The organism is Acinetobacter ursingii DSM 16037 = CIP 107286 (genome assembly GCF_000368825.1).
In the GTDB taxonomy this organism is placed as follows: domain Bacteria; phylum Pseudomonadota; class Gammaproteobacteria; order Pseudomonadales; family Moraxellaceae; genus Acinetobacter; species Acinetobacter ursingii.
The window spans coordinates 266,461-381,803 of record NZ_KB849716.1 but is presented as its reverse complement, the minus strand read 5'-3'; the positions used below and the strand labels follow the sequence as shown (position 1 = coordinate 381,803).

Annotated in this window: 107 protein-coding genes, 1 pseudogene and 1 CRISPR repeat array (1 of these 109 running past the window's edge); of the genes and pseudogenes, 55 read left to right on the top strand and 53 right to left on the bottom strand. The window is 39.8% G+C overall.

Features of this window, described 5'->3' with window-relative positions:
• The 6 genes from F944_RS06485 to rapA all read left to right on the top strand — a co-directional run.
• A protein-coding gene (locus F944_RS06485; protein ID WP_004988409.1) for a M61 family metallopeptidase crosses the window boundary here: on the top strand, nt 1-228 show its final stretch. The gene continues 1,473 nt to the left of window position 1, outside the view; the window shows 228 of its 1,701 coding nt (coding positions 1,474-1,701); the start codon falls outside the window, past its left edge; its stop codon occupies nt 226-228.
• 75 nt (nt 229-303) lie between these two features.
• Nucleotides 304-921: a thiamine phosphate synthase gene (thiE, locus tag F944_RS06480; protein WP_004988407.1), complete on the top strand. Its 618-nt coding sequence runs from the start codon at nt 304-306 to the stop codon at nt 919-921.
• Between the two features lie 96 nt (nt 922-1,017).
• Nucleotides 1,018-2,316 (top strand): glutamate-1-semialdehyde 2,1-aminomutase, encoded by a 1,299-nt coding sequence (hemL, locus tag F944_RS06475; protein WP_004988404.1) that lies wholly within the window; start codon nt 1,018-1,020, stop codon nt 2,314-2,316.
• A gap of 45 nt (nt 2,317-2,361) precedes the next feature.
• Complete coding sequence (locus F944_RS06470) at nt 2,362-2,778, top strand: GlcG/HbpS family heme-binding protein (RefSeq protein WP_004988402.1); 417 nt, start codon at nt 2,362-2,364, stop codon at nt 2,776-2,778.
• 153 nt (nt 2,779-2,931) lie between these two features.
• A complete protein-coding gene (locus tag F944_RS06465; protein ID WP_004988398.1) occupies nt 2,932-3,573 on the top strand; it encodes an RluA family pseudouridine synthase in 642 nt (213 codons plus the stop codon).
• Between the two features lie 143 nt (nt 3,574-3,716).
• Nucleotides 3,717-6,554: an RNA polymerase-associated protein RapA gene (gene rapA, locus F944_RS06460; RefSeq protein ID WP_004988396.1), complete on the top strand. Its 2,838-nt coding sequence runs from the start codon at nt 3,717-3,719 to the stop codon at nt 6,552-6,554.
• An 82-nt stretch (nt 6,555-6,636) separates the two neighbouring features.
• Here the strand turns inward: rapA and dps are convergent, their stop codons facing one another.
• Nucleotides 6,637-7,143, bottom strand: a complete 507-nt coding sequence (dps, locus tag F944_RS06455) for a DNA starvation/stationary phase protection protein Dps (protein WP_004988395.1) — start codon at nt 7,141-7,143, stop codon at nt 6,637-6,639.
• Between the two features lie 155 nt (nt 7,144-7,298).
• A complete protein-coding gene (fabR, locus tag F944_RS06450) occupies nt 7,299-7,991 on the bottom strand; it encodes an HTH-type transcriptional repressor FabR (protein ID WP_004988391.1) in 693 nt (230 codons plus the stop codon).
• A gap of 140 nt (nt 7,992-8,131) precedes the next feature.
• On the opposite strand from fabR, the gene F944_RS06445 reads away from it, so the two are divergent.
• Nucleotides 8,132-9,193 (top strand): ferredoxin reductase, encoded by a 1,062-nt coding sequence (locus tag F944_RS06445; RefSeq protein WP_004988390.1) that lies wholly within the window; start codon nt 8,132-8,134, stop codon nt 9,191-9,193.
• 13 nt (nt 9,194-9,206) lie between these two features.
• On the top strand, nt 9,207-10,301 hold the full coding sequence (locus tag F944_RS06440; RefSeq protein WP_004988389.1) for a fatty acid desaturase family protein: 1,095 nt from the start codon (nt 9,207-9,209) through the stop codon (nt 10,299-10,301).
• 65 nt (nt 10,302-10,366) lie between these two features.
• Here F944_RS06440 and F944_RS06435 read toward each other — a convergent pair whose 3' ends face one another.
• Nucleotides 10,367-11,071: an SIMPL domain-containing protein gene (locus F944_RS06435; protein WP_004988385.1), complete on the bottom strand. Its 705-nt coding sequence runs from the start codon at nt 11,069-11,071 to the stop codon at nt 10,367-10,369.
• Nucleotides 11,072-11,545: 474 nt separating this feature from the next.
• Here F944_RS06435 and F944_RS06430 point away from each other — a divergent pair, with 474 nt between their 5' ends.
• The 7 genes from F944_RS06430 to sohB all read left to right on the top strand — a co-directional run bounded on the left by F944_RS06430 (nt 11,546) and on the right by sohB (nt 20,700).
• Nucleotides 11,546-12,916, top strand: coding sequence for a diaminobutyrate--2-oxoglutarate transaminase (locus tag F944_RS06430; protein WP_004988376.1), 1,371 nt, complete (start codon nt 11,546-11,548; stop codon nt 12,914-12,916).
• A gap of 4 nt (nt 12,917-12,920) precedes the next feature.
• On the top strand, nt 12,921-14,453 hold the full coding sequence (locus F944_RS06425; RefSeq protein WP_004988374.1) for a pyridoxal phosphate-dependent decarboxylase family protein: 1,533 nt from the start codon (nt 12,921-12,923) through the stop codon (nt 14,451-14,453).
• A 289-nt stretch (nt 14,454-14,742) separates the two neighbouring features.
• Nucleotides 14,743-15,774 carry a substrate-binding domain-containing protein gene (locus F944_RS06420; protein WP_004988371.1) on the top strand — a complete coding sequence of 344 codons (1,032 nt, stop codon included), beginning with the start codon at nt 14,743-14,745 and terminating at the stop codon, nt 15,772-15,774.
• Nucleotides 15,775-15,888: 114 nt separating this feature from the next.
• A complete protein-coding gene (pstC, locus tag F944_RS06415; RefSeq protein WP_004988369.1) occupies nt 15,889-17,268 on the top strand; it encodes a phosphate ABC transporter permease subunit PstC in 1,380 nt (459 codons plus the stop codon).
• The gene (pstA, locus tag F944_RS06410) at nt 17,265-18,662 is read left to right on the top strand and encodes a phosphate ABC transporter permease PstA (protein WP_004988368.1); all 1,398 of its coding nucleotides are present in this window, start codon (nt 17,265-17,267) and stop codon (nt 18,660-18,662) included. Before pstC ends, pstA begins: the two co-directional genes overlap by 4 nt.
• An 11-nt stretch (nt 18,663-18,673) precedes the next feature.
• Nucleotides 18,674-19,588 (top strand): phosphate ABC transporter ATP-binding protein PstB, encoded by a 915-nt coding sequence (gene pstB / locus F944_RS06405; protein WP_370684998.1) that lies wholly within the window; start codon nt 18,674-18,676, stop codon nt 19,586-19,588.
• Nucleotides 19,589-19,737: 149 nt separating this feature from the next.
• Nucleotides 19,738-20,700 carry a protease SohB gene (gene sohB / locus F944_RS06400; RefSeq protein ID WP_004988362.1) on the top strand — a complete coding sequence of 321 codons (963 nt, stop codon included), beginning with the start codon at nt 19,738-19,740 and terminating at the stop codon, nt 20,698-20,700.
• 30 nt (nt 20,701-20,730) lie between these two features.
• On the opposite strand, the gene F944_RS06395 is transcribed toward sohB, so the two are convergent.
• From F944_RS06395 to F944_RS06350, 9 genes are all read right to left on the bottom strand, one after another.
• Entirely contained in the window at nt 20,731-21,363 is a 633-nt protein-coding gene (locus F944_RS06395) for a DUF2238 domain-containing protein (protein WP_004988360.1), read from the bottom strand.
• Between the two features lie 85 nt (nt 21,364-21,448).
• A complete protein-coding gene (gene purB / locus F944_RS06390) occupies nt 21,449-22,837 on the bottom strand; it encodes an adenylosuccinate lyase (protein WP_004988359.1) in 1,389 nt (462 codons plus the stop codon).
• A gap of 100 nt (nt 22,838-22,937) precedes the next feature.
• Nucleotides 22,938-23,675 carry a high frequency lysogenization protein HflD gene (hflD, locus tag F944_RS06385; RefSeq protein ID WP_004988352.1) on the bottom strand — a complete coding sequence of 246 codons (738 nt, stop codon included), beginning with the start codon at nt 23,673-23,675 and terminating at the stop codon, nt 22,938-22,940.
• 24 nt (nt 23,676-23,699) lie between these two features.
• Nucleotides 23,700-24,833 (bottom strand): tRNA 2-thiouridine(34) synthase MnmA, encoded by a 1,134-nt coding sequence (mnmA, locus tag F944_RS06380; protein ID WP_004988349.1) that lies wholly within the window; start codon nt 24,831-24,833, stop codon nt 23,700-23,702.
• Between the two features lie 4 nt (nt 24,834-24,837).
• Entirely contained in the window at nt 24,838-25,323 is a 486-nt protein-coding gene (locus F944_RS06375) for an NUDIX hydrolase (protein WP_004988347.1), read from the bottom strand.
• 627 nt (nt 25,324-25,950) lie between these two features.
• Entirely contained in the window at nt 25,951-26,490 is a 540-nt protein-coding gene (locus F944_RS06365) for a gamma carbonic anhydrase family protein (RefSeq protein ID WP_004988343.1), read from the bottom strand.
• A 175-nt stretch (nt 26,491-26,665) separates the two neighbouring features.
• The gene (gene dacC / locus F944_RS06360) at nt 26,666-27,814 is read right to left on the bottom strand and encodes a D-alanyl-D-alanine carboxypeptidase PBP5/6 (protein ID WP_004988341.1); all 1,149 of its coding nucleotides are present in this window, start codon (nt 27,812-27,814) and stop codon (nt 26,666-26,668) included.
• A 113-nt stretch (nt 27,815-27,927) separates the two neighbouring features.
• The gene (locus F944_RS06355; protein ID WP_004988340.1) at nt 27,928-28,329 is read right to left on the bottom strand and encodes an MCR_0457 family protein; all 402 of its coding nucleotides are present in this window, start codon (nt 28,327-28,329) and stop codon (nt 27,928-27,930) included.
• 150 nt (nt 28,330-28,479) lie between these two features.
• Entirely contained in the window at nt 28,480-28,854 is a 375-nt protein-coding gene (locus F944_RS06350; RefSeq protein WP_004988337.1) for an MCR_0457 family protein, read from the bottom strand.
• A 101-nt stretch (nt 28,855-28,955) separates the two neighbouring features.
• On the opposite strand from F944_RS06350, the gene surE reads away from it, so the two are divergent.
• The 3 genes from surE to F944_RS06335 all read left to right on the top strand — a co-directional run bounded on the left by surE (nt 28,956) and on the right by F944_RS06335 (nt 31,754).
• Nucleotides 28,956-29,723, top strand: a complete 768-nt coding sequence (gene surE, locus F944_RS06345) for a 5'/3'-nucleotidase SurE (RefSeq protein WP_004988335.1) — start codon at nt 28,956-28,958, stop codon at nt 29,721-29,723.
• A gap of 144 nt (nt 29,724-29,867) precedes the next feature.
• A complete protein-coding gene (locus F944_RS06340; protein WP_004988332.1) occupies nt 29,868-30,716 on the top strand; it encodes a peptidoglycan DD-metalloendopeptidase family protein in 849 nt (282 codons plus the stop codon).
• Between the two features lie 108 nt (nt 30,717-30,824).
• Nucleotides 30,825-31,754: a LysR family transcriptional regulator gene (locus tag F944_RS06335; protein ID WP_004988328.1), complete on the top strand. Its 930-nt coding sequence runs from the start codon at nt 30,825-30,827 to the stop codon at nt 31,752-31,754.
• Nucleotides 31,755-31,887: 133 nt separating this feature from the next.
• Here F944_RS06335 and F944_RS06330 read toward each other — a convergent pair whose 3' ends face one another.
• Complete coding sequence (locus tag F944_RS06330) at nt 31,888-33,099, bottom strand: aspartate aminotransferase family protein (RefSeq protein WP_004988324.1); 1,212 nt, start codon at nt 33,097-33,099, stop codon at nt 31,888-31,890.
• Nucleotides 33,100-33,260: 161 nt separating this feature from the next.
• On the opposite strand from F944_RS06330, the gene grxD reads away from it, so the two are divergent.
• A complete protein-coding gene (grxD, locus tag F944_RS06325) occupies nt 33,261-33,602 on the top strand; it encodes a Grx4 family monothiol glutaredoxin (protein ID WP_004988322.1) in 342 nt (113 codons plus the stop codon).
• Between the two features lie 69 nt (nt 33,603-33,671).
• Here grxD and F944_RS06320 read toward each other — a convergent pair whose 3' ends face one another.
• The 6 genes from F944_RS06320 to ahcY all read right to left on the bottom strand — a co-directional run bounded on the left by F944_RS06320 (nt 33,672) and on the right by ahcY (nt 43,526).
• Nucleotides 33,672-34,907, bottom strand: a complete 1,236-nt coding sequence (locus F944_RS06320; RefSeq protein WP_004988319.1) for a multifunctional CCA addition/repair protein — start codon at nt 34,905-34,907, stop codon at nt 33,672-33,674.
• 94 nt (nt 34,908-35,001) lie between these two features.
• Entirely contained in the window at nt 35,002-37,272 is a 2,271-nt protein-coding gene (locus tag F944_RS06315; protein WP_004988316.1) for an NADP-dependent malic enzyme, read from the bottom strand.
• Between the two features lie 144 nt (nt 37,273-37,416).
• Entirely contained in the window at nt 37,417-40,278 is a 2,862-nt protein-coding gene (locus tag F944_RS06310) for a GGDEF domain-containing phosphodiesterase (protein WP_004988314.1), read from the bottom strand.
• Between the two features lie 149 nt (nt 40,279-40,427).
• Nucleotides 40,428-41,153 carry a 16S rRNA (uracil(1498)-N(3))-methyltransferase gene (locus F944_RS06305; RefSeq protein WP_004988312.1) on the bottom strand — a complete coding sequence of 242 codons (726 nt, stop codon included), beginning with the start codon at nt 41,151-41,153 and terminating at the stop codon, nt 40,428-40,430.
• Nucleotides 41,154-41,175: 22 nt separating this feature from the next.
• The gene (gene metF, locus F944_RS06300) at nt 41,176-42,012 is read right to left on the bottom strand and encodes a methylenetetrahydrofolate reductase [NAD(P)H] (RefSeq protein ID WP_004988310.1); all 837 of its coding nucleotides are present in this window, start codon (nt 42,010-42,012) and stop codon (nt 41,176-41,178) included.
• Nucleotides 42,013-42,143: 131 nt separating this feature from the next.
• A complete protein-coding gene (gene ahcY / locus F944_RS06295) occupies nt 42,144-43,526 on the bottom strand; it encodes an adenosylhomocysteinase (RefSeq protein ID WP_004988307.1) in 1,383 nt (460 codons plus the stop codon).
• Between the two features lie 254 nt (nt 43,527-43,780).
• Here ahcY and F944_RS06290 point away from each other — a divergent pair, with 254 nt between their 5' ends.
• The 3 genes from F944_RS06290 (at nt 43,781) to F944_RS06280 (ending at nt 47,706) form a co-directional block, all read left to right on the top strand.
• Nucleotides 43,781-44,323, top strand: coding sequence for a cysteine peptidase family C39 domain-containing protein (locus F944_RS06290; RefSeq protein ID WP_004988304.1), 543 nt, complete (start codon nt 43,781-43,783; stop codon nt 44,321-44,323).
• A gap of 169 nt (nt 44,324-44,492) precedes the next feature.
• Nucleotides 44,493-45,458: a DUF4424 family protein gene (locus F944_RS06285; protein WP_004988301.1), complete on the top strand. Its 966-nt coding sequence runs from the start codon at nt 44,493-44,495 to the stop codon at nt 45,456-45,458.
• Between the two features lie 301 nt (nt 45,459-45,759).
• Nucleotides 45,760-47,706: an oleate hydratase gene (locus F944_RS06280; protein WP_004988299.1), complete on the top strand. Its 1,947-nt coding sequence runs from the start codon at nt 45,760-45,762 to the stop codon at nt 47,704-47,706.
• Nucleotides 47,707-47,758: 52 nt separating this feature from the next.
• On the opposite strand, the gene proP is transcribed toward F944_RS06280, so the two are convergent.
• Nucleotides 47,759-49,240 (bottom strand): glycine betaine/L-proline transporter ProP, encoded by a 1,482-nt coding sequence (gene proP, locus F944_RS06275; protein WP_004988297.1) that lies wholly within the window; start codon nt 49,238-49,240, stop codon nt 47,759-47,761.
• Between the two features lie 533 nt (nt 49,241-49,773).
• On the opposite strand from proP, the gene F944_RS06270 reads away from it, so the two are divergent.
• A complete protein-coding gene (locus F944_RS06270) occupies nt 49,774-50,826 on the top strand; it encodes a sensor domain-containing diguanylate cyclase (RefSeq protein ID WP_004988296.1) in 1,053 nt (350 codons plus the stop codon).
• 29 nt (nt 50,827-50,855) lie between these two features.
• Here the strand turns inward: F944_RS06270 and F944_RS06265 are convergent, their stop codons facing one another.
• The 5 genes from F944_RS06265 to F944_RS06245 all read right to left on the bottom strand — a co-directional run bounded on the left by F944_RS06265 (nt 50,856) and on the right by F944_RS06245 (nt 57,813).
• Entirely contained in the window at nt 50,856-51,245 is a 390-nt protein-coding gene (locus tag F944_RS06265) for a carboxymuconolactone decarboxylase family protein (RefSeq protein ID WP_004988292.1), read from the bottom strand.
• 80 nt (nt 51,246-51,325) lie between these two features.
• Complete coding sequence (locus tag F944_RS06260; protein ID WP_004988287.1) at nt 51,326-53,812, bottom strand: acyl-CoA dehydrogenase; 2,487 nt, start codon at nt 53,810-53,812, stop codon at nt 51,326-51,328.
• Nucleotides 53,813-54,415: 603 nt separating this feature from the next.
• Nucleotides 54,416-55,132: a tRNA (guanosine(46)-N7)-methyltransferase TrmB gene (gene trmB, locus F944_RS06255; RefSeq protein ID WP_004988286.1), complete on the bottom strand. Its 717-nt coding sequence runs from the start codon at nt 55,130-55,132 to the stop codon at nt 54,416-54,418.
• Nucleotides 55,133-55,231: 99 nt separating this feature from the next.
• On the bottom strand, nt 55,232-57,160 hold the full coding sequence (locus F944_RS06250; protein WP_004988283.1) for a sensor histidine kinase: 1,929 nt from the start codon (nt 57,158-57,160) through the stop codon (nt 55,232-55,234).
• Complete coding sequence (locus tag F944_RS06245) at nt 57,106-57,813, bottom strand: response regulator (RefSeq protein ID WP_004988282.1); 708 nt, start codon at nt 57,811-57,813, stop codon at nt 57,106-57,108. The genes F944_RS06250 and F944_RS06245 overlap by 55 nt, the downstream gene beginning before the upstream one ends.
• A gap of 172 nt (nt 57,814-57,985) precedes the next feature.
• On the opposite strand from F944_RS06245, the gene F944_RS06240 reads away from it, so the two are divergent.
• Together F944_RS06240 and F944_RS06235 are read left to right on the top strand one after the other, a co-directional pair.
• Nucleotides 57,986-62,080 carry an ESPR-type extended signal peptide-containing protein gene (locus F944_RS06240; RefSeq protein WP_004988281.1) on the top strand — a complete coding sequence of 1,365 codons (4,095 nt, stop codon included), beginning with the start codon at nt 57,986-57,988 and terminating at the stop codon, nt 62,078-62,080.
• A gap of 492 nt (nt 62,081-62,572) precedes the next feature.
• A complete protein-coding gene (locus F944_RS06235) occupies nt 62,573-63,184 on the top strand; it encodes a glutathione binding-like protein (protein ID WP_004988280.1) in 612 nt (203 codons plus the stop codon).
• Between the two features lie 51 nt (nt 63,185-63,235).
• Here the strand turns inward: F944_RS06235 and F944_RS06230 are convergent, their stop codons facing one another.
• The 6 genes from F944_RS06230 to F944_RS06205 all read right to left on the bottom strand — a co-directional run bounded on the left by F944_RS06230 (nt 63,236) and on the right by F944_RS06205 (nt 66,740).
• Entirely contained in the window at nt 63,236-63,934 is a 699-nt protein-coding gene (locus tag F944_RS06230) for a hypothetical protein (protein ID WP_004988274.1), read from the bottom strand.
• Nucleotides 63,935-64,019: 85 nt separating this feature from the next.
• On the bottom strand, nt 64,020-64,805 hold the full coding sequence (locus F944_RS06225) for a thiazole synthase (protein WP_004988271.1): 786 nt from the start codon (nt 64,803-64,805) through the stop codon (nt 64,020-64,022).
• A 12-nt stretch (nt 64,806-64,817) separates the two neighbouring features.
• Nucleotides 64,818-65,015, bottom strand: coding sequence for a sulfur carrier protein ThiS (thiS, locus tag F944_RS06220; RefSeq protein WP_004988269.1), 198 nt, complete (start codon nt 65,013-65,015; stop codon nt 64,818-64,820).
• 11 nt (nt 65,016-65,026) lie between these two features.
• Entirely contained in the window at nt 65,027-65,392 is a 366-nt protein-coding gene (locus F944_RS06215) for a DUF423 domain-containing protein (protein WP_004988267.1), read from the bottom strand.
• A gap of 111 nt (nt 65,393-65,503) precedes the next feature.
• Entirely contained in the window at nt 65,504-66,370 is an 867-nt protein-coding gene (gene rpoH / locus F944_RS06210) for an RNA polymerase sigma factor RpoH (protein ID WP_004988265.1), read from the bottom strand.
• A 133-nt stretch (nt 66,371-66,503) separates the two neighbouring features.
• Nucleotides 66,504-66,740 carry a sulfurtransferase TusA family protein gene (locus F944_RS06205; protein ID WP_026039950.1) on the bottom strand — a complete coding sequence of 79 codons (237 nt, stop codon included), beginning with the start codon at nt 66,738-66,740 and terminating at the stop codon, nt 66,504-66,506.
• A gap of 389 nt (nt 66,741-67,129) precedes the next feature.
• Between F944_RS06205 and F944_RS06200 the strand changes: the two genes are divergently transcribed.
• Complete coding sequence (locus tag F944_RS06200) at nt 67,130-67,342, top strand: cold-shock protein (protein ID WP_004653893.1); 213 nt, start codon at nt 67,130-67,132, stop codon at nt 67,340-67,342.
• A gap of 104 nt (nt 67,343-67,446) precedes the next feature.
• Nucleotides 67,447-68,598: an ATP-dependent RNA helicase RhlB gene (gene rhlB / locus F944_RS06195; RefSeq protein ID WP_004988257.1), complete on the top strand. Its 1,152-nt coding sequence runs from the start codon at nt 67,447-67,449 to the stop codon at nt 68,596-68,598.
• 95 nt (nt 68,599-68,693) lie between these two features.
• Here rhlB and F944_RS06190 read toward each other — a convergent pair whose 3' ends face one another.
• Entirely contained in the window at nt 68,694-69,071 is a 378-nt protein-coding gene (locus tag F944_RS06190) for a hypothetical protein (RefSeq protein ID WP_004988255.1), read from the bottom strand.
• A gap of 208 nt (nt 69,072-69,279) precedes the next feature.
• Here F944_RS06190 and F944_RS06185 point away from each other — a divergent pair, with 208 nt between their 5' ends.
• From F944_RS06185 to F944_RS06125, 13 genes are all read left to right on the top strand, one after another.
• The gene (locus F944_RS06185) at nt 69,280-69,855 is read left to right on the top strand and encodes a nitroreductase family protein (protein ID WP_004988252.1); all 576 of its coding nucleotides are present in this window, start codon (nt 69,280-69,282) and stop codon (nt 69,853-69,855) included.
• Between the two features lie 35 nt (nt 69,856-69,890).
• A complete protein-coding gene (locus tag F944_RS06180) occupies nt 69,891-70,964 on the top strand; it encodes an NAD(P)H-dependent glycerol-3-phosphate dehydrogenase (RefSeq protein ID WP_004988251.1) in 1,074 nt (357 codons plus the stop codon).
• A gap of 65 nt (nt 70,965-71,029) precedes the next feature.
• Nucleotides 71,030-71,485, top strand: coding sequence for a SixA phosphatase family protein (locus tag F944_RS06175; RefSeq protein WP_004988250.1), 456 nt, complete (start codon nt 71,030-71,032; stop codon nt 71,483-71,485).
• Between the two features lie 23 nt (nt 71,486-71,508).
• Nucleotides 71,509-72,648: a type II secretion system protein GspL gene (gspL, locus tag F944_RS06170; protein WP_004988249.1), complete on the top strand. Its 1,140-nt coding sequence runs from the start codon at nt 71,509-71,511 to the stop codon at nt 72,646-72,648.
• Entirely contained in the window at nt 72,648-73,127 is a 480-nt protein-coding gene (gene gspM, locus F944_RS06165; protein WP_004988248.1) for a type II secretion system protein GspM, read from the top strand. Before gspL ends, gspM begins: the two co-directional genes overlap by 1 nt.
• Before the next feature lie 91 nt (nt 73,128-73,218).
• Entirely contained in the window at nt 73,219-74,223 is a 1,005-nt protein-coding gene (locus tag F944_RS06160; RefSeq protein WP_004988247.1) for a quinone-dependent dihydroorotate dehydrogenase, read from the top strand.
• Nucleotides 74,224-74,226: 3 nt separating this feature from the next.
• Nucleotides 74,227-74,814, top strand: coding sequence for a CvpA family protein (locus tag F944_RS06155; protein WP_004988245.1), 588 nt, complete (start codon nt 74,227-74,229; stop codon nt 74,812-74,814).
• A 24-nt stretch (nt 74,815-74,838) separates the two neighbouring features.
• On the top strand, nt 74,839-76,377 hold the full coding sequence (purF, locus tag F944_RS06150) for an amidophosphoribosyltransferase (RefSeq protein WP_004988242.1): 1,539 nt from the start codon (nt 74,839-74,841) through the stop codon (nt 76,375-76,377).
• A gap of 82 nt (nt 76,378-76,459) precedes the next feature.
• Nucleotides 76,460-78,349 carry a M48 family metalloprotease gene (locus tag F944_RS06145; protein ID WP_004988241.1) on the top strand — a complete coding sequence of 630 codons (1,890 nt, stop codon included), beginning with the start codon at nt 76,460-76,462 and terminating at the stop codon, nt 78,347-78,349.
• A gap of 89 nt (nt 78,350-78,438) precedes the next feature.
• Entirely contained in the window at nt 78,439-79,107 is a 669-nt protein-coding gene (locus F944_RS06140) for a hypothetical protein (protein ID WP_004988238.1), read from the top strand.
• A 150-nt stretch (nt 79,108-79,257) separates the two neighbouring features.
• Entirely contained in the window at nt 79,258-80,217 is a 960-nt protein-coding gene (locus tag F944_RS06135; protein WP_004988237.1) for a 2-hydroxyacid dehydrogenase, read from the top strand.
• 143 nt (nt 80,218-80,360) lie between these two features.
• Nucleotides 80,361-81,773 carry a M48 family metalloprotease gene (locus F944_RS06130; protein WP_308464025.1) on the top strand — a complete coding sequence of 471 codons (1,413 nt, stop codon included), beginning with the start codon at nt 80,361-80,363 and terminating at the stop codon, nt 81,771-81,773.
• 110 nt (nt 81,774-81,883) lie between these two features.
• On the top strand, nt 81,884-82,243 hold the full coding sequence (locus F944_RS06125; RefSeq protein ID WP_004988230.1) for a hypothetical protein: 360 nt from the start codon (nt 81,884-81,886) through the stop codon (nt 82,241-82,243).
• A 112-nt stretch (nt 82,244-82,355) separates the two neighbouring features.
• Here F944_RS06125 and F944_RS06120 read toward each other — a convergent pair whose 3' ends face one another.
• Complete coding sequence (locus tag F944_RS06120) at nt 82,356-82,802, bottom strand: GatB/YqeY domain-containing protein (protein ID WP_004988228.1); 447 nt, start codon at nt 82,800-82,802, stop codon at nt 82,356-82,358.
• A 31-nt stretch (nt 82,803-82,833) separates the two neighbouring features.
• Nucleotides 82,834-83,049: a 30S ribosomal protein S21 gene (gene rpsU / locus F944_RS06115; RefSeq protein WP_001136722.1), complete on the bottom strand. Its 216-nt coding sequence runs from the start codon at nt 83,047-83,049 to the stop codon at nt 82,834-82,836.
• A gap of 145 nt (nt 83,050-83,194) precedes the next feature.
• Between rpsU and tsaD the strand changes: the two genes are divergently transcribed.
• The gene (tsaD, locus tag F944_RS06110; protein WP_004988225.1) at nt 83,195-84,211 is read left to right on the top strand and encodes a tRNA (adenosine(37)-N6)-threonylcarbamoyltransferase complex transferase subunit TsaD; all 1,017 of its coding nucleotides are present in this window, start codon (nt 83,195-83,197) and stop codon (nt 84,209-84,211) included.
• Between the two features lie 85 nt (nt 84,212-84,296).
• On the opposite strand, the gene F944_RS06105 is transcribed toward tsaD, so the two are convergent.
• From F944_RS06105 to F944_RS06085, 5 genes are all read right to left on the bottom strand, one after another.
• The gene (locus F944_RS06105) at nt 84,297-85,388 is read right to left on the bottom strand and encodes a porin (RefSeq protein WP_004988223.1); all 1,092 of its coding nucleotides are present in this window, start codon (nt 85,386-85,388) and stop codon (nt 84,297-84,299) included.
• Between the two features lie 254 nt (nt 85,389-85,642).
• On the bottom strand, nt 85,643-86,056 hold the full coding sequence (locus F944_RS06100) for an HIT family protein (protein ID WP_004988221.1): 414 nt from the start codon (nt 86,054-86,056) through the stop codon (nt 85,643-85,645).
• A gap of 112 nt (nt 86,057-86,168) precedes the next feature.
• On the bottom strand, nt 86,169-86,438 hold the full coding sequence (locus F944_RS06095) for a YARHG domain-containing protein (RefSeq protein WP_004988220.1): 270 nt from the start codon (nt 86,436-86,438) through the stop codon (nt 86,169-86,171).
• Nucleotides 86,439-86,522: 84 nt separating this feature from the next.
• A complete protein-coding gene (locus F944_RS06090; protein ID WP_004988219.1) occupies nt 86,523-87,395 on the bottom strand; it encodes an NAD(P)-dependent oxidoreductase in 873 nt (290 codons plus the stop codon).
• Between the two features lie 3 nt (nt 87,396-87,398).
• A complete protein-coding gene (locus F944_RS06085) occupies nt 87,399-88,496 on the bottom strand; it encodes an alpha/beta fold hydrolase (protein WP_010588840.1) in 1,098 nt (365 codons plus the stop codon).
• Nucleotides 88,497-88,639: 143 nt separating this feature from the next.
• Here F944_RS06085 and F944_RS06080 point away from each other — a divergent pair, with 143 nt between their 5' ends.
• From F944_RS06080 to F944_RS06045, 8 genes are all read left to right on the top strand, one after another.
• On the top strand, nt 88,640-89,830 hold the full coding sequence (locus tag F944_RS06080) for an O-succinylhomoserine sulfhydrylase (protein ID WP_004988216.1): 1,191 nt from the start codon (nt 88,640-88,642) through the stop codon (nt 89,828-89,830).
• A gap of 34 nt (nt 89,831-89,864) precedes the next feature.
• Nucleotides 89,865-90,194 carry a YbaB/EbfC family nucleoid-associated protein gene (locus tag F944_RS06075; protein WP_004988215.1) on the top strand — a complete coding sequence of 110 codons (330 nt, stop codon included), beginning with the start codon at nt 89,865-89,867 and terminating at the stop codon, nt 90,192-90,194.
• 24 nt (nt 90,195-90,218) lie between these two features.
• Nucleotides 90,219-90,815 (top strand): recombination mediator RecR, encoded by a 597-nt coding sequence (gene recR, locus F944_RS06070; protein ID WP_004988213.1) that lies wholly within the window; start codon nt 90,219-90,221, stop codon nt 90,813-90,815.
• Between the two features lie 253 nt (nt 90,816-91,068).
• A complete protein-coding gene (locus F944_RS06065) occupies nt 91,069-92,211 on the top strand; it encodes a ribonuclease D (protein WP_004988211.1) in 1,143 nt (380 codons plus the stop codon).
• A 111-nt stretch (nt 92,212-92,322) separates the two neighbouring features.
• Nucleotides 92,323-92,628 (top strand): YcgL domain-containing protein, encoded by a 306-nt coding sequence (locus F944_RS06060; protein WP_004988209.1) that lies wholly within the window; start codon nt 92,323-92,325, stop codon nt 92,626-92,628.
• The gene (locus F944_RS06055; protein ID WP_004988206.1) at nt 92,621-93,022 is read left to right on the top strand and encodes a hypothetical protein; all 402 of its coding nucleotides are present in this window, start codon (nt 92,621-92,623) and stop codon (nt 93,020-93,022) included. The genes F944_RS06060 and F944_RS06055 overlap by 8 nt, the downstream gene beginning before the upstream one ends.
• Before the next feature lie 22 nt (nt 93,023-93,044).
• Entirely contained in the window at nt 93,045-93,896 is an 852-nt protein-coding gene (locus F944_RS06050; protein WP_004988203.1) for an AAA family ATPase, read from the top strand.
• Between the two features lie 12 nt (nt 93,897-93,908).
• The gene (locus F944_RS06045; protein WP_004988201.1) at nt 93,909-95,096 is read left to right on the top strand and encodes a vWA domain-containing protein; all 1,188 of its coding nucleotides are present in this window, start codon (nt 93,909-93,911) and stop codon (nt 95,094-95,096) included.
• A gap of 373 nt (nt 95,097-95,469) precedes the next feature.
• Here the strand turns inward: F944_RS06045 and rplI are convergent, their stop codons facing one another.
• The 10 genes from rplI to ppsA all read right to left on the bottom strand — a co-directional run bounded on the left by rplI (nt 95,470) and on the right by ppsA (nt 105,144).
• Nucleotides 95,470-95,916, bottom strand: a complete 447-nt coding sequence (rplI, locus tag F944_RS06040; protein ID WP_004988199.1) for a 50S ribosomal protein L9 — start codon at nt 95,914-95,916, stop codon at nt 95,470-95,472.
• An 8-nt stretch (nt 95,917-95,924) separates the two neighbouring features.
• A complete protein-coding gene (gene rpsR / locus F944_RS06035) occupies nt 95,925-96,152 on the bottom strand; it encodes a 30S ribosomal protein S18 (RefSeq protein WP_004988197.1) in 228 nt (75 codons plus the stop codon).
• 11 nt (nt 96,153-96,163) lie between these two features.
• Complete coding sequence (gene rpsF / locus F944_RS06030; protein WP_004988194.1) at nt 96,164-96,553, bottom strand: 30S ribosomal protein S6; 390 nt, start codon at nt 96,551-96,553, stop codon at nt 96,164-96,166.
• Nucleotides 96,554-96,733: 180 nt separating this feature from the next.
• The gene (cyoE, locus tag F944_RS06025) at nt 96,734-97,612 is read right to left on the bottom strand and encodes a heme o synthase (RefSeq protein WP_004988191.1); all 879 of its coding nucleotides are present in this window, start codon (nt 97,610-97,612) and stop codon (nt 96,734-96,736) included.
• Nucleotides 97,613-97,622: 10 nt separating this feature from the next.
• Nucleotides 97,623-97,952 carry a cytochrome o ubiquinol oxidase subunit IV gene (gene cyoD / locus F944_RS06020; RefSeq protein ID WP_004988185.1) on the bottom strand — a complete coding sequence of 110 codons (330 nt, stop codon included), beginning with the start codon at nt 97,950-97,952 and terminating at the stop codon, nt 97,623-97,625.
• On the bottom strand, nt 97,952-98,572 hold the full coding sequence (gene cyoC, locus F944_RS06015) for a cytochrome o ubiquinol oxidase subunit III (RefSeq protein WP_004988184.1): 621 nt from the start codon (nt 98,570-98,572) through the stop codon (nt 97,952-97,954). The genes cyoD and cyoC overlap by 1 nt, the downstream gene beginning before the upstream one ends.
• 4 nt (nt 98,573-98,576) lie before the next feature.
• Nucleotides 98,577-100,565: a cytochrome o ubiquinol oxidase subunit I gene (cyoB, locus tag F944_RS06010; RefSeq protein WP_004988183.1), complete on the bottom strand. Its 1,989-nt coding sequence runs from the start codon at nt 100,563-100,565 to the stop codon at nt 98,577-98,579.
• 3 nt (nt 100,566-100,568) lie between these two features.
• Nucleotides 100,569-101,630, bottom strand: coding sequence for a ubiquinol oxidase subunit II (gene cyoA / locus F944_RS06005; RefSeq protein ID WP_004988182.1), 1,062 nt, complete (start codon nt 101,628-101,630; stop codon nt 100,569-100,571).
• A 293-nt stretch (nt 101,631-101,923) separates the two neighbouring features.
• Nucleotides 101,924-102,688, bottom strand: coding sequence for an RDD family protein (locus tag F944_RS06000; RefSeq protein ID WP_004988180.1), 765 nt, complete (start codon nt 102,686-102,688; stop codon nt 101,924-101,926).
• A gap of 68 nt (nt 102,689-102,756) precedes the next feature.
• Complete coding sequence (gene ppsA, locus F944_RS05995; protein ID WP_171063256.1) at nt 102,757-105,144, bottom strand: phosphoenolpyruvate synthase; 2,388 nt, start codon at nt 105,142-105,144, stop codon at nt 102,757-102,759.
• A 149-nt stretch (nt 105,145-105,293) separates the two neighbouring features.
• Here ppsA and ppsR point away from each other — a divergent pair, with 149 nt between their 5' ends.
• Nucleotides 105,294-106,130 (top strand): posphoenolpyruvate synthetase regulatory kinase/phosphorylase PpsR, encoded by an 837-nt coding sequence (gene ppsR, locus F944_RS05990; protein WP_004988177.1) that lies wholly within the window; start codon nt 105,294-105,296, stop codon nt 106,128-106,130.
• 109 nt (nt 106,131-106,239) lie between these two features.
• Here the strand turns inward: ppsR and F944_RS05985 are convergent, their stop codons facing one another.
• Complete coding sequence (locus F944_RS05985) at nt 106,240-107,241, bottom strand: LLM class flavin-dependent oxidoreductase (protein ID WP_004988173.1); 1,002 nt, start codon at nt 107,239-107,241, stop codon at nt 106,240-106,242.
• A gap of 153 nt (nt 107,242-107,394) precedes the next feature.
• Nucleotides 107,395-107,823, bottom strand: a pseudogene (locus tag F944_RS05980) (hypothetical protein).
• A 364-nt stretch (nt 107,824-108,187) separates the two neighbouring features.
• Here F944_RS05980 and prfA point away from each other — a divergent pair.
• Together prfA and prmC are read left to right on the top strand one after the other, a co-directional pair.
• Nucleotides 108,188-109,276, top strand: a complete 1,089-nt coding sequence (prfA, locus tag F944_RS05975) for a peptide chain release factor 1 (RefSeq protein WP_004988167.1) — start codon at nt 108,188-108,190, stop codon at nt 109,274-109,276.
• Complete coding sequence (gene prmC / locus F944_RS05970; RefSeq protein WP_004988165.1) at nt 109,276-110,094, top strand: peptide chain release factor N(5)-glutamine methyltransferase; 819 nt, start codon at nt 109,276-109,278, stop codon at nt 110,092-110,094. The genes prfA and prmC overlap by 1 nt, the downstream gene beginning before the upstream one ends.
• 17 nt (nt 110,095-110,111) lie before the next feature.
• Here the strand turns inward: prmC and F944_RS05965 are convergent, their stop codons facing one another.
• Nucleotides 110,112-111,146: an AraC family transcriptional regulator gene (locus F944_RS05965; RefSeq protein WP_004988163.1), complete on the bottom strand. Its 1,035-nt coding sequence runs from the start codon at nt 111,144-111,146 to the stop codon at nt 110,112-110,114.
• 153 nt (nt 111,147-111,299) lie between these two features.
• Between F944_RS05965 and F944_RS05960 the strand changes: the two genes are divergently transcribed.
• Both F944_RS05960 and F944_RS05955 read left to right on the top strand, forming a co-directional pair.
• Nucleotides 111,300-112,070 (top strand): 3-hydroxyacyl-CoA dehydrogenase, encoded by a 771-nt coding sequence (locus F944_RS05960; RefSeq protein WP_004988160.1) that lies wholly within the window; start codon nt 111,300-111,302, stop codon nt 112,068-112,070.
• 210 nt (nt 112,071-112,280) lie between these two features.
• A complete protein-coding gene (locus F944_RS05955; protein WP_004988159.1) occupies nt 112,281-113,921 on the top strand; it encodes an AMP-binding protein in 1,641 nt (546 codons plus the stop codon).
• 73 nt (nt 113,922-113,994) lie between these two features.
• Here the strand turns inward: F944_RS05955 and F944_RS05950 are convergent, their stop codons facing one another.
• Nucleotides 113,995-114,573: a flavin reductase family protein gene (locus F944_RS05950; protein ID WP_004988158.1), complete on the bottom strand. Its 579-nt coding sequence runs from the start codon at nt 114,571-114,573 to the stop codon at nt 113,995-113,997.
• Nucleotides 114,574-114,814: 241 nt separating this feature from the next.
• Here F944_RS05950 and F944_RS17450 point away from each other — a divergent pair, with 241 nt between their 5' ends.
• On the top strand, nt 114,815-115,003 hold the full coding sequence (locus F944_RS17450) for a hypothetical protein (RefSeq protein WP_010588839.1): 189 nt from the start codon (nt 114,815-114,817) through the stop codon (nt 115,001-115,003).
• A gap of 53 nt (nt 115,004-115,056) precedes the next feature.
• A CRISPR array of direct repeats spans nt 115,057-115,312; the repeat unit is 28 nt; unit sequence TTTCTAAGCTATCTATGCGATAGGAAAC.
• Between the last annotated feature and the right edge of the window lie 31 nt (nt 115,313-115,343).

Here is a 115,343-nt window from a genome sequence, read left to right as displayed (position 1 = left end):
GGTGCAAAAGCAGGTTTGTCTGCGCATGATGTGATTGTTGCGATTGATGGACTTAAGGCATCTGAAAAATTATTGGCGCAATATGCAAAACAACAGGGACAGTTCACCGTATTTGCATTCCGACGTGACGAGTTCATTCAGTTCACTGTAACTGGTGGAGAAATTCCATTACAAACTGTTGAATTTAAGATTGAAGATCAAGCCAAACTGGATTTATGGCTTAAATAGATCATGGGTATCTATAGGAAACGTATATCGTTTTTGATATTCCATTTAATAAAGCAATAAAGAGATATAAATGTAATGCGTGGTTTATATTTAATTACCAATGATGATCCGATCGAACTTTTATTGGAAAAATTAGAAGCAGCTTTGGCTACGGGTCAAGTGGAGATTTTACAGTATCGTCGTAAAAAAGTACCACCACTCAATCAACCCGCTGAGGTCGATGCAATTAAATGGCTCTGTGAGAAATATCAGGTACCTTTAATCATTAATGATGATTTGATTTTGGCCGCCCAGTTTAAGCTGGGTGTGCATTTAGGTCAGTCGGATGGTGAAATTACTGATGCCAAAGCCAGATTGGCACCCAATGCGATTATTGGTCGAACCTGTGCCAACTCGATTGAGCTGGCTGAACAAGCGATTATTGACGGTGCAACTTATGTGGCTTTCGGTGCAGTCTATGCAACGACGACCAAACCAGAGGCAGGTAATATTGGTTTGGAAACATTGAAACAGGCACGTTCAAAAGTCAATGTTCCGATCTGTGCCATAGGTGGTCTAACTGTTGAAAATTCCAAAGCAGTGATTGAAAGCGGTGCTGACTTGTGTGCTGTGATTAGTGATATATTAGGCCTTCCAGTTCCAGAGATTCCTGCGCGTGTTCATGCGTGGGCTGCGTTATTTGCAGAAGCCTGATCTAAAGAATCCATCGGTTTTTGATTAAAGCCTGATTCAAAGAAAAATGTTCTGCATTCTGATTTTTAACTGAATTTACAAGTATCGAGAGTATTCATGAGTTTATCTCCAAAACAAGTGCAATTATTTGAGCAAGCCAGTAAGCATATTCCTGGCGGTGTCAATTCTCCTGTTCGTGCCTTTAATGGCGTTGGTGGAACTCCGGTATTTATTAAAAAAGCCAAAGGCGCTTATCTCTGGGATGAAGATGATCAGCGTTATGTGGATTATGTCGGTTCTTGGGGCCCTATGATTTTGGGTCATGCGCATCCCGATATTATTCAGGCAGTCCAAAAAGCAGCTGAAGATGGTTTAAGCTTTGGTGCGCCAACTGTGTATGAAACCACATTAGCCGATATTATTTGCGACATCATGCCTTCTATTGAATTGGTACGTATGACCAATTCAGGGACAGAAGCGACTATGACCGCAATCCGTTTGGCACGTGGCTATACGGGACGTGACAAAATCGTGAAGTTTGAAGGCTGTTATCACGGGCATTCGGATTCATTACTGGTTAAAGCGGGTTCAGGTCTACTCACTAAAGGTGAGGGTGAGCCAACCTCTAAAGGTGTGCCTGCTGATTTTGCGAAACATACCTTAACCCTTCCGTATAACGATATTGCTGCATTAAAAGAATGTTTTGCCAAATTTGGACATGAAATTGCTGGTGTGATTGTAGAGCCAGTTGCAGGTAATATGAATCTGGTAAAACCGATCGATGGTTTTCTTCAAGCGATCCGTGATGTCTGTGATGAATACGGTGCTGTATTTATTATTGATGAAGTCATGACAGGGTTTCGCGTGGCTCTAGGCGGCGCGCAAGCGTATTATAAGGTCAAACCAGATTTGACCACTTTAGGTAAAATTATTGGTGCAGGTCTTCCTGTCGGTGCATTTGGCGGTAAACGTGAAATTATGGAGTGTATCGCACCCTTAGGTGGCGTATATCAGGCAGGAACTTTGTCAGGAAATCCGTTGGCAATGCGCGCAGGTATTGAAATGTTTAAGCATTTGCGCCAGCCAGATTTCTATACGAACCTGAATGTAAAACTTGAAAAATTGCTTGCAGGTTTACAAGCAGCGGCAGATGACGCGGGTATTCCATTTAAAACTCAACAAGCAGGGGCTATGTTTGGTTTGTACTTTACCGATCAAGACGACATTACCAGTTTCGATTCTATGCTTGCGTGTGACACTGAAGCTTTCAAAAAGTTTTTTCATGGCATGTTGGATCGTGGAGTAAATTTTGCACCTTCAGCGTTTGAAGCAGGATTCATCTCAGCTGCGCATAGTGATGAGGACATAGAATTTACGATTCAAGCTGCAAAAGACACATTTCAATCGATGAAATAATGACACTAAGGCCCGTTTGACGGGCTTTTTTAATGGAGCATAACCATGAAAACTAAACACTATTTGACGTTGGCTGATGCTGAAATTTTAATGAATCGTGCTGTTGAGTTATCGATTGAGCGCAGTTTCAATATGAGCATTTCGATTGTTGATGAAGCAGGTGCTTTGTTGATCATGAAACGCATGGATGGCGCAACGCCATTGACGGCTCATTTGAGTTTGGAAAAAGCGAAATGTTCAGCCCTAAGTCGTCGTCCATCCAAATTTTATGAAGATATTATTCGTAATGGTCAAATGGGCTTTTTAACGCTTGAAAGTGTAACGGGTATGCTTGAAGGCGGTGAGCCGATTATTTATGAAGGGCAATTGATCGGGGCGATTGGAGTTTCTGGTGCTAAATCTTTTGAAGATGCTGAAATCGCACAGACAGCAATCCACGATTTCTTTCAGCAAATTTCATAAATACTGAATATAACTGTCTTTATTATATGAAAACTCAATGCTGACACCCAGCTTAAATAAAAACTTTAGGAAAAATGCTGTTTTTGCATTGTATTTCTGCCTTAAGATTTTTATTATTGCCCGCTGATTTAAAAATCACTTCCGGAATAGATTTTGAGTAATTTTCTAAGCGATCACCTGATTCATCGTGATGACGATTTTATAGTCGTTCATAAACCAGCAGGCATACTTAGTGTTCCAGGAAAAGGCGATTTACATGATAGTGTCTTAACGCGATTAGTCGCAGAAGAGCCACGTACCTTACTGATTCATCGTCTGGATCGTGATACTTCTGGTATTTTGGTATTTGCTTTATCAAAAGCTGCGCAAACTCATATTTCAAAGCAGTTTCAGGCGCGTGAAACTGATAAAATCTATCAGGCAGTGGTCGCGGGCAATTTGACAGGTGAAGGTTCGGTTGATATTCCAGTGATCTATGATCCTGAACGTCCGCCGTTGCATATTGTGGATCCAGCACATCATAAACCTGCATTAACGCACTGGAAGGTCATTGAACATCTTGAATGGCAAGGTCAGTCTGTAACGCGAGTACAACTGACTCCAATTACAGGTCGTTCGCATCAATTACGTGTGCACATGCAATATTTAGGTCATCCGATTGTGGGTGATACTTTATATGCAGATGAAAAATATCAGCAACTTATGCCTCGCTTGTGCTTACATGCGATGAGCTTGAGTTTTCATCATCCTAAAACGGGAGAGCTATTGACATTTCATTGTCCTGTTCCGTTTTAGCGTCAAAACTTTTTTAACAATCGTGAAAAGCTCATTTTTTTTAATGAGCTTTGTGTCAAAATATGTGCTTAAAGACTACACAAAATGACTGACATTTAATCAAATGAACAGCGTAAAATGTGTGGTGCAAATTTGAGATAAAGGTGGAAAAATTGCAGCAGTTTGCTATTGGTCAACGTTGGTTATCAGATACGGAAACTGAACTCGGCTTGGGTGTTTTAATTGATGTTGATGAACGTTCAATCAGCATTTTATTCCCAAAAAGTGATGAAACTCGTGTCTATGCACGCAACAATGCACCTTTATCGCGTATTATTTTTAATATCAATGATGAAGTGCAGGATCAAGAAGGCAGTAAGTGGCTGGTTGAATCCATCGAAGATCGTCATGGGGTGTTACGCTACAATGTTGTACGTATTCTAGAAAGTGGTGAACAAGAGCGCAAAGCACTGAATGAAACCCGTATTGGCGCTCAAATTCAGTTATCTAAACCAGTAGATCGCTTGCTAGCAAGTCAAGTCGATTATAAGGAATGGTACGATTTACGCATAGAAGCGTTGATCATGCAGGCACAAATGCAAACCAGTCCTTTGCGGGGTTTAATTGGTGCACGTGTTGGCTTAATTCCACATCAGCTTTATATTGCACATGAAGTCGGTCAACGTTTTGCACCGCGTGTACTGCTTGCAGATGAGGTGGGTTTGGGGAAAACCATCGAAGCAGGCTTGATCATTCACCAACAACTCAAAACGGGTCGTTCAGAACGTATTCTGATTTTAGTTCCTGATTCTTTACAGTATCAATGGATGATTGAAATGCGTCGTCGTTTCAATCTGCATTTTTCTTTATTTGATTTGACGCGTACTGCGTCGATGAAAGAACATGATCCAGACTTAAATCCATTTTCGACTGAACAATGCATTATTGCTAGCGTTGACTTGATGATTGACCATGAAGATTTGCGTGAGCAGGCGCTTGAAGCAGGTTTTGACTTGCTTGTGGTCGATGAAGCACATCATTTGATGTGGAGTGAAGAAGAAGGCGGTAATGACCGTTACGATCTGGTCGAAGAATTTGCTCAGCAAACTGCGGGTGTGCTGCTACTCACTGCAACGCCTGAGCAACTGGGTGTCGAAAGTCACTTTGCCCGTTTACGTTTACTCGATCCGCAACGTTTTAGTCGTCTGGATCGCTTTTTGGATGAAGAAGAGCAATATCAGCAAACTGCGAAAGTTGCTGAAGTACTGATGTCAGATGAAGCATTAACAGAAGAGCATTTAACTGCGCTTGAAGGTTTATTGGGTCATCGTATTGATGATCAACCTGAACAGCGTTATCAAGCCATTCAGGAATTATTGGATCGTCATGGAACGGGTCGTATCTTGTTCCGTAATACCCGTGAAGCGATTCAGGGTTTCCCAGGACGTGATTGTCAGCCTGCCGCTTTGCCAGCACCCGCAGATTGGTCGATGGATGGTAAGTTGCGTGAGCAAATGTGGCCCGAAGAAGGTCAACTGGATGGTGCGTGGATGGAAACAGATCCACGCGTCGCATGGCTCATGGAAATTTTGCGTAAAGATTTAAAACACAAAAAAGTGTTATTGATCGCGCGTAGTGGGCCTGTGGTTGAAGCACTGGAAAATGCATTGCGTTTACACGCAGGTATTCGTACCGCGATGTTCCATGAAGGGATGAGCTTACTGGAACGTGATCAGGCTGCCGCATACTTTGCGGAAGATAGCTATGGGGCGCAGATTTTGCTCTGCTCTGAAATTGGTTCTGAAGGTCGTAATTTCCAGTTCGCCAGTGATTTGATTTTATTCGATCTACCTGCAAATCCTGATGTGTTAGAGCAACGTATTGGTCGTCTCGATCGAATTGGTCAGGAAAATCGTATTCAGATTCATGTACCTTATTTAATTGGAACTGCGCAAGAACGTATGTTCCGTTGGTACAACGAAGCATTGAATATTTTTGGTAGCATTTCGCCAACTGCGCAAACGTTACAAGAAAATTTTATTGTCGATCTAAAAGAATGCTTACTGGCTGATCTTGGGCAACGATTTGAAGATTTACTTGAAGAAGTCAATGTTCAGCGTCAGGCATTGGAAGCTGAGTTACAAGCGGGTCGTGATCGTTTGCTGGAGTACAATTCTTGTCGTCCTGTCGTTGCACAACAGATTGTAGAAGCACTTGAAGATTATGATGACAATACCACGCTGCCGATGTTTATGAAGCGATTTATGTCATCGACCAATATCGATTTTGATGAGCAAAGTAATGGTACGGTCATTATCAAACCAACCGATCAAATGCAGGTACAGGGTTTAACCTTGGATGAAGAAGGCATGACCGCGACGTTCTATCGTGATCAGGCGCAAATTCGTGAAGATGCGCAATACCTGACATTGGAACATCCGTTTGTGGAAAGTGTCATGGAGTTGATCAATACCCAAGCCTTTGGTAGTACCAATGTGGCGGTATTAAAGTCTAATGCACTTAAACAAGGTTCAGTACTGATTGAAGTCTGGTTCAAAGTAGATGTGGTTGCCCCTAAAGCTCTTAACCTTCCGTCAAGCTTACCAAAACAGTTGATTCGTGTATTGCTCAGTGAAACGGGTCAGGATTTGTCTGAAAAGATTGATCCAGCGATTTTGAAGCCTTATTTGCATCATCTGGATGGTAATAGCTGCCGTCAGGTCGTGAAAGCGCGTCGTGAAGTCATTGAACAACGCTATACTCAGGCACTCGATATTGCAAAAACGTCTTTACCGAGCTTGATTGAACAAGCCAAACAACATTATGGTCAAAAATGGCAATATGAAATTGAACGTTTAAGCTATTTAAAACAGTTCAATCCAAGTATTCGTCCAGATGAAATTGAACGTCTGCAAAAATTGCAAAAAGAAGGTTTAAATTTACTGGATGGATTAGCTGTGACCCCTGAAGCCATTCAAGTAATGGTCGTAGTAAAACCATAAATTTTTGAATCAGTTAAAAATACAAAAGGAGGAATTGATTCCTCCTTTTGTAATTTAAAAGCGTATAGCGTCAAGATTTAGATTAAGCCGTCTTGTCCTGATCGATATTGGCTTCAAGGAACCATAAATATTGATCCAGATCCTCTAGAGCTGCATGAATAATATCCTCAGAAATTGGATCTTCAATTTCATCAATCGTATCGCGTAAATGATTTGCTACAATCGCATAACGATCAGCGAGTTCTTTTAAGTGATCCTGCACATCGTGAATTTCAACTGGATAAGCTTTCAAATGTGAAGTGTTACTTACGGCTTGAGTCGTCCCCAATGCAGTTCCACCAATCTGAACTGCGCGCTCAGCAACATTATCCAAGTGCGTGATGAGCGAAGCTCTAAAGGTATCCAACATTTCATGTACGGCAATAAAATTGCTGCCACGCATATTCCAGTGGGCTTGTTTGGTCAGCAATGAAAGATCAATCAGATTCGCAAGAATTTGATTTAAAATTTTAACCGTAGCTTCTTTGACTGACGCATCTAAATTATTTCGTGTATAAACTTTTAATACTTTTGACGTTGCTTTACTCATAATAACCCCGTATTGAGATGATATTAACCAATTAAAATTGGTCTGACTTAATGTTGTATTTTTAAGCTATCACAATATCTAATTGAGAATTGTTTTTATTATTCAAGTTTTGTATCAGAATTTTTTATTTGACTTTTATTTGTAAAGTCAAAGAATTAGCGTATTTTGGATTCATCCAGATGGCGTGCGCCTTCTAAGATCATACGAATCATAATCATGGTTTGTTCAGCCACTTCTTCACGCTGTTCATGAGGTAAATCAATGACTTTTGCCCCCATATTAAACACCAATTGAGTAATGGCTTTGGCAACAAGGTCTGGATGAAAAAGTTTGCTACGGTTTAGTCGTTCTAGACGAATTAAATCTTCTTGCAATTCTTGTTGAAAGAAAATGAGTTGACGTTCTACGGCTTCTTTATAGGATTTGGAACCAGTAAAGCCTTCACGCAGTAATAAGCTTAAATTGCCTTCATCGGTATCAAGCTGCTGAATAAATACTTCGACTGAACTGCGAATGATGCTGTTTTGCTTAGACGCTTGTAATCGAGATTCGCGTATAATTTGACGCAATACAATTCCTGAACGATCAATCAGTGCAATTGCCAGTTCATCAATGTCCTTAAAATGGCGATAAAAACTATTCGGGGCAATACCAGCTTCGCGTGCAACTTCTCTTAAACTTAAAGATGCGATACTTTTTTCTGGTCCAATCAAGTTTAACGCGGCTTCAAACAATTCTTCTTTGGTAATGGTTGCTTTACGACCTACAGTACGGCTAGGTGTTTTCTGATCAAATTCAGGGGTGTCAGAATGAGAAGCAAGCGTTGAAGAAAGGGAAGAAGCGGTCATATTTTTCAATACATTGTCGGTATTGAATCATTATAACCATAGAGCTAGGCCGTTGGGAAATGTAAATAAAAGTACAAGTGTATATACAAGTTTATATACATGTGTATAATAATTAAAAAGCAACCTAGAGTGGCATTACTATGCAAGCAATTCAAAAGAGTCCTTCACTCTTTCGTACATTGACACAATCAGTGTTCGATCCGCATGCAGCTGATTTTTGGCTACAAAAAGTTAATCCAATTTGGTCGACATCACGTGCTTTGGCGCAAATTATAGAAAAAAAACAAGTTGCAAAAGATACGATCAGTTTAACTTTGCAAACCAATCGCCATGTGAAGTTGGGCAAAGCAGGCCAGCATCATCCAGTGAAAGTTAAAATAGATGGCCGTTTATATGAGCGTAGCTATAGCTTAACGGAGCGCGATGGCGATCTGATTTTGACGGTAAAAAAAATTGCTGATGGTAAAGTCAGTACTTGGTTACAAGAGCAAAGCCAAATGGGTGATATTGTCGAACTTGGTCAGCCCTTTGGTGATATGCAACTAGATGATCAACAAAATGTGGTCTTACTGGCTGCGGGGAGTGGTATTACTCCAATGTATAGCCTGATCGAACAACTGAAACGTAATCAGCAATTGACTCAAGTCCAAGTCAAACTTTTATATTGGGTTAAACATCGTGATGAAGCCGCTTTTGTCTCAGAGTTTGAACAACTTACAGAGCAATATCCACAATTTGAGTACAAAATTTTTAGTACGCAAGATGCGCAACATGATGGCCGTTTAAATGTAACGCATTTGGCTGCAATCGAAAATTTGGAAAATACGACCGTCTATGCTTGTGGACCATCAGGTTTTGTACAAACCGCAGAAGAATTGTCTGGTCATGCTCAATGCTTTATGAGTGAAGCATTTAGTTTGACTCAAATCTCTGACAATGACACAGGCTTTGTCAATGTCACTTTAAGCCGTTCCAATAAAACAGTTGCCATTCCTAAAGGACAATCCATTTTGGCTGGACTTGAACAGGCCAATATCAAACCTACTTACGGCTGCCGCATGGGCGTCTGTCATAAGTGTGTCTGCCAAAAGACGCAAGGCACTACTCAAGATTTGCTCAATGCCAGTGAAAATAGCGAACCAAAAAATCACATTAAAATCTGTGTTAGTTCAGCCAAGTCTGATCTTGTGATCGACCTTTAAAGAGAGAACTCCCATGAATATGCCTGTCAAAGTTGAATATTTTAAAAATCCAAAAAATAGAGAATTAACCCAAGCTGAGTTAGATCAATTTGCTCAAGAGTTGGATCAAATCAAGCAAGAAGTCTTGGATGATATTGGTAAAAAAGATGCTGCCTACATTCGCCGTGTATATAGTGCAATTCGTTATACCAGCGTTTTAGGACGTGCCTGTTTATTTGCAGGCTGGTTCCCGCCAGCATGGGTTTTGGGAACTGGTCTATTGGGTGTTTCCAAGATTCTGGAAAATATGGAAATGGGTCACAATGTGATGCATGGACAATACGACTGGATGAATGATCCCAAATTCAATGGACAGACCTATGAATGGGATACCGTAGGAACAGCAGATAACTGGCGTCAAACCCATAATTTTAAACATCATACCTATACCAATATTAAAGGGATGGATGATGACATTGGTTATGGACTGTTGCGTTTATTTCCAGAACAACGCTGGAAACCAGGGTTCTTGTTGCAACCTATTTATAGCATTCCTTTTTGTTTGTTATTCCAATGGGGCGTTGCCATTCAAAATCTGGAAATTGGTAAAGTGATCTATAAACGTAGAACATGGAAACAGTTTATGGCAGATTGGAAACCTGCACAGAAAAAAATGGGTAAGCTCCTGTTTAAAGATTATGTATTTTTTCCATTGATTGCAGGACCTGCGGCTTTGCCTGTATTTACGGGAAATCTGGTGGCCAATGGGATTCGTAATATCTGGACGTTCAGTATTATTTTCTGTGGTCACTTTACCAAAGATGTCGAAGTTTTTCCTAAAACAGTATTGCAAAATGAAAGCCGTGGACATTGGTATATGCGTCAAATTCGTGGTTCTTCAAACCTGACAGGTTCGGAAGTTTTTCATATTTTAACGGGACATTTGAGTCACCAAATTGAACACCATTTATTTCCAGATGTACCTGCACGTCGTTATCGTCAAATGGCACCCAAAGTTGAAGTGGTGTGTAAAAAATATGGCATTCATTACAACAACGCGAGTTTGGTAAAACAGTATGGGCAAGTGCTTGGACGTATTGTGAAATATGCGTTTCCGTTTAAGAAATAGTTTTTGCGTCATTGTGATAAAAAAGAGAGCTTTAAGCTCTCTTTTTTTATATTTACATTCAGGCATTATTTAAACTGAATCGTACCATTTGCACTGACTGTAATTTTCGATTCACCTGCTGCCACATCTTGTGCAGGAGCAGCTTCAGCCGTTGCAAATTTTGCCATACTGGCGCGCATCATAATGGGCTGTGGGAAATAATTATTGGTATTTAAATTGAGATTGACCAGATTATAACTACCTTTGTTCCAAGCTTGTGTAATCACTAGCGCACGTTGCTGGAAGTTTTTGGATGCTTCCACCATGAGCTCATTTTCAACTTTTTTACGTTGTTCATCCGAGACTGTAAAATTGATCGATTGGGTCTGGAAGTTTTGCTGTAATTCACTGATCAACTGACTTGCAGCTTTAAAGTCTTTACTTTCCAGACGGATTTCAGCACGTCCACGCCATTCCTTAAATTTGCTGCTGTCATTATCATAAACTGGATAAGTGCTTTGCGCGCCCGTTTCAACTTTAACCTGCGGATATTTACGCGAGACTGCCATCGCTTCATTCATCAGTTGATTAATTTGTGTAGCTAACGCAGCAGGTTGTTTATTACTTTTTTCAATATAAAGTGTGGCATGCATTTCATCATTGGACACTTGACGGGATGCTTCTGCCTGAACGTTCACGACATTATAGTTAAGCGACTCATTTTCTGCTGCAAATACAGCAGGACTCATGCTCGCAGAAAGTAATACACTGCCCAATAATAAATGACGCATAACATCTCCTTAGAATATAAAATAAAAAATTGTTTTTATCTCAATCTATCTTAATGATCAGTGATGTAGAACTTAAACATCTTTTGTGGAGAGTTTGTAATAATTTAGATGTAATTAGAATCTATATATTGACAGATAAATTATTAAAAATCATATGCTTAATTATTCTTGGCGATAAAATAAATGTTAAATTTATCAAAAGCAAAATAGTAGATAAAAAAAGCGTATTTTCTTTCGCTTGTCACATAGTATGATTATAAATTGTTCAAGGAGTTAGGCATTTATTTTTTTTGATCTATCTGCATGAAATTATAGACCAAAAGGTCTTTATTTTTATACAAAAAAGGGTATCATCGCCCTCCTAGTGATAAGAAAGCAAATGTTGCCTAACTAGAATCCTACAAGCACCGAGTCAAAGGACCGCAAGTCACCAGACTTATTTCTTTCAACCCATATCAGAGATGGTAATTCGATATGAGCGTTAATTCCGTAAATCCTGCCACCCATTCAACTAACGAATACTACTTGACTCGCCAAAGTCAGATGGAATCGAATGTTCGTAGTTATCCGCGTAAATTACCGTTAGCGATTGCCAAAGCGCAAGGCTGCTGGGTTACAGACGTCGAAGGTACTCAATACCTTGACTGTTTAGCGGGGGCGGGGACACTGGCTTTAGGCCACAATCATCCTGCGGTGATTCAAAGTATTCAAGACACTTTAGCAAGTGGTTTGCCTTTACATACTTTAGATTTAACAACTCCTTTGAAAGATGCATTTACTGAAGCATTACTCTCTTACTTGCCTGGCGGTCAGGAAGAATATTGCTTACAGTTCTGTGGTCCATCTGGTGCAGATGCGACCGAGGCAGCGATTAAACTTGCCAAAACTTATACTGGGCGTAGCTCAGTCATTAGTTTCTCTGGCGGTTATCATGGTATGACGCATGGTTCTCTTGCAATGACTGGGAATCTCAGTGCTAAAAATGCCGTGAATAATTTAATGCCGGGCGTACAGTTTATGCCATATCCGCATGAGTACCGTTGTCCATTAGGACTTGGCGGTGAAGCTGGTGTTGATGCATTAACTTATTATTTTGAAAATTTAATTGAAGATGTTGAAAGCGGTGTCACCAAGCCTGCTGCCGTGATTCTTGAAGCAATTCAAGGTGAAGGCGGTGTCGTGACTGCGCCAGTGAAATGGTTGCAAAAAATCCGTGAAGTGACTGAAAAGCACAATATCGTTTTAATTCTGGACGAAGTTCAGGCTGGTTTTGCACGTTCAGGCAAAATGTTTGCTTTTGAACATGCAGGTATTGAGCCTGATGTAGTCGTCATGTCAAAAGCTGTGGGTGGTGGTTTACCGCTTGCTGTATTAGGTATTAAACGTAAGTTTGATGCATGGCAACCTGCGGGTCATACCGGTACTTTCCGTGGTAACCAATTGGCAATGGGTACAGGTTTAGTGGTGTTAAATACCATTAAAGAACAAAATCTAGCCAAAAATGCACAAGAGCGTGGTGATTACCTGCAAGCTGAATTGAAAAAATTGGCTCAGGAATTTCCATGTATTGGTAACGTGCGTGGTCGCGGTCTGATGATTGGTGTCGAAATCGTAGATGAACGTAAACCAGTAGATCGTATTGGCTCACGTCCAGCTGATGCACAATTGGCTGCTGCCATTCAAACCGCTTGTTTCAACAATAAACTATTGCTTGAAAAAGGCGGTCGTAACGGTACCGTGATTCGTTTACTTTGCCCACTGATCATCTCTCAGGATGAATGTGTTGAAGTGCTTGCGCGTTTCAAAAAAGCAATGGGTGAAGCACTTAAAGCAGTTCGAGGCTAATCGCATGGTTGATTTTGCAGAACATCGTAAAGCGTTACTCTGCAATGATGCTGGTTCCATTGCTGACTATCAGTCAGCAATGGATGAAGCGGTGAAAGCCGTTGCTGCATGGTTGCAAAATGACAAAATGTACACGGGTGGTAGTATCAAGGAATTGCGCTCGGCGATTTCTTTTAATCCTTCAAAAGAAGGGATGGGCTTACACCAGTCTTTAAGTCGTATGGTTGAGTTATTTCTTAACAAAAGCTTAAAGGTACATCATCCATATTCTCTCGCACATTTGCATTGTCCAACGATGGTGACCAGTCAGATCGCTGAAGTGCTCATCAATGCGACTAACCAGTCGATGGATTCTTGGGATCAAAGCCCTGCGGGTTCTTTGATGGAAGTGCAATTGATTGACTGGTTACGTCAAAAGGTTGGTTATGGGTCTGGTCAAGCCGGTGTGTTTACCTCAGGTGGTACGCAGTCAAATTTGATGGGTGTCCTACTGGCGCGCGACTGGTGTATTTCCAAGAATTGGAAAAATGAAAACGGTCAACCGTGGTCAGTCCAACGTGATGGTATTCCTGCGGAAGCCATGAAAAACGTTAAAGTCATTTGTTCTGAAAATGCACATTTCTCTGTGCAAAAGAACATGGCGATGATGGGCATGGGCTTTCAGTCGGTAGTGACCGTTCCTGTGAATGACAATGCCCAAATGGATGTGGATGCGCTTGAAAAAACCATGGCGCATTTACAAGCGGAAGGCAAAATCGTGGCATGTGTGGTGGCTACTGCGGGTACAACCGATGCAGGTGCGATTGATCCACTCAAGAAAATCCGTGAAATCACCCATAAATATGGTGCATGGATGCATATTGATGCCGCTTGGGGTGGTGCATTGATTTTATCGAATGCACATCGTGACATGTTGGATGGTATTGAACTCTCCGATTCGATCACTTTAGACTTCCATAAGCATTATTTCCAAAGCATTAGCTGTGGTGCATTCTTATTGAAAGATGAAGCCAATTATCGCTTTATGCATTATGAAGCAGAATATTTAAACTCTGCTTACGATGAAGAACATGGTGTACCAAATCTGGTCTCTAAATCATTGCAAACCACTCGCCGTTTTGATGCCTTAAAGCTCTGGATGACCGTGGAAGCATTGGGTGAAGAACTGTATGGTTCCATGATTGATCATGGTGTGACGCTAACTCGTGAAGTCGCTGATTATATTAAAGCAACAGATGGGCTTGAGCTTCTGGTAGAACCACAATTTGCTTCAGTATTGTTCCGTGTTGTGCCTCAAGATTATCCTGTTGAATTTATCGATAGTCTGAATCAAAATGTTGCAGATGAATTGTTTGCGCGTGGCGATGCCAATATTGGTGTGACTAAAGTTGGGCAAGTTCAGTCTTTAAAAATGACGACACTTAGCCCAGTGGCAACACTGGATAATGTGAAAAGCTTATTGGCACTGGTGCTTGCTGAAAGTGATCGTATTAAAGATGACATCGTTGCAGGAACTTATACACCCGCAATTGATTAAGTCTTATGATTATGAAAAGGTCACTTCGGTGGCCTTTTTTATGACAGAATAATGAAATATTACATTTTAATGGATAAATAAAAATACAAAGCTTATATTGAAAATTGAAGTTACATATTGAAATTAAAAGAATTTTATAAAAATCAAAGTTTAGGGTTGAATTATCACAAAAGCGTCATCAAGTTGTCACCTAATTGTCATATTTTAAAATCAAAATGCATGTATCGAAAGTACACACACTCACTTACCCAGTGATGTACCCACTTAAGCTAAATAAAGAGAGAAGAGCATGCGCTTAAATCCACGTCAACTTGCCATTGCACTTGCAGTTTCTGGGGCCGCTATCGCGACAACTGCGAATGCAGCCCGTGATACGATTCAGATCGCTGGTTCATCCACTGTTTTACCTTATGCAAGTATTGTTGCAGAAGAGTTTGGTAATACTTTCCCACAGTTTAAAACTCCAGTAGTCGGTTCTGGTGGTACATCTGGTGGTCTAAAACAGTTCTGTCAAGGTGTTGGCGATAACACGATTGATATTGCAAACGCTTCACGTAAAGTTAAAGATACAGAATTAGCTGCATGTAAAAAAGCAGGCGTAAACCAAGTACAAGAAATCAAAATTGGTTATGACGGTATTGTATTTGCATCAAACTCAAACAAAGCAGCTTATAAATTAAAACCAGCCTTTGTTTTTGCTGCGCTTGCTGAGAAATTGCCATCAAATGGCCAGCTTGTACCAAACCCATATACACGCTGGAACCAGATTGATAAATCACTTCCAAACGAGCCAATTACACTGGTTATTCCAGCTTCTAACCACGGTACTCGTGAAGTATTCCAAGAAAAAATGGTAGAAGCGGGCTGTGAAGCTTACGATTACTTCAAAAAAATGGACAAAGAAGAACAGAAAAAAGCTTGTTCAGCATTTCGTAAGGATGGTCGTGTGATTGAAATCGCAGGCGACTATACTGAAACTCTGGCACGTTTAAAAACATCTCCTAGCGCAGTTGGTGTATTTGGTTTAGGCTTCTATGACCAAAACCGTGACAAGCTTCGTGTTGCAACTGTAAACAACGTAGCACCTTCTGAAAAAACGATTTTGAATGGTAGTTACCCTGTATCTCGTCCTTTATTCTTCTATGTGAAAGGCGAGCATGTGAAATCAATTAAAGGCTTACCGCAATATGTAGAATTCTTCCTGAACAAAAAGACTTCAGGTAAAGGTTCTAAACTTGAAAAAGCGGGCTTGATTTCAATGTCTGATTCAGAACGTGCAAAAGTACTGGCAGACTTTAAAGCAGGTAAATCTGTTAAATAATAGATTGAAAATGAGAGCTGATGTGGGTGTGATACCTTCATCAGCTTTTTGTCTAGCAAGATGTTTAACTGGGTTTTTTCAAAGAATGAAAATTGAGAAAACGGTGGAGATTACATGAATCTGCTATTGATTGGCGTGCTATTGGCACTCATTGCCATAGCTTATCAAATTGGGTTGAGCAAAAGTCGCAGCCTAGCAGGTAAGGGAAATAACTCTGCATTATTACATTCACGACCGGGCTATTATGGCGCATTGGTCGCGTTATGGTGTGGTATCCCTGCTTTTTTAATTTTGATTGTTTGGAATTTGGTCGAACCCAATATTTTAAAGCATGTCGTTTTGGATCAAGTTCCGGCCGCAACTTTGGCAGGAATGGACCAAGCCAGCATTGAAGTATTGATGAATCGTGTTAAAGCGATTGCTTCTGGTTTTGGTGTTACCGATCAACCCGCTGCTTACGAACTTGCTGCCGCAGCGCAACTCGCTAAAGTACAGACCATTGGGTCATATGCCAAACTTGCGGTAGTGCTTTGTGCTGCGATTGTTGGTTTATTGATTGCAAAAAAACGTGTTGCAGAAAATTTTAGAGCACGTAATAAAGTTGAAAAAATTATTAATATCACGCTTGCACTCTGCTCGGGTGTAGCGATTCTGACGACACTTGGCATTGTGATGTCAATGTTTAGTGAAGCCTTAAGATTTTTCTCTTTCGTGAGCCCACTCGACTTCTTCTTTGGTACTGAGTGGAATCCAGGTTTTAGTACATCAGGTAGTGCAGAAGGTAGTTACGGTCTATTACCACTACTTTGGGGTACCCTCATGGTGAGTGGTATTGCCTTACTGGTTTCAGTGCCGATTGGTTTGATGATCGCAATTTATCTGGCTGAATATGCTTCTCCTACGTTGCGTTCATGGGCAAAACCAGCCATTGAAATTTTGGCGGGTATTCCGACCATTGTGTATGGTGTATTTGCCCTGATGATCATTGGCCCATTCTTTAAAATGGCAGGTGAATTGGTTGGCATTAATATCAATGCCACCAGTGCGCTCACCGCGGGTTTTGTGATGGGCATTATGATTATCCCATTCGTATCTTCACTTTCGGATGACATCATTACTCAGGTTCCACGTGCACTACGTGATGGTTCACTTGGACTTGGCGCGACTAAATCTGAAACGATTCGTCAGGTGGTGATTCCAGCAGCATTGCCCGGCATTATTGGTGCATTCTTATTGGCTGCTTCCCGCGCCATTGGTGAAACCATGATCGTGGTACTGGCAGCAGGGAATAGTCCTTTACTTCATGTCAATCCATTAGAAGCAGTGTCTACTGTGACAGTCACGATTGTCAACCAATTAACAGGTGATACAGATTTCGCAAGTCCTCAGGCGCTGGTTGCATTTGCTCTAGGTTTGACGCTGTTTGTAATCACTTTAGGTCTTAACATTGTTGCACTTTATATTGTGCGTAAATATCGCGAGCAATACGAATGAGTACATCAAATACTTCTACACCTTTGGATCAAAATAGTTTTGATCCACAAGTTGCCGCGGAATTACGCGAAAAACGTAAGAATACGATTCAAAAGTCTTTGGCAAAACGCCATCGCAAAGAAACGACATTTCGATTATTTGGTTTTTCTGCGGTTGTGATTGGTCTGTTATTTGTTGCCCTGTTATTTGGTAGTATCTTGGCAAAAGGTTTACCTGCTTTTTGGCAAACCAGTATGACGGTTCCTGTTTATTTCGATCCGACCCTCATTGATGCAGGCCCTAAACCTGTTCAAGCGTCAGGTGAAACACCAGCCCATTTTCAGGAACGCTATATTGAGTGGCAAACCAAAATGGGTATGGTCGATTGGGATGCATTAATCGTAAATGGTTTGATTGCCAAAGATCCATCTTTAGCTTCAAAACGTGATGATTTAAGTAGTTTGTATACTAGCTCTGAATCTTATCGCTTACGTGATATGGTCTTTAAGGATCCATCATTGATTGGTAAGCGTGAAGATATCAAGTTCCTTGCAGATGCCAATGTCGATGTCTGGTTAACAGGTAAGATCGATCGTAGTTTGCCAGATGATCAACAACAATTGAGTCCAGAAGTGCGTCAATTGGCCGATCAATTAGAAAAAAATGGCGTACTTACACATTCATTTAATACCAATATTTTCACCAATCCAGACTCTCGTAGTTCGCCTGCAACCAGTGGTTTAGCCGGTGCATTTATGGGCTCCCTGTTTATGATGTTGATTGTGATCTTTATTTCGATCCCAATTGGTGTTGCCAGTGCGGTATATCTGGAAGAGTTTGCGAAACAAAACGTGATGACCGATGTCATTGAAGTCAATATTAATAATCTGGCTGCGGTTCCGTCGATTGTATTTGGTTTGCTTGGCGCTGCGATCTTTATTAACTGGATGCATTTACCTTTATCTGCCCCATTGGTTGGTGGTCTGGTCCTCAGCTTGATGACGCTTCCAACCGTTATTATTACGACGCGTGCTGCCCTGAAAGCTGTTCCACCATCGATTCGTCAAGCTGCGCTTGGTTTAGGAGCTTCACGGGTGCAAGTGGTATTCCATCATGTGTTGCCATTGGCATTGCCGGGTATTTTAACTGGTGCGATCATTGGTGTAGCTCAGGCTTTAGGTGAAACTGCGCCGTTACTTTTAATTGGTATGAGTGCTTTCGTCGCAAGTATTCCTACCAGTCCACTGGATCAATCAACAGCCCTACCTGTTCAAATTTTCTTATGGCAGGGTAATGAATTACGTAACTTCTTTGAAGGACGTACCGCAGCAGCCATTATTGTACTCTTGGCAATGATGATTGGTTTAAACAGCCTCGCAATTTGGTTACGTAAAAAATTCGAAGTGCGTTGGTAATAGAGGGTGAGATGATGAATACTATTGATACAACAAATGCCTTAGAAAAGGATAAAACAGTGAATTCTGATCAAAAGCAATTTACCAGTGCTGAAACGGAACCAAAACGTCAGACTTCATTTGTTTCACAGTTTGATACTCAGACGAGTCCCAAAAAAGAAACGAAGCAAAACGTTAAGCTCAGTGCTAATGATGTGCATGTCTATTATGGTGATAGCGAAGCGATTAAAGGCATTGATATCAGTATTTATGAAAATGAAGTGATTGCTTTTATTGGGCCTTCTGGTTGTGGTAAATCAACATTCTTACGTACCCTGAACCGTATGAATGATACGATTGATAGCTGTCGTGTGACGGGTAAGGTATTATTGGATAATCACGACATTTATGATCCAAACTTGGACGTAGTGTTACTACGTGCTCAAGTTGGTATGGTATTCCAAAAACCAAACCCATTCCCAAAATCAATTTTTGACAACGTTGCTTATGGCCCTAAGTTACATGGCTTGGCACGTGATAAATACGATCTCGAAGAGATTGTTGAAAATAGTTTGCGTAAAGCAGGTTTGTGGGATGAAGTCAAAGATCGTTTGAATCAGCCAGGAACAGGCTTATCGGGTGGTCAACAGCAACGTTTGTGTATTGCACGTACTATTGCGGTTAGTCCAGAAGTGATCCTGATGGATGAACCTTGTTCGGCACTTGATCCAATCGCAACGGCTAAAGTAGAAGAATTAATTTCTGAACTTTCTAATCAGTACACCATTGCGATTGTAACGCACTCGATGCAACAAGCAGCACGTGTTTCTGACCGTACCGCATACTTTCATTTGGGTGACTTGATTGAAGTCAACTCTACTGAAAAAGTCTTTACTCAACCTGATCATCAGTTGACTGAAGCGTATATTACGGGTCGTTTTGGTTGATTCTGTTCTGTTAAGGAAAGCACCTTTGGGTGCTTTTTTTATCGAAAAAATGGCTGTATATCATCTTGTTTTCAAAAGTCATATTGAAATTTTCTAGTTTAGCCCTCATCTTTTGTTCATAAACAGGAACTGTAGAGAATAAACAGCTTATGCTATTTCATTTACCTAAATTACCCGCTGAACTCCATGTCAGCCATTTAAACGCGCGAGTGAATGAACAGCGTAAAAAAATAGCTCAAACCACTGCGTCAAAATTCGAGCTATTACAATTAACTCAACAACTGGCGAAAGAATCCAGATCGCGTAAGAAAAATAACCAAAAAGTCTTTGTACTCGATTTTAAAGGTGATATTCAGGCATCTGCTGTTGAACAACTACGTGAAGAAATTACACTGGTATTAGCAACTGCCAAAGCAGGAAAAGATCGTGTAGTGGTTCGTTTAGAAAGTCCAGGCGGCATGGTACACGGTTATGGCTTGGCAGCAGCACAATTGGTTCGTCTGCGTGATGCAGGGTTTCATGTCACCATTGTGGTCGATAAAGTGGCCGCGAGTGGTGGTTATATGATGGCCTGTATTGCGAGTGAAATTATTTCAGCGCCATTTGCCATTTTAGGTTCGATTGGTGTTGTGGCACAGGTTCCAAATTTTAATCGTTTGCTGAAACAGCATAATGTCGATTTTGAACTGTACACAGCGGGTGAATACAAACGTACCGTGACCATGTTTGGTGAAAATACGCCTGAAGGTAAAGCCAAATTTGAAGAAGAGTTGCAACAAACGCATGCACTATTTAAGCATTTTGTGGAGAAATATCGTCCACAACTGAATGTTGAGAAAGTTGCAACAGGTGAACATTGGTACGGACAAGATGCTTTAGATTTAAATCTGGTGGATAAATTACAAACATCTGATGAATACATTTTGGGCTTATTGCCACAACATGATGTCTATGTCATTAGCACACGTAAGCGTCCAACCTTAGGTGAAAAGCTTGGACTGCAAGCCGCGCAATTGGCGGATCATTTGATTCCAACTGTAATGAATAAATTTGTGGAAAGTTTGAGTAAAGCGAATAGTAATTTGGTTCAAATGCGTGATCCTAAACTTTAATTTTTTTGCTGCATCTTTAAAAGCACTCGATTAAGAGTGCTTTTTACTGAACAGATATTGTCCCAAACCATAGATTATGGTTCCAATCGTTGCCATGAGCATATCTTTATGCGCATCCCACATATCACCTTGTTGTCCATTATATTTTTCAGCCGCTTCAGGTGACATGCCGATCGCGATGGCCCACTCTATGAGTTCATAGGCCATACTGGACGCCATGACAAATTGTAAGACGAGCAAAAATAAGGTACGGGGTTGGGCTGTTGGAAACCAAACTTGAAAACAACGATAAAAAAATGGATAGAGCAAAAAGCCATAGCTAAAATGTACCAAACGATCATACATGTTGCGCTGCCATCCAAAAAAATGATCTAAATCAAAATGGAAAATCGCTTTAATCCAGTCGTTATAAGGTACATAAGAATATAAATAATGAGCTGCCAGAATATGAATAAATAGAAAACCCAGATAGAAACTAAAACTTAGAAAATCTAAGCCAATTTTTTTAAAGCTAATCACCAATAAAATAAGCATCAAGACAGTCCCCACTTGATGCAATAAATATGATTCAACTTCTAGGGGATGAATGCTGGCAATCGCAATTTCAATAAAAATAAGCAGAAAGCCAAGCCAGTGTCTTAGGGTAAATTTTTTCTCAATCATATCGAATCATTCTTTTTTGTTTGTAATAGGCGATAAAAAACGGAACCATTTTACAATGATTCCGCTCTATTTTAACTGATATCGATTAAAGCTTATTGATTAAATCGTTGATTTGTTGAGCTTGTTCTGCTGCATTTCCCGTATAGGTTGCAGGAGTCAGTTCAGCAAGGCGAGCACGTTCATCAGCCGGAACTTGAGCAAGTTCCTCACCATTGACAAAGTTCACCATCATGTCACGGGTCATTGCTTGACCACGCGTGAGCGCTTTTAATTTTTCGTATGGTTTTTCAACATTGTAGCGACGCATCACCGTTTGAATCGGTTCAGCCAGAACTTCTTGAGCTTGGTTTAAATCTTCATTTAAGCGATTTGCATTTAACTCAAGTTTACCAATCCCTTTTAAGCAAGCATCAAAGGCAATCAAGCTTTGAGCAAAACCAACACCCATGTTACGAAGAACAGTAGAGTCGGTTAAATCACGCTGCCAACGCGAAACAGGGAGTTTCTCACCTAAATGACCGAGTACTGCATTGGCAATACCTAAGTTACCTTCAGAGTTTTCAAAATCAATTGGATTGACTTTATGTGGCATGGTTGAAGAACCCACTTCACCATCTTTTAATTTTTGCTTGAAATAGCCAAGAGAAATATAGCCCCAAACATCGCGGTTAAAATCGATCAAAATCGTATTATAACGACGTAGTGCATCAAATAATTCCGCCATATAGTCATGCGGCTCAATTTGCGTAGTGTATGGGTTAAATGCTAAACCTAGAGACTCAACAAATGCTTGTGCATGTGCCGCCCAGTCAATCTCTGGATAAGCTGACAAGTGCGCATTGTAATTGCCTACAGCGCCATTGATCTTGCCAAGTAATTCAACATTTTCGAACTGTTTGATTTGGCGAGCCAAACGATAGGCAACGTTCGCCATCTCTTTACCCAACGTAGTTGGACTTGCAGTTTGACCATGTGTGCGAGATAACATGGGTTGGTCAGCATGCGTCGTCGCCAAAGCTGCAATCGCATTCAAAATTTGTTTCATACTAGCGACTAAAACTTCACGACCATTTTTAAGCATTAAAGCATGAGACAAGTTGTTGATGTCTTCAGATGTACAGGCAAAGTGAATAAATTCACCTGCATCTTTTAATTCATCAATATTCGCAATTTTTTCTTTTAAAAAGTATTCAACTGCTTTTACATCGTGATTGGTAGTGCGTTCAATCTCTTTAATACGATTGGCATCATCTTCAGAGAAATTGCTTACAATGGCATCTAAAGCGGCATTGGTTTCACTTGAAAATGCTGCAACTTCAATGATTTCTGGATGGTTTGCAAGCGCTTGTAACCAACGCACTTCAACAGTCACACGAGCATGAATTAAACCAAACTCAGAAAGATAGGGACGTAAAGCATCACATTTGCTTGCATAACGTCCGTCAAGTGGCGAGAGTGCGGTGAGCGCGTTCATACAGGTTCCTTAAAGTTAGTCTCTCTTGCGGAACTTTAGTCGTTCCTCAGGGAGAGATTTAGAGAGGGTATAAAGATATAAAATAAAATTCGTTGCAACATCAAAGTTCGACCATTTGATACTGTAAACGAGCGAGTGTTTGAATGTCTTGAAGCAATTTACGTTTGCTAAAAATCATATTCCATGAGCTACCACCTAACTGCCGCCAAAGATGCGCCATTTGCAATCCAGTAAATAGACAGGCTCGGATACGGTTGGTGTGATTGCTATCTTTGAACGCTTCAGCGTTGCCGCGAACCATAATGCGCGGATTAATCTGACCTGCTGTCTCGACATAGGTTTGCGCAAGGTTGGCAATAATACTCGGATGTAAATAGTTATTATCGAAAAATGACAGTTGTTTTAAAATTTTTTGCTGTGATTTTTCAATAATTTCAACATATTCTGGGTTTTTGTAGACTTTCTTTTCAAGTTGCAACAATGACATGGCATAAGTCATAGGCAGCTTGGCATTTGAGAGTTTAGGTAAACGCGATTTCGGTGAGCTTGAAAAAGGTTGAGTAATACTACTTTCCAGTGTTTTTAAACCCAGTGAAATATCGGCAAGTTGATGAAAGAAATCCAGTGTTTGCGTACTTGAATTCATAGCAGGGCGTATATTGAGACAGGCCTTAATCAGTTGTTCAAAGTAGAAGTTTCCACTTTCACCAATACTTTGTTGACCTGTCATCGCTGTCATGTGGGTCAACTGCGCGGCCTGAAAGACACCCGCAAGCGCCAAGGCACGGTTTTGACGTACATTCAGTGCTTGAGGCTGTTGAAAAGGGGTGTCAACCATGCCTAAGATTCCTTCATATATACTTTAAATAAAATCGGGTTTGGGTGCATTGGTGTTCAAGATTACACCGCCACCTAAACAGATCTCATCGGCGTAAAATACAACGCTTTGTCCTGGCGTGACCGCTCGCTGCGGTTGATCAAACTCAACACGAATACCATTTTCAGTATTTTCATCACGATAAATGGTACACGCCTGATCAGGTTGACGATAACGGGTTTTGGCTGTACATCGAAAACCCGAAGTCGGGATCTCTTGCTCACCTGCCACCCAGTCAATCGACTCACTCCAAAGCTGTGTGCTTTGCATAAGCGGATGTTCATGACCCTGACCAATCACCAGTCGATTATTGGCGATATCTTTATGTAGTACAAACCATGCGCCTTCAGGTGCATTCTTCAAACCACCTAAACCAATACCACCACGTTGACCCAGCGTATAGTACATTAAGCCGTGATGTTCACCAACCTCTTGACCATTATCCAAAACAATTTTTCCGGGTTGAGCAGGTAAATATTGTTTAAGAAAATCATTAAAGCGACGTTCACCAATAAAACAAATACCAGTCGAGTCTTTTTTCTTGGCTGTTGCTAAATCAAGTTGTTCCGCGATTTTACGCACTTCTGGTTTTTCAATTTCGCCCACAGGAAATAAGGTCTTATTAATTTCTCGACCATGAACCGCATGCAGAAAATAGGTCTGATCTTTATTATTGTCGACGCCACGTAATAAAGGTGCATAACTTTCACCACGTGAGTTTTGCAGACTTTCACCACGACGTGCGTAATGACCTGTGGCAATAAAGTCTGCACCTAAGGTCATCGCATGATCTAAAAATGCTCGGAATTTAATTTCTTTATTACAGAGGATATCTGGATTTGGGGTACGTCCCGCAGCGTATTCAGCAAGAAAATGCTCAAACACACGATCCCAATATTCCATGGCAAAGTTAGCCGTATGGAGCTTAATACCAATTTTATCGGCAACCGCTTGGGCATCTGCCAAATCTTCTAGTGCTGTACAGTATTTCGTTCCATCATCTTCTTCCCAGTTTTTCATGAAAAGACCTTCAACCTGATATCCTTGTTGAAGTAAAAGTGCAGCAGAAACCGATGAATCGACTCCACCAGACATCCCGACGATGACGCGTTGTGACATAGGATTAAGCATCCAGATTTGAAGTGAAAGAAGGAGAGTGGTGCTCATAAATGAGCGATAAAGGAAAGCGTTGACCGCTTAAAGCATCTTGAATGGCTTTGGTGACCAACGGACTACGTGCGCGAGCTGTTTCCTGCAATTCATCCAGATTCATCCAGACAGCGCGGACAATACCTGTATCTAATGTCGCATTTAGGTCAACATTGACACTTTGCGCTAAAAAGCAAAAACGGTAATAGGTCCGATCTGGAAACATCGGTGGTGTATAAGTATATATGCCAAGCAAGGCATCAATTTCAACCGTATGGCCTGTTTCTTCAAGAGTTTCACGAATCGCAGCTTGGATCAGGGTTTCACCAGATTCAACATGACCCGCAGGTTGGTTGAATACGGTATGGGTCACGCCTTCGCTATGTTCTTCAACAAATAGAAAGCGACCATCTTTTTCAACAACTGTGGCAACGGTAACGTGCGGTGTCCAAGTGGTCATAAAAAGCACCCTGATTTAAAAGCAGTATGATACAAAATTTGGGGCGTGGTGGCTAGGCTGCATCTACTATTGGCGACAATACTTACGGACATTGAGAATGAAAAGAAAGTACAGTGCAAAAAACACACACAGAAGGTATTGTAAACTCATGATGATTGCACTGATATAAGGGTGTGAAAATTGCCTTAAATAAGTGAAGTATGCGCCTTTTTTTGAAAAGTCTGGCATACGATCATCAAGTAAAAACCAGCTTAAGCACATAAAAAACAGTATAAATAAGAAAAAGATAATTCCTAAAATGCCAAAAAAAACGCGGTACTTAGGATTAAATTTGGAATAGTACAATCTCAGATTTTTTCGTTGTATAGCGTTGAGTGTAATGACTAAATAATTAAAAAAACAAAGAATTAGTGTAATCAATGTACATATTGCGAAAAAGTCATTCAGAAATTTGTGCTGGTTTGAAAGCTTCGTCACCATAGTGGTGTGGAGTAATCCAGAAAAATTAAAATCGAAACTCACAAAGATCAGCGCAATCATCAATGGAATGAGATAGAAATAATAATAAGGCACGACATTATCGAGATAAATTAAAAAAATAGGGGTATCTCGGCGTGTTCTCATTGACTATAATTCCTTCAAATAATTATTTTTCACCTTCACATAATTCTGTGCTGAATAAGGTAAAAAGGCTTTTTCTTTATCGGTTAAAGGCCGTACTTTCTGAACAGGACTTCCGACATATAAGTATCCACTTTCTAGAACTTTACGCGGTGGAACCAAACTACCTGCACCAATCATCACATCATCTTCAACAATGACATCGTCTAAAATAACGGTATTAATACCAATCAAAACACGATTGCCAATTGTACAACCATGTAAAGTCACATGATGACCAACGGTGACATCTTCACCAATAATTAAAGGAGAGCCTTCAGGTTTGCCAGTTTGCTTATGTGTCACATGTAGCATGGAGTGATCTTGCACATTGCTGTTTTTACCAATGCGAATATGATTAACATCACCACGAATCACCGCGAAAGGCCAGACAGAAACATTTTCAGCCAATTGAACATCTCCAACCACCACAGACATTTCATCGATATAACAACTCTCATCAATTTGTGGATATTGATCTAAATAAGGTCGAATGTTTTGGGTCATGGTGAGCTTCAAAGTCAAAGATTAGGGAATTATAAAATAAAAAAGCATTCAGACTAAGTGCCTGAATGCTCAAATGACTGACTTTAGACTTCTTTCACCATTGTTTAAACTCTCTTTATTTTTCTCCCAGAGGCAGAAATAAAAGGGCCTGATGAATGAAGTCTTTTAAACATGATTAAAATAAGTTACTAAAAAACATTTTGATATGATCGATCATACGCGCGAAGAAACCTGCTTCTTCTACAGGCTTTAAAGCCACAAGTGGTTTTTCAGCAATGACTTTACCATCAAGACTTGCCACCAATTTACCTACCACTTGACCTTTCGCCAAAGGCGCATTCAGTTTAGGCTGAATCACCAGTTGAGTTTTGATGTTATCCGCTTGACCTTTCGGCATAGTAACATTGAAGTTTTCAGCTAGACCAATTTGAACTTCATCTTCCTTACCAAACCAGACTTTAGCTTTTGCTAAAACTTGATTTGCAGGTTGAACATTGACGGTTTCAAAGTTAGAAAAACCCCAAGCCAATAATGTACGTGTTTGAGAAGCACGTTCATTCATGCTTGGTGTGCCAAAGATCACAGAGATTAAACGCATAGGACCGCGCTTACTTGATGTGGTCATACAAAAACCAGCTTCGTTGGTATGACCTGTTTTTAAACCATCAACGCTTGGATCTGTATAAAGTAACGCATTACGGTTACCTTGTTTGATTCCATTAAAGGTAAATTCTTTTTCAGAATAAATCGGGTAATATTTTGAACTGTCTTTGATAATATGTTGTGCAAGAAGCGCCATATCCTTTGCAGAAGAATAATGACCGTCAGCAGGCATCCCTGTTGAGTTAATAAAGTGAGTATTGGACATGCCAATACGCTTAGCTTCCTGATTCATCATGTGGGCAAACGTTCCTTCGTTACCTGCAATATGTTCAGCCATTGCAACAGAAGCATCGTTACCCGATTGCACAATAATACCGCGTAACATTTCCAGAACGGTCGCTGTACCATTTAAAGGAACGTACATACACGATTCTGCACTGCTGCCACGACACCATGCGGATTCGTTCATGCGAACGCTTTCATTTTCAGTCAATTCACCCTTTAAAAGTTTTTGCTCAATGATATAACTGGTCATCATTTTGGTCATTGAGGCAGGGGCAAGATGTTCGTTTTCATTCTTCGATGCGAGAATTTGCCCCGTCTCATAATCCATTAAGACATAAGATTTATTATTTAATTCTGGGGGTGAGGATAAAACAGTTGCTGCATAGGTAAATGATGGTAAGAGTATAAGTGCAGCAAAGGTGCTTTTTTGAATCATTCTAGGCGTTCCGATAACTTGTGTGAAGCAGACGAGCCTAGCATTTTAGGATAAAGCCAAGCCGACTTCTACGTTAAAAGTCGGCTTATTTCATACATATTGTAAATAATCAGTTATTTCGAATAATAATTACGGACATCATCGCAAATTTGACGATTGTCATCATCAGATGCTTTTTTGGCATCTGCACGAGCTTCTTTCAAAGCAGGTTGAAATTCTTTGCTTTTAGCACGTTTCTTTAAAACCTCAACAGCGTTTGGTTCATTGTTCAAATAAGCTTTGACCAAGTTTTCATAAGCTTTATTAAACTTTAAATCCTTACCAATCAGGCTTGGACATACCTCAGACAAGACATAAATTGCCGCAAGTTCTTGAGGGGTAACGTTATCAGAAGTTGGAGTAACTTCAATTTGTTCAGATTCAGCTTTTTTGTCTTTGGCAAAGGCAGTGCTGGTGAAAACGCTAGAAGCGAGGAGAAATGATAATCCAGCTATTTTAAACACATTTTTTTTCATAAAAACTCAAACTCAAATAAGACTTAAAGAATTTGAATCACTTATAGCATGAAAAGCAGTTTTAATTTGTATCTTTGCTGTAGAACTTATGCAGAACTAGGTTCTAAGTAATTGAATTATTTAGAACCAAAATTTGACCAGATCGACAACTTATTCTTGATAACTTAAAACATCTTCACATACTGTTTTTTGTTCATCAGTCGAAGTTTCTTTGAGTGTTTGATGTGCGTCAGCCAATAGAGATTTATATTCAGCATCATTTTGTAATGCTGCAAACGTCATATTTTGACCCGAATAGGCTTTTAGATTAGTTTGAATCAATTTTTGAATATTTTGCTCAAATGTCGCATTTTTCCCAATCAGAGTAGGGCAAACTTCACTTAAAACTTGTGTTCCTGCAATATCTTCTTTGACTAAAGCATTACGTTCTGCCTGAGACAATGCTTCATTTGCAAATGCCATTTGACTAAATGTGATTGCCGTTAAAGTAAATAAACAAAAGCGTGATATAAATGACGTTCTCATGGTTTCACAAAATTATTAATGAATTTAGTCGCTAAATATATATAATTCAATGAATATTTCAATTGAATAACCTCATCAGTCATTTATCGAGATCGTGTTTTGTGAATATTCTTATAGCCAACGATGATGGTGTCTTTGCACCCGGCATTCAGGCGCTTGCGCAAGCTTTAAAACCCTTAGGTCGTGTTGTTGTGGTCGCTCCAGAAAGTGAGCGAAGTGGATTTTCTAGTGCGTTGACCTTAGATCGTCCTTTACGCCCCATTCCAATTGCGCAGGATGTCTGGGCAGTCAATGGTACACCGGCGGATTGTGTCTATCTTTCCATGAATGGTTTGTTCGATTTTGAATTTGATCTGGTTGTGAGTGGCATTAATAGCGGGGCAAATCTCGGTGATGATGTGCTTTATTCAGGTACAGTCGGTGCTGCATTTGAAGGACGTTTAATGAAACAGCCTGCAATTGCTGTGTCTCTGGCGGGTAGCAATGTGCGGTCTTATGAACATGCAGATGATTATGCAGTTGCCGCTCAATGGGTACATGATTTTATCGCGCGAGGCTTACCACAGTTACCGCCTCGTCATATTTTGAATATTAATATTCCAGATGTGCCGAAACTTATGGGTGAAAAGATCACATATCAGGGGCTTCGTGCACAGTCTAAGCCAATTACGAGCCATGTTGATCCGCGTGGTCGGCAAGTGTACTGGATTGGACTCGCTGGTGAAGCGGTGACAGATCCTAAAAGAACGCCTAGCCATGCCCAGTCCGATTTTTTTGCAGTTGCCAATGGTTATGTCAGCATTACGCCTATTCAGATGGATGCTACTAACTATGCAATACTTGAAGATTTGCAAAAATCATTATCTTGATCTATTTGAAAATAAACCCATCGTTAAACAGTGCAGAATGTTATAACTTTGTGAAAATTAGGACGATGAACGTGCGTCTTCGTCCTTTTTTGGTACTCTTAGCGCAAATGTCTGTTGTTTTATATTGATGAGAGAGGGAGATCGATGCCATTGCTTCGACATGAAAGTGAAATCGCGTTTATTTCAAGCCATAGATTTCTAAAAAAAATAATGATGTCTGTGGCGGTTGTCTCCGCACTTGCAATAACAGGTTGCGCTTCTAAGCCGCAAATTTCAAATTCAACCCGTGTAATGAATTCACCGGATTATTATACGGTGCGCTCAGGAGATACCTTGAGTGGAATTGCTGCGCGTTATGGTTTGAATTACATCAATATTGCACAATTAAATGATATCGCGCCACCATATCGAATTTATGTCAACCAGTCCTTACGTTTAAAAGGTTCAGCAGCCAAACGTACCACGACGACGCAACCTATTACCCAAGCTGCACCAATACAACGTCAAACGATTGCACTGCCTACAACACCATCGACGACCACACAGACGACATCTCGTTCAGTCACTCCAGCTGTTGCACCTGTAACAACAGCACCCGTTATTACAGCAACGCCAACTTCAACCAGTTTACGTTGGGTAAAACCATCGGCTGGACCCGTGATTCAGCAATTTAATCCAGCAACAAATGTAAAAGGTCTACGCTATGGTGGAAATCTAGGTGACCCAATTTATGCAGCGGCAAATGGACAAGTTGTCTATGCTGCGGATGGACTTAAAGAGTACGGTAATTTAGTGTTGATCAAACATATTGATGGCTACATTACGGCTTATGCGCATAACAGTAAAATGCTGGTTAAAAGTGGCGATAACGTCACAGCAGGACAAAAAATTGCGGAAATGGGCTCATCTGGCACCAATCGCGTCATGTTAGAGTTCCAAATTCGCTTAGATGGTAAACCCATTAATCCTGCAAATATTATCCCAATGAACTAGTTGAAAGTTGAAATTAAATAATGCAAAAGCTAAATTTCTCCGTATAATACAATGAGATGCCTTTATCAAATAATGATAACTGCATCTCATAAGTTTAGAGGGAAATTTATGTTAGATCAACTTCGAGCAATGGGAGTGTTTGCTTGTGTTGTAGAGAAAAGTTCGTTTAGTGGTGCCGCCCGTGATCTGGGTATTACCACCAGTGCAGTGAGTCAACAGATTCGGTCTCTAGAGCAGGACATGGAAGTAACACTTCTTCACCGTTCTACCCGTAAATTAAGCTTAACTGAGGCTGGACAAGCTTTTTTCCACAGTTGCCAGGAAATGCTAGCTGCTGCGGAACGTGGCAAGATTCGTATTAATGAATTGCGAGATGATTTGGTTGGAGATTTGCGTATTGCAACCACTCCCGAATTAGGCGCCTTACATGTTGTCCCAGCTTTATCTCACTGGATGTCTGCACATCGTGGACTATCTGTAAATTTTGAAGCAGATCATCGATATATTGATCTTATCGAAGGGCGCATTGATATTGCCATTCGTATGAGCCCAAAAATTGAGGATCAAAACTTAACCATTATTCCAATGGCACGTGTCGATCAGGTTTTGGTCGCTTCACCGAGCTATTTGAATCAATCAGCCCCCATTTCGCGTCCTGAAGATTTAAAGAATCATGATCTGATTCCTGTAAATCTAATGAATAATTACCAGCACTTTTCATTTCAGCATGCTACAAATGGTGAGTCCGTAACGATAGACATGAAAACTCGTCTACAAACGAATAATGTTTTTGTCGCGAAATCTTTATGTCAACAAGGGCATGGTTTAACCAGAATTCTGTACTTGGATGTACAAAAAGAGCTTGTAAATGGTTCTTTGGTTGAAGTCTTACCAGATTGGAATCTACCCGCTTTTACACTGTATGCAATTACGTCTAAGCGTGAACAACAGCCGATGAAGATTCATCGTTGTCTGGATGCGTTAAAGCAGTATTTTAGCCAGTTACCCGGTGGACGAACTTTTCAGGAAGCCTCTTAAACGCATCGTATATCCGTAAATACAGCAGGTAAAAAATCGAGTTATGCCAATAGCTCGATTTTTTATTTTTTAATGTCGATAAAAAAGCCACAACATGATTGTGGCTTTCAAACAGACGCTTTTAACTTAAAACTTAAGCTAAAAATTGCTTAATGGCTGGAACTAAACGCGATAATAAATCATCAGCTTGTTCTTGAGTCATATTTAGAGGGGGCAGTAAACGTACTACAGAACCCGCGGTAACATTGACAATCAATTTATATTCTTCACGTGCGATAGCGACCATTTCAGGGCAGGCTTTTGGTAATTCAACACCAATCATCATCCCAAAACCACGCACTTCGACATTTAAACCAGAAAGTTGCCCACGTAACTGCTCGACAATGTAGCTTCCCACTTTTGCAGCATTTTCTACTGCATTCTCTTTCTGAATCGTATCAATCACCGTATAAACCACACGTGAACCTAGCACAGTTCCACCATAGGTTGAACCATGGCTACCTGGCCCGAGTATGCCTACCGCTTTGGCTTGAGTCATTACAGCGCCAATAGGAAAGCCATTTCCCAAACCTTTAGCAGTCGTTAAAACATCTGGAACAATATTGGTATGTTGATATGCAAAATATTGACCTGTACGACCATTTCCAGTTTGGATTTCATCTAGCATCATGAGCCAATTATGCTGATTACATAGAGCGCGAACATCTTCTAGATAGCTAAAACCCTGCGGTGCAGTATTGATCCCACCTTCACCTTGAATCGGTTCAATCAAAATCGCGACAATATCGGGATGTTGCAAAGCAACTTCCTGCAATGCTTCCAAATCTCCGAAAGGCACACGAATAAATCCTTCAACTAGAGGAAAAAAGCCTTCCTGAACTTTACTGTTACCTGTTGCAGATAGCGTCGCCAATGTACGCCCATGAAAAGATTTTTCAGCAACGACGATTTTAGGATTTTGAATGCCTTGTTGGCTGGCGTACTTGCGTGCAATTTTAATTGCGCCTTCGTTAGCTTCAGCGCCGCTATTGGAAAAGAAAACTTCCTGCATGCCTGAAACTTCGGCCAGTTTTTGTGCCGCAGCAGTTTGCCACGGGATTTCAAATAGGTTGCTGGTATGAATTAAAGTGGCTGCCTGTTCAGCAATCGCTTCTGCAATAACAGGATGCGAATGACCTAAGCCACAAACGGCTATACCTGTGAGAGCATCCAGATATTCTGTGCCATCTTCTGTATAAAGATAAGAACCTCGTCCTCGTACAAAACTGATCGCTTGGCGGCCATAGGTTGCCATCAAATGTGAAGGTTGATCAGGTTGTACAGGGGCGAGAGTAATGTGATTCATGACGAACTCTTATCTGTTGAATAAAAGGAAAGGGTTTATATAAGCAAAAACAACCGCAGAATGAAAGGGCTAAACGAAATTAAAATAGAATTATCATGTTCTATCCTAACAAACACACTGGTTTTAGGTATAATAGTCGCAGAATAGTTGAGGATTTATCTATGACTGAACAAGCACGTGACACCGAAGCACTGATTCGCGATCAAATTGCTAAGCACTCGGTTTTACTTTATATGAAAGGCACTCCGCAGTTTCCACAATGTGGGTTCTCTGCGCGTGCGGTTGAAGCACTCAGTCAAATTGGTCGTCCATTTGCCTATGTGAATATTCTGGAAAATCCAGATATTCGTGCAACACTGCCACAAATTGCGAATTGGCCGACTTTCCCACAGCTTTGGGTCAATGGTGAGTTGGTCGGTGGTAGCGATATCATGCTGGAAATGTTCCAAAATGGTGAGTTAAAACCTTTAATTGAGCAATATAGCCCAGCGCCAGAAGCTTAATTTAAGCCATTGATAAAAAAAACCTGAGATTTTCTCAGGTTTTTTTTATGCAATTTTATACCGTGCAATCTAAACGTTATTCTCATGTTGCTGTTTGAGATCAGCCAAAGCATCAATTCGATATTGAATGAGCATTTCACCAATCTCTGCGCCATGAATATCTTCAGGCAAATCTGAAGCTTTAATTGAACGGACAATATGCATGGCTTTACGCATATATTCTGCTTGTGGATACGCACGATCTTCTAAACCTAATCGACCGCGTGCATCACATTCACAGGCTTGAATAAACGCTTCAACTCGTTCAGGACGTCTTAGAACATCCAAACGTTGCAGTAAACGCCATAGGGTTCCTGGTTTTAAGGTCATAGCCTGATGACATTTTAAATGTTCTTTACAGACTGAAACTGCCAATTGTTTAAGTTGTGTTGGAACTTTTAATCGATCAGATAAATCTTGAACAGGTGCAACACCACGTTCTTCGTGCATGATATGACGTGGAAGTTCATCAATAGGCGTAAGTGCTTTACCCAAGTCATGTACTAAAACCGCATAGCGTACATCAAGTGAGTAATGGGCATTACACGCTTGTTGCAAGGCCATCAAGGTATGAATGCCACAGTCAATTTCAGGATGGTATTCAGGGCGTTGTGGTACACCAAATAAAGCTTCGATTTCTGGAAATAAAACTTTTAGTGCGCCACATTGATGTAAAACTTCAAAATATACATTGGCATGAGTTTCCATCAAGGCTCTGGAGGTTTCTTTCCAGACACGTTCAGGTGTGAGCGCATCTAATTCACCAGACTGACTTAATTGTTGCATCAAATTCAATGTTTCTGGAGCAATGCTAAACCCGTATTGAAAATAACGTGCTGCAAATCGTGCAACTCGTAATACGCGAAGCGGATCTTCTAAAAAAGCATTGGATACATGACGTAGCAGTTTAAGTTCCAGATCTTGTCGACCACCATAAGGATCAAAAATCTCACCTGAAGTTTCATCCATCGCAATGGCATTAATCGTGAGATCACGTCGAATCAAATCATCTTCAAGTGTGACGTCTGGATCGGTAAAAAATTGAAAACCATGATAGCCGATACCCGATTTACGTTCGGTACGCGCAAGGGCATATTCATCTTTGGTTTGTGGATGTAGAAATACAGGAAAATCTTTACCAACAGGCTGATAGCCCTGATCAAGCAATTGCTGTGGTGTTGCTCCCACCACGACATAATCTTTTTCGTGATAGGGGTGCCCAAGTAAAAAATCGCGTACGGCACCGCCTACTAAATAAACATGCATGAAAAAACCTCTGTTCTTAAGCTCATGATGCTACAGAACAGAGGTTTTCTCAAGTCACAAAGTTAAGCTTTTCTAATCTCTTAAGTTTAAAGAATTAGCCACCGCTTTGCTGAATTTCTGCGACAGTCAATGCTGTCATATTCAAGACACGACGTGTTGTTGCGGTTGGTGTCAAAATATGCACAGGTTTTGCTGCACCCAGTAAAATAGGCCCAATCGTGACATTGTTCCCAGAAGTGGCTTTCAGTAAGTTAAAGGAAATATTCGCTGAATCCAGATTCGGCATGATCAACAGATTTGCAGAACCTTTGAAACGCGAATTTGGAAATGCAAAGTGACGAATACTTTCATCAAGTGCTGCATCACCATGCATTTCACCTTCAACTTCTAGCTCAGGCGCGCGTTCAGATAACAAGCGATAAACTTCACGCATTTTTTTCGCGCTTGGATCATTCTGGTCGCTACCAAAGCTTGAATGCGAAAGCAAAGCAATACGTGGCGTAATACCAAAACGGCGAACTTCTTCAGCAGCCATAATGGTCATATCCACTAATTGCTCTGCGGTCGGATTAGTATTCACATAGGTATCAGCAATGAACAGATTACGATCTTCTAGCATCAATGCATTGAGGGTAAAGAAGTTGTTTACACCTTCTTTAAGTCCAATGACATTGCTCACAAAGTCGAGATGGATATCATAACTACTATATGTACCACATAGCATGCCATCCGCTTTGCCAAATTTAACCAACAATGCGGCGATCAGTGTCGAGCGGCGACGTGCTTCACGTTGCGCGTATTCCTCTGTAACACCTTTACGTTGCATGGTGTGGTGATAATCTTTCCAAAACTCTTCATAGAGCGGATTTTTTTCTTGGTCTACAATCTCAATATTAGTGCCATGTTCTAAACGTAAGCCTAGTTTTTTGATATTGTTTTCGATGACCGCTGTACGACCGACCAAAATTGGAAAGGCAATGCCTTCATCTACTGCGATTTGTGCAGCGCGAAGGACACGTTGATCTTCACCTTCTGCATACGCAATACGTTTAGGATCAGTTTTTGCTTGAGAGAAAATCGGTTTCATCATAAACGCTGAGTTATAGACAAACTCAGACAATTTTTGACGATATGCTGCAAAATCTTCGATCGGACGAGTGGCAACACCTGAATCCATGGCTGCTTTTGCAACGGCAGGCGCGATTTCAAGAATCAAACGCTGATCCAATGGACGAGGAATCAGGTAATCACGACCAAATGAAGCAGATTTCTCACCATAGGTTGCAGCATCTGCTTCTACGTGTGCCATACGCGCGATGGCATGCACACAGGCAATTTTCATTTCTTCATTGATCGTGGTTGCACCTACATCAAGTGCCCCACGGAAAATGTAAGGGAAACAAAGTGCATTGTTTACCTGATTTGGATAGTCTGAACGACCAGTCGCCATAATGACATCAGGACGAACTTCGTGTGCATGTTCAGGTAAAATTTCAGGATCTGGATTTGCCAATGCAAAGATGATTGGATTTTCTGCCATTTCCTTGACCATTTCTTTGGTCAAAATACCTGCCGCAGAAAGACCTAAGAACATATCCGCACCCGCCATAACTTCATGAAGTTTGGTTTGTGGAATATCTTGAACATAGCGCTTTTTAGAATCATCTAGACCATCACGAGACGTGGTTAAAAGTCCACGTGAATCGGCAACGGTGATGTTTTCTTTACGCACACCAAGTGCACATAATAAATCCAGACAAGATAATGCTGCAGCACCAGCGCCTGACGCTACAATTTTAATGTCTTCGATTTTTTTGTTGACCAGTTGCAGTGCATTTAATAATGCTGAACCCACAATAATACTGGTTCCATGTTGGTCATCATGAAACACAGGAATATTCATGCGTTCACGAAGTTTTTTCTCTATATAAAAGCATTCTGGGGCTTTGATATCTTCGAGGTTAATACCGCCAAAAGTAGGTTCTAAAGCAGCAACAATGTCCACGATTTTATCGGGATCATTTTCTGCAATTTCAATATCAAAAACGTCTACGCCCGCAAATTTTTTAAAGAGAACGCCTTTACCTTCCATAACAGGCTTAGATGCCAAAGGTCCAATATTACCAAGACCTAAAACTGCCGTACCATTACTGACCACTGCGACCAAATTTCCGCGCGCAGTATATTTTGCCGCTGTAGAAGGATCGCGTTCAATCTCTAAACATGGAGCTGCAACTCCCGGAGAATAAGCAAGAGCCAAGTCATGCTGATTGACAAGTTGCTTGCTTGGTGTAACGCTGATTTTCCCTGGAGTAGGATGTTCATGATAATACAAAGCAGCCTGTTTTAATGATTGATCGTCCATCTGAATCTCGATTGTTACAAGAGTTAACTAGTGAATGCTTGGGTGTAACGGGTAAAGCCGTTCGAATATAACATTAGTTGGGCTTTACGCACAGTCAAAAACTATCAATTTGCTTAGAACTCACGGTTTTCAAAGCGGAATAAATTATTCACCCACACATTTGTGGGTTTTTAAAAACTCAGTACTCTTTTCAGGATTGAGCGGTTTAGAAAATAAAAAGCCCTGCAAAATATCGCATTTTTGTTGGTTCAAAAAGTCAGCCTGTTCTTGTGTTTCGACACCTTCAGCCACTAAAGTCAGGTTCATGGCTTTGCCCATGGCAATCATGGCGCTTACGATAGCTTCCTGTTTTGGATTTCCAATTTTAGAAATAAAACTACGATCAATTTTTAAAATATCAATTGGGTATTCGGTTAGATACGCCAAAGAAGAATAACCGGTTCCAAAGTCATCCAGCGAAATGAAAATTTCTCTTTGCTTAATTTCCTGTAACATTTCCTGAACGATTTCAGAGCTGCCCATGAGTGAAGACTCTGTAATCTCAAGTTCTAATTTTTTACCGTTAATTTGATAATACTGCATGGCATCATCCAGATCGTTGAGCAATTGACCGCGATGAATCTGCTGGGCGACGACATTGACTGAAACGCAAATATTTTTAAAACCTAAATCGTCCCAAATCCTGATTTGTTTAGCGGTTTCCATGATCACAAATCGACCAATATCAGAAATAAGGCTGGTTTCTTGCGCAATTGGAATAAAGAGGTCAGGCCCAATTAATCCACGTGTTGGATGATTCCAGCGCGCCAATGCTTCAAAGCCATAAACATCGTGGCTTTGTGCGCAGACTTTTGGCTGATAATAAACGACCAATTCATTATTTTTGATGGCATTACGAAGTTCACGTTCAATATTCACGCCTTGAGTTAATAATGCTGATTTTTCAGGTGAATAATAACAAACGGTATTGCCACCTAAACGTTTAGCATCATTTAAAGCTTGTTCAGCATGATTATTTAAACTGTCAATTTGACGACCGTGTTCAGGATAGTAGGCGACACCCATCGAAACAGTAACAACAATGTCATGACCTTGAACATGAAAAGGTTCAATAAAACTTTCAAAGATACGAGAACAATGTTGTTCGATAGAGGGGCGAATATGTGAAATCTCATAAAGAATAGCAAAGTCATCGCCATTTAAATGGGCGACCAACAGTGCTTCAGGTGTAGTTAAACGCAAACGTTGTGCGACTTTTTTTAATAACTCATCCCCACCATTATTGGTCAGAAACTCATTTAATGTTCTAAAACGGTCGATATTAAAACGAATGACTGCAAACTGTTTAATTGGATCTTTTTGACTCACTAAATACTGATGAAGCTGATAGTTATAATAAAAACGATTTGGCAGATCGGTGAGTGTGTCGTAATTTTCCAGATAAGATAAACGTTGTTCTTGGCGTTTTTTCTCAGTTTGATCAGAGACAATGCCGATATAATTAATAATTTGGTCATTGTCATTTTTAACAGCATTGATATGCGTCCAGATTGAGACTTCTTTGCCTGATAAAAAATTCTCGTTTAATTCACCATCAAATTCACCTTTTTGTAAGAGTTGCTTAGTGATATTGAGGTGCATGTTTTTTTGTTGGAATTTATCATTTTGGGTAATATCAAATAAATGCTTGCCCAATATTTCCTGTTTTTTAAATCCAGTGAGTTGCTCATAACAAGGATTGGCATCGACATAGCATAGATTTTCATCCAGAACGAATATGCCTTCGGCTGCCTGTTGAACGACACTAGCCGCAAGTTTGAGTCGATCCTGATCTTTTTTCTCTTGGCTGATATCGCGTCGAATACCTACCATTCGCAAAGGAATGTTACTTTGTGGATGGCGCAAAACCACCTGACCGACTTCCTGCACCCAGTACCAATGATCGTCATATTGAATCCGCATGATCACATCAAAACGTGATGTGTAGCCTCTTAAATGTCGATACAGTGCTCTTTTGACAAACAATAAATCATCAGGATGGATAATTTTTTCAAGATAACTTTGATGTGATTTCCAATCTTTGGTAATCCTATCTTGTTCTGGTGTGGTCAGTTCGATTTTACGGTGTTCAATATCCCAGTGCCACGGGCGAATTCCTGCAATTTCATGAGCTAATCTTAAATTTTGGGCGTTGTTTTCTAATCTTTCGTTCATCTTTTCAATATCATAAGTTCTTTCTTTGACTTTTTGCTCAAGGAGTTGATTATGCAGTTGCAATTGTAGTTCAATTTCTTTGGATTTATCCATTTCAACTTGTAGCTGTTGATAAAGTTCATCGGTCCATTTAACTTGCTCTTCGGCATTTAGTTTGAGTTCTTTATTTTTGAAAAATAAAATCGACATTCGCCGTTTATTACGATGAGACGCAAATGCACTAAAAACAAAAATGATTAAGATAAAGTTATATGCCACATAAAATAAAGAATAAGCTGTTTGTGGATGAGCAAACTGCGAAATAAACAGAGGCAAAATAGTAGGTAAAAAAACCAGAAAAAAAAGTCTGAGAGATTGAGTGAGATAAGTCAGACAAATAATCCCAGTAATCATGTATAAGACTGAACTTAAGGTTAATACATGAGCTGCTGTTAAGGGGGGATTAAGCGATGTCAAATTAAAATTGATTAATAAGATGCCTGTACCAATGACTACACCACTACCGAAGCAAATAAATTGCATCCAACGATTAGCGCTGTTGAGACCATAGTGATTTTCTTTAAAATAAAACTCAGAAATGCTCCAACAAATTATAAAAAATAAACTGCTAACAGCAATCCAGATATTAAAACACAAAGAAGAAACAGGACTATAAAATAAACGATATAACAAATAGTCAAAAATACAGAGTAAAAATAAATTAATGAGTAAGGCTTTACTCTGTCTGATCGAGCTTTTGATATGAGCTGTATCGACATGATCGTACAATTCAGTTTCTTGTGGTTCAGACATATAAATATGTTCCGGTTAAATTTCACACAACAATTAAGTGAATACAAAAATAAAATCAGAATACTTTTTTAATGTTAATGAAGGTGTTTGTTAATGTCGTTTTACGTTGTCATACCTAACATGGAAAATCAATATTTGTTTCGACTAAATTAGTCGGCTTTTGACAAAAAATGATAGTTCAAAATTGAAAGCGCAACGACAGGTGCTGTTTCTGTACGTAAAACTCTTTCCCCAATACACCAGTTTAGAAAACCGTTTTCATTAGACTGTTGGATTTCTGCTTCGCTGAGCCCACCTTCTGGACCAATGAGCAGGGCAATCTCAGATAAACTATTAAGTAAAACATTTTCTTGGTCTTTGTTGGGTGCTAAAACAAAACGAGAAGATGGGAGTTCAGAAACTAACCATTCATCGAGAGAAATCGGAGCGAGAATTTTAGGAACACGGTTCATACCGCATTGTTCACACGCTGCGATTGCAACAGATTGCCAATGTTCAATTTTCTTTTGGTCACGCTCATATTTAAGTCGCATTTCACAGCGTTCGCTGGTTAACAGTTGAATCGTTGATACGCCAAGTTCGGTTGCTTTTTGAATCGCGTAATCCATGCGATCACCTTTACTCATCACTTGACCTAAAAGCACTTGAAATGGCGGAGTTCGATCAGTGGGATCAAAGTGATCAACAGAGACAAATGCATTTTTTTTATTAATTTCAGTGAGCGTTACAAGATATTCACCACCTTTTCCATTGAAAAAGATGGCTTGCTCTTGCTCTTTTGCACGAAGCACACGAACCCAATGATGAAATACTGACTCAGTTAACTCTATAGACTGATTGGTATCTAACTCTGTTTCAATATAAAAGCGATTCATAATTGGGTAAGGCTCGTACAAATTAGTTTAAACCGAGATCAACAACGAGTTGTCGAGTAGGTTCAGTTTGGTTCATTGAATAGAAGTGAAGTGTTGGGGCACCACCTGCGATTAAACGTTCGCAAAGTTTAACAATAACTTCATGACCAAAAGCTTTAATGCTTGCACTGTCATCGCCATAGGCTGCAAGTTGTTTGCGAATCCAGCGAGGAATTTCAGCGCCTGTACCGTCAGCAAAACGAATGAGGTTGCTGGCGTTGGTAATAGGCATAATCCCGGGTGCAATTGGAATCGTAATTCCTTCTTTTTCTAGGCGTTCAATAAAGTAGAAATAGGCATCTGGATTGAAGAAAAACTGGGTAATGCCTGCATTTGCACCTGCGTTAACTTTCTCGACAAAACGCTTGATGTCTGCATCAAATGTTTCGGCCTGCGGATGCATTTCGGGGTAAGCGGCGACTTCAATATGAAAATGATCGCCTGAATGCTCACGAATAAAACGTACTAGGTCTTGTGCATATGGGAGTTCACCCAGTCCAACTTGACCTGATGGTAAATCACCACGTAACGCGACGATACGATTAATACCTTGTGATTGATACAAGTCTAGGAGTTTAGCAATACGACCTTTATCATCGCCGATACAAGAAAGGTGAGGGGCGACCGCTGTGCCTTTACCATTAAAGTCATTGATGGCTGCTAAAGTGCGTTCACGCGTAGAACCACCCGCGCCATAAGTAATCGAAAAAAACTCGGGGTTGAGTAGTTGGAGTTCTTGGTGAACAATTTTTAACTTTTCTGCACCAGCGTCAGTTTTTGGCGGGAAAAATTCAAAAGAAATAGGAACACGTTTCGTCATTTCAAATCCTTTTTTATTTCTTTTCACCTCTCCTAAATCCTCTCCTGAGAGGAGAGGACTTTTTGATATTCATTCGGGTAATGAATATTCCCTCTCCCTTAGGGAGAGGGTTAGGGAGAGGAAATTAAAACTTAGTATTTATAAGCGTCAGATTTGAATGGACCTTCAACAGGAACGCCTAAGTAATCTGCTTGTACTTGAGTCAATTGGGTTAATACACCGCCAAAGCCAAGTACCATTGCAGCAGCAACTTCTTCATCTAATTTCTTAGGAAGCACTTCGACACGAATCGCTGCTTGTTTTTGATCAGATGGTAAGTCAGCAAATTTTTCAGCAAATAAATGCATTTGACCTAATACTTGGTTTGCAAAAGAACCATCCATAACGCGTGATGGATGACCTGTTGCATTGCCAAGATTGACTAGACGACCTTCAGAAAGCAGGATCAAGTAATTGCTTTCGTCTTCTGAACGATACACTTGGTGGACCTGAGGTTTAACTTCCACCCATTTGTAACCACGTAAATAAGCGGTGTCAATTTCGGTATCAAAGTGACCAATATTACAAACCACTGCACCTGCTTTTAAGCTATCTAACATTGCAGAATCACAGACGTGATAGTTACCTGTTGTGGTCACAACAAGATCAGTATTGCCTAACAAGTCGTGGTTGATGTCTTCTTTCTTACCTGTTTGCACACCATTTTTGTATGGAGATACAACTTCGTAACCATCCATGCAGGCTTGCATTGCACAAATCGGATCAACTTCAGTGACGCGAACGATCATACCTTCCTGACGTAACGATTGAGCAGAACCTTTACCCACATCACCATAACCGATCACCAGCGCACGACGACCAGAAAGTAACATATCCGTTGCACGTTTAATCGCATCATTTAATGAATGGCGGCAACCGTATTTGTTGTCATTTTTAGATTTCGTGATCGAATCATTGACGTTGATTGCAGGAACTTTAAGCGAACCATCTTTCCACATTTCAAGTAGACGTTGTACGCCTGTGGTGGTTTCTTCAGTAATGCCGTGAATCTTTTCTAAAAGTGCAGAGTATTTTTCATGAACAAGTGCAGTTAAATCACCGCCATCATCCAAGATCATGTTGGCATCCCACGGTTTGCCATTGACATTGATCTGTTGTTCTAAACACCACACATATTCTTCTTCAGTTTCACCTTTCCAAGCGAAAACGGGAACACCACTTGCAGCGATTGCAGCGGCAGCATGGTCTTGAGTAGAGAAGATGTTACAAGATGTCCAGCGAACTTCAGCGCCAAGTTCAACCAAAGTTTCAATCAAAACCGCAGTCTGGATTGTCATGTGGATACAACCCAAGATTTTTGCGCCAGCAAGAGGTTTTGCTGCTGAATAACGTTTACGTAAACCGATCAAAGCTGGCATTTCTGCTTCAGCAAGCTTGATCTCTTTACGACCGTAGTCTGCTAGGGAAATATCAGCAACTTTATAATCTGTAAATGAAGCATTAACCGCGTTCATCACGATCTCCTTTTTTAAAAAACAAATATTGATCATTCAGTTCGCGGATGCCGTTATTCTGTGAAGCGTGATTAACTGAGTTTTCAGCTGCTTCAGACGTCGAGCCTAGCGATTTCACATGATTATTTTTAAAAATCAGCTTGTGAAAAAGTCGCAGCATCCCTCGACTGGTGGCGCTATTGTACTGATAAATTGTTACAGTGCCAACGCTGTTTTGTGTATGATTCGAATAAATGTAATGCGAGTTCAACGTGATGGCGCTAGAAATTCCAGAGTCCTTAGTCAACCTTGAAGCCAACTGTGGCATTTTTGCACTGTGGATGTTATTTCAACATCATGGCGTTGAAATGGATATTTCGGAATTGATACAGGCAACTCAACATGATCAAGAATATGGCACATTTACCATTGCTTTAGCGGTTGCATTAAAAAAATTTGGTTTTGATGTGTCTTTCTATACAGATCCTGATCCTTATATCGATGACAGTGAACGTTTAATTTATCAACAAGCCCAAGCTTTAAATATCCCAATACATTCGGCGCTTACTTATTCTGAAATTCAAGGGGCAATTGAAAATGGACAGATGGTCATTGTTTCTTATGATACTTTGGATGGTGTAGGCAATCAGTCCTTAGTTTATTCAATGGATGAGCAGGAAATTTGTTTCTTTGACAGTTTTGATCCGATGCCAGCTTTTTTATTTGAACAGCAACGTGATGCAGAAGGAATTTGTAGACAAGTAATTTTAATTAATGATCAAGAGCTAAAGTTAATGCAATCTACAAAATTCAGTTAGAAGAGACAAAAACAGAATTTTTGAAATATGGCATGTCAATCAAAAGCAATAGAATTTCTTTTAAGTTCCTTTTACTTTGCCTTAATGAGTAAAAAAATAAACGGATCAAATAATGCTAAAAGAAGTTTCATAATGTAGATAATTTAAATAAAGTAGAGAGATCATCATAATGATTAAAAAAATAACATGTCTTGGTTTGGTTAGTATTTTTGCTGTTCCTATTTTATATGCAAATGATTCAACAGGATATGTTGCAACAGGTGGAGTCGCTTATGTTAAAAATCCGAACATCAGTATGCAAAAAGAAAATTTATTTATCAGTAAAAAACAAATCCGTGTTGAATATGAGTTTAAAAATCTAACGTCTCATAATATTCAGGAAAACATTTTATTTCCTTTGCCTAAAGTTGGGAATTCACGTGAAAGTGATTTTGCTGATACAGATGCTTTTATTAATAGTTTTAAAGTAAAAGTCAATCAAAGACCTATCAATGCATCGGTGCATGTGCGAGCTTTTTTGCCCGCGTTGAACCAAAAAGGTGAGATAGATTGGACGAAAGATTCGATTGATGTGACTCAAGAATTAAAACAATGTGGCTTGAGCGATCAAGAGTTGATGAATCCGTGGACACAGAAAATCAGTGATGAGGTGTTAAATCAACGTATTTTCCGCTGCCAACAGCCTAAAGTGCAAAAACTAATTAAACCCTATCATCCAGAGGATTCCATTTATTGGGAGGCACAAGTTATTTATAGCTGGCAACAAGTCTTTAAAGCCAATAGTGTGACGCATGTGGAGCATCGATATCGGCCTTTGGTCGGTGGTTCGGTCTATCTTGATGATGGAATAGCAAAAAATCACTGTGTCAACCAGAGCTTTAAAAATGCACTCAACAAAATGCCAAATAAAAATCCACCTTATATGGGGTTGAGTTATATTTTAAAAACGGGAGCAAACTGGGCGAAACCGATTGGAAATTTTAACATGATCATTGAGCGAGATAAAAATGAATTGATTTCACTCTGCTGGAAAGGAAATATACAAAAAATAAATGCAACTCAATTTAAAATCTCAGAGAAAAATTTTAAACCGACAGAGGATGTAAATATTATTTTTGTACCATTATTAAGATGAGAAAATAATATTATTCATTCAAAATGAAAATTTTAGAAGAAATAGAATAGATTTCTTTCATCATTGTTTAAACGCTGTTTATTTTTTTCCATAGGGGAAAAATAATAAGAACTTATGCAAGAAGCCTAATATCTCTTTAAAATCATTTTATTGTAAAAATAGACTAAATCAATAGAGTTTAAGAGACAGCCAGATCAAATACAAAGTTAATACAGAACTTGGCTAAAAATAGTGCTGGATATGATCATACTAATAGGCTCATAAATAACATATTTCAGATAATAAATCCGAAGAGGAACTCATGAGTAAAATTACTTCAAAATTTGATAAGGTTCTCAATACATCACAATTCCATGGAAAGATGGTTCACGAGCCAGACTCGAGTACGGAAACTTATCAAAACTCAGCTGATATCACGACACCACCAGCCGACTATATCGGTAATTATCAAAGAAATCGCGGTATTGGTTCTGACCAATATCAAAACAGTAAAATTTATATTGTTGGGAGTGGTATTGCAGGATTATCAGCAGCTTATTATTTCATTCGCGACGCACAAATACCCGCATCGAATATCATTTTCATAGAACAACTCCATGTTGATGGCGGTTCATTGGATGGTGCAGGTAATGCCCAAGATGGCTTCCTGATTCGTGGTGGTCGTGAGATGGAATTTGCCTATGAAAATATCTGGAACATTTTTCAGGACATTCCTGCATTAGAGTTGCCAGAACCTTTTAGTGTGCTGGATGAATATCGTTTACTCAACGATAATGATCCCAACTTTTCCAAAGCACGATTGATTCATCAACAAGGTCAGGTGCAGGATTTTAATAAGTTTGGTTTATCTAAGAAAGATCAACTTGCGATTGTCAAATTACTTCTCACCAAAAAAGAAGATCTGGACAATACCACTATTGAAGAATATTTCAGCAGTGAATTTTTAGCATCTAACTTTTGGACTTTATGGCGAACCATGTTCGCTTTTGAAAACTGGCATAGCCTACTCGAATGCAAACTTTATATGCATCGCTTTTTACATCAGTTCGATGGTTTTAAAGATATGACCGCGCTGGTATTTCCAAAATATAACCAGCACGATACCTTTGTTAAACCCTTAGGACAATACTTAAAGAAAAAGGGCGTTACTCTTAAGTTGAATACTTTGGTTAAAGATGTAGAAATTGAGCAAAAAGGGCAGAATAGTTTTGCAAAATCATTATTAATAGAAAAAGATGGCAAAGAACAAAAAATTGATCTGACTGAAAATGATTTTGTGGTGATTACTACAGGTTCAATGACGGAAGATACTTCGTATGGTAACAATACGACTGCGGCAATGAGTAAAGTGGACAATAGCACGAGTGGTCAAAGTGCAGGTTGGTTACTTTGGAAAAACTTGGCAAAGAAATCTCCAGTATTTGGCAAACCTGAGAAGTTTTGTAGCAACATTGAAAAATCATCTTGGTTATCTGTGACCTTGACTTGTAAACCGTCAGCTTTTGTTGAAAAACTGAAAGAATACGCGGTTAATGATCCGTACTCTGGTAAAACGGTCACTGGAGGAATTATTACAATTACAGATTCAAACTGGTTGATGAGCTTTACCTGTAACCGTCAGCCGCATTTCCCTAACCAGCCCGATGATGTATTAGTGCTTTGGGTATATGCCTTATTTATGGATAAACAAGGCAACTATGTTAAAAAGACTATGCCAGAATGTACAGGTAATGAAATACTGGCAGAGTTGTGTTATCACTTGGGAATTGTTGATCAACTAGACAATGTTATCGAAAACACCATCACCCGCATTTCCTTTATGCCATATATTACTTCAATGTTTATGCCACGTGCTAAAGGTGATCGTCCACGTGTAGTGCCTGAAGGATATAAAAATTTGGCCGTGGTAGGGCAGTTTGTAGAAACCAATAATGATGTCGTTTTTACTATTGAAAGTTCAGCTCGAACAGGACGTTTAGCTGTTTATAAACTTCTTAATATTGATAAACAAGTGCCAGATCTTTCGCCTTTGCAATATGACATTCGTCACCTAATTAAAGGTGCAAAAACCTTAAATGACGGTGAGCCATTTCCAGGTGAACGTTTACTCAGACATGTGTTGAAAGGCACTTATTATGAACATATTTTGCCAAAAGATGCAGCGCAGCCTGAAACCGAATCATTTTTATCTGAACAGTTTGGACATTTTAAAGACTGGATCAGTTCTATAAAAGAAAAAGCGAAATAGATCAGAAAAAACAAGACCCTAATTAGGGTCTTGTTTTTTATAGGAGAAAAAGCTAATCAATATCTGGATGCTGTTTGGCGAGATGATCTCGTTTTTCCTGTAATTCTTCAATTTTTTGATCAATCTGCTCAATCTTCTGTTCTATATTTTCATGATATTGTTCCAGTAATTCTTCCGCCTCTTCGCAATCAGCTGCCATTGGTGTTGCACCTTTGAGAGGTAAATTGGCTGTTTCTTTCAGGTAAAATGCGGTCATAATTCCAAATACGCCACATAACATTAAATAGTAAGCTGGAACCATAATATTCTGCGTAGTTTCAACCAACGTAGCGGTAACGGTTGGTGTTAACCCTGCAATTACCACCGAAATATTAAACGCAATGGCAAGCGCACTATAACGAATCTCGGTGGGAAATAGGGCAGGCAAAGTGGATGCCATCACACCAATCAGCATATTGAGCGAAAGTGCCAAAATTAAAAGGCCTAGAAAAATTAAGTAGACATTATTGCTATCAAGTAAAAGAAAGGCAGGATAAGAAAATAAAACCAATGCAATACTGCCTGCAAATATAAAAGGACGACGGCCAATTTTGTCACTAAACATCCCAACAAAGGGTTGAACAAAAAGCATTCCGACCATAACGGCAATAATGATCAATACCCCATGATCTTCTGAATAGCCTAAGTTATGCGAAAAATAACTGGGTAAATAAGTAAGCAGCATGTAATAGGTGACATTAGTACAAATGACCAGACCAACACAGACCAATAAACTACGCTTATGTTCGCTCAATATTTGCTTGAAACCAATTTTTTTAGGTTTTTTTGAATCTGATTGATTTTCAGTATGTGCTTGAAAAGTAGGGGTTTCATCAAGAGATTGACGTAAATACAGTCCTATTAAGCCCAAAGGTAAAGCCAGATAAAAGGGAATTCTCCAACCCCATTCCATAAAGGCAGTTTCACCCACAGAAAAACTGATTAAGGAAACAACCCCGGCACCCACCACGAAACCTAAGATTGAACCAAAATCGAGCCAACTTCCCATGAAGCCGCGTTTCCGATCGGGAGAATACTCAGCTACAAAAATGGCTGCCCCTGCATACTCCCCCCCAACTGAGAAGCCTTGCGCAATTTTGACAATCAACAATAAGATCGGCGCCCAAATCCCAATACTTTCATAAGATGGAATCAAACCGATACCAAACGTACTCACAGACATGATAATAATGGTAATGGCTAAAACTTTTTGTCGTCCGTACTTATCACCTAAGCGACCAAAGAATATTCCTCCTAACGGTCTAAAAATAAAAGGAATGGAGAAAGTTGCAAGCGCAGCAATCATCTGCACACTGGGGGATGAATTGGGAAAAAATACTTTACCCAGTACATAGGCAACATAGCCATATACACCAAAATCGAACCATTCAATTGCATTACCAAGTGCGGCAGCCTTAATCGCTTTTTTGGTTTTTTCATAATCAACAATTTCAACATCATCTATTTCAAGAGGTTTTATTTTTCTTTTGGACATAGTGGCTTATTTCCTGAGTAATCACAATTTGATGTAGTTTCACGAGCTCTAGCAATTCAACAGCGATTTATGTTAACAATTCATAAAGATCATCTTTTCAATATCACGTTGGAAATACACAAAACCATAAGGATTGTATGTGTATTATTTAAAATGATTAAATATCAGAGAATTATAATTTTAGAATGATCTTTAAATTTATGTGTTGCGTGATGATGAAGAAAATGTGTGCCTATGATGTAAATATGTAATTTGATGCGAAAATTTAAATAATAGCGCTCAATTTTAGAAATATAAAAATAGGAATTATTCTAAAGCACCATAAATAGCAAAAAAGTGTCGCAATATGTCAGTTCTTATTTTTTTGTTGTAAATAAATATTCTTTAATTAAATTTTTTTTAAAAAAATTGGTATATATATACATTATTTTATGAATAAAATATGGTTAGAATCATGTGGTTGACGTACCGTTGGATAGGCGGCTTAGCAATAAGCAATTCGTTTTATCATTGAATAGAAAGTCCTAATGACCATGCCATATATAAAAACGGATGAAGCGATATTACTTGAACGCAGCAAGCGATATGTTCATCGTATTTTTTTAATGCGGCAAACGGGAACTATTCTGTGTTTTTTATCCATTTCTTCAGTTCTTCATTATTTAAATTACTCTTTATTTGTATATATCTTACTGGGTATTAATGCCTTTATTTGGCCCACAGTGGCTTATGTGTATGCTAAAAGCAAACAAGATGCAGTGAAAACCACAAATATGAGTTTAGTGGTCGATGCTGCTTTAGGGGGAATTTGGGTTGCCGTGATGGGGATTAGTCCTTTTCCATCATTAATTATGGTCGCGATTTTAATTTCAGATCGTTATGCCGCAGGCGGTTGGGTCATTTTAAAACCCTCTTTGATGGCTATGCTAGTTAGTTGTTTGGTCATGTGGGTATTGTTAGGTTTTCATGTGAATGTCGATTTTGATAGTCGCATTGTCTGGTGTTCACTACCTTTAGCAACACTCTATATCATGTTTTTAAGCGTATTAACCCGAAATCTTGCTGTGCAGTTAATCCATAAAAATCGAGAATTTGAGCGTATTGCCCTAATGGATCCGCGTTTGCATATTCCCAACCGCCGTTTGTTTGAGCAGCGTCTTTCTTCAATTTTTATCCAAACTCAGAGAAATGGAACGCATGCACATTTGATGTTGCTAGATGTCGATGACTTTAAATATATTAACGACACTTATGGACATGAGGCAGGGGATTACTTTTTAGCCGAAATTTCCAGTATTTTAAGGCATTTTATTGGCCCTAAAGATACGCCAGCTCGTTTTGGTGGCGATGAACTTGCCATTATTGTGGTAGATCGAAGCAACGATGAAATTTTAATACTTGCTGAAAATATTGCAGCTTGTATCAAGAATATCCGATTACAAAGTGATGAGCATTTTTCTGCAAGTATTAGCATCGGAATTGCATCTGTAGAGACTGCACAAACAGTCTCTGAATGGTTTGGTCTGGCAGATAAAGCGCTTTATTATGTCAAACGCAATGGTCGAGATGGAATCCAGATTTATTAGCAATAAACATATGTATTCGTAAATCTGATTTAAGTTTGATTATTTTGATATTCCTGAATCACTTCTAAGGCTGCGCGAAATGCTTCTTGGGCTGCTGGCGCACCGCAATAAGGCAAACTATGCAACAGTGTCTCCTGTATTTCCTCAATGCTGCAACCATTATTTAATGCGCCGCGTACATGGCCTTTTAGTTCTGTAGGTGCTTTAAGTGCGGTTAACATGGCAAGGGTAATCAGTGAGCGATACTTACGAGGTAGTACACCTTCACGTTGCCATGTAGATCCCCAAGCATGTTCATTAATCCAGTTTTGCAGGGGGGCTGTGAACGGTACGGTATTGTCCTGAGCACGTTTAACAAATGATTCGCCCATCACTTCAGTTCGAACTTTTAAACCATTTTCATAATCTTGTTGTGACATCATCTTTCCTATAATTTGCAAAAAATAAAAGCGTCCGTAAACGCTTTTATCACATTATCAAAGTGGCTTAAAGACTCAAATTAATCCAGAGTTGCTTCACCTGTAATAGGCATATGTGGATTTTCAAGCTCAAGATCATGATTGAGTTCCATGTCAAAAATATCAGTGAGCATACTGTCATAACGTTTAGCGTTATAAACGATCAAACTTTGAGCTTCTGCTTCAGTTATAAAGTTCGTCGCAACAGCATCTGTAATATGCTCTTCAAAAGTTAAACCTTTAAACTGATCCTTAGATTCTGCTTTTTTGAATTTATGCCAAAGTGGTTCAATTTGTAATAGCATTTGAAATGCTGATTCCATACGACCTGTGACATCGTTGGCATCCTGAGAATAATACACATGTTTTTTCAGTTGCTCACGGAATGGATTTTCCTGCATGATCAGTTCTGCAACTTGTTGTTTGAGTTCATCGCTTGGTTTAGCAAGAGGTCGTCCAAGTGGGAAACAAACAAACTTAACCAGTGCTGCACCCAGCTTGATTGGGAAATTTTCAAACAAGCCATAAAATGCTTCTTGCACCTGATAAAGCGATTTCTCTAGGGCTAATTTTGCATGTAATTGCTCTGCTTCAGATTTGGCACCGTTGGCATAAAATTTTAAAATAGAAGAGGCAATAAACAGATAAGCATGAATATCTGCTAAACGCCCAGATAACATTTCTTTGCGTTTGATATCACCTGCTAGTAAACCCAATGACATATCAGCGGTTAAAGCCAAGTTGGCACTGAGGCGGTTGATGATTTTATAATAAGGCTGAGTAAAATCATCTGAAATCACAGGCGCGTCATTTGAACCACCAGTAAAACCGTAGGCAAATGAACGTGCTCCACGATTAAAGGTATAACCTAAGTGTTTAAATAAAATTTCGTGAAATTGTTTGAGTGCGCTTGGTTTATCATTGGATTGCAATAATTGCAATTCTTCAAATAAATAAGGATGACAGCGCATAGAACCTTGACCAAAAATCATCAATGAGCGGGTCAGGATATTTGCACCTTCAACTGTAATTGCGACAGGAATTGCCTGATAAGACAGTGCTAAGAAGTTACGTGGTCCAAGCTGAATTGCACGTCCTCCTACAACATCCATCCCATGATTCACGACTTTACGCATTGTCTCGGTGGCATAATATTTGGCCATCGCGGTCATCACCGCAGGTGTGCCACCTTGATTCAATCCACAGGTGACCAAATAGCGAAATGACTCTAACATGTAAGCATCACTGGCGATGTCACTGGTCGCTTCCTGTACGCCTTCAAATTTACCGACAGGAAGTTTGAATTGTTCACGAACTTTGGCAAATGCACCCACAGTTAAATAAGACATTTCTCCAGCGGCAGTTGACAATGCAGGCAGAGAAATACCACGCCCCACACCTAAACATTCCATCAACATGCGCCAGCCTTTACCTGCATTTTTCGGGCCGCCAATAATGTAGTCAATTGGAATAAATACATCCCGACCTTCTACTGTTCCATTCATGAATGGAGAGCCTGGATAATGTCTTGGGCCAACCTCAACGCCTTCATGATTTGCAGGAATCAAGGCGCAAGTAATACCGTATTCTGTTTTAGATGTATCACCAAGTAAACCATCAGGGTCATAGAGTTTAAAAGCTAAACCCACCACAGTTGCTATTGGAGCAAGGGTAATCCAACGTTTCGAGAAGTTCATGCGTAAACCAAGCACTTCTTCACCTTCAAATTCGCCGTAACACACCACGCCTGTATCTGGAATTGCACCTGCATCAGAACCAGCTTCTGGACTAGTCAAACCAAAACATGGAATTTCAGTGCCGGCAGCTAAACCCGGCAAATAACGCTGCTTCTGTTCATCTGTCCCATAATGCATGAGTAACTCACCCGGCCCCAAAGAGTTAGGAACCATACAACTCACGGCTGTGGTCAGTGAGCGCGAGGCGATTTTACTCATGATGCGACTTTGCGCGAAAGAACTAAACTCTTTGCCGCCATAAGATTTTGGAATAATCAGGCTTAAAAAGCCTTTATCTTTAATAAACTGCCATACATGTTCAGGTAGGTCTTTGGTTTGATGATGAATTTCCCATTCATCTAACATGCTACATAACTGTTCAGCTTCGTTGTCAATAAAAGCTTGTTCTTCTTCTGATAACTGAGGAAATGGATACGCGTTAAAAGTATCCCAGTTGGGCGCTCCCATAAATAGCTCTTTTTCCCACCAGCTTGTACCTGCTTCAAGCGCTTCCTGCTCAGTGGTACTAATACTAGGCATAGAATTGCCTAAGCTACTAAATGCGGGTTTCGTAATCAAATTAAAACGGAAAGGATCAATTAAGACCACTAAACTGAGAAGGATTAGAGGGATACCTAATAATAGTGACCAAGCTGTAAAAATAAAGGCTGAAGCAATCGCCACAACAATAGTCACAATACTACCCACAGTTCTGGATAGGCTAAAATAGAAAACAGCCCAAATGGCAAAAAGCTGTACCAAAATAGCAACGATAAACAGGAAAAAAGTCATACTTACTCCTTGGGTAGTTGCATTTTATATCAAATCAATGCGTTAAAAGTGATGGAAAAGTTCTTAACTTTTTGACTTAAATCAATGATGTATCAGTATCTATACAAGAGAAATCTTTATAAAATGAATAGCTTAATTTCCCTGTTCTATTGATAAAGCTAAAAAGTTGTTATTTGTTCTTCTTATAAATAGTTTATTTTTTCTATTTTTCGCATAACAGTTAGGTTATTGATTTGTCACAAAAGGTTATTGAAAAATAAAATCTATATTTCAATATCTCCGTCTAATAAATGATTCAAAGTCACACAATTCAAAATACGTAAATTTTGTGATGTTTCAATTAAATTTAATGTGTGGTCTTATTTTTATAAATTCTTTTTATTTTTCCCTAGGGGAGAAAAGTAAAAAGGTTAAATAAGGATAAAGAAGTCTAATATAAAATCTTGCCCGTTACTGAAAAGTGAAATGGCGTAGATAAATTTTTATATATGAATTAGTGATGTTGGGTAGATTCTAAGACATGGAATTGTTATTTGTCTCTTTGAGGCTATGTTTTATCTTTGAAGTTAGGCACTTATTTTATCAAATAAGTGCCTAACATTTTTACTGAACTTTTTTGAAAATAAAGTCATTAATTTTATGACCTGATTCTAAACCACGACGTTCAAATTTAGTTTGAGGTCTCCAATCTGGACGTGGATAACTATTGCCTTTACCCGCCAGATTTTCAAGATTTTCTCTATGATCTAAAACTTCCAGCATCCACTCAGCATAAGGTTCCCAGTCAGTTGCGGCATGAAATGTACCGCCAATTTCAAGCTTTTGTTCCACCAGTTGCATACGTTCATGGATAACGAAACGACGTTTGAAATGGCGCTTTTTTTGCCACGGATCTGGGAAATAAAGCTGAACACAATTAATACTGTCATCTGGCATTTCACGAAGGACTTGAATCGCGTCGGCATCCAGTACACGAAGATTTGTGAGTCCTGCCATACCTGCTTCATAGACGCATTGTGCAATACCCGGTACATGCACCTCAATACCCACATAATTACGTTCAGGATTGGCTTTAGCCATGAGAACTAATGAACGCCCCATTCCAAAACCGATTTCAACAGTCAATGGACGTTCAGGGTGTTCAAAATGCTGACGTAAATCCCCCACTGGATATTCCAAAATTAAATGCTGATATTGTTCTAATGCGGTACGTTGTGATGTATTTAAGGGCGCAGAACGGCGCATAAACGTCACAATTTCACGATGCTCAGGCAAATTATCCAGTTCAGTAATTTGCGCTTCTAACTGATCAGTCGACATAATTTGGGTAGGACTCAAAAATCTGAATGCCGTATTTTAAAGGCTTAATAGTTGAAGTCAAACCTAATCTGGCAATTACTGTCTGGTAAATCAAAACTTTTAAAGTTTGACCCGAATCAGGGTTTGTCCCATTTCTGAATGTATTTCAAATGTTCCGCCTATACGATTGACCCTAACTTGCATACTTTGTAAGCCGACATGTAAACCTTGTTGGACTGTACTTGGGTCAAATCCAACACCATTATCTTCAAGTTCAAGGATTAGTTGTTGATACTCCTGAAATAAACTGACTTTAACCAACGTTGCATGGCTATGTTTAATGATATTAGTTAAAGCCTCTTCTACCACGCGAGCAAGCGTCAAGCACTGTAAAGCAGTCGGTTCTTTTAGCCATTGTTCTGCTAACTTCCACTCAGATTCAATTTCAAGTTCCTCAAAAAGTTGTACAAAACGTCGTCGTATCGAGGAAGCCCAAATCACTGGGGTTTCTGGTACTTTTGCGCCAATTGTAGAGCCACTGTCGATGACTTGACGTAAGTCATTACGCAATAGTTTTAAAATAGATAAAACATGCTGCTTATCAATCTTGTCTTGTTTATCCACTAAAATCATAGAACGTACCAAAGACCCACCCAAACCATCATGTAGCTCATGAGATAAATTGAGGCGCTCTTGTAGACGCATATTTTCGATTTCAAGTTGATGTTTTTTATCTAAAGAATTTTTTAAATCGGCGCTCACTCGTTCTACGCTTTGTGTCAATGTTTGATTAAATTCTTCAATATGATTAACATTTTGTGCGATCCGCCAAGCCAATATCATAGAAATCGCTAAAGCTGTTAACGGTGCTGCAAAAGGGGTAATATAAGTATGTTCAGTATTTTGGGTCAAAATCAGATAAACGTCATGGATATTGATCCCAATAAAACCAAGTAAAATTAGGGCAAGGAAACGGATATCTGCTTTAGGTGTTTTATAAGCAATCCATTGATAGAAAAAACAACATCCTAAAAATACAATGATCGCAAATAAAAATAAGCTAAACAAAACGAGTCCTAAATACGCAGGTGAAACGATAAATAAAACGATGACGCTGATTAAGCCTATCAGCCATAATATTTTTTCAGTCTTGTTATATTTTTTTCCAGCAAATCGCCATGTGTAAATCGTAAAAGAAATTACATATCCGACCAAAAAAAGCATATTAATTTTGGCAAGTTGCAAAGTATGAAAAAACGGATAAGTTTCGGTGGCTAAAATATTGCTAATAAAAAGTCCCCATAGCAAAGAAGCCAAAGCAAACCAACCAAAAGTTGAATCTTTTCTGCGTAACAACCACACTAGAAAAGCAATCGCTCCAAGTGTTAGGGAAATAACTAAATTAATGAAATACAGCGTACGATGTTCAAATACATATTTTGAATTTTGTTCAATAATGGCATGTGGCGTACCAATATAAACGTTGCCTAACCCCGGACTTTGCGTAGCAACTCCTATCACCCGAATGAGGATTTCGTTTTGACCTTGTTTTAGCTCAGAATTAGGTAATACCCAGTAACGTGGCATATTCCAACTACGACTTAAAGGTTCGGTCAGATTTTTATCGCGCCAAATTAATTGTTTATTTAAATAGATTTCTCCTGCCATATTGATGCTGTCAATATTTAAGGCTAATGGCTCAGTTTGAGGCAATGTACAGCTTTTTGACCATAAAATACGATACCAGACGATACCAGAATAATTTTTCCAGCGATTTTCCCAAAAATCAGGTAATTTTACATTTTGCCAATTTTTTAGTTGATTGATATTTTTAGTTTGGATGTGGGGTGAAGTTTGAATCGCTTGAATTGTGCTAATTTTTACCTGACAGTTATGATCTTTGGGAATCAACACCAATTCATCAAGGGAAGAGGCGGCATAAAGCGGTGAATGGCTACTAATTAAAATCAATACAAAGCAAATAAAAAACAATCTTAATCGAGTAAACCAAGTGATCTTGCAGTATCGACTGCTTTGATGCGTGTACATACTGCAAGTTTCCGATAAATGTGCTTGATATGAGACTCAACGGTATAACGTGACAAATTGATCTGGCTGGCAATTTCTTTATTACTTAAACCTTGGGCAACCAATAATAATATTTCATGTTCACGTTTAGAAAGTAAAGCGTCATCTATCTCATTTTCAATATTTTTTTTCTCAGCTTGCTCATGAGATAAAGGAAGTTGTTTTAAAATTTGACGAGCGATAAAAGGATCGATAGGCGCTCCTCCGCGCAAAATACTGCGGATAGATAATGCAACTTCAATATCATCGCGTTCTTTTAGAACATAACCCGTTGCTCCAGCCATTAGGGCATTCAAAATAGCATCCTCAGTGCTCCATGCTGAGATCACTAAAATCGCGATGGTGGGATCATATATTTTTAGTTGTTTGATAAACTCTATACCATTGCCATCAGGTAAACCCAAATCAACCAGAGCCAAAGATGCAGAATGTTGTTTCAGTTGCTCATGAGCCTGAGCGAGCGTTTGGGCAAAAATAAGATTTTCTGGTAAATAGCCAATCCCTAATAATATTTCTTTTAGTCGTTTTTGTATGAGTGGTTCATCCTCAACCACAATCACAGGTACAGGTAAAACCAAGTCTGGGTCCAGCATTACATTACTCAAAAGCTTCATATCTTCCCCTAATTTGCCGTTATTTTTTTAGTTTTTATATCCCTGAGATTGGGTATTTTCCGATGAGTAACCAAAATATCACTAATTTCAGGGATATCGCAAAAACTTATGAGCATGATCAAATAATAAATACATAAATTTTAATCATAAAATAAGCGGTGGGGATGGACATATGAACAAGATTTTTAAACTAATCTGGAATAAATCACTGGGGCAAATGGTGGTGGTTTCGGAAAATGCCAAAAGTGCAGGGAAAAAGGAGAGTACCACTGGAGCAGTGGTTAGTTCTGAGGTTTTAACTATAGATACAAGTAAACGTCGGATATTTGGTTTGCAAACTCTGGTTTTAAGTATTGCAATGATTATGGGTGCGGATGTTTGGGCAGGGAATATTGTTCAAGGTGTTACTTGTAGTAATTCTCCAACTGCTAACTCTAACTTGTTAGAAGAGGCGAATGGGGCGCTAACTCTAATGGGTGGTAGGTATGAATCTGCCTTAGCAGGATCACCTTTTCTTACTTCTGATAGTGCTGTAGCAATAGGAAGTGATTGTACAAATTTAACTTGGGCATTAGATCATGCAGTGGCAATCGGGGGGGCGGAAGCGGCGGCAAACGGGGTGGCGATCGGAACAGATGCGTGGGCATATCGAATTGGTAATATTGCGATCGGCAATCAAGCAGCGGCAACAGGAATTAATAGTGTCGCCATTGGTGCAAATTCTATTGCTGATAGAGATAACAGTTTTTCGGTTGGAAGTACGACGACGCAACGTCAAATTATTAATGTTGCAACACCAACTCAAGCAACAGATGCAGCTAATAAAGGCTATGTAGATACTGCTATTGCAGCTATTCCAACAGCAGTGGCAAGTGATAACTTTGCCCGTAGTTCAACTGATACTGCTTTAGGTGCTGCGTCAGGTATAACCTATAATTCACAAAGTAATGGAACACAATTGACCAGTGTCGCAGGTATTACAGTTACCGCAACAACAAATAATATCGATGACATCACGTCATTTACATTACCTGATGGTACTGTCGTTACAGATGTGAACCAAGTAGCTGCTTTTAAAAATGCTGCCCAAAAAGGCGCTAATATTGCCATCGGTGGTTATAGCTCATCTATTGGATTCTCCAATATCGCTTCTGGTTTCTTAAGTAATGCGATGGGATCTTCTAACAAAGCTTCAGGAAAATATAGTAGTGCGATAGGTGATGGAAATACGGCAACAGGTGAGGCAAGTAATGCAATCGGACGATTTAATTTAGCCAAAGCTAATGGTAGTAGTGCTCTAGGGTATTGGAATACTGCATCTGGAGAATCGAGTAATGCTGTGGGTAATTCAAACGTTGCATCAGGCGAGTCTGCTAGCGCTGTAGGCGATTCTAATAAAGCGCAAGGAAAGCAAAGTAGCGCACTTGGTTCTGATAATACTACAAATGGTGAGGCGAGTAGTGCTATTGGTGATTATAATCGGGCAATGGCTAGTTTAAGTAGCGCCATTGGTTCTAATAATATTGCATTGGCTGATTCTAGTAGTGCGGTAGGTAGAAGTAACACAGCGTCAGGGGATTCTAGTAGCGCATTTGGTAATTCAAATATTGCATCAGGCGGTTCAAGTAGTGCGATTGGTTTTGCTAATAATGCATCAGGTTCATATAGTACAACAGTTGGTTATTGGAATCGTGCTACAAAAAATTATAGCAGTGCTTTAGGTAATGGTAATAATGCATATGGGACATCAAGCTCTGCGATAGGTAATGGCAATCTTGCGCAAGGAAGTTCAAGCTCTAGTTTAGGTGATAACAATAGCGCATTTAGTGATTTTAGTAGTGCAGTAGGTAGTCAAAATAATGTAAGCGGAATATACAGTACTGGCGTTGGCTTCAATAACAATGTTACTCAAGAGCAAAGCGTTGGCTTAGGTATTAGTAATACTGTCACTGGGAAATGGAGCAATGCAGTCGGTACTTATAATAAAGCAACAGGCACTGCTAGCTTTGCAGCGGGTTCACAAAACTTGGCAAAAGGTAATGGTTCTACTGTCGTGGGGGCAGCAAGCGGAATGTATTACGATCCGCAAGATGATAGTACTAAGCTCACCGCTATTAATGGAATACAAGTTCAAGCGACAGATTTAACCACTTCTTCCATTACTCAGATTGGTGATGTGAGTGTCACTTCTGATCAAGCTTTAGATTTTGAAAGAACACTTCGAAATGGTGGTTCAGTTGCATTGGGTGATCGTAGCGCTGCAATAGGTTCACATAATATTGCATTAGGTGGCCAAAGTGCGGCAGTGGGTTATGACAATCAGGCCTTGGGTGTAAATAGCACAAGTCTAGGTGCTTTAAACAAGGCAACAGGTGGTGTGTCCACTGCTGTGGGTTCAAATAATACAGCATCCGCTATTTATAGCAGTGTTTTTGGTAGTAATAGTCAGGCTACAGCCTATGGTTCAACTGCGATAGGTCATGATTCTTTAGCCGATGAAGCGAATACGATTTCCGTTGGACGCAGTGGTGCTGAAAAACGGATTACCAATGTTGCAACACCAACTCAAGCAACAGATGCTGCTAATAAAGGCTATGTAGATACTGGTTTGGCTGCTAAAACCGATAAAACTGCATTTGATACATTAAATAGTAAAGTCAATGATACAACGACAGGTTTAGATACGAAGGCATCAATGAATGCATTAACGACAGGTTTGTCTAATACATTAACTGATGCCAAAAGTTATGCAGATCAGAAGGATTTGGTTTTAGACGGCAAGATTACGACTAATGCAAATGAAATTGCTGCCTTACAGACAGGTCTGGGCAACATCTCAACTAATGCGGTGGTTTATGACAATGCCGCAAAAGAAACAATTACTTTAGCTGGTCAGAGTGGAACAAAACTGACCAATTTACAAGCAGGTGATATCAGTTCAAGCAGTTCTAAAGATGCAGTTACAGGTGGTCAGCTTTATACGACCAATCAAAATATCAACACACTATCAACGCAGTTCAATAGTAGTGCAAATCAATTAGCTTCTGTATTAGGTGGCGGAGCAGGATTCAATAATGGCGTATTTACATTACCGACCTTTACGATTCAGGGCACAAGCTATTCTAATATTGGTGCAACCTTTGGTGCTGTGAATAATGAATTAACCGCGTTAAAAGGTTCTGTGAGTAACCTAAAAAATTATGTTGACCAGCAAGATGCCAAAACTTTATCTGATGCAAATACCTACACGGATACACAAAGCTCAGGCACACTGGCAAATGCAAAATCTTATATTGACCAACAAGATGCAAAAAATCTAAACGATGCAAAATCTTATACAGATCAACAAACCTCACAATCTTTAAATGACTCAAAAAGCTACACCGATCAACAAACCACAACTGCATTGAATGATGCCAAAACTTATACCGACCAACAAACAACATCAACTTTAAATACGGCTAAATCCTATACTGATCAAAAAGTAGCAGATGCAGGACAATATATCAGTATTGGTGGAAATGGTGCTGGTGCAAGTACAAGTTCAAATGCAACTGGCAAAAACTCAACAGCAATAGGGCCAAACACTGTGGTTACAGGAAATAACTCAACCGCTGTGGGTGTGAGTAATACTGTTTCTGGTAATGGATCAGGTGCATTTGGAGATCCAAATACGGTCAGTGGCAACGGTAGTTATGTGGTTGGGAATGATAATACAGTGAAAGGGGATAATACCTTTGTGTTAGGTAATAACGTTAATACGGAAGCTAAAAATGCGGTGGTGTTGGGTAACGACTCAACTTCAGATCGAGATAATACGGTTTCCGTTGGTTCAAGCACAAATCAGCGACAGGTTACTCATGTTGCAGCAGGTACGGCAGACACAGATGCTGTTAATGTTGCGCAAATGAACAAATCAAGTTCAGACACGCTTTCAAGCGCAAACAGCTATACAGATACTCGTTTTGCAGGTCTGGAAAGCACATTTAAAGATTATAGCTTGCAAACAGAACGCCGTTTTCAGGAGGTTGATAAACGTTTTGACCGTCAGGGGGCGATGAGTGCGGCGATGATGAATATGGCAACCAGTACAGCTGGATTACGTGGGCAGAACCGCATTGGGGTTGGTGCTGGTTTGCAAGGTGCGGAACAAGCTGTTGCAGTAGGCTATCAACGTATGATTAATGAAAATACTAGTTTGAGTATCAGCGGAGCACTCAGTAAAGAGGAAAGTTCGGGCGGTGTCGGTGTTGGTTTTAGTTGGTAAAGCAATGTTTTAAGCAGTATGAAAAACCAGTCTACAGTGACTGGTTTTTATTTAATATTAAATCGTCAAAAAATTGAAAATCTCGTAAAAATCACCAATTTCAGGGATGTTTTTAACTAAAAAAGCACTATACATTGAATTTAAGTTTTAACGTTAGTTAGAACTTAAATCTTTGTAACGCTAGAGGGAGAAATGTCACTTTATAATTATGATAACATTCTAATAACAGCATTATTTTAGACCAGTCTATTCCGCCAATATGACTGGTTTTCCTTTTTATTTTAGTAAATTTTAGAAAGTTCATTTTTTCGTCATACACTTGAGTAAACATAAAAGACAACGTTTTTGACTTGAAAAAGTTAGTCTTTTACACAATAGTTTAATGGTATGTATTTTTAGGTTACGACGTTTTTAAAATTTAAAACGTCTAGGGCTTGAAAGTTTGAGTAAAGCGCTTTAAAACAGTGAAGAGAGCTATAACAAGGATTATTTATGAAGTTGTATTATTCACCTGGTGCATGTTCATTGGCTGCACATATTCTTTTGAATGAAATTAATGTTGATTTTGATCTGGAAAAGGTTGATTTAAAGGCACATAAAACCGAAAAAGGCGCTGACTATTACGAGATCAATCCAAAAGGTTATGTGCCTGCACTTGAAATTACACCAGGATTGGTTCTCACTGAAAACGTTGCCGTGCTTCCTTTTATTGCGCAGCATGACCCAGCTCAGAATTTGATTCCACCATCAGGTCTAGGTCGTGCCAAAGTTTTGGAATGGTTAGGATACCTAAACTCAGAATTGCATGATGCTTATGCAGTATTCTTTGGTGGCGCATTAGATGTTGAAGCAAAAGAAAAAGCTTATGCTGAAGTTGACCGATTACTGACTTATATCGATAAAGCCATCGCTGAGTCAGACCATGAATATTTAGTAGATGATGGCTTTGGGCCAGCCGATGCTTATTTATTCGTGCTTACAAACTGGTCAAATAGCATTGAACACGATTTAAGCCCTTATACCAATATTGTTGCTTTACGCAATAAAGTGGCCGAACGTCAATCAGTCAGTATTGCGATGCGTGATGAAGGTTTGATCCCTTAAATTTAGCATCAAGATAACTGGAAAATGCCTCAAAATGATTGAGGCATTTTTTTATTGAAATTCTGGCGGTTCTTTAAAATTAATTTGCTCTAGTTTTAAATCATATTGCTTTTTGAGTTTAGTCCACTCAGTTTTTGCGGGTTGAACCGTATCTTCAAATTCATTTTCACCCGATATCTTTTTTAATTTTCCTGTAGAGAAGTTAATACTGAGCGAGTTTCGTTCACCAGAAGCGCGATGGAAACTCATTTGGTCAAAACCAATTAATTTAAACGCTCGGTTTTGGTAACGAAAGCTAAAAGTATTGTTGGTGACATACCATGAACCACAGCTTAACCAGTAATGTAAATTTATTTTTAAAATACCTTTAGAAATAGTTACTCCACCATCTTCTAATGGATCGGCAAAACAAGGAGAGTCTGCATCATTCTCACTTGGCAATTGTTGATTCTTACTAATCAATTGATAGCCTTGAGTTGTTTTAAATAAAACTAATAAGCTTCTAGGATTGATGTTAAGTTCAGGGCTTCCTAAACTATCATTGCTCAGAATATTTTTTGGATTATTCTCCTCAATCACCAGAACAATGTCCTCTAGACCATCACGATTTAAATCTCCTTTGACTGTTTCAAGTATTTTCCAGTTTTTAGGAATAAATTGTTGATATTGTGTTGGATTAGGATTGGCAAAAGCGCTGGTGGTAAAACTGAAACAACCCAAACTAAAAATAGTAAATATGACTTTAAGCATATGAAAATACTCTTATTGTTTATTCTTGAAATAAAAAAGGATTCCGAAGAATCCTCTTAAAATACGTCTTAGAGAAATATAGGCCTTATTTAAAGAAATAGCCAGTTTCAGGAGAGCTGGCATTGGCCATGCGTTTACGTGGCATACGTCCAGCTAGATAAGCTTCGCGACCTGCTTCAACGGCTTTTTTCATGGCTGAGGCCATCAATATTGGATGTTGTGCAGCGGCAATAGCGGTATTCATAAGTACACCATCACAGCCCAACTCCATCGCAATGGCAGCATCACTTGCAGTTCCTACACCTGCGTCAACCAAAACGGGTACTTTGGCATTTTCTTTAATGATCGAAATGGTATGTGGGTTTAAAATCCCTAAGCCTGAACCAATCAAACTGCCTAAAGGCATAATCGCAACACAGCCCATACTTTCAAGTTCTTGTGCGACAATTGGATCATCAGAGGTATACACCATGATCTCAAAACCATCATCAATCAGCGTTTGAGCGGCTTTAAGTGTCGCCGTAATATTTGGATATAAGGTTTTTTCATCACCCAAAACTTCAAGTTTGACCAGATTGTGACCATCGAGTAATTCACGTGCCAACATACAAGTACGCACAGCACTTTCTGCGTCGAAACAACCCGCAGTGTTGGGTAAAATAGTGTATTTTTCAGGCGGAATGACGGAGAGTAAATTTGGCTGATCAGGACGTTGTCCAATATTTACCCGACGAATTGCTACCGTCACGATCTCAGCGCCACTGGCTTGAATCGCTAAATCAGTTTCATTGAGGTCTTTATACTTACCTGTGCCTACGAGTAGGCGAGATTGAAATGTACGTGAACCGATGATTAAAGGTGAATCTTGCATGGCTTGCTCCGTTTAGCCGCCGCCAACAGCGTGAATAATTTCGATACGATCATGAGCTGAAAGGGGAGATTGTTCCAGTTTGCTTTTTGGAACGATTTTCTCGTTTTGTTCAACTGCAAATCGTTTACCTTCAAGTGCCAGTTCCTGAACCAGTTGCAATAAGTTATGGCAAGCGGTTTGTGTCAGCTCACCATTCAAATAAATTTGCATGTGTTTTTCCATTATTTCGCGTATTTTAGGGCATTCCACGCAAGAACTAACCAACCTAAAATCATAAACACTCCGCCAAGTGGAGTAATTAAACCGAGTCCACGCGGTAAGCCCAATGCCATGATATATAAAGAGCCACAGAATAATAAAATACCAATTTGAATCAGAACAAAGGAGGCTTTAATTGAAAATTGAGGACTTGTTTTAGACAAAATACCTAGCGCAAGTAAACCTAATGCATGATAGAAAAAATATTGTGTTGCTGTTCCCCACCAGCCCAGTTGTTCTGGTGTAGCAAAAGCCTTGAGGCCGTGAGCGCCGAAGGCCCCCAATATAACAGCCAAAGCAAGATTAACAGCTGCGATTACGATCCACATAAGCTGAAATACTTAAAAAAAGACCTAAACACCTTAGCATAAATCCTATGCGCTAAAAATACTTAAGACCAATAAAAAGAGGCAGATGCCTCTTTTAAAATCTGGAAAAATCTAACTTGCAGACATGGCGACTTTGATTTTTTCCATCGCATTTTTTTCAAGCTGACGAATACGCTCTGCGGAAACATTGTATTCAGCTGCAAGCTCATGCAAGGTCGATTTGTCATCGTCCAGCCAACGGCGCTGTAAAATATTACGTGAACGATCATCGAGCTGATTCATGGCTTCATATAAAGCAGAGCTACTTTGTTCTTCGTAGTCTTCATTTTCCACTAAACGAGCAGGGTCGTAACGGTTGTCTTCCAAATATAGTGCAGGTGCGACATGAGTTGAATCATCGTCATCATCACCTTGTGCTTCAAATGCAGCATCATAAGCCGTTAAACGGCCTTCCATTTCTAGCACTTGCTCAGGTGTGACATTTAAGTCAACGGCAATCGCTTTAGCTTCTTCAAGTGTTAACTTTTTGCTCGACTTTTTCAAACTACGCAAATTAAAAAATAATTTACGTTGTGCTTTGGTCGTGGCAATTTTGACAATACGCCAGTTACGAATCACATATTCGTGAATTTCAGCTTTAATCCAGTGAACGGCAAATGAAACCAAACGCACACCCATATTCGGGTCAAAACGCTTAACCGCTTTCATCAGACCGAGATTGCCTTCTTGAATCAGGTCACCCTGCGGTAAACCATAACCCGCATAGCTGCGTGCGATGTGGACGACAAATCGCAAATGCGACATCACCAACATTTTCGCCGCATCCAGATCCTGATCATAATAATAACGCTCAGCCAGTTCTTTTTCTTGCTCAGCGGTCAAAATTGGAATTTGATTAACAGTGCTGATGTAAGCACCGAGATTTACACCGGGCGCAGATAAGGACAGGGGCATCAATTGATTGCTGCTGTCACTCATGAGTTCTCCTTATAGGATGATGGTATAACCAATGATTTCATCTTAATGCGAAGCAAGTTCATAATTAAGGAAAATTGGGTAGAGAAATGTAAAATTTTATACACGAGTTAATCTAAATATCAAAACGATATATTTAGGATTCAATCAAATAATGAAATTCGTGCTCAGATACTCTGATGAGCTGGCAACTAAGCTGATGTAGTTCGCAATAACGTAATACATCAATTTCACTATGAGGGTCAGAAGATTTCAAAAGCAAAACCTGATGATCTGCCTTTTTTAAATGACGTTTAAGCAGCAGCAGCGGCATTGGGCATGGCTGACCAATTGCATTAATTTCAGTAGCGGGAATGGGGTTTGAATCACTCATCCGTAAAATATTTAGCGACATTTATGAATAATAATTTTATCAAATATTTGCACGAATGTGCAAAAAGTCGCGCGCTATAGGCAGTATAGATTTTATCAATGGTAAAATTTTTGTGGGAGAGTTTAAAAAATAATCAACAATTAATATGGAATTATCTAAAAAATTTCTATTAATTGTCATAAACCCGTGTTAAGCTCGAAGCGTTTTAGGATTAACCAGTATAACAAATCATTGTTTTACTAAACCTATAACAAATGGATGTAACCGGAAATTGTTGATAGTTTTACAGAATGATTACAAGCTTTGAAATAATAACGAATTTTAAACTTGTTTGCTCTGCTGTTTGCAACACCGGAAGGTCCTTTATTTTCACTTCTGAGGATTGACTTATGACAGCTCGCGAACAAGGCGTTGTTAAATGGTTTAACGACACTAAGGGTTTTGGCTTCATTCAACGTAATGGCGGCGACGACGTATTTGTACATTTTCGTGCAATTATGGGTGACGGACATCGTTCGTTACGTGATGGCCAACGCGTTGAGTTTAGCGTTGTGCAAGGACAAAAAGGTTTTCAGGCTGAGAATGTACAGCCTTTAGACTAATCAACATGTTGTCATGTTGAATAACGCCTCAATTTTTTAATTGGGGCGTTTTTGTTTTATACTATCGCTCTCATCAGAGTGATTAACAGTTAGAGCACGAGTATATGGTATCTGGTTTTGAAACCTTGAATCTACATCCGCAACTTAAAAAAGCGATTGATGCATTAGGGTTTAAGCAAATGACCCCAATTCAGCAAAAGGTTTTAACATATACACTGGCAGGGCACGATGCTATTGGTCGCGCGCAGACAGGAACGGGTAAAACGGCAGCATTTTTGGTCAGTATCATCAATGATTTGCTCAATAATCCGATTCAGGAACAACGCTATCGTGGTGAGCCTCGCGCTTTGATTCTTGCGCCGACTCGTGAACTGGCATTGCAAATTGAAAGTGATGCTAAAGAACTGACCAAATTTACAGATTTAAAATTACTCACCTTGGTTGGCGGTGTGGATTTCGACAAGCAAAAGAAACCATTGAATGCGAATTTTTTGGATATTCTGGTCGCGACGCCTGGTCGTTTGATAGATTTTATTGAACAAAAAGAAATCTGGCTTGATCAAATCGAATTTTTGGTGATTGATGAAGCAGACCGTTTACTGGATATGGGTTTTATTCCTTCGGTAAAACGTATTGTGCGTTATTCGCCGCGTAAAGAGGAACGTCAGACTTTAATGTTTTCGGCTACCTTTAGCTATGATGTCCTGAATCTGGCACGTCAATGGTTATTCGAACCCGTGACTGTTGAAATTGAACCTGAACAAAAAACCAATAATGACGTTGAACAACGCGTTTATGTGGTGGAGAAAAAAGATAAATATCGTTTGCTCCAAGATATTTTACGTGATGAGCCCATCGATAAAGTCATGATTTTTGCCAATCGTCGAGATCAGGTGCGCCGTTTATATGATCATCTAAAAAAAGACGGCTATCGGGTGGGTATGTTGTCGGGCGAAATTGCGCAGGACAAACGTTTGAAAATGCTTGAGCAATTTAAGCAGGGTAAAAATAACATCATGATTGCAACGGATGTTGCAGGACGTGGTATTCATGTCGATGGTGTATCGCATGTGGTGAACTTTACTTTACCTGAGCAGTCTGATGATTATGTGCATCGTATCGGTCGAACAGGGCGAGCGGGTTCACAAGGCGTCAGTATTAGTTTTCTTTCTGAAGATGATGCGTTTTATTTGCCAGAAATTGAAAAAGCCATTGGTAAAAAGTTACCTTTAACTCGGTTGGAAGGTTATTGCTAGTTAATATTGCTTGAATGTTTATTTATAAAAAATGCGCTCAATATTTTTTAGAGCGCATTTTTTATTGTACATGAAAAACGAGCTGCTCGTTAAAGTTAGCTCGCCTTGCAATAAAAGGTAAGCGTGGTTTGGTAATCATCATCTTTAGCTAAAGACGCATTTTTCCCTGAAATAGAGCCGATAACACTGGCTGCTGCTTCAACCATTTTTCCAGTGTCTTCATCCACTACACCTTTGAGTACGCCGTTATAGTTGGTTTTCTCATCGACGACGATGGCTGTACTGCGTTTGCAGGTTTTATTGGCAGCATCAACCGCATTGTTTTTTGCAATTAAGTTTGTTTTTCCAACACCTGTCACTTCAAACTGATTATTTTCTTTTTGAATTGCTGCTGTGGAAGTCGGATTAGATGCACAAGCGGTCAGTAAAAGGGCTGACACAGTCAGTATGCTGGCGGTCATTTGTGTTTTCATAAACCAGTCCTTCTGAAATATTAAAAATGAACCATTTTAGTTGAACATAAAATTTTCTATTTATTTTGAGTATGTTGTATAGATTTTGATGGTTTTGTGCAGTATAGATGTCAAATTGGTGAAAACTGAATAAATGCCCAGATTGACATGGCAGAAATAAAAAAGAATATGCTAATCTAGTTTTGTTTTCTCTATTAGATCAATGTTCATGACGGATTTAGACGTAAATACGGTTCATCAAAATATTCATCAGCGTCAATCAATTGGGCATCTTGTTGAGCCTGCTCCTTCTTCGCAACAATTACAAAAAGCGTTCGAAGCTGCTCTGACTGCGCCAGATCACCATCGCCTCAAACCCACTCGATTCATTGTCATTCAACCCGAGCAACGTGCGAATTTTGGAGAAAGTTTATCTCAGGCACTGGCGGATTTGGGTGAAACTGATCCAGTTCAGCTTGATCGAGTTAAGCAACATCCTTTTCGCGCACCTTTGTTGGTCATTGCGGTTACTCAATTTCAGGATCATCCCAAAGTTCCATTGTTTGAACAGACCTTGAGTTCAGGTGCTGCGATTCAAAATTTTCTGCTGTCGTTACAAGTACAGGGCTTTGCGAGCATGTGGCGTTCGGGCGCAGTGGTAGAATCGACGTGGTTAAAGCATTATTTAGGATTGGCTGATCGTGATTTGATCTCAGGCATTATTTACATTGGTACTGCTGCAAAAGCAATTGCGCCACGTGCAGAAGTGGTTATAAGCGATTTCGTCACGAATTGGCAGTCTTAACAAGAATATATGGGTGTTGTAGGAATAAAAAACGTATGACGGAATTAAATTTTTCAGACTTGGTTAAGCCAGCTGAAGTGGATAAAAAAACAGCGCTCAGAATTACCGTATTAGGTGGTGGTAGTTTTGGTACTGCAATGGCAAATCTCGCTGTACGCAATGGTTGCGATACTATGATCTGGATTCGTGATCAGGATGCCGCAGATGATATTAATCGCAGTCATATCAATAAGCGTTATTTACCAGATTTTAATTTGGAAACGGGTTTACGTGCAGTCTGTGATATCGAAGAGGCTGTTTGTGATCGTGATATTATTTTGGTTGCGATACCAAGCCATTCTTTCCGTAATGTGCTTAAACAAATTTCACCCTTTATTACTTCACAGGCGGTTGTTTCGCTGACCAAGGGAATTGAAGCCGATACGTTCAGCTTTATGAGCGATATTATTCGGGAAGAATTACCAGAAGTTCCCTACGGCGTGCTTTCTGGGCCAAATCTTGCCAAAGAAATTATGGCGGGTATGCCTTCAGGCACAGTGATTGCCAGTCACTCTGAACTGGTGCGTTATGCTGTACAGCATGCTTTACATAGTGCTTTATTTCGTGTTTTTGGTAGCGATGATGTACATGGCGTAGAACTGGGGGGGGCACTGAAAAATATTTATGCGGTCGCGATGGGGATGGCGGTAGCTTATAATATTGGTGAAAATACCAAAAGTATGATCATCACGCGTGCTTTGGCAGAAATGAGCCGTTTTGCTGTAGAATTGGGTGCAAATCCTTTGACATTTTTGGGTTTGTCGGGCGTAGGTGATCTGTTTGCGACTTGTAACAGTCCACTCAGTCGTAATTATCAAATTGGTTATGCTTTAGGTTCTGGTAAAACGCTGGAACAGGCGACTAAAGAACTTGGACAAACGGCGGAAGGCATCAATACCATTGTGCAGGTGCGTAAGCGTGCTCAAGAACTTGATGTATATATGCCAATCACCAATGCTTTGTATGAAGTGATCTTTGAGAATGCGCCAGCTTTAAATATTGCACTTGCGCTTATGAAGAATGGGCATCGTAGTGATGTTGAGTTTGTACTGCCGCATCATGAAGTGTAATAGCCTGTTTATAAAAACTGTCATAAAGACTTGTTATCATAAAGAAAGATTAAAAAGGAATGGTTATGCAACTGACTTTAGTTCGTCATGGAGAGGCAGCTCCTCCTGTAGATGGTAATGATGCCAAGCGACCATTGACTGCATTGGGCCATGCTCAGGCTGAACAAACGGCACAATATCTTAACGGGATTGTAAGCCCCGAAGTTTTTGTCGTGAGCCCTTTACTGCGTGCGCAAGAAACGCTTGGTCATATTCAGGCATATTTTCCTGAAGTTCCTGTTTTACTTTGTGATAAGATCAAACCAGATGATGATGCAGAAGATGCGATAGACTGGCTATCCCAACTTCCATTTGAATCTGTTGTTGTGGTGTGTCATATGAATGTTGTGGGGCATATTGCTGAACAGCTTACACATGAGAACTTTAATCCCTTTGCTTTGGCTGAAGCACGTATTTATCGCCAAAGTGTGATTGCCAATGGATTGTCAACACAAGAACATAGTTTTATACCTACGCTATAATGAAAACACGGTACTTATAATTTATGCTGTATTTATGGATGCCTGAAGCCAATGGGGCTTGGTTTTGGTCAACAGGTGAAAATTGGTTACAGGCTTCCAGCCTTGAGCAGCTGATTCATGATTTGCAACCGCATCAAGGAGAAGAGACCGTTGTTTTCTTTTCCAGTCGTCATATTCAGATTTTGCAACAACAGATCACCAAAGCTCATGTGAAGCAATTGGGGGCAGATGGGATTAAATATCTCATGGAAGAATATGTCACTATGCCGATTGATCACATGCGAGTGGTTCACCATTTTGAATCGCCAGATCAATTGACAATCTTGGCCGTTGCACAAAATTTAGTTGAAACATGGCAGCATGCGTTGAACTTGCTGCCGATCAAACTGGTCGCTTTATTGCCTGATTTTCTGATTGTGCCTGAACCTGAACAGAATAAAGTCAATTTGGTCCATTTGCATGGGCAGATTTTGGTACGTGAAAATCGTTATAAAGGTATGGTGATTGATGATCTTGAGGTTTATCTTGAATTTCAAGCCGCTGATACTTTTTATCATTATAGTAATCTGACCGCACAACAACTTGATCTGCTTGCAAATGTTTCTACGGCAGAAACCCGTGAACCTTTTGATTATCAGTTTCAAAAAATTCAAAAATCGAAGCAGCATCCATTCAATGTATTACCTAAAGCCAAAAATGAAAGCAAAGTCTCTGGTTATTGGAAAGCATGTGTTGCTGTTTTCATCGCAGTATTGATTGTTCAGTTAAGTTATGATGCTTTACGTTGGTACAAATTAAAAAAGCTGGCGAACCAGACAGCGACACAGGCCGTAGATCAATATAAATATTGGTTTGGTGCTAATAGCCGGGTGACTGAGCAAAATATAAAAAGTATGTTTGAAAGCCAGTTGAGAATGAGCCAAAGCGGTGACACGACAGCTTTAAATCTATTAAGTAGAGTCGGACCCATTTTGATGCAGCGCCAAATTGTAGCGCAGCAAATAAGTTATAGCGCTTCATCTTTGAGCATGTCATTAAAAGCCAATTCTGCCAATGATTTGCAAAATTTAACGCAGCAGCTTAATCAACAAGGGTTTAAAGCAGAACTAGGAAATGTTCAGGCGGATGGTGCAGGCGCAATTGGGATGGTAAAAGTACAATAATGAACACGATAACTCGAATTCAGCAAGGCTTTGATCAAAAAGTCGAACGTATTATTGATGCTTTACAACGCATGTCTGCGCGTGAACGTTATATGGTGATTTTTGCCAGCATACTGGTGGTCGTTGCATTGGTGGGTTTTTCACTTTGGAAAATGCACAGTCTGGCCGATCAGCAACAAAAGCGAGTCAATGAGTTTAAAGATTTAATGGTCTGGATGCAAAGCAATGCAGTGACCATGAAACCTGCTTCAGAAAGTCAATTGAGTTTAGCTGAGAAAGTTCAGCGAGTGTCACAGCAGCAGGGCTTAACAGTGTCATCTCAGCAAATGGGAGATCAATTGCAAATTGTCGCAGAACATCAAAATTATGCGGTTTTAGCGAATTTTATAACGCAGCTTGCACAAATGGGCCTGTCAATTGAAAAAATGGAGATGGTGTCGAGTAATAATCAGATTAAATTAACGGCTACAGTACAATAAGGTCTCAAAATAAAAGGCTTGCAAGCATGGTGTTTTATCTGCGCTATGCCTATAATATGCCTACCTGAAAAAGCAGTAGACTTTGATTGATATGTTATATTCGCTTGCTCGCCCAATGTTGTTCTCCTTGTCACCCGAGCGTGCCCATGAACTTACCTTATCACTTCTGAAGTCCGCCCATAAAATTGGATTAGCGCGTCAGCATATTGCACCAAAACCTGTGACTTGTATGGGTATTGAATTCCCTAATCCTGTAGGTCTTGCAGCAGGTCTGGATAAAAATGGCGCTTATATTGATGCATTGGCAGCTATGGGGTTTGGTTTTATTGAAATAGGCACCATTACTCCGCGTCCACAAGCTGGAAATCCACAGCCACGATTATTCCGTATCCCAGAGGCAAAAGCCATTATTAACCGTATGGGGTTTAATAATGATGGGGTGGATCAGTTGATTGAAAATGTCAAATCGTCAAAATTTAAAGGCATTTTAGGGATTAATATTGGTAAGAATGCGGATACGCCAGTTGAAAATGCAGTCGATGATTATTTGATTTGTCTGGAAAAAGTTTATCATTACGCATCGTATATTACGGTCAATATTTCTTCGCCAAATACCAAAAATCTACGTAGCTTGCAAAGTGGTGATGCGCTCACCGAGCTGCTGGAAACGCTGAAACAACGCCAATTAGAACTAGCAGAACAGTATCATCACTATGTTCCGTTAGTACTTAAAGTTGCACCTGATTTAACTGAAGAAGATATCGAATTTATCGCAAATCAATTATTACAGTTTAAAATTGATGGCTTGATTGTGACCAATACCACTTTGTCTCGTGTAGGCGTGGAAAGTTTGCCTTATGGGAATGAAGCGGGTGGTTTATCTGGTGCACCTGTGTTTGAAAAAAGTACAGAATGCTTACGTCAGTTTGCAAAACGTTTGAATGGTCAAATTCCTTTGATTGGTGTGGGTGGAATCACCCAAGGTGAACATGCGCTTGCAAAAAAAGATGCGGGTGCTAGCCTTGTACAAATTTATAGTGGCCTCATATATACAGGTCCAAGCCTAATTAAAGATTGCGTGAGTGCTTTCAACTAAGTGATGAATACACTGGATATCATTATTCTGATACTCCTGCTCATTGGAGGGCTAAACGGTTTGCGACAAGGATTCGTAAAAGCCTTTGCGAACTTGATTGGTTGGATATTGGCACTAATTATGGGTGCGAAATATGCCAGCTTTTTGGCGCCAAGCATGGGGGTGTTAAGTCATGATCCCGTTGTCCAAAAGATTGCGGCATTTGCATTTATTGTTCTGATGATTATTGTCCTTACGTGGATTGTGACAGCTATACTCAATTTGATACTTAAAAGTATGAGTCTCGGTCCATTAAATCGTTTGGCTGGTGGTGCTTTTGGGACATTAAAAGGCTTGTTGATTGTACTGGTGACCATGCAAGGTCTTGGTCCGTGGGTCGAAAGCTCTCCACATTGGAAACAGTCCAAATTTGTTCAAGTCTTACTGCCTTATGCGCCGTTAGCAACCGAATTATCGAAAGATGCTGCTAATGAAGCATTACAACATGTGACATCGGAAGGGAGTTTATTTCATCGCCCTTCACATGAGGTGGCTGAGTCTGATTTAGACAAAGATCAGTCCAGTCATTCAACCCAAAATCCTTTTTATTAATCCTAGCCCGTCTGCGAGGTTGCTATGTGTGGAGTAGTTGGTATAGCTGGTAAAGCACCCGTTAACCAAATGTTGTTTGATGCATTAACGATGTTGCAGCATCGTGGACAGGATGCAGCTGGGATCGTGACTTGTCATAATGGTCGTCTTTTCCTGCGTAAAGACAATGGTATGGTGCGTGATGTATTTCATACTCGTCATATGCGTGCATTGATTGGTAACTATGGGATTGGTCATGTGCGTTACCCGACTGCGGGTTCGGCAAGTAGTGCTGAAGCACAGCCATTTTATGTAAACTCTCCATATGGGATTACACTGGCACATAACGGCAACCTGACCAATGCTTCTGATATTCATGATGACCTGTTTAAAACAGATTTGCGCCACATGAATACCGACTCTGATTCTGAAGTTCTGCTCAATGTATTTGCCCATGAGCTACAAAAAAGTGGCACTTTAAATCCAACCGCAGAAGATGTGTTTCATGCAGTGAAGCGCGTGCATGAGCGCTGTAAAGGTGCTTATGGTGTGGTTGCCATGATCACGGGGCATGGTTTGGTGGGTTTTCGTGATCCAAATGGTATTCGTCCACTGATTTATGGTTCGCGTGAAACGGAACTGGGCACTGAATATATTATTGCTTCTGAATCAGTTGCGATTACCGCACTTGGCTTTAAGATTGAGCGCGATATTCAGCCAGGTGAAGCAATTTTCATTAATGACCAAGGTGAGCTTTTCACTCAGCAATGTGCTGCTGAACCAAAGCATCGTCCATGTATTTTTGAATATGTGTATTTTGCGCGTCCAGATGCAATTATCGATGGAATCTCAGTCTATAAAGCCCGTTTAAAAATGGGTGAAAAACTGGCGCATAAAATTTTGCGTGAATGGGGTGAGGAACACGATATTGATGTCGTGATTCCAATTCCAGATACCAGCCGTACTTCTGCACTTGAACTGGCGAATATTTTGGGTGTGAAATTCCGCGAGGGTTTCATGAAAAACCGTTATATCGGTCGTACCTTTATTATGCCAGGTCAACAGCAACGTAAAAAATCAGTACGTCAAAAACTCAATCCAGTTGAGCTTGAGTTTAAAGGCAAAAATGTACTGCTTGTGGATGACTCGATTGTTCGTGGTACCACGTGTAATGAAATCATTCAAATGGCGCGTGATTCAGGTGCCAAGAAAGTTTATTTCGCTTCTGCTGCACCTATGGTGAAATATCCAAATGTCTATGGTATTGATATGCCAGCAAAAACTGAGTTAATTGCGTCACAACGCAGTGTTGAAGAGATTCAGGACATTATTGGTGCTGATCGTTTGATCTTTCAGGATTTGGAAGATTTAAAAAATGCAGTTCGTACGAGCAAGGTACCTGATTTGACTGAGTTTGATAGTTCGGTCTTTGATGGTATTTATGTGACGGGTGGCATCGATCAGGCTTATTTACAAAACCTAGAGCGTAAGCGTAATGATTCAGCCAAAAGTACAGATGGTTATATAGATGTCAATATTGATGCTGCTTCCGTTGATTTAACAGGAATCAAAGAAGAGTTATAATATAAATTCTGTGGGAAAAAGCGGGTTTTTCCCGCTTTTTTCATTTATGATGAGGCAACAATGTAATCAGGACATATTTACATTGAAAGAAGTCAGTCATTATCTCGTTGAAAATAAAAATATGATGTGGTCGGCAAGCATGTGCGTGGTCGCGATGCTGCTGACAATGTTCATCTTAAATACCACGCTTGGACTTTTGGTTCACTATTTTGATTATAGTCAGTCTATTTTTTGGCATAGCCTCAGTCCTTATTTGATTATTTTATTGTTTTTTATTGTGGTAAGTTCCGCCATTTACGAACTCTATATTTTTCGAGAAGGCGGACATTCTTTAGCAAAGCAATTAAAAGGTCGTCGTTTAGATTTATTGGAAAGTACGCCAGAAGAAAGTGTCGCCCTTAAAATTTCTCAACGTTTGGCAAAAAAGTTTCAAATTGAAACGCCAGTATTATATGTTTTGCCAGATGAAGTTGGAGTCAATGCCTTAACTGCAGGATTTGATCAGCGCAATGTGGTCATTATCATGACGTGGGGAGCATTGCAAAATCTGGATGAAGTTGAATTATATGGTTTGCTGAGCCATGAATTTAATCAGATTTTATCGGGTGAAGCGGTAGAAAATACTAAACTTAAAATCTTATATAGTGGTTTGATTACTTTTAGCCAACTAGGTAGTCGAATTGCAAAACGAGGTTTTAAGCCTTATCAAAAAAATAAACATCGCAAATTTGAAACATTTTTTATTGCAGTCGGTGGGATTATTTGGCTATTAGGCAGTATGGGGGTACTGATTACACGTTTGATCAAATACTTAACTTTAAGTGGTCGAACTTTCCGTAATGACTATAAAACCATGCAACTTATTCAAAATAATGCCAATACTCAAACTTTACTTCGAATCTATGTTCATCATGCGGGCTCGCAAATTCATAGTGTATTTTCTGAATCTATTGCACATATGTGTTTTGCAAACTCATTAAGCCCACAAAGCTGGTTGAATATTCACCCGAGTATTGAAGATCGTATTTATGAACTTAATCCAACGATTTTGCAGGAGTTACAACTTGAGAATCTTAAAAAATTAAGAAATCGTCCGCTATTTAGTTTATTTCGTTCACTTGAAGAAATGGATGGTAATGTTCATACCCCGTGGATATCACCACAGCCATTACCATTATTGCGTTTATCACCCATTAGTTTTGCTTTAAATGATGCCATTAAGCCGCTTAAGGCTGAAATACGCCAAAGTATTAAGCGTCCTGAGTTAATCCAAAGAGCATTGCAGACAGCGACAGGATCGCGTGAAGTGATGGTTGCAATCTTGATGATTCGGCAATATCGTGAATTTCTTCCACAAAATGCCCAAGTTAGCCGCGCCATTGTGGATGCCTTGCTCTATTTGGATGGGCGTGTGCATGTTCAGATTTTTCATGAAGCCTGTCGTAATATTGGCTCACTTCCAGCCAGTATCGCACGACAGTTTTTAACTCGTTTGGCTTTAATTATTCAAGAAGACGGTGAAGTTGGTTTACTGGATGCTTTGCTTTTGGAGAAAGTGAAATTTGAGCTAAATCTGATGCCAGTCCATATGCCGACCTCGATTGAAGAAGTTAAACCACAAATCGTTCGTTTAATCGATGCATTGCTACATGTACAGCAAATTAATAGTCCCAATCAGCTTGAAGTGCGTGATCGTATTCTGAGCCATATTTTGACTTTGGAAGAAATGGTATGGTATGAAGAAATCTCGGATGAACCTATTGATCTGGCAGAAATTCTGAATGATTGTGCGGGTTTATTGCTACGTGACCGACTCAGTATATTGGGAATTGCCGAAATGTGTTTGTGGAGTGACCGTATTATCACCCAAGACGAACTGGATGTTTTAGAGTTGTTATATTGGCGATTTGGATTTGAGACTGGGGATATTGTCGATCAAATGCAAAAGAAAAATACCCTGATGATTATTTAAAAGACACTTAATCTCTGTTTCGATCAAAGCACTGAAAAAGCCTATAAAGCAGAGTAGAATAGCGTGGAAATAGAGGTAATAGTGTAAATATGACAGGGCAGCAGCGTAATATTTTGGCAGCAATGGGGGTGGATGTCTGGATTCCACGAGCAATGTTATGTCAAAAAAAACCGCCTGTTTGTTCTTGGCGCGATCAAATTCCCCCCGAAGATCATGTGGCTGTTGCTGTGGTCAATCAGCAAGTGCTAGACGCATCTCAAACAAAACCAGAGTTGACAAAACACATTGAGCCGATTGTTCAGTTAAAAGATAGACAACCACCTAAAGCAGTTGTTGAAATTGAACAGTCGACTCTGGAAACTCCTACGAGCATCTTGCCAAAAGATCAAACTGTTGTAGTCATGCAACAGGCTTTTACATTAGAAGCATATTGTCTTGATCAGGTCATTATTGTGGTTGAAAGTTCACAATTATCCAAACAGCAAAGACAACTCTGGACGAATATTCAATCTTCAGTATCGGGCTATTACCATGAATTAAAATGGCCATTACCGCTTGAAAACTTTCGTGACGGGCGGGGTGTACACGCTTATATTCAAGGCTTTTTAGATGCGTTGGCGCTGGATAAACGTATTTTGATTTTGGGACAACTGGACTTTATTTCTCACGCTCAGAGCATGCAACTTGCTAGTTTACAGGAAATGATTGATCAGCCTTTACTCAAACGCCGTCTATGGCAACTGATGTTAACCCAATAAAATTTCATTTCTTGATATGTTAGAGCATGGATTTCTTTCATAAATCCTTTTTATTTCTCCATATTGGAGAAGAAAAACGGGTTCAATAGTTAAAAGAAATCTAGTATATCTCTCACTTTAGATATTTAGCTTATTGAATAAGGATATGTAATGAAACAGAAAGTCGTCGTTTTTAGTCAAATTGATGCAACGGTTCTGGATCAACTTGAGCGCGATTATCATGTGGTGGTATTAAATCCCAAGCAAGGTGACATCAATGAGCAAATTCGTACAGAAGTCGTAGATGCTGATGCCATGATCGGCGCTGGACGTTTGTTAAATGAAACCAATCTGGCACCTGCACAACAATTAAAAATTATCTCAACCGTGAGTGTGGGCTATGATAATTATGATGTGGATTACCTCACAAAAAATAATATTTGGCTAGCCAATACGCCCCATGTATTGACAGAAACTACTGCGGATCTAGCTTTTACTTTGTTGGTCAGTGCTGCGCGTAAAGTCCCTGAACTAGATCAATGGACTAAGCAAGGTGAATGGAAGCGTACCGTCGGCCCTGCTCAATTTGGACAGGATATTTTTGGTAAAACACTCGGTATTATTGGACTAGGGAATATTGGTGCAGCAGTCGCACGACGCGGCTTTTATGGCTTTAATATGAATATTCTTTATCACAATCGCCGTGAAAAACTTGCATTGGCACAGCCTTTGAATGCACGTTATTGTGGTTTGGATGAACTTTTAAGTCAGTCAGATTTTGTTGTGGTTGCGGTGGATTTAAATCCTGAATCCAAAGCACTCATGGGTAAGGCGCAGTTTGAAAAAATGCAATCTCATGCCGTGTTCGTAAATATTGCACGTGGTTCAGTGGTGGATGAAGAAGCTCTAGTTCATGCCTTGCAGCAACAACAAATCTTTGCTGCAGGTCTTGATGTCCATCAAAAAGAACCATTACAGTCATCACCATTATTTAGTTTACCTAATGTGGTGACATTGCCGCATATTGGCTCTGCGACTGCCGAAACACGGTTAAAAATGGCTAAACTGGCACATAAGAATCTAGTCGATGCACTGGAGGGACGAACTCCACAATATCTTGTAAATGGCTAAATTTACTATAACACTTTATTGCAAATCCTTTGAGTTTCCAGTGTTATATTGGGGGTGCTGATAAAATTATTTTGATCAGTTATCCCTTATTTTTGATGAGAGATCATGATTTGAAACATGTGGCAACTGTTTTGACGTTATCTATGCTGACTGGAGTTGCGCACGCACATTCCGATTATTTCTATCAATCTGCCACTTCTCAGGTAGAAGTGCCTGAAATTGGTAGCGGTATCGGGTTGATCGATCAACAAAAAGAAAAAATGATTGGAGAAAAAGTTTACCGTCAGGTTCAAAGACAGTTGCCTATTTTGCATGATCCTTGGCTTGAGGATCAGTTTTTTCGAGTGTTCGCTCAAATACTCAGTCAGACGCAATTGGGTCAACCCATTGGAATGGTAGTAGTCAATGATCCACAAATTAATGCATTTGCTGTTCCGGGTGGACTATTTGCCTTAAATTCGGGTTTAATTGCGTCTGCGCACAATATTGATGAAGTTGCAGGGGTAATGGCGCATGAAATTGCCCATGTCAGTCAGCGACATTATAGTCGATCACAAGAAGCATTTAAGGGGCAGGGCTTATTAGCCCTTGCAGGGATTTTAGTGGGTGCTGCAATTGCTGCACAGACCAAATCGGATGCTGGTGCTGCGGTCATGTTAGGTACACAAGCCGCTTTGATGGACAATCAATTGACCTATAGTCGAAATCAGGAGCGCGAAGCAGACCGTATAGGTATGCAATATATGTATGCCGCGGGCTATAATCCACAAAGTATGGCTGATTTTTTTGAAACCATGAATCGTTCTACAAGTCGATTAAGCTATCTGCCTGATTTTTGGATGACGCATCCACTGACATCTGAGCGGATGAGTGAATCACGTTTACGTGCCAATCAGTTTCCTAAAGTGAAGTCCAAATTGTACGATCCTGATTTTCAGATTTTAAAATGGTATACCTTGGTTGAAACCAATCAGGTCACAGAACAATTATTGCAGATTCAAGTGAATCAAAATAACAAACCTGCTCAACTGGCAATGAGTGCTTTTTATAACAATCAGGGTGATTATGCCAAAGCGCAAACAATGCTCGATGGGGTAAAGACAACTTTCCCGAGCAATACACTGATTAGCATCTTACAGGCTGATATTTATTTAAATCAAAATAAATTAGAGGATGCATATCAGTCCATGATTAATATCCAGCGCACCATGCCCGAAAATCGTCCTTTAGCATATAAACTCGCTGAAATTCTGATTCGACAAGGTAAAAGTGCCGAAGCACAGACACTAGTACAACGATTTATCAATACCAATAATAAAGACATTGAAGGATGGCGATTACTACAACAAGCTGCCAATTCAGATATCAAATCACCGCTAAGAACCGTCAATGTCTTGCGTTATCGAGCTGAAGTAGAATATTGGTCTGGTTATGAGGAAAATGCGATAAAGTCGATGTTACATGCGCAACGTTTAGCAAAAGGCAATAATGCCATGAGCGCCAAGATTGAAGATCGTTTAAAACAAATGCAGTCAGAGCGGTTATTGAAAATCTAATTTAAATACAACTTTGGTTGATCTAAAAGCATCTTTCTATATGAAATTTACGTTGCAAAAAATATTTTAGCTATTAAGCTAACATCAGAAGCATCATATTGATTATAGTTATGAAAAAGTTCACATTATTGTTAAGTTTAGTGATTTTGGGGCAGTCAATTTTTGCGGCACCGCCTGAACGCTATATACGCTCAGTAGAAAAAATTTCGAATACTTATAATACGGATATGCGTAATTTTTTACGCTCACTCAATCCACAACAGACGCAGTTTACTCCAACACAACAAACGCAATTTTGTGGCATTGTGAATCAATATGTGCAAGATTTATATCAGGTTAATGATCAATATCGATCGGACTTACCGCTTTCTTATGCGAAAATGACAAAACAGGATTTTATTAATCAGGTGATGGCATCAAAAGAAATGCAAATTTTAAAGAAATATAATATTCAGTGTCATTTGCAGTAAATAAATACATTCAGAAAGAAATTTATAGTCGACTCATTTAATATGAATCTCATCAATCCATTCTAAAAATTGTATGTGAAATAGACAAGTGGCAAATCAAGCTAAATATCAATTAGCCTAGTTTTGCTTTAATTTTTGCAGATACTTGTGCAGGATCGGCACGTCCGGCTATGATCGGACGTAGAGAGTTCATCACCTTACCCATATCTTTCATGCTAGTAGCACCTTGAGCAGCAATCGTTTGCTCAATGAGAGAATCAAGCTCTTCCTCAGTCATAGCTTCTGGTAGAAATTGGGATAACACCTCAATTTCGGCTTGTTCTTTACTAGCTAAATCATCACGGCCTGCGCCTTCAAAGGCTTTGACCGATTCTTTACGCTGTTTAATTTGCTTTTCAATGACCGCAAGAACTTGCGAATCGTCAAGCTCTACGCGCTCATCGACTTCGATTTGCTTAATTGCTGCCTGTAAACCACGAATCACCGTTAACTTATTCATTTCTTTAGCACGCATAGTAGCTTTTAAAACTTCAGTTATTTGGTTCTTCAAAGTAGTCATTTAATTATCCAGACAGTCAATCACAAATTAATTAGTAAAGGCGAGTAGTACGTACAGATTCGCGTGCCAATTTCTTTTGGTAACGCTTAACAGCAGCAGCTTTTTTACGCTTACGTTCTTGAGTCGGTTTTTCGTAGAACTCGCGCTTACGAACGTCAGCTAAAACACCAGCTTTTTCGCATGAACGTTTGAAACGACGGATTGCTACGTCAACTGGTTCGCCTTCTTTCAACTTAACTTGTGGCATGTAAAATCCTCTAGATTATGGATAACATCGAGCGCAGGATTGCCCCGATGACAAGTGAAGGTCAGTATTTTACTCATTTACAACTGATATCACAAGTCTATAATAGCGTTGGCAGAATTTTAGTCGTAAAAATATAGGCATTTTAATGATTGTTTTAGGCTTGGAAACCTCTTGTGACGAAACTGGCTTGGCGATTTATGATAGCGAGCAAGGATTGCGTGGACAGGTGCTTTACAGTCAAATTAAACTCCATGCGGAATATGGCGGTGTGGTGCCAGAACTAGCCTCACGTGATCATGTACGTAAACTCATTCCATTATTGAACGAACTGCTTGCGCAAAGTCAAATCGATAAAAAAGACATTGATGCAGTCGCCTATACCCGTGGTCCAGGTTTAATGGGTGCGCTGATGACAGGTGCATTGTTTGGACGAACATTGGCGTTGGCATTGAATAAACCTGCGATAGGTGTGCATCACATGGAAGGGCATATGCTTGCGCCATTGTTATCTGCCACGCCGCCAGCGTTCCCTTTTGTGGCACTACTTGTATCTGGTGGTCATACCCAGCTAATGGCGGCTTATGGCATTGGTCAGTACGAACTACTTGGTGAATCTATTGATGATGCAGCAGGTGAAGCATTTGATAAAGTCGCAAAAATGATGGAGTTACCTTATCCCGGTGGGCCAAATATTGCAAAATTAGCCTTACAGGGAGATGCTCAAGCTTTTGATTTTCCGCGCCCCATGTTACATCAAGGATTGGACTTTTCATTTAGCGGTTTAAAAACAGCAGTTTCAGTTCAGCTAAAAAAATTGGGCGAAGAAAATCGTGATGCAGATATTGCGGCATCCTTTCAAGAAGCGATCGTGGATACTCTGGTTAAAAAATCCGTCAAAGCTTTAAAGCAAACGGGATTAAAACGATTGGTGATTGCAGGTGGTGTTAGTGCCAATCTGCGCTTACGTGAACAATTAGAAACGTCTTTGCAAAAGATTAAAGCCCAAGTCTATTATGCAGAACCCGCTTTATGTACCGATAATGGCGCCATGATCGCTTTTGCAGGGTATGAGCGTTTAAAAGCTGGACAACACGATGGGCTTGAAGTGACCACAACACCAAGATGGCCGATGACTGAGCTTAAAAATCCGAATGCAGTATAAGCACAGAAAAAGCATTTAAAAATCAATTAAAAATAAAAGGGTACAATCTATGGACTGTACCCTTTTATTTTTTTGTAGCGAAGTATTAGAAGTTATATTCCATACCTACGCCAACAACAGTTTTCTTGTCATCATCAGATAACCAGTCACGTTTTTGTTGCGCCAATACGCCATAAAAACGAGCTTGTTTATTGAAGTTATAATCTACGCCTAAGCCATATTGAGAAATTTTACGATCTGAGCGATTGTCGACAGAGGTATTTGATTCAATATATTCACCTTTGATTTTCCAAGGTGTAGAAGCAATTGCATAAGCAGCGGTTAAACCCCATGCATCTTCTTCAAGACCTTTATACGACGTTACAGTTGTACCACTTGTGGTCGATACTGTGTCATCAGTAGGTTGAGCATTTTGCCATAAAGCACCGAATACTAAACCATCGACACCTGCTTTTGCCAAATCAATAGAACCTGTTACACGAACAGCGTCTGAATAGATACCAGAAAGACTGTAGGCATTATATTTACCAGCTAATCCAAAATTACCCGCAATACCAGCAGCCAATCCATAATCTTTATTTTCATAAGTTAAAGAAGTTGAGATCCCATCTCCAAAGCCATCACGCTTACCTTCTTTACCCAAGCTCGTATTATCAGTTTTGGTATCTTCGCCTTGTTGCGCCATGATATTGAACTGTAAGCCTGGAATAATCAGCTCTTTATCTGTTTCAAAGCCAATCGCGTTATTTGAACGCTCTTCACCATGAAGAACAGAAGTCATATCTAAGATCGTGTGATCGTTGAAGATATCCTGATTGTTACCCGCATTTGTTTTAAAATAAGTATCGTAACGACCAGCTTTTAAAGTCCCGATTTTATTGAATTTTAAACCTAAAAAGCGGTTACGCATACTTAAGTCAGTATCTGAACCTGAACCATCTGTAGAGATTGCCCATTCAGCCAAATATACAACAGATACTTTGTCTGTTAATTTTTCTTCACCTTTTACCCCGATACGTGAAGCATTTGAATTAAGTGCAGTGACATCATTTCCTGCAAAATCACTGTTATCAACTTGGTCTAAGGTAACATTAAGTTTACCGTACAAAGTTGGCGCTGCTTGCGCTGCGGTGATGCTAAGCGTTGATACTGCGGCAGCGATAAGCAATTTTTTCATTGAGATTTCTCCAAAACACAAGTTCAGTGGCATATGCCCAAATTCACTATTTTTTTAAAGTTTGCTTATGTACAAAAAATTACAGAAGCTCACCAACTTGCTAAGCAGTATCTTTAAACTTTGTTACAAATGGGTGAAAAATACGTGACAGTTTGATGACAGGTGATGGATTGAAATTTATTTTAATATTTGATTTTATTGTTTTTATATAAAAAAAGGAGCCTAAGCTCCATTTTTATAAACCTTAATTTTACTCAAAGTTCAGCTTTTATCTTTTCTGCAAGGGTTTTAATTTTTTCCTGATCACCCATTTGTGCGGCATGACGACCCAATTGATGAATAGAGCTAGGAATCAGATGAAAATGCACATGTGGAACGGTTTGACCCGCAGCTTCACCAGACAGTTGCATTAAAACAATACCTTTAGCATCCAGTGCTTTTTCAATGGCTTGAGCAACTTTTTGTACGACTTGAATGGTATAAGCCGCTGCTTCAGGGGGCAAATCAAGTAAAGTCACCGCAGGAGTTTTAGGGATGACCAAAGCATGACCATCCGCCTGAGGCATAATGTCCATAAATGCAAGTACCTGATCATCTTCATATAACTTGATTGCTGGAAGTTCACCGCGAATGATTCGGGCAAAAATATTCTGCTCATCGTAGGCCATATTATTATCCTTCAAACCTCTAATACATTTTGATATTTGATTTCTTTCATAAGCCCTTTATTCCTTTTTTGAAAAGAATAAAGAGGGACTAATCAGTGATCAAAGAAATTTATTATTTACAGTTTAGCTCTTTCTGACGCTGTTCAATCTGGTCAAGACGTTGTTGTTCTTTATCAGAAAATTTGGGTTTGGTGGTATGACAGTTTTCATTTCCATATTTAGCTTTAGCTTCTGGATCTTTAAAACAAAAACCTTTTGATGCATAGATGAGGTTAGAGTCATCCTGAAGTTTTTTGCATTCTTGATCGGATGTTGCAGCGTGCACTGAGACACCTGCAAGGGTCATCATTCCAGTAAAAAGTGCAACAGCGAACTTATTCATGAGGGTATCCTCTTTTCATCGGTGTAAATGTAACGACCTATGTCTAAATATAGGGGCTTTACAGGAAAAAGCAATGTTGAATCATTACTCTAGTGTAATTTTACTCCACGATTCATACATTTTTATGGCAGCTGAGAAGTCGCTATTTTCTTCAGCAGTAAGACTGGCAGCTTGAATTAGACTCTGTACTAAAGCAATTACTGGCGCTGGTAAGTTGGCATCACGAACCAGATCTAGTGCAATACCTGTATCTTTAGCGAGTAGTGGTAATCCAAAAGTCACAGGAAAACTACGATTCAAAATACGTTGCGGCAATACAGTTTCGGTCACACCACTTTTTCCGCTTGACGCGTTAATGCAGTCCATAGCTTCTGTCAGATTGACACCATGCGCTTTCAGTGTGGTAAAGCCCTCAGCAACAGACCATAGATTAACTGCGAGTAACATGTTGTTGACCGCTTTTACCGCAAAACCTGCGCCTGATGTGCCGACATGTTTAATCAGTTTTCCAAATGCCTGAATAGCGGGCAACGCACGTTCAAAAGCAGCCTGATCTCCACCCACCATAACCGTTAATGTTGCATTATCTGCACCAATGGTTTGGCCGCTGACAGGCGCATCTAAAAAATCAATATTTTCAGTTTTGAGTTGTGTAGCGAGTTTACGAGCTGAATCAGGCACACCACTGGTACAGTCGACCCAAATGCTGCCTGATTTTAATTGAACACTATTGATCAAATGTTCGACATCAGCACTGGTCGGTAAACATGAAAAAATGATGTCTGCCTGTACCGCTTGCGTTAAATCAACCGCTTGAGTTCCATATGTAGCTGCATGTTGTTTGGCTTTGTCCATATTTCGATTCCAGACATACACGGTATCGAAATGTTTGGGTAAATGCGATGCCATGCGATAACCCATCGCGCCAAGACCAATAAATGCAACTGATTGAACCATAATCTACTCTTTTGTTATCTGCGTTGAACGTTGTGTGAGCCAATCTTTAAATATGGGCCAAAACTCATCGGAACTGGCCTGACTGGACATGAGTCCTAAATGCCCACCGGGAATTAGAGTAAACGTGACATCACTACTATTTGTCAATTGGGTGAGGGGTTTTACAGCATCTGCTGTAACCAATTGATCACTACGACCTGCACCCACCAACAATGATGATCGAATATTTTTTAATTCAATAACTTGATCTTTAAGATGAATAATGCCTTTTTTAAGAGGATTTTGTAGCCAGACATTAAATAACATGTCCTGATTAATTCCACCTGGATAATCGATCATATTATTTAAAAAATTACCGAGTGTGGCATGTTCCTGCACCAGTTTTTTATTTTCAAGGTTTTTTAAAAGTTGTATATGACCATCAATCCAGCCTTTCGGATCAAGAATTTTAAAACCCAACGCATTTAAAATTCCTGGGGTGTGAATTAAGCGTTTGGGTAGTCCGTTATAAATTCGTTGCTGTAATTTTTTATGTCGATCGATAGTTTTATGCATAAATTGATAAAGTTTACCAATGCGTCCAGATGCATAACTATCAATTGGGCTTCCTAAAACAATCAAATTTTTAACGTAATTTGGCTGATTGAGCGCACTGTATAACAACACAAAAATACCCGCCATACTCCAACCATGCAGTGAAATTTGATCACTTTGAGAATGTTCACGAATCACTTGAATATATTCAGGCAGTGCTTTACTGACAAAAGATAAAAAATTGAGATGACGATCTTGATAAGTTAAACGACCCCAATCTACCAGATAGACATCAAAACCATGTTTTTGAAAGTATTGAATCAGTGAGCGATAAGGATAAAGATCATAAATCGCCATATTAATCGCCAAAGGTGCAACAAAAACTAAGGGTTCTTTATAAGATTTTTCGGCTGCTGCATAATAACGAACTCGCGTCTGCCCAAACTCTGCAATCACTTGATAGGGTGTTGTTTGTGATAAAACCAGAGATTCTTCATGAAAAAGACGCGCTGAAAGATGTTTAAGTTTGATTTGCTGATGATGGATAAGTGATTTGAATGATTCCATTCGTTGCATATTTCTCAGATCCAAAAAAGTTTGGATGAAGTCTAAGCGATAATTTGATCTTTTACCTTGACCTTAAATACCGTAGAAGCTCAAAATGTTGGCAGTTTTTCCACTTGAGCGGTCTTTAGACTGAGAACAAAGCAATGCATAGCCAAAACGATGAATTAGAATACCAGTTAGATACTCTTGCAATCCGTACAGGGCATACCCGTAGTTTTGAAGGTGAACATGCTGAACCTATTTTTCTGACCTCGTCTTTCGTATATGAAAATGCAGCAGAAGCGGCTGCCAAGTTTTCTGGCGAAGTGGCGGGAAATATCTATTCTCGTTTTACCAATCCAACCGTGGCCATGTTTGAAAAACGTCTTGCTGCAATGGATGGAGCTGAACGTGCAGTTGCGACGAGTTCTGGTATGGGTGCCATTTTATCTGTTTGCATGGCTTTTTTAAAAGCAGGGGATCATGTCATTTGTTCTCGTGCCGTTTTTGGCTCAATCGTGGCATTATTTGAAAAATATATCGCAAAGTTTGGTGTTGATGTCACCTTTGTCGATTTAAATGATCTGGATGCATGGAAAAATGCGATGCGCCCAGAAACCAAAATTTTGTTTATCGAGTCGCCATCCAACCCTTTGGCTGAAATTGCTGATATTCCACTCTTGGCCGATATTGCTCATGCTCAAAATGCAATGTTAGTAGTGGATAACAGTTTTTGTACGCCAGTTTTGCAGCAACCTTTAAAATTGGGTGCAGATTTGGTGGTTTATTCAGCCACTAAATATCTGGATGGACAGGGTCGAGCTTTAGGTGGTGCTGTGACAGGCAACCATAAGTTACTCGAAGAAGTATTTGGTGTGGTGCGTACACTGGGCCCATCGATGAGTCCATTTAATGCTTGGGTGTTCTTAAAAGGTCTGGAAACTTTACGTTTAAGAATGAAAGCACACTGTGAAAATGCGCAACAGCTTGCTGAATGGCTTAATCAGCACGACAAAGTTGAAAAAGTGTATTATGCGGGTTTGCCTGAACATATTGGTCATGAGCGTGCAGCCAAACAACAAAATGGCTTTGGTGGTATTGTCTCTTTCGTAGTAAAAAGCGGTCGTGAAGGCGCGTGGAAAGTCATCGATAATACTCAGTTTATCTCGATTACAGGTAATCTTGGCGATGTAAAATCAACAATTACCCATCCTGCCACGACGACTCATGGTAAATTGTCACCTGAAGCAAAGCAGGCAGCAGGCATACAGGAAGGCTTAATTCGAGTTTCTGTAGGAATTGAAAATATTTCAGATATTATTCGCGATATTGAACGTGGTTTAGCTTTAATTTGAACTTATTAGTTTTAAATCTTTTGGAGAAAAATTTATGAACATTAATATGCTCATGCAGCAAGCACAACGCATGCAAAAAGATATGGAAGCCAATGCCAAAAAGGCAAAAGAAGAGTTGGCTAATACTGAGGTTAAAGCAGAAGCAGGCGGCGGTTTGGTCAAAGTAACCATGACGGGTCGCTTTGTGGTTAAACGTGTTGAAATCAGTCCTGATTTACTTCAAGACGAACCAGATATGATTGAAGACTTAATTGCTGCCGCAGTAAATGATGCCGTTCGTCAGGCAGAATTGGTTGCGGATGAAAAAATGAAAAGTGCAAACTCAGGCATGGGTTTACCTCCTGGCTTAGCAGGTATGTTCTAAGCCGATTTTATCAGAGGAATATCTGTGTTTAGTGATCGATTTGAACAACTTGTTCAAGCATTACGAGTTTTACCCAGCGTTGGGCCGAAATCGGCTCAACGTATGGCATTACATTTACTGATGAAAAATCGTGAAGGTGCTTTTGGTTTGGCACACGCTTTACATGAAGCCTCTTCGCATATTCATGAATGTAAAATATGTCATTCTCTGACTGAAAATGAAATTTGTGATATTTGTCTTTCCAATGATCGTGATCAACAATTGTTGTGTGTGGTTGAATCTCCAGCCGATGTCATGGCGATTGAGCAAAGCGGTAGTTTCCGTGGGAAATACCATGTATTGGGTGGGCATTTATCTCCACTTGATGGCATTGGTCCCGAAGAAATCGGCATTCCTTATCTGATTCAGCGTCTAAGTGAAGGGCAGATTGAAGAAGTGATTTTGGCGACCAATGCGACTGTAGAAGGTCAGGCAACCGCGCATTATCTGGTAGAAGCTACCAAGCACTTACCACTGAATATGACGCGTATTGCTCAAGGCGTACCGCAAGGTGGTGAACTTGAATATGTCGATAGCCATACTTTAAGTCAGGCCGTTCATAATCGTATGCGTATGAAATGAGGCATTCTTGTTTCATACTTTTAGCTTTTAAGTTCAAATTAAACCAGACTCTGGATTGATTCTTCATGTTGTAAAGCGATACAAAACTGAAATTTATTTGAGAGAGAAAGGGCTTAAAAAGTTAATTAAAAAATATAATGATAATTTCGTTCAAAAAATAAAGCATTAATAACGTTTTGGCTAGAATATTCTCAAATTGTAGTGTTATATATACAGACGCAGTTAACTGCGCTAGTTGTTAAATCGAGAAAACATGTTTCATTTTATTCAGCAGCAAGATGATTTTGCTCACGTTCTTCAGCAAATGGATCAATATCCAGAGTATGCTTTGGACACCGAATTTATTAAAGTTGATACGCTTTGGCCAAAGTTGGGTGTATTCCAGATTAATGTGAATGAGCAAATCTATTTACTCGATGGTGCTGCTCTGGATTTAACGCCTTTTTGGAATAAACTCTATCTTGCCAAGCAAAATATTTTCCATGCTTGTGGTGAAGATATTGATCTGATTTATCATTATGCTCAGCAAGATGTGTTGGAAAATGTATTTGATACACAAGTTGCTTTGTCATTTTTAGGGCATGGTTTACAGGTCAGCTATCAAAATGCCCTGAAATTAATTTTAGATATTGAAATTGACAAAGATCAGACTCGTTCAGACTGGTTGGCACGGCCTTTAACGACTGAACAACTCAATTATGCAGCCAATGATGTCATTTATTTGTTTCAGCTTTCAGATCAGCTTAAAGCGCAATTACAACAAAAAAATAAATATGATTTTGTACTCGAAGATTGTCAAAGTCTAACCAAAGAAATTGCCAGAGAAACGCCTGTTCATCTACTTTATACTGATATTGGAAATTATCGTCACTCACGTAAACAATTGATGCAATTACAGCAGCTTAGTGTCTGGCGTGAACAACTGATTAAAGCCTTGAATCAGCCGCGTAGTTTTATTTTAAAAAATTCAAGCATGATTGATTTGGTAGAGAAAAATCCAAAAAATAATTTCCAATTATCCCATATTAAAGATATTCGCCCAAATATTATTCGGGAACATGGCAAAACGATTCTGGATTTGCTTAAATTTCTGCCACTAGAAAATGAATGGCCATTACGTTTGGCACGACCCATTAAACAATGCTCAGAAAATGTCAGCATGAAAATGCAACAATTGATTCAAAACGTGGTGGATACGACCGAAATTCCCAAAGAAGTTCTACTGCGTAAAAAATGGATGAATGCACTGTATCAACACGTTGTTTTTCATGGGGATGAGCAAGATTTACCAGAATATTTACTCGGCTGGCGTTATGAACGATTAACCCAGCCCCTGATCCAGATTCTGCGTGAAGATGAAGATTTTTTAATGAACCAAATGCAGGTAGCGCGATAAGTCTTGAGAGCCAAATGATCTTTCAGGACGACTGTTGGGTTACGATTCGCTAATGTCGCCACCGAATTTTTGATGTATGCTTTTTAGCAAGTGATGAGAGTTAAGTAAAATATGCACTGTGATATTTATAGATCGAGCAAAAAAGATGAAATGTACATTTATATTGCTCGTCCAGACTATCCAAATGATGATGTCGAAGGAAAAGATCCTTTAGAAAATGTTCCTGAAACGATCCGTCAGGCTTTTGGTCGACCAACATTTGTCATGCATCTTGAACTTTCTCAGTCACGAAAACTGGCGCGTGTCAACGTGTTACATGTGATGGATTCACTACAAACCACTGGCTTTTTTATTCAAATGCCACCAGAAGGATTTATCAATCCAACCGATGAACCAGAGGGGTTAAGAGGTGCTTGATCAACTCAGTGCAATATGGAACGGCCTGTTGTCCTCACTTGATTCAGTTCCAGAAGATAGTATTGCTGTGACAGTCTATGTCGTGGGAACCATTATTGTCTTATGGTGTTGGTATGGTGTGGCAAAACGACTTCCTCATCTCTTGGGTGGAATTAGTTGGATCGTTCTTTTTGCAATTTTAGCGACACCGACTGTTTCTGATGGTGCAAATGCAGAAATCGCACCTGCTATTTTTGGGGTGTTATTTGGTGTTTTAACCAAAGAGCAAACACTGATATGGGCGAATGTATCGCTTATTCTTTTGGTCATTGGGGTGGGGTTAATTGTGGGCTATTTGTGGTCGAAATATCGCATGAACAAAGTGGCTTCTGATGAAAGTCGCGCGTCCATTTAAGTAAAAAAATAAAGGTTATAAGATGGCTGTTGATTCACAACATTTCTCGGGTACAGATCAGTACATCGCAACGGATAGCTTAAAACTTGCTGTTAAAGCTGCACGTGCGCTACAAAAACCATTATTGGTCAAAGGTGAGCCGGGTACAGGTAAAACATTACTTGCAGAACAAGTCGCTGAAAGTTTGGGTTTAAAACTGATTACATGGCACATTAAGTCCACGACCAAAGCGCAACAGGGTTTATATGAATACGATGCTGTATCGCGTTTACGTGATAGCCAGTTAGGTGATGATCGGGTTTATGATATTAAAAACTATATTAAACCTGGGAAATTGTGGGAGGCGTTTACCAGTGAAGAGCGCTGTGTTTTATTGATTGATGAAATTGATAAAGCAGATATCGAGTTTCCAAATGACTTGTTACATGAACTGGATAAAATGTCGTTTTATGTTTATGAAACAGGGGAAACGATTACCGCTATTCAGCGCCCGATTGTGATCATTACTTCAAATAATGAAAAAGAATTGCCAGATGCTTTTTTGCGTCGTTGTTTCTTTCATTATATTGAGTTTCCTGATGAAGCGACCATGCGTGAAATTATTGCGGTACATTTTCCAAAAATTTCAACGACACTGGTGAGTGAAGCATTACAAATTTTCTTTAAATTACGTCAGGTACCAAATTTAAAAAAACCACCATCGACATCTGAATTGATTGATTGGTTAAGTTTGCTGATGGCCGATGATATGCCAGAAGATGTGCTGCGTAATCATGATAAATCTAAAGCCATTCCGCCGCTGTATGGTGCATTGATTAAAAACGAACAAGATGTGCAACTGTTAGAACGACTCGCATTTATGTCACGTCGTTAAGGGTGGTCGCTTATGTTTGTGCGGCTGTTTTATACCCTCAGAAAATATGGCGTTCCTGTCACGACGCGTGAACTCATTGATTTAAATCAGGCTGTCGCTGAAGGACTGGTCTTTGCAGATCAGAATGAATTTTATCAACTTGCGAAAACCATTTTAGTCAAAGATGAGCGTTTCTTTGATAAATTTGATCGTGCCATCAAGGACTATTTTGAAGGTATAGAAACCTTTGATCTGGATGAGTTGCTTAAACAAGTTCAGAAGATTCCAAAAGATTGGCTAGATTTAGAACTGCTTGAAAAACATCTGACTCCTGAACAAAGAGCTGCGTTACAAAAAGCAGGTTCTTTGGAAGAACTGATGAAAATGCTGGAAGAACGTTTACGGGAGCAGCATAAAAAGCATCAGGGTGGCAATCGAATGATTGGTACAGGTGGTACGTCGCCTTTTGGTGCGTTTGGGGATCATCCTGAAGGCGTGCGGATTGGTGGGCCTGGTCGAAAACGTTCAGCAGTTAAAGTCTGGGAACAACGGAAATATCAAAATCTGGACGATGAACAGATTTTGGGAACACGTCAGATGCAACTGGCTTTACGCCGTTTACGCAAATTTGCACGTCAAGGTGCAGCGGAAGAACTTGATGTTGATGGTACAATCCGTGAAACAGCAAAGCAGGGCATATTGGATGTACAATTAGTTCCTGAAAGACGTAACCGTGTTAAAGTGCTGATGCTTTTCGATGTTGGCGGCTCGATGGACTCTTATATCGCACAATGCGAAAAACTTTTTAGTGCTGCCAAAACTGAATTTAAAACACTGGAATACTTCTATTTTCATAACTGTCTGTACGATTATGTTTGGAAAGATAATCATCGTCGACAAGCAAGTCGTTTGGAAACATGGGATCTATTTCATAAATATGGACGCGATTACCGTGTGATTGTGGTTGGCGATGCCAGTATGGCACCTTATGAACTACGTTCGGCAGGTGGTTCAGTTGAATATATGAATGATGAAGCAGGTGAGGTTTGGTTGCTTCGTTTGCGCCAGCATTTTGATAAGACTGCATGGCTAAATCCAGAAGAAGAAAATTATTGGCATTACACACAAACTATCAGCTTAATTAAGCAAATCTTTGATGATCATATGTACCCGATGACTTTAAAAGGAGTTGAAGATCTAACGCGTTATTTATCGCGTTAAAACTCACTGGGTTGGGTAGTGCACATTAAAAATGAATTGGTGCATATTGTTGTGTGGACTTTATATTGATACTTGATTTTTAGTAGTTCAAACAAAAATGCCTGATGAATTTCATTGGGCATTTCATCGTTTAGAATCAGAGGATATCGATGCAACTTATCGCTCTCTGCAAACTCTATACTCAGATATAAATAACTTTCTATGCTTTACAATGCATTACTGAATACTTTCAAAGCAGGCTTTAATTTTAGAGTATTGCTTGAGTAGTAGTTGTTATTATGCTTTTCAAGTTTAGATAAAATCAGATTTATTTAGAAATTAATGAACAATAAAAAAAGAGCATGCAAAGGCATGCTCTTTTTTCTTACAAAAATTACTCAGATACGATAGTAACGAGAACTTCTGCAACAACATCATGATGCAATTGGATTGCGATGTTGAATTCACCAGTGTGACGAAGCGCACCATTCGGTAAACGAACTTCTGCACGGTCTACAGTAAGACCAGCATTAGTTAATGCGTCAGCGATGTCACGAGTACCGATAGAACCAAATAGTTTACCTTCATCACCCGCTTTCGCAGTAATGACGATATTCACTTCGTTCAATTGATCAGCACGTGATTGAGCAGCAGCTAATACTTCAGCTTCTTGCTTCTCAAGTTCAGCGCGACGAGCTTCGAAAGCAGCAGTGTTTGCTTCAGTAGCAGCAACAGCTTTACCCTGAGGGATCAAGTAGTTACGGCCAAAACCAGCTTTAACTGATACTTTGTCACCAAGTTTACCTAGGTTCTTAATGCGTTGTAATAAGATAACGTCCACAGCTCACCTCACTTATGGTTGTCAGTGTACGGAATCAAAGCCAAGTAACGAGCTTGTTTAATCGCAAGCGCTAATTGACGTTGATAACGAGCTTTAGTACCAGTGATACGGCTAGGAACAATCTTGCCGTTTTCAGTGATGTACTGTTTTAAAGTGTCGATATCTTTGTAGTCGATGTACACAACATTCTCAGCTGTAAAGCGGCAGAACTTGCGACGACGGTAAAAACGTGCCATTGATGTTCTCCTTAAGCTTCTTCAGCAGATTCGTGTGATTGCTGTGCTTCTTCACGTTGAGCTTTACGCGCACGTTTTTCTTCAGCACTTTTAGCAAGTAACGATTCTTCAGTGATTGCGTGTTCACGACGAATGATGATGTTACGAATGATTGCGTCGTTATAACGGAACAATTCTTCTAATTCATCAAGAGTCGTTTGACCACATTCAACATTCATAAGAATGTAGTGTGCTTTGTGAATTTTGTTAATTGGGTAAGCCAATTGACGACGGCCCCAATCTTCTAAACGGTGAATTTGACCATCAGCTTCTTTGATCTGAGAGATATAGCGTTCAACCATACCTACTACTTGATCGCTTTGGTCTGGATGTACCAAAAGTACGATTTCGTAATGACGCATTGTCAGCTCCTTACGGTTTGGACAGCCCCTAACATAAAAATTAGAAGCAAGGAGTCATAACTGGAATAATGAATTCAAGTTAAGCCGCATAAATTGCGAAGGGTGAATTATATAGAAAAGTGCAAATAAAAACAAATGGTTTTCAGTGCAAATCAGGATAAATAGAAATCTTCCTCTCTATTAAAAGAGAGGAAGATGTGGCGCAGGTGAATGGTAAGTAAAGCTAAAACTTACACTGAGTAAGGTAATTAAGATTACCGAATACAGGAAAAAGCGTTTTGCCCAAATCTGATCATTTTCAGCTTTAAAACCAATGAGTGATAAATAAAGCCAATATGCAGTTAATGCATTAAACGTGATGAGAAAAAAGACATTGGTATAACCAAAACAGTAAAGCCCATTGAGAACTGCCGCAAAAAGTACAATGTAAATGACACATTCAACTTTGGTTCTAAAAATAGAGCGCGCTACTGGTAAAATTGGGATACCTGCATTTTTGTAATCATCAAAGCGGTAAATCGCAATTGCCCAAGAGTGGGGCATCTGCCAAAGACCATAAGCTAAGAAGATCAGTAAAGCCGCTACATCAAATTCATTGGTGACGGCAACATAACCAATGACAGGAGGGCTCGCTCCAGAAATACTACCAATCACGGTTTGATGAATCGTGGTACGTTTAGACCAGAGGCTATAAAAGCCCACATAGACAACAAAACCAATTACAGCAAATAAGAATGAATAAGGATTCACTCCAAACCATAAAATGCTAAAACCAATTACTCCAAGCACACTGGCATAGACAAGTGCAACGGATGGAGAAATCGTTTTTTTAACTAAGGCACGATTTTGAGTTCGTTGCATTTTGTGGTCAATGTCTTGATCAATTACATTATTGATGACACAACCTGAGGCTACAACAAGCGTTGTACCTAAGAGGGTGAGGATGAGTAAGAGGAAATCTACATGTCCTTGGGCGGCTAAGAAAAAGCCGCCCAAGGTGGTAATGAAATTACCAAACAGAATTCCTGGTTTAGTCAGGAATAAATATTTTTTCAACATGACAAACAGTTTAGAGCATCATATTGAAGTGTAGATAGTTCATGATCCATACAGAACCGATCAAAAGAACGGCAATACATAGAATAGTATAAATGAATGCAATCAAATTCCAGCGTTGTTCAGAAGATGTATTCATGTGTAAGAAAAACACAAGTTGTACAAGTACCTGAGCAACTGCTGTAATTCCGATAACGGTCATTAATAGACCGCGGGAAAATCCACCTGCCATCACCATCCCAAATGGGATGATGGTGAGCAGAACAGATAAAATAAACCCTACAGTGTACTGTTTAACGTTACCGTGAGATGCACCAGCAGCATTATGATCGTGACTACTCATTAGAGAACTCCCATCAAGTAAACGACGCTGAATACACAGATCCATACGATGTCAAGGAAGTGCCAGAATAAACTTAGGCAAGCAAGACGACGTGTATTTGGTAATGTCAGACCTTTGGTTTTGATCTGATACATTAATACAATCATCCAGACCAAACCAGAAGTCACGTGAATACCGTGCGTACCAACCAGTGTAAAGAATGCTGATAGGAAAGCACTTGTGCTTGGACCATGTCCTTCGTGAACTAAATGATGAAATTCATAAAGTTCCATACCAATGAACGATGCACCAAAGATAAAGGTGATAAGTAACCACATAATCACTTGGTTAACGTTCTTTTTGTACGAAGCCAGAACTGCAAAACCGAAAGTGACAGATGAGATCAAGAGAGCAAAGGTTTCAGTTAAAACAAAACCTAAAGACTCACCAAATAGCTCATGTGCACTTGGTGTACCTGGTGGAACATGGCTGCTCAAAACAGCGAACGCGATGAAGAGTGTACCGAATAAAATCAAGTCACTCATCAAGTATGTCCAGAAACCAAAGACCGTTAAGTCGGTATCATCATGTTCATGATGACCGTCATGGCCATGGTTGTCGTGATGAAGTACTTCAGCCATATCCTTAGTCCTTCTTCAAGTGTTTTTCAAGTAATGCATAGCGTTCATTTTCAATGCGCTCAACTTCAGCAGCTGGTACATAGTAATCCACTTCTTTAGTGAATGAACTACGAATAAAGCTGATAATAGCCGCAATGAAACTTACTGCAACGAGCCACCAAATGTGCCAGATCAATGCGAAGCCCATCAATGTAATAAACATTGCAATGATGAAACCAGCTGCACGATCAGTTGGCATATGAATGTCTTCATATTTGGCAGGACGTGCATACGCAACACCATTTTCTTTGTCAGTCCAGAAACGGTCTACACCATTTGCTTCAGGAACTTGTGCAAAGTTATAAAATGGAGCAGGAGATGAAGTCGACCATTCAAGAGTACGACTGTCCCATGGATCGCCTGTGTAATCCATGTTTTGATGACGTTGTAGGAAACCTACAATAATTTGCATCAAGAAACACGCAATACCAATCGCAACCAACACAGCACCAAATAATGCAATCGCTAGATATGGATCCCATTCAGGGTTGTCATAGGTATTCAAACGACGTGTCATACCCATGAAACCAAGGATATAAAGTGGCATGAATGCAAAATAGAAACCAAAGAACCAGAACCAGAATGCAGCTTTGCCCCAAGCTTCATTTAACTTCCAGCCAAACATTTTTGGCCAATAGAAAATGATACCAGCGAACATACCAAATACCACACCACCAATAATCACGTTATGGAAGTGAGCGATCAGGAACAGTGAGTTGTGTACAAGGAAATCCGCAGGTGGAACTGCCATTAATACACCAGTCAAACCACCGATACCAAAGGTCACAAGGAAGCCAAGTGTCCAGAGCATTGGTGTATCGAAAGAAATACGTCCTTTGTACATGGTAAATAACCAAGAGAAGATTTTAACCCCTGTAGGGATTGCAATAATCATGGTCATAATACCGAAGAATGCATTAACGTTTGCACCCGCACCCATGGTAAAGAAGTGATGTAACCATACAACGAATGCCAATACAGTAATGGCGATTGTTGCATATACCATTGATTTATAACCAAACAATGCTTTGCGTGAGAATGTCGCAACAATCTCTGAATACAAACCAAATGCTGGCAATACCAAGATATATACTTCTGGATGACCCCAAGTCCAAATCAAGTTCACATATAGCATTGGGCTACCGCCAAGCTCATTGGTGAAGAAATGGAAACCGAAATAACGGTCAAGGGTAAGCATGGCAAGTGTTGCTGTAAGTACAGGGAATGATGCGATGATCAGAACAGCTGTACACAATGATGTCCAAGTAAAAATTGGCATGTCCATCAGTTTCATGCCAGGTGCACGCATTTTAATGATGGTCACAAAGAAGTTAACACCAGATAAAAGCGTACCAAGACCAGAAACCTGAAGTGCCCAAATATAGTAGTCAACACCAACACCAGGAGAATACTGAATGCCAGAAAGAGGAGGATAAGCCATCCAACCTGTCGCAGCAAATTCACCCAGTACAAGCGAAGCCATCATTAGACCAGCAGCACCAGCAAACAACCAGAAACTTAAAGAGTTAAGTAATGGGAATGCAACATCACGCGCACCAATTTGTAGAGGCACAGAAATGTTCATCATACCTACAACAAGACCCATCGCTACGAAGAAGATCATGATTACGCCATGCGCAGTAAAGATCTGGTCGTAGTGGTCTGGATGTAGATAACCTTCACCGCCACCTTTAGCAAGGAACAGTTGAAGACGCATCATGATCGCATCAGCAAAGCCACGCAATAACATGACCACAGACACAAGGATATACATGATACCAATTTTCTTATGGTCTACAGATGTAAACCATTCTTTCCAGAGATATCCCCATTTTTTGAAATAGGTGATACCGCCTAGAACAGCAATTGCACCAATAGCCATTAAGACCATTGTCACTAGTACAATTGGCTCTTTAGGGATAGAGTCCCATCCGAGTTTACCTAATAACAACATGGCTTATTCCTCTACAGAAGCAGTTGCATGTGCATTAGCATCATGAGCTTGCGAACCATGTTCAGCATTTGCTGAATGGTCTGTACCGTGATAGTTGCTCATATATCTGTTAATGACAGTTTCAAACAAGTTTGGTTCAACTGAAGAATAGTAAGTCACTGGGTGTGGCTTATTCGGGAACGGCTTCATTGCTTCAGCTTTTTCTAAGGCTTCTGTATCACCAGCAGCCTCGGCACGATGTACCAGTGCTTCAATCTGATGTTTAGAACGATCCCCATCTTTCAGTGTCGCAAGTTCAGCTTGATCAAGCGTCGCTTTCTGAATAGCTTCAGCATTAATGCTTGTACCTTTACCAGCTTTAACAGCTTCTACCCATTGAGCAAATTGAGTTTCAGTTACACTATGAGCTTTAAAGCGCATTTGTGAGAAACCATAGCCTGAGTAGTTAGACGAGAAACCACGATATTCGCCAGTTTCATTCGCTAATAAATGGAGATGAGTTTGCATACCCGCCATTGCATAAATTTGGCCACCTAACGCAGGAATGAAGAATGAGTTCATTGTAAAGTTAGATGTAATTTTAAAGCTTAATGGTGTTTTCTCTGGGAAACGTACTTCATTTACTGTCGCAATATTTTGTTCAGGATAAATAAAGATCCATTTAAACTGTTCAGCAATAACTTGAATGGTTAAAGGGGCTTTATCTGAATCTAGCGGACGGTAAGGGTCGTACTTGTGGGAACCCCACCAAGTTAACCAAGCTAAAATACCAATAATAATGACAGGAATACCCCAGACTACAATTTCAATTGCAGTTGAGTGTGCCCATGTAGGTTTATAGTCTGCATCTTTATTTGACGCGCGATATTTCCAACCAAACCATAACGCCATAATGATTGAAGGAATTACAACCAATAGCATTAAGTAGATCGCAGTCATCATCAGGTTACTTTGACCTTCAGCAACTGGACCTTTAGAGTTTAGAAGTACTAAATCACCACCACACCCTGTTAAAAGTGCGGAAACCGCCGATAAAGACAATACAGCTAAAATCGTTTGTCTCATTTTACAACCTCGGTGAAGAGTCCCATTCCCTAAGTAAATTGGGGATAGCGATAAAAGTGTCGCATGATGGAGAAGAATGAATCCTGTTACAGAACATATTTCTCAATCATGTGACACAGCTATGTTGTAGGGCATTATGCCTGATATCGTGAAACTAAGCTACTTGAAAGTGACGTTAAATATTTGTTATGACACCTGATTTATCTGCTTGTTTTATCTTTTGAATGCTGGCTTAAAAGTCAATTTTTTTCATGGATTTATCATAAAAAAGGAGTGAATGATCACTCCTTTAATTATTTTTTAATATTGATGACTTTGGTTTTTGCTAGTCTATCATGCAAACTGTTGTTTCCTTTGGAAAAAAATAAAACAATATCTGCAATAAAAACAATGACCAAAAGCGGTAAAAGGCTTATCAACTGTGAAATGATAATAAATAGAAATGAGCGTACAAAAAAACCGCGAAATTGACCAGGAAGCTGATTGGTCGTTGCATCAACAATTTGCAAATGGAATAATTTTTTACCAATAGATTGACCAGAACGAGCAATAAAATAATTTTGTAAAAATAACAAGCCAAGTGTGTAGATGAGTAATGCGACTGGAACCCATGTTGGCATGTTGTCGCGCATGGCTTCAGCAATTTTAATTTGCTGTTCAACATCAAAACTAGTGGTTTGTTGGAGTAGATCATGCGGTAAAAAGAGCATTGTCACAATAATTTGCGGCAAAATCAGCAAAGCTAAATCGATAAGCTTGGCCGAAATACGCTTGCTCACAGGAGCAGCCGTTGCTTTGGCTGTCTGATTGACTTTAATGTCACGGATGACATCATTTTGACTATGGACTGGGGCATCAAAAGTAGAATTTGTTGTCGAGTTTACAGGTTGGTAGACAAGTTTACCTTGAGTGAGTTCACCTAAGGCTCTCCATTCCGTCATACCTTCATGCCATGCTAAGTCAGTCAATAGCACTTGTTGGCTAGCGAGCATCTGGTTCAGTTGTTCTAATGTATAAGGACCAGCCTGTTGGTTATTTCTTGCCAAGTAAATTTGCATAAGTTTTAAATCTCAACAGCTTAAAGATGAAAAAGACCCCGCGCGAGGGTCTTTTTGATAAGATTAAGTTAGGCTTGCTTATCTTTATCTTCCGCTAGGAAGAACCAAGTTTCAAGTACTGAGTCAGGATTGAGTGAAACTGTTTCAATGCCTTGCTCCATCAGCCATTTAGCAAGATCTGGATGATCAGATGGACCTTGGCCACAAATACCTACATATTTGCCCGCTTTACGACAAGCATGAATGGCCATTGAAAGCAGGGCTTTAACGGCTGGATCACGTTCATCAAATAGATGAGAAACAATACCAGAGTCGCGGTCTAAACCGAGCGTTAATTGAGTTAAGTCGTTAGAACCAATTGAGAACCCATCAAAATGTTCAAGGAATTGTTCAGCCAATAATGCATTGGTTGGTAATTCACACATCATAATGATTTTTAAACCATTCTCACCACGCTTCAAGCCATTTTGAGCTAAAAGTTCAATGACGCGTTTTGCTTCAGAAACTGTACGCACAAATGGAATCATGATTTGAATATTGGTCAAACCCATTTCGTCACGTGCTTTTTTCAAGGCACGACATTCAAGCTCAAAGCAATCACGGAAGTTGTCAGATACATAACGACTTGCACCACGGAAACCCAACATTGGGTTTTCTTCTTCTGGTTCGTAGAGTTTACCGCCAATGAGGTTAGCATATTCATTGGATTTAAAATCGGACATACGAACAATGACTGGTTTCTCAGCAAAGGCAGCCGCAAGTGTTGCAATACCTTCAACCAGTTTTTCTACATAGAATTCAACTGGAGAAGAATAACCTGCCGTACGTGCCATAACTGCTGCACGTGTTTCGCGTGGCAAGCTTTCAATATTCAGTAAGGCTTTTGGATGCACGCCGATCATACGGTTAATAATGAACTCAAGACGAGCCAGACCAATACCACCATTTGGAATTTGAGCAAAGTCAAATGCACGATCAGGGTTACCGACGTTCATCATAATTTTGAACGGAAGTTTTGGCATAGATTCAATCGAGTTGCGTTGAATTTCAAAATCCAGCGCGCCTTCATAAATAAAGCCTGTATCACCTTCAGCACATGAAACAGTAACTTCCTGACCATCGGTTAGGACTTCTGTGGCATTGCCTGTACCCACAATCGCAGGAACACCCAGTTCACGTGCAATAATAGCAGCATGACAAGTACGACCACCGCGGTTAGTCACGATAGCAGCGGCACGTTTCATTACTGGTTCCCAGTCTGGATCAGTCATGTCTGAAACTAGCACGTCGCCTGGTTGAACTTTGTCCATTTCTTTAATCGATGAAACAACGCGTACTTTACCAGAACCAATACGTTGACCGATTGAGCGACCTTCACATAACACAGTGCCACGCTGTTTAAGTAAGTAGCGCTCCATTGTGCCTACGTTTTGACGGCTTTTTACAGTTTCAGGACGCGCCTGAACAATGTAAATTTGACCATCATCACCATCTTTGGCCCATTCGATGTCCATTGGCGCACTGTAATGGTCTTCAATGATCATGGCTTGTTTAGCAAGCTCTTGAAGTTCATGGTCATTTAAAGCAAATTGTTGACGATCCTGTTTTTCAACATCAACCACCACCACTGATTTACCCGCTGAACCTTCTTCGCCATAAATCATTTTCTGGTGTTTAGAGCCGAGGTTGCGACGTAATACAGAGTGTCTACCATTTTTAAGCAGCGGTTTTGATAAATAAAATTCGTCAGGGTTAACAGCACCTTGAACGACCATTTCACCCAAACCATAAGATGCTGTAATAAATACGACATCTCGGAAACCAGATTCGGTATCCAATGTAAACATTACACCCGCAGCACCTGTTTCTGAACGTACCATGCGTTGTATGCCAGCAGACAAAGCTACGATGTCATGAGCAAAGCCTTGATGCACACGGTATGCAATTGCACGGTCGTTATACAAAGATGCAAATACTTCTTTGATGGCAATCAAAATATTATCGATGCCACGAATATTCAGAAAAGTTTCTTGCTGACCAGCAAAAGAAGCGTCTGGTAAATCTTCAGCGGTCGCAGATGAACGAACGGCAACCGCGATATCAGGGTTGCCGTTTGAAAGTGCATTAAAAGCGTCACGAACTTCTTTTTCTAATGCTGGAATGAGAGGAGTATCTACAATCCATTGACGAATTTTTGCGCCAGTTTCGGCAAGAGCGTTGACATCGTCAACATTCAATTGATCGAGTTCTGCTTGAATTTTTGCGTTTAGACCGCTTTGTTCAAGGAACTCACGATAAGCAGCAGCAGTTGTGGCAAAGCCACCCGGTACAGACACACCAGCATTGGATAAATGGCTGATCATTTCACCTAGAGATGAGTTTTTCCCACCCACGAGTTCGACGTCGTGTTTCCCTAATTTTTCCAGACCGATTACGCGCGCTTCCAAAGTTTTCACTCCACTTTTCCAGTATTAATTACTATCTTGGCATGAAGAAAAGATATTAATGTGCTTAGGATTTTGATTTACTCTAAGCGACAGTCATGTAAGATCAGCTTACTATAAAGATTATATAGCACTAAGACAAATGTTTGAGGAGATTTTTCATGTCAGATAGTAAACAAATTAAGCGGAGTGTGTTTTTTATTTCAGATGGAACCGCGATTACGGCTGAAACCCTCGGACATTCTTTATTAGCGCAATTTCCCAACGTGGATTTTGATATTCATATTATTCCGTATATCACCTCAGAAGAAGCGGCAATGAATGTGGTTGCTGAAATTAATAGTTGCCAGTCTAAAGACCAGACTTTGCCATTGGTGTTCGATACGTTGGTCGATCCGAATGTGCGTGAAATCATTAACACTGCCAAAGCGGTGAATCTCGATGTGTTTGAGGGTTTAATTAGCAAGTTAGAACAAGAGCTTGGCACACCGCCAACAACTTTGGTCGGACAGACTCATGCCGTGACGGATTCTGAATATTATAAAGCTCGTATTGATGCAGTTCATTTTGCTTTGGACAATGATGATGGTGCTCGTACACGTCACTATGATAAAGCCGATATTATCTTGATTGGGGTATCCCGTTCGGGTAAAACACCAACGTCGATTTATCTGTCATTACAATTTGGAATTCGTGTTGCAAATTATCCACTGACCGAAGAAGATCTAGATGACAATCGCTTACCAAAAGTATTGAAAGAACATAAAAATAAGTTATTTGGTTTGATGATTGATGCGGAACGTTTGGTCGCAATTCGTAATGAACGTAAAGCCAATAGTCGCTATGCCAGTTTTAGCCAATGTCAGATGGAGTTGCGTGCCATTGAAGGAATTTATATTTCAGAAGGAATTCCATATTTAAATGTCACGGAAATGTCGATTGAAGAAATTTCAACACGTATTTTACAAAAGACAGGCTTGAAACGCCGTATTGGTTAAAAAGTTTACAAACAATAGATCTAAATCCTTCAGTATTTCTGATCTGTGGTTGTAAGGAGAAGGGAAATCAATGAAAAATCATTAATTTCCCTTTTTTAGTTAAACAATTTTAGCTGTTTTTGATATCCATCAATAAACTAAAGTTTTCGAGTCGCTTTTCAGTGTCATAAATATCACAAGTGAAAATGAACTCATCAACATCTACATGTTCTAACAAGTCTTGCAGACCAGCTTTCACCGTTTCAGGTGAACCAATTTGACCCAATGCATAAAAGTTATTGACGGATATGCGCTCGGCAGGTGTCCAGATATGATCCATAGACTCCACAGGTGGTTTGAGTTTTAAACTTTGTCCACGCATTAAACCCAGTACACGTTGATAAGCACTGGTGGCTAAATGTTGTGCTTCGGCATCTGTTTTAGCTACTACAGTTGGAACGCCCATGGAAACATACGGTTGTTCTAGATATTCAGATGGTTGAAAGTTTTCTCGATACAACTGGACAGCCTGTGACAGCATACGCGGTGCAAAATGTGATGCAAACGAATAGGGAAGACCTAAACGAGCCGCGAGTTGTGCACTAAATAAACTGGAGCCCAACAACCAGACGGGAACATGTGTTCCGTGTCCTGGGGTTGCTACGATTTTTTGATTGGGTTCAGGGTCTTTGAAATATTGCAAAATTTCGAGAACATCTTGAGGAAATTGATCTTCAGTTTCCTGACGACCACGACGTAAGGCTCGCATGGTCAATTGATCTGTGCCTGGTGCGCGGCCTAAACCTAATTCAATACGATTGGGATAAAGCGTTGCTAATGTACCAAACTGTTCTGCAACCACCAATGGCGCATGATTAGGTAACATCACTCCACCAGAGCCTAAACGTATCGACTGTGTATTTGCAGCAATATGACCCAGTAATACAGCGGTCGCTGAACTGGCAATACCATCCATATTATGGTGTTCGGCCAGCCATAAACGTTCATATCCTAGTTTTTCTGCATGCTGAGCCAACTCCAAAGCATGATGCAACGAAAATTGAACTGTTTTATCATTACGGATAGGCGCAAGCTCAAGAATTGAAAACCGTGTTTCTTTTAAAGAAGCCATAAAAAATTCTCAGAACTATATATCGTCATTTTACGATTTATCTAAAATTATGTATATCGTTTTTTTTCGATTTATGCAGTGATTTGTAACTTAACAATAATGACCAAAAAAAGCACCCAGAAGGGTGCTCGACTATTTGAATCATACAACGTATTAACGGTGACGATAGTGACGATGGTGTCTGTTCCAACTACGTGAGTTGTTATAGCGTTTTTCTTCAGCTCTATCTTTAGAAATTTTATTTCCTTAAGCTGAACCGCCTGCGGCGCCTAGGGCTGAACCAATATATCCACCTGTTGTGCCACCCATATTTTTACCAACGGTATAGCCACCCACACCACCTAAACCACCACCAATTGCAGATGAAGTACGATTACGTTTATTGCTTGCAACGGCTGCACCACCCGCACCACCAATCATGGCACCAGTATTACCGCCCATTTGATTGCCTAAGGCTGTACCAACCACACTCCCTAATGCTGAAGTTGCCGCAACACGTGTGGTATTGTCTGCATGTGCATTGATTGCAAACATTGAAGAAATTGCCAATACACCACTTAATAATAAGTTATTTGCCTTCATCTCAAATCTCCGTGTCCCAACAGCAGGACTTTATCTATTTCGTTGCAGCAAATGTAACAAAACGATTCACTTTAATTGTGGAGATTATCGTTGTTATTTTTACAATGTAGCTGCGTTTTGTATGCTTTCTATTAAAAGTGTCTATTAAAACGGCAAAAACGATTGATTTATTGCCTAATGTGAAGAAAAAGTGAAAACTCAAACTTGGAATGTACTTAAGAGCAAGCAAATATAAGCTGATCTATGTTCTTTAACAGTCATAATCGGTAAACTATGCGCACTTTTAGCTTTGACCTGATCGCAAGCACTTCATCATTCAAGCGTTGCGCTGATCGATTATTTTTATTTTGAGATACTTCCACTTATGAAAGAATCATTACGTTTACGACTGGATCAACTCTGTGATCGTTATGAAGAGTTAACGGCATTATTGGCAGATGCGGAAGTCATTTCTGACAATAAACGTTTTCGTAAATTATCCCGTGAGCATAGTGATCTTTCTGAAATGGTCGAAGTGTGGGGCAAGTATCGTCAGGCTGAGCAAGATATTGTGACTGCCGAAGACATGCTCAATGATCCTGATTTTAAGGATATGGCTCAAGAGGAAATCAAGGAAAATCGCGTCTTGATTGAGCAACTCGAAGCTGATCTGAATATTTTGATGATTCCTAAAGATCCCAATGATGCCAATTCTGCTTATTTGGAAGTTCGTGCGGGAACTGGCGGTGATGAGGCTGCAATTTTCTCAGGCGATTTATTTCGTATGTACAGTAAATATGCTGAGTCTCAAGGTTGGCGTATTGAAGTATTGTCTGAAAATGAAGGCGAACATGGCGGTTATAAGGAAGTCATCTGCCGCGTCGATGGCGATGGTGTTTATGGTCGTCTAAAGTTTGAAAGTGGCGCACATCGCGTACAGCGTGTTCCTGCAACTGAGTCACAGGGGCGTGTACATACTTCTGCTTGTACGGTTGCGATTTTGCCAGAAGTCGATGTGGATACAACGGTTGAAATTAATCCTGCCGATTTGCGGATTGATACTTATCGTGCATCTGGTGCAGGCGGTCAGCACATTAACAAAACCGATTCTGCGGTGCGTATTACTCATATTCCAACAGGCGTGGTAGTGGAATGTCAGGAAGAACGCTCACAGCATAAAAACAAAGCCAAAGCGATGGCGTTATTGGTTTCACGTCTGGAAAATGCGAAACGCGCTGCACAGGAAACGGCGACTTCTGAAATGCGTCGTGATCTCGTCGGATCGGGCGACCGCTCAGAACGTATTCGTACTTATAACTATCCACAAGGCCGAATGACAGATCATCGTATTAATTTAACTTTATATAAGTTAGATGCGATTATGGAAGGCGATTTGACGGAACTTTTGGATAGTTTACATCGTGAATATCAAGCAGATCAGTTAGCGATGTTGGCGCAAGAGAATGGTGGATAATGAAGATTGGGCAAGCTTTAAATCTGCGCGGCGAAGCTGATAGTTATGAACGTCAGGAAGCCACGTGGTTGCTTGAACATGTCCTCAATCTGAATTCACTTGAATTAAAAATGCGTCAAATGCAAGTTTTGACGCATGAGCAAGAACACACCTTTTTAGATGGGCTGATGCGACTCTCTAAAGGTGAGCCACTGGCTTATATTACGGGTTCGCAACCGTTTTGGAGTCTGGATCTAAAGGTTACACCAGATACATTAGTTCCGCGCCCAGATACTGAAATTTTAATTGAAACGGTTTTATCGTTAAATTTACCTTTTCAAACTTCGATGGTGGATTTAGGCACAGGAACAGGTGCAATAGCGTTATCTCTAGCCAAAGAGCGTCCTGACTGGAAAGTTTTAGCAACCGATATTTACTTTCCAACGCTTGAAGTCGCTCAGGAGAACGCTCAGCGACATGCGTTGAATCAAGTTCAATTTATTTGCAGTGCATGGTTCGAAGCCATTCCTGCGCAAAAGTTTGATTTAATTGTGTCTAATCCGCCTTATATCGATGCACAGGATGAACACATGCTGAATCTGGGAACAGAACCTCGCCGTGCATTGGTTGCAGAGCATCAAGGTCTTGCGGATCTGGAACTGATTATTGATCAAGCACCGAACAGGATGAATATTGATGCATGGTTAGTGCTTGAACATGGTTATGATCAAGGGGACATGGTTCGTCAATTGCTTCAAAAACGGGGCTTTACTCAAGTTCAAACCCGAAAAGATTACGGTGGAAATGATCGTATTAGTCTAGGGCAATGGAAAGTATAAACCACTATAAATTGCTTTTATTTTAAAGACCTTGTTCGATAAGCACTTGGATTGACACCGGTCCACTTTTTAAAAGCACGATAAAACGCACTTGGATCATGGAAATTTAAGGCATCACTGATATCCTGAATACAATCTTCAGTTTTACTCAAACGCTCAATCGCAATATCACATCGGATGTCGTTTTTAAGTTGTTGATAACTAATATTTTCAGCTTTTAAACGCCGTTGAATGGTTGCCTCAGACATGTTTAACTGCTGCGAAAGTTCTTTAAGTTCTGGCCAAAGCGCGGGATGATGTTTGATAAGATGTCTACGAATCATCAAGCTTAGTGCATTTTCATTTTTATAACGTACTAATAAATTCTGTGGTGTCTGTTTTAGAAATTCATAAAGCGATTTTTTATCTTTTTTAATTTTAATCTGTAAATAATCCGCATTGAATTCCACGCGATTAGATGCTGCATCAAATTCGATATTTTCACAAAAACGAACATAATAATCTTGAGGATAAGCGGGCTTAGCACATTTCAGACTAATTTTATCAATCACAATTCGTTGATCCGCTAGCCAACACAATAAACCATGAATCAACATTAAAAAAGTTGCATAACTGAACATCCGTTTACTGTGAGTTTGATCATGAATGATCAAACATGCCAGATTTTGTTCAACTTTAAACTCTGATTGGATATCATCCAGAAGTACAGAAAAAAACTTTAAAATATCGGTTAAGGCTTTTTCTATTGTATCCGCATGCATGACCATTTTTGCTAATAATTGATAGCTACCACGTCGCATGGGATGAGAGTCCATTCCAAAAAACTCATCATCCATATGATTAGCCAACTCAATCCAGAGTTGTGCATAAGCCGAAACTGGAATTCTGGCTTTGGGGAAGTTTAAAAGCTCGGCTGAAATCCCCGCCTGTTGTACTATTTTTTCAATATTAAAACCGCGCGAATGTGCCACACTCAAAGCTTCATTGACCAATGCAATAGAAATGGTTCCTTTGTTTGAAGGGGAAATATTTGACTGTGCAATCCGTTGCATGTATGACCTGACACTCAGAATTAAAAATTTTTTAAATGATGAAAATGTCCAAAAACCGCAGAACATTTGAGGTTTTTCGAAATTGTACTGTAAAAGTTGAACTTTTACTCTGGAACTAATGTCAGATTAAATTAAATCACGTGGAAATTGGCAATGAAAATACAAGGAAAACATTTCATTATTACAGGTGGTGCCTCGGGTTTGGGGGCTGCAACGGCTGAATGTTTGGTCGCGCGAGGTGCTTATGTCACCTTAGTTGATATGAATGTTGAAGCTGGACAGGCTCAGGTTGAGAAATTAGGCGGAACAGCGGATTTTGTTGAATTAGATGTGACCAATGAGACAGAAGTCGAGCAGTTTTTTAAACAAACATTACACCAGCATGGTGCAATTCATGGCTTAATTAACTGTGCTGGAATAGGCCCATCTGCAAAGGTGGTGGGTAAAGAGGGTATTCATGATCTGGCATTGTTTAATAAAGTTTTAAATATTAATGTCACAGGGACTTTTAATATGCTGCGTTTTGCAGCAGAAGCCATGACACATAATACTGCAATGCCTGAAGATGAAGATCGAGGTGTGATTATTAATACTGCTTCTGTGGCTGCTTTTGATGGTCAAATTGGTCAAGCTGCTTATGCGGCCTCCAAAGGCGCAGTTGTGGCGATGACTTTACCAATTGCACGTGAATTGGGGCGTCATGCTATTCGGGTGGTTACGATCGCACCCGGTATTATGGAAACGCCTATGCTCAAAGCTTTGCCACAAAATGTTCAGGATTCACTGGGTCAAATGGTGCCTTATCCATCGCGTTTGGGTAAACCAGATGAATTTGCAAGTCTTGCAGTGCATATTATTGAAAATGCTTATCTGAATGGTGAGGTAATTCGTTTAGATGGTGCCATTCGAATGGCACCCAAATAACACCAAGATTATTTAACTCAACATGCCAAAGCCCTCAATTAGATTGAGGGCTTTGGAAATTGAAAAAGTAAATAAAGCAGTTTAAGTTGGATTTGATCACCAGCAAAAAACATCGTTGGATGTTTTACGATAACAAAAATGGACAGGACATATAGATCAAATTTTGAATGATCTGTATGCATTAAAAACGGAATAAAAGAGGTTTTCGGGATGAAGACACTGACACAAGCCTATGCGGAATTTGATTTAAATCAACTTATTCAACAGCAACTTAACGGACATGATCAGCGCATTAATGCTTTTGAGGAGTGCTGTGGTAGATATGTAGGTCATGACAAAGTGGCTTTGATCTGGGAAGGAAAAAACGGAGAACAGCAATCATATACCTTTGATCAACTTGCTGAATATTCAGGGAAATTAGCCCATTATTTTAAGTCTATCCATCTTCAGGCAGGAGATTGCATCGCGGGATTATTGCCACGTACCCCCGAGTTACTCATCACGATTTTAGCAACTTGGCGTATTGGCGCAATTTATCAACCCTTATTCACTGCATTTGAATCCAAAGCCATTGAGCACCGTTTAGAAACAGCCAAAACCAAACTGGTGGTAACCAATACTGATCAACAATCTAAACTCGAAAATTTAAATATTAGCCAAATTTTGACTGTCAAAAATATTGATGATGATCAGAACCAAGAAGATTTCTGGAGTGTGATCCATACATTTGATGCCGATTGCCCAATTGAATATCACAGTTTCGATGATGATTTTTTAATGATGTTTACTTCTGGTACAACGGGTTTGGCCAAATCTGTTCCTGTGCCATTAAAGGCAATTTTGGCATTTAAAGGCTATATGACACATGCCGTGGATTTGCGTGATGAGGATTCATTTTGGAATCTTGCTGATCCGGGTTGGGCTTATGGACTGTATTACGGTATTACAGGGCCTTTGAGTTTAGGTCATGGCATTCTGATGGATGAACAAGCTTTTAGTGTAGATCGGGCCATTGAACTGATGAAAAAATATCAGGTCAATAATCTTACAGGTTCTCCGACTGCATTTCGCATGTTTTATGGTTTTAAAGAAAAGTTTGATGATAGTGTCAAACAGCATTTAAGGGTCGTGAGCAGTGCAGGCGAGCCTTTAACACCAGAGGTGATCCATTGGTTTAAACATGATCTCAATGTCTATATTTATGATCAATACGGACAGACTGAACTCGGCATGGTGATTGGTAACCACCATGCTTTAGAACATGTAATTAAAATTGGTTCTGCAGGTTTTGCTATACCGGGACATCGTTTTGTAGTACTTGATGAAAATCATCAAGAACTTGGGGAAGGCGGGATCGGGGTATTGGCGATTGACTGTGATGCGTCACCTTTGCTTTGGTTTAAAGGTTATGGGGGTAATAACCGAAAGTCTTTTGTAGGCAAATACTATATTACGGGTGATACCGTACAGTTAAATGAACATGGAAGTATAGATTTTGTTGGGTGTGCTGATGATGTCATTACAACGTCAGGCTATCGTGTGGGCCCTTTTGATGTCGAAAGTACATTACTTGAATGCGAAGAAGTTTTAGAATCTGCGGTGATTGGCAAACCTGATCTGGCGCGAACTGAAATTGTTAAGGCATTTATCGTATTGAAAAGCCAATATCAAGCGACAGAACAGCTCAAAGAAAAACTACAAATGTATGTTCGCGGGCGTCTATCTAAACATGCCTATCCGAAAGAAATTGAATTTGTAGATGCGTTACCCAAAACAGTGAGTGGTAAAATTCAGCGTGGTATTCTTAAACAACGAGAAGTTGAACGAATGCAACCGCTTTGCACGAGTTAAATTTATCTTAAACAGGATGGAGATAGTTCATATTTGAGAGTTCTCCATCTACTTGTTTTAACCATCAGTTTTTTTATAAATTGGCTTTGACTTCATCTCCAATCGTATAGAAAGTCCCACCCGCAATATAATGCAAACTTTTTAAACTTGGGTGTGCATCTGAAAAATACCAATGTCCATCACGAAATACGCGTGAGTCCGCCCAAGCACCCATCACAGAGCCAATAAATAAATCATGCGCTTGCTGATTATGGGGCTCAGGAATGACTTTACAGATCAGCCAAGCAATACAACCTTCAACCAAAGGTACACCAGAATCATCAGGATAAAAGAATTGAGTTCCACACATCTCTAATTTATTCGGCTCATCAAACTGGCTGATGCTACCTAATTGATAGGTCATATTCAGTTGTGCTAAACAGGGAACCTGTAACGCGAAATAGCCATTCTTTTCAATAATTTTTCGAGTCTTAGTCGATTTATCTAAAACAACAGTCACTTTTGCAGGACTAAACTCTAAAGCACACGCCCATGCTGCTGCCATGACATCAATATCATCATCATCTTGAGCGGAAACCAGTACAGTAGGGCCATGATTAAGTAAACGATAGGCTTTTGCGAGTTCTACCTTTTGAATATCTGGATTTGTCATTGTATTAAGCTCATCTTTTTAAAATGCTTATATATTGGCAGAAGATTTTAAGAAAATAAGCGAATTTTAAAAGATCTATACACTATGACGTCTTTCATCATTGTTTAAACCCTCTTTATTTTTCTCCCATAGGCAAAATGAAAGGACTTTATGAAACAAGTCTATTCAAAGGTTTCTATTTGCTGTTTTGCGTTTTAAAATTTGAGTTGATATCGGCAAATACTAAGTTATAGAAAATCCAATGTTCATCAAATTTATTCTAGGATGTATTTTCTCTTTGGGACTGATGGGATGTCATAGCTTGAATGCCAAATCTCAAGCAACAGGTGAAACGCAGGAATGTTTGGCTTATCGGGCCATGATGACTGCACCGATGGATCCTTTAGCGATGCAGCAATTAAAAACAAAATGTTTGGAGTCTCGAAAATAAATTATCTATGCGATAGGAAATCGCGCCACTTTTGAAACTTGTCCATTTCCAATCTTCTAAACTATCTATGCGATAGGAAGCCCGTGAGCATTTGCTCTCTAACTGTTCGTTGCTTTCTAAACTATTTATGCGATAGGAAACACGTTCTGAATTAGCAATGCGATCGATACTTTTTTCTAAGCTATCTATGCGATAGGAAACCGTCAGGCGTATCACGCCAATCGCTATTTTCATTTCTAAGCTATCTATGCGATAGGAAACAGCCGCATCCCATTCTTCTTTTTCTAAGCTATCTATGCGATAGGAAACATCACTTGTGGTAACGGGTAAAGTCTTTAAG

Coding starts and splice junctions, on each gene's coding strand:
- thiE (WP_004988407.1), top strand. CDS start 304: ATGCGTGGTTTATATTTAATTACCAATGATGATCCGATCGAACTTTTA.
- hemL (WP_004988404.1), top strand. CDS start 1,018: ATGAGTTTATCTCCAAAACAAGTGCAATTATTTGAGCAAGCCAGTAAG.
- F944_RS06470 (WP_004988402.1), top strand. CDS start 2,362: ATGAAAACTAAACACTATTTGACGTTGGCTGATGCTGAAATTTTAATG.
- dps (WP_004988395.1), bottom strand. CDS start 7,143: ATGAGTAAAGCAACGTCAAAAGTATTAAAAGTTTATACACGAAATAAT.
- fabR (WP_004988391.1), bottom strand. CDS start 7,991: ATGACCGCTTCTTCCCTTTCTTCAACGCTTGCTTCTCATTCTGACACC.
- F944_RS06445 (WP_004988390.1), top strand. CDS start 8,132: ATGCAAGCAATTCAAAAGAGTCCTTCACTCTTTCGTACATTGACACAA.
- F944_RS06440 (WP_004988389.1), top strand. CDS start 9,207: ATGAATATGCCTGTCAAAGTTGAATATTTTAAAAATCCAAAAAATAGA.
- F944_RS06435 (WP_004988385.1), bottom strand. CDS start 11,071: ATGCGTCATTTATTATTGGGCAGTGTATTACTTTCTGCGAGCATGAGT.
- F944_RS06430 (WP_004988376.1), top strand. CDS start 11,546: ATGAGCGTTAATTCCGTAAATCCTGCCACCCATTCAACTAACGAATAC.
- F944_RS06425 (WP_004988374.1), top strand. CDS start 12,921: ATGGTTGATTTTGCAGAACATCGTAAAGCGTTACTCTGCAATGATGCT.
- F944_RS06420 (WP_004988371.1), top strand. CDS start 14,743: ATGCGCTTAAATCCACGTCAACTTGCCATTGCACTTGCAGTTTCTGGG.
- pstC (WP_004988369.1), top strand. CDS start 15,889: ATGAATCTGCTATTGATTGGCGTGCTATTGGCACTCATTGCCATAGCT.
- pstA (WP_004988368.1), top strand. CDS start 17,265: ATGAGTACATCAAATACTTCTACACCTTTGGATCAAAATAGTTTTGAT.
- pstB (WP_370684998.1), top strand. CDS start 18,674: ATGATGAATACTATTGATACAACAAATGCCTTAGAAAAGGATAAAACA.
- sohB (WP_004988362.1), top strand. CDS start 19,738: ATGCTATTTCATTTACCTAAATTACCCGCTGAACTCCATGTCAGCCAT.
- F944_RS06395 (WP_004988360.1), bottom strand. CDS start 21,363: ATGATTGAGAAAAAATTTACCCTAAGACACTGGCTTGGCTTTCTGCTT.
- purB (WP_004988359.1), bottom strand. CDS start 22,837: ATGAACGCGCTCACCGCACTCTCGCCACTTGACGGACGTTATGCAAGC.
- hflD (WP_004988352.1), bottom strand. CDS start 23,675: ATGGTTGACACCCCTTTTCAACAGCCTCAAGCACTGAATGTACGTCAA.
- mnmA (WP_004988349.1), bottom strand. CDS start 24,833: ATGTCACAACGCGTCATCGTCGGGATGTCTGGTGGAGTCGATTCATCG.
- F944_RS06375 (WP_004988347.1), bottom strand. CDS start 25,323: ATGACCACTTGGACACCGCACGTTACCGTTGCCACAGTTGTTGAAAAA.
- F944_RS06365 (WP_004988343.1), bottom strand. CDS start 26,490: ATGACCCAAAACATTCGACCTTATTTAGATCAATATCCACAAATTGAT.
- dacC (WP_004988341.1), bottom strand. CDS start 27,814: ATGATTCAAAAAAGCACCTTTGCTGCACTTATACTCTTACCATCATTT.
- F944_RS06355 (WP_004988340.1), bottom strand. CDS start 28,329: ATGAAAAAAAATGTGTTTAAAATAGCTGGATTATCATTTCTCCTCGCT.
- F944_RS06350 (WP_004988337.1), bottom strand. CDS start 28,854: ATGAGAACGTCATTTATATCACGCTTTTGTTTATTTACTTTAACGGCA.
- F944_RS06340 (WP_004988332.1), top strand. CDS start 29,868: ATGCCATTGCTTCGACATGAAAGTGAAATCGCGTTTATTTCAAGCCAT.
- F944_RS06335 (WP_004988328.1), top strand. CDS start 30,825: ATGTTAGATCAACTTCGAGCAATGGGAGTGTTTGCTTGTGTTGTAGAG.
- F944_RS06330 (WP_004988324.1), bottom strand. CDS start 33,099: ATGAATCACATTACTCTCGCCCCTGTACAACCTGATCAACCTTCACAT.
- grxD (WP_004988322.1), top strand. CDS start 33,261: ATGACTGAACAAGCACGTGACACCGAAGCACTGATTCGCGATCAAATT.
- F944_RS06320 (WP_004988319.1), bottom strand. CDS start 34,907: ATGCATGTTTATTTAGTAGGCGGTGCCGTACGCGATTTTTTACTTGGG.
- F944_RS06315 (WP_004988316.1), bottom strand. CDS start 37,272: ATGGACGATCAATCATTAAAACAGGCTGCTTTGTATTATCATGAACAT.
- F944_RS06310 (WP_004988314.1), bottom strand. CDS start 40,278: ATGTCTGAACCACAAGAAACTGAATTGTACGATCATGTCGATACAGCT.
- F944_RS06305 (WP_004988312.1), bottom strand. CDS start 41,153: ATGAATCGCTTTTATATTGAAACAGAGTTAGATACCAATCAGTCTATA.
- metF (WP_004988310.1), bottom strand. CDS start 42,012: ATGACGAAACGTGTTCCTATTTCTTTTGAATTTTTCCCGCCAAAAACT.
- ahcY (WP_004988307.1), bottom strand. CDS start 43,526: ATGAACGCGGTTAATGCTTCATTTACAGATTATAAAGTTGCTGATATT.
- F944_RS06290 (WP_004988304.1), top strand. CDS start 43,781: ATGGCGCTAGAAATTCCAGAGTCCTTAGTCAACCTTGAAGCCAACTGT.
- F944_RS06285 (WP_004988301.1), top strand. CDS start 44,493: ATGATTAAAAAAATAACATGTCTTGGTTTGGTTAGTATTTTTGCTGTT.
- F944_RS06280 (WP_004988299.1), top strand. CDS start 45,760: ATGAGTAAAATTACTTCAAAATTTGATAAGGTTCTCAATACATCACAA.
- proP (WP_004988297.1), bottom strand. CDS start 49,240: ATGTCCAAAAGAAAAATAAAACCTCTTGAAATAGATGATGTTGAAATT.
- F944_RS06270 (WP_004988296.1), top strand. CDS start 49,774: ATGCCATATATAAAAACGGATGAAGCGATATTACTTGAACGCAGCAAG.
- F944_RS06265 (WP_004988292.1), bottom strand. CDS start 51,245: ATGTCACAACAAGATTATGAAAATGGTTTAAAAGTTCGAACTGAAGTG.
- F944_RS06260 (WP_004988287.1), bottom strand. CDS start 53,812: ATGACTTTTTTCCTGTTTATCGTTGCTATTTTGGTACAGCTTTTTGCC.
- trmB (WP_004988286.1), bottom strand. CDS start 55,132: ATGTCGACTGATCAGTTAGAAGCGCAAATTACTGAACTGGATAATTTG.
- F944_RS06250 (WP_004988283.1), bottom strand. CDS start 57,160: ATGTACACGCATCAAAGCAGTCGATACTGCAAGATCACTTGGTTTACT.
- F944_RS06245 (WP_004988282.1), bottom strand. CDS start 57,813: ATGAAGCTTTTGAGTAATGTAATGCTGGACCCAGACTTGGTTTTACCT.
- F944_RS06240 (WP_004988281.1), top strand. CDS start 57,986: ATGAACAAGATTTTTAAACTAATCTGGAATAAATCACTGGGGCAAATG.
- F944_RS06235 (WP_004988280.1), top strand. CDS start 62,573: ATGAAGTTGTATTATTCACCTGGTGCATGTTCATTGGCTGCACATATT.
- F944_RS06230 (WP_004988274.1), bottom strand. CDS start 63,934: ATGCTTAAAGTCATATTTACTATTTTTAGTTTGGGTTGTTTCAGTTTT.
- F944_RS06225 (WP_004988271.1), bottom strand. CDS start 64,805: ATGCAAGATTCACCTTTAATCATCGGTTCACGTACATTTCAATCTCGC.
- thiS (WP_004988269.1), bottom strand. CDS start 65,015: ATGCAAATTTATTTGAATGGTGAGCTGACACAAACCGCTTGCCATAAC.
- F944_RS06215 (WP_004988267.1), bottom strand. CDS start 65,392: ATGTGGATCGTAATCGCAGCTGTTAATCTTGCTTTGGCTGTTATATTG.
- rpoH (WP_004988265.1), bottom strand. CDS start 66,370: ATGAGTGACAGCAGCAATCAATTGATGCCCCTGTCCTTATCTGCGCCC.
- F944_RS06205 (WP_026039950.1), bottom strand. CDS start 66,740: ATGAGTGATTCAAACCCCATTCCCGCTACTGAAATTAATGCAATTGGT.
- F944_RS06200 (WP_004653893.1), top strand. CDS start 67,130: ATGACAGCTCGCGAACAAGGCGTTGTTAAATGGTTTAACGACACTAAG.
- rhlB (WP_004988257.1), top strand. CDS start 67,447: ATGGTATCTGGTTTTGAAACCTTGAATCTACATCCGCAACTTAAAAAA.
- F944_RS06190 (WP_004988255.1), bottom strand. CDS start 69,071: ATGAAAACACAAATGACCGCCAGCATACTGACTGTGTCAGCCCTTTTA.
- F944_RS06185 (WP_004988252.1), top strand. CDS start 69,280: ATGACGGATTTAGACGTAAATACGGTTCATCAAAATATTCATCAGCGT.
- F944_RS06180 (WP_004988251.1), top strand. CDS start 69,891: ATGACGGAATTAAATTTTTCAGACTTGGTTAAGCCAGCTGAAGTGGAT.
- F944_RS06175 (WP_004988250.1), top strand. CDS start 71,030: ATGCAACTGACTTTAGTTCGTCATGGAGAGGCAGCTCCTCCTGTAGAT.
- gspL (WP_004988249.1), top strand. CDS start 71,509: ATGCTGTATTTATGGATGCCTGAAGCCAATGGGGCTTGGTTTTGGTCA.
- gspM (WP_004988248.1), top strand. CDS start 72,648: ATGAACACGATAACTCGAATTCAGCAAGGCTTTGATCAAAAAGTCGAA.
- F944_RS06160 (WP_004988247.1), top strand. CDS start 73,219: ATGTTATATTCGCTTGCTCGCCCAATGTTGTTCTCCTTGTCACCCGAG.
- F944_RS06155 (WP_004988245.1), top strand. CDS start 74,227: ATGAATACACTGGATATCATTATTCTGATACTCCTGCTCATTGGAGGG.
- purF (WP_004988242.1), top strand. CDS start 74,839: ATGTGTGGAGTAGTTGGTATAGCTGGTAAAGCACCCGTTAACCAAATG.
- F944_RS06140 (WP_004988238.1), top strand. CDS start 78,439: ATGACAGGGCAGCAGCGTAATATTTTGGCAGCAATGGGGGTGGATGTC.
- F944_RS06135 (WP_004988237.1), top strand. CDS start 79,258: ATGAAACAGAAAGTCGTCGTTTTTAGTCAAATTGATGCAACGGTTCTG.
- F944_RS06130 (WP_308464025.1), top strand. CDS start 80,361: ATGCTGACTGGAGTTGCGCACGCACATTCCGATTATTTCTATCAATCT.
- F944_RS06125 (WP_004988230.1), top strand. CDS start 81,884: ATGAAAAAGTTCACATTATTGTTAAGTTTAGTGATTTTGGGGCAGTCA.
- F944_RS06120 (WP_004988228.1), bottom strand. CDS start 82,802: ATGACTACTTTGAAGAACCAAATAACTGAAGTTTTAAAAGCTACTATG.
- rpsU (WP_001136722.1), bottom strand. CDS start 83,049: ATGCCACAAGTTAAGTTGAAAGAAGGCGAACCAGTTGACGTAGCAATC.
- tsaD (WP_004988225.1), top strand. CDS start 83,195: ATGATTGTTTTAGGCTTGGAAACCTCTTGTGACGAAACTGGCTTGGCG.
- F944_RS06105 (WP_004988223.1), bottom strand. CDS start 85,388: ATGAAAAAATTGCTTATCGCTGCCGCAGTATCAACGCTTAGCATCACC.
- F944_RS06100 (WP_004988221.1), bottom strand. CDS start 86,056: ATGGCCTACGATGAGCAGAATATTTTTGCCCGAATCATTCGCGGTGAA.
- F944_RS06095 (WP_004988220.1), bottom strand. CDS start 86,438: ATGAATAAGTTCGCTGTTGCACTTTTTACTGGAATGATGACCCTTGCA.
- F944_RS06090 (WP_004988219.1), bottom strand. CDS start 87,395: ATGGTTCAATCAGTTGCATTTATTGGTCTTGGCGCGATGGGTTATCGC.
- F944_RS06085 (WP_010588840.1), bottom strand. CDS start 88,496: ATGGAATCATTCAAATCACTTATCCATCATCAGCAAATCAAACTTAAA.
- F944_RS06080 (WP_004988216.1), top strand. CDS start 88,640: ATGCATAGCCAAAACGATGAATTAGAATACCAGTTAGATACTCTTGCA.
- F944_RS06075 (WP_004988215.1), top strand. CDS start 89,865: ATGAACATTAATATGCTCATGCAGCAAGCACAACGCATGCAAAAAGAT.
- F944_RS06065 (WP_004988211.1), top strand. CDS start 91,069: ATGTTTCATTTTATTCAGCAGCAAGATGATTTTGCTCACGTTCTTCAG.
- F944_RS06060 (WP_004988209.1), top strand. CDS start 92,323: ATGCACTGTGATATTTATAGATCGAGCAAAAAAGATGAAATGTACATT.
- F944_RS06050 (WP_004988203.1), top strand. CDS start 93,045: ATGGCTGTTGATTCACAACATTTCTCGGGTACAGATCAGTACATCGCA.
- F944_RS06045 (WP_004988201.1), top strand. CDS start 93,909: ATGTTTGTGCGGCTGTTTTATACCCTCAGAAAATATGGCGTTCCTGTC.
- rpsR (WP_004988197.1), bottom strand. CDS start 96,152: ATGGCACGTTTTTACCGTCGTCGCAAGTTCTGCCGCTTTACAGCTGAG.
- rpsF (WP_004988194.1), bottom strand. CDS start 96,553: ATGCGTCATTACGAAATCGTACTTTTGGTACATCCAGACCAAAGCGAT.
- cyoE (WP_004988191.1), bottom strand. CDS start 97,612: ATGTTGAAAAAATATTTATTCCTGACTAAACCAGGAATTCTGTTTGGT.
- cyoD (WP_004988185.1), bottom strand. CDS start 97,952: ATGAGTAGTCACGATCATAATGCTGCTGGTGCATCTCACGGTAACGTT.
- cyoC (WP_004988184.1), bottom strand. CDS start 98,572: ATGGCTGAAGTACTTCATCACGACAACCATGGCCATGACGGTCATCAT.
- cyoB (WP_004988183.1), bottom strand. CDS start 100,565: ATGTTGTTATTAGGTAAACTCGGATGGGACTCTATCCCTAAAGAGCCA.
- cyoA (WP_004988182.1), bottom strand. CDS start 101,630: ATGAGACAAACGATTTTAGCTGTATTGTCTTTATCGGCGGTTTCCGCA.
- F944_RS06000 (WP_004988180.1), bottom strand. CDS start 102,688: ATGCAAATTTACTTGGCAAGAAATAACCAACAGGCTGGTCCTTATACA.
- ppsR (WP_004988177.1), top strand. CDS start 105,294: ATGTCAGATAGTAAACAAATTAAGCGGAGTGTGTTTTTTATTTCAGAT.
- F944_RS05985 (WP_004988173.1), bottom strand. CDS start 107,241: ATGGCTTCTTTAAAAGAAACACGGTTTTCAATTCTTGAGCTTGCGCCT.
- prfA (WP_004988167.1), top strand. CDS start 108,188: ATGAAAGAATCATTACGTTTACGACTGGATCAACTCTGTGATCGTTAT.
- prmC (WP_004988165.1), top strand. CDS start 109,276: ATGAAGATTGGGCAAGCTTTAAATCTGCGCGGCGAAGCTGATAGTTAT.
- F944_RS05965 (WP_004988163.1), bottom strand. CDS start 111,146: ATGCAACGGATTGCACAGTCAAATATTTCCCCTTCAAACAAAGGAACC.
- F944_RS05960 (WP_004988160.1), top strand. CDS start 111,300: ATGAAAATACAAGGAAAACATTTCATTATTACAGGTGGTGCCTCGGGT.
- F944_RS05955 (WP_004988159.1), top strand. CDS start 112,281: ATGAAGACACTGACACAAGCCTATGCGGAATTTGATTTAAATCAACTT.
- F944_RS05950 (WP_004988158.1), bottom strand. CDS start 114,573: ATGACAAATCCAGATATTCAAAAGGTAGAACTCGCAAAAGCCTATCGT.
- F944_RS17450 (WP_010588839.1), top strand. CDS start 114,815: ATGTTCATCAAATTTATTCTAGGATGTATTTTCTCTTTGGGACTGATG.